This window comes from Mycobacterium appelbergii (genome assembly GCF_032883035.1).
Classification (GTDB): Bacteria; Actinomycetota; Actinomycetes; order Mycobacteriales; family Mycobacteriaceae; genus Mycobacterium; species Mycobacterium appelbergii.
This window is the reverse complement of the sequence record NZ_JAMQTH010000007.1, coordinates 1-114,483: the sequence shown is the minus strand read 5'-3', so window position 1 is coordinate 114,483 and position 114,483 is coordinate 1. Positions and strand designations below refer to the sequence as shown.

The window sequence follows — 114,483 nt, the reverse complement described above, 5'->3', positions numbered from 1 at the left end:
GACTCGGCGCGACGAGTATCCGTGGTTACGTCACCACCTTGCGACTGCTCCGAGAGTGCCAGGCAGTCCTGCCTGATGCCCTTTCCTTCTTCCCCTGGGCCGGCCGCAGCGCCGCCAGCATCAGCGGTGAAGTCACGCACACCGAGAACACCACGCCGCCGCTCCCGTGGAAAACCTGGGCACCGCTCATCACCGCATCATGGGCCATCGTCGACCGATTCAGCGACGACATCATCGCCGCCGCCGAGATTCGTGCCGCACTCCCCAAGGAGCCACGAGGACCAGCCGGAGCCAACGCCTACAACGCACTGCTCGACTGGACCGAGCAGCGTGGTCTGTTACCCCTTCATACCGGGTTCGGCCGCACTAAACACCAACGAGGAGAGCCGAATACGACACTGCTAGAAAAACTCCTCGGCATCAATGCCAACGTCCTTAACCGGGCGAGTCACCAATACATGCCGGATGCCATGGCACTCATCACGACCGCGGCGGCAGACCCGCAGCGGTCGACTTACGGAGGACTGCACATTCCGACGGCCCCCGTCTCGCACCCTGACGGCACCAGCTGCACGTGGGTGGAGGAATTGGGCCTCGGTGAAACCGAACACCTCGAGAGCGTGCTCCGCGCTGCCTGCTACGTCCTGATCGCCAGCCTTACCGGCATGCGCGACAGCGAGATCCAGGAACTGACACGCGACAGCCACACCACCAAGGACGGTCTCGCCGCACTCAAGAGCATCCAGCACAAGGGCAATGACAATCCTGACGGCGAGCGCCGAACATGGTGGGCGCCCCGACCTGTCATCAGGACGATCGAAGTTCTCGGCAACCTGGCCAGACACGACACGCACCTGTTCGCCCGTAGCAGTCGCAACGTTGGCTCTTACGCTCCGAACCGAGACATCGCCAGACTGATCGCCTTCGTCAACGATGACCCCGCCGGCCGACCCGGGCGCGGACGAGGGCTCGGCCTGGAACACATTGCAACCCCGAAAGGCCAGGCGATCAACGCAACATCTCTACGCCGCGCTTTCAGTGTCTTCGCCACCATCCGCCCCGGAGCTGAGCTCGGACTGGGAATCCAACTGGGACACAGCGCCTGGCGGATGACCACCGGGTACATGAGCGACGGACAACAACAGGCCGTGCGCCTCATGGACGACGAACGCAAACGCGTTCTGCACAGCGACGCCGCTGTCCTGCTGCAGGACGACAGCCCAGTGGCCGGGCCAGCAGCCCACCACGTCACCGGATTCCGCGCACAGATCATTACCAACCCCAACCGCACCGATCGACTCACCGCGACGCTCGCGGAGCGACTTCATCTGGGGCTCACCAACGACTGCATGTGGAACCCGGCAACCAGTAGCTGCGGCGGCGACCGCCCAAAGCTCGGCGACCACGTGTGCGTTGGTGTCGACTGCACCAACGCCTTGCTTCGACCAGCGCACATCGGCGTGATCGCCAGCGCCATCGACCGCATCGACACCTATCTCGATCAACAGCGCGGCCATCCGGCCCTCATCGAGCAGATGCGTCGAGACCGTGCAAACCTCGCGCGCATCCGCCGCGAACTCACCACCGCCGAAGACCCTGACGACCTCTACGACGACCAGCTGGACCAGGAGGACGAACATGCCTAGCGCCACCCGCAAGCGCGTCACTGAGGCTGTCATGCAGGCCATCGCTGACGCCATCACCGCCATCGAGAACGACGCCAATATGCCGCGCACGAAACGGCAAATCGAAGCGATCACTGGCAAGAGTCACGACGCAGTCGCCCGTGCATTCGTTCAAGACCGAACCGAGAACAGCTCCTACCGTCTCAACAACCGCTTCGAGCAGCTGACCGCGAACCTGACGCGGGGTGACAGCCTGAACGCAGCGGCGGTCCGCAACGACCGGCAGATGATCGCTGAGCTACGCCAGAAGAACCGCGACCTACATAACCAACTTGACCGCTTCGCCACTGCGCTCTTCGCGCGGCACCTCGACGCCGAGAGTGAGCGACCCGAGATCGAACTTGTCACACGAATCCGGCGGGGGAGAGGTGAGTAGCCCGATCGATCATTTGGGCGTCCGCAAACGACTGTCGGTGCCGTCAATTAGAGTAACGTTATGCTTCGCCGACTCGATCTAAAGGGCCCCTGGCGTTCCTTGGATAAGGGCTTCTGGCCCGATGACCGGCCAATGGGTGGCCATACCGTGGTCTACGGCCACAACGGGAGCGGAAAATCCACACTGTCCGAGCTTTTACTGAGCCTGGCCGAGGGGCAAGGCGCTACGGACGTTGTTTGGGAAGATGAATGTAAACAGCGGACGTCCATCAACTCTGGTGGTACGAGTCCCTCACCCTTTATGGCCGTCTTCACGCGCAAGTGGGTGGAGTTCAACCTTTCTGCATTCCTGGATGGCAAGAGCGCCGCAGCGATCGTTACTTTGGGGCGAGACGCTATTGACGCCAAAGATGAGGAAGCTCGCCTAGAACAAGAGATCGAGCGGCTACGCAACCAAGTAGAGGAGGCCGAGAAGAATTGCAAAACAGCAAATCAGAAGGTTGATAAGCTTGCGCGTGAAGTGCAAGACAGAATCGTTGCTGAACTTAAAAAGTTCGATTACAACTATTTCACCAGGAATCGGTTCACCATTTCGAAAGTTTCGGAAGATCTACGTCGGTATACAGGTGAGTTTCCGAACGCTGAAGCCCACGCTGAAGCCTTGGTGCGACTAGGAGAACCAGCACCTGTGCCAGTCCGTGACGTTTCTGCAGCGCCCTCAGGTTTGGCTCATGAACTGCCAAGCTTGTCGGAGTTACTGGATGAGACGCCGACGCGGGTTGCTATCGAAAACTTGGACGGAAACCCGGGCGCGCAGTCCTGGGTTGAGCGCGGTCTCGCACTTCACGAGGAGTTGGAACACTGCCTATATTGCGGTGGTCGCATTGAGGAGGAACGTCGTCGTCAGCTGTCCCGTCATTTCGATGAGAGCTGGCTACAGATTCGTGGTCGCGCAAAGGCACTGCTCGGTGCAGTAACTCGCGAGAAGACCATGCTCGCCGGCTGGATCGACTCTTTGCCAAAAACGGAATCCCTTGCAGGCGAACTCCAGGCTGTCTACGGGAGCGCGGTCGAAGGCGCGTCGAACCACGTGGCGCAGCGCCTCGCGGCGCTCGATGCAGTCGAGGCTTCCCTGACCGTCAAGTGTGAGGACCCTAGTGCAACGCCCGACGAGCCGGACTGGTCCCCACTGTCTGAGCCATTCTCGATCGTTGTGCTTGTGGAGGCCGTAGCCGAGCACAACGATCAGGTGCGACGACACAACGAAGTGACCGCCGAACGAAAGCAAGCTGTTCACGATCATCTCATTGGCTCGCAATGCCAAGCATTTCGCGACTTGGAAGAACAAGCAAGGAAGTGCAAACGTGATAGCGAAACGAGCAGCCAGGCCGCGACACTTGCAGGACGTCGACTCGAAAAGGTTCGCCAGGAGAAGTTCACCACCAAGGACATGGCAGACACGCTTACGCGCGACCTCGCCCGTGTCTATGGGAAGAATCACCTCAGTGTTGCTGTCACAGAAGACGGTAAGTCGTATGCGTGCAGACGGGGCGACGACGTTGGTACAGATCTCAGCGAAGGTGAGCGAACCACACTTTCGCTGCTCTACTTCCTAAGGAAGTTGGAAGACGAACAGGTGCGCGGCGGCGATCCCTCTACGCGCATCGTAGTCATCGATGACCCTTCTAGCTCGCTCGACAGGGAGGCGCTTTTCGCGACCCATCAGTGGCTCATCGACATCTTGAAAGGCTTCGGCCAGTATGTCATCCTGACGCACGACTTCAGTCTGCTTCGGCTATTCATCAAGTCGCACAAAAATGCATGGGGCAAGTCCATGAAGCGCATCGCCGACGGCGAGGCTGACGAGATCTGTTTTCCGAAGGTCGCGTTCCTGGAGATGTATGCGGCAACGGTGGATGGTGAACGCGGGACGCGTATCGGCAAGCTCCCCAAACTGCTTCTCAACAACACGTCGGAATACGCCTACCTGTTTTCGATGGTGATGGCGGGAGTCGCTGACTCTGAAGATCACGAGCGCCTGTTTCTTCTTCCGAACGCCGCACGACGGGTGTTGGAGGTGTTTGCAAGTTACAAGGCGCCTCATCGAACGGACTTCCTCCAGCAGCTAGAAGTGCTCGTGCAGACCGACGAAAACGAGCCTTTCCGCGACGTCTTCGACTTCTGCAACAGGCACTCGCACGGAGAAGGCTGTGAAAGCGTCGATGTTCTCGACGCACGCGCCGTTCAGGGCCAAATCCGGCGATGCATGGAGTTCTTGAGGTCAGTCGACAAAGAACATTTCGAGCGCATGTGCAAAGCGGCCAACATTAATCCTGCTGTGCTGCCATGAGTCTCGGGTGATCACTGCTGAACCGACAAACGTTTCCGATCCGGTTTCTGCGAGCGTCGTGGTGAGCTGCTCAAGGTGATGCAGGGCGATAGTAAGCATGGCTCCATACAGGTGCGTGCCCTGCTGGCGAACGCTGGCGTGGCCCAGAGATGGATGTTTCGCCGACGAACTTTGGGCTTCCTCTAAGGGATATACTTCAGCAACCCCGACTTCTTCCACTTCGGGAGCGAGAAATCGCGAGCCGCTGGTACCGTGTAACTCAGGCTGGCCAGGATGGCGATGGGATATATACCGCCGAAAAAGAATGTTAAACTAATGCGCGCTGTCGCCCACAATGGAATCTGGGTTAGCAGAGCGGCGAATAGTGTTCCTGCAAGTGCCAGGAGGACTACGTTGAACGAAGTGTGGAGTATTCGATCGAGAGAGACTTTGCCTTCGAAGAAGTTGTCAGTCTCCATTTCGGGTGAGGCTTCTGGAGTGGCCGAATTCTGATCGGATTCGGCAGGTTTGCACGTGCGATATGCCCGCCATGCCGGGTATGCCAAGAGTGCTCCTATGCTCCACAGTAGATTTAATCCCGCCAGGTGCAGAGTGAGAAGCGATCCAATTAGGACCTCTATCATGATCACCAGATAGCGAACGTCAGAGTTCCACAGTCGGTCGGGTCTTATGAGGTCAGGGATCTCATTTAGAGCGCTCGACGTCCTGCGAATTGCAACGTCAGCCGAGCGGAATATGCAATATATCCCAAATGTGACAATGGTTAACACATACCACTGATTAGTCTGTTGCGTCGATTTTAAGTAAACTAGATTGGCTGCTGTCAACAATGCGATGGTAGCGGTAAGTACTGCAACTGAAAGCCAGCCGCCCATCTTTAAGGATAGTTCGAGTCGTTTGGACGCGGCGACCGGAGCCGTGCTTCGCGTTTTAATCCTATATGCGTCACCGTAACTCACGAGTATCCAACCCAACCCGCAGACAAGCACTGCACCTCCTACGGCGAGCATTCCGATAGCAACCATCCCCTGGCTCCATGTTTGTGCACAAAAGGCGTCAGTGGATTTGGTCTCGGGCGGAGCCTCTGCTCCAGCAACGGCGCCGAAAAGGAAGCTGGAAAGCGCGAGGCCAGGCACTCCTGCCGAAAATAGGGCGATAATATGGAAGCTAAGCCGACTGAATGTTACTAAGAGGCCAACGATTGCAACGATTAGAAAGCCCGTTAGGACCCCGGCTAGTGTTGAATATGGCGCTGTAGCGGTAAAGATGCTCCACGCCGTTCGCGTTGCGCAGGGGTCCATCGGATCAGTATGGGCGCCCCTCGACGCAAGCAGTGCCCATATTGCGGGAACCACCATTGCGCAGTGTCGTACTCTTTTTCGGGGGCAGGTGCTCTTGTTTCGGTTAGCCTGCGCATGCGGTCGTTCGGTCCGACGTAGAAGGGGCAAACCTCTAGGTCGCAGCGATCCACTGACCGCGGACGGCTTGCACGTCTCGGCTAGAGGGTAGGTTCGATCTACGGAAGACACCTCGCGGTCCCGGCGCGGATGAAGCGGCATACACACGACACGGAAGACACCGTGAATATGACAGTTAGCTCCACTTTTGAAGATGCAGGCCAGGGATTAAATCCCTGGCCTGTTTTCTTTTGGCCCCGACGCGCACCGCGATGATCAAAGCGCGGACACCGTCCTACCAGCAGTGAAACGATGCTGCGGTGAACGCAGGCGCGAACAGCGGTGGACTGACCGCGATGGGGAAGCTGTGATCCAAGGGTCAGGACGCCTCCTCGGGAAGTCTGCTGTGATCACCGGGGCAGCCTTCGGCATCGGCCGCGCGACCGCCGAGCTCTTCGCGCGCGAGGGCGCGCGGCTGACCTTGACCGACATCCAGGGTGATCCGCTGCTGGCGCTGGCCGATGAACTGCGGCGCGCCGATGCGGAGGTCGAGACGGTCATCGGCGACGTCTCGGTCGAGAAAGACGCGCGGCGGATGATCGGGGCGGCGGCCGACCGCTTCGGCCGGCTCGATGTGCTGGTGGCCAACGCCGGCATCATCCCGCTCGGTGATGTGACGGAGGTGACCGCCGCCGGCTGGGACGAGGTGATGGCCATCGACGGGCGCGGCATGTTCTTCACGTGCAAGTTCGCGATCGAGGCGATGCTGCCGACCGGCGGTGGCGCGATCGTCTGTCTGTCCTCGATCTCGGGACTGGCCGGCCAGAAACGGCAGGCGGCCTACGGCCCCGCCAAGTTCATCGCTACCGGCTTGACCAAGCATCTGGCTGTCGAGTGGGCCGATCAAGGAATCAGAGTCAACGCGGTTGCCCCCGGAACGATTCGAACCGAGCGGGTCAAGCGGCTCCCGGAGGAGCCGGGTGGCACGGAATACCTGGCGACGATCGAGCGGATGCATCCGATGGGCCGTCTCGGCGAACCGGCCGAAGTCGCCAACGCCATCGTCTTCCTTGCCTCTGACGACGCCTCCTTCATCACCGGCGTGGTGCTGCCTGTCGACGGGGGATACCTCGCGCAGTAGCGTTCGCCACGGTGATACCGACCGGGGTTGGGCTTCACATTGCCGTCTCTGCCTGGCGGGCAACCAGGCAGGTCAGGGACACAATCTCTGCTCTGGTTTCTTCTGCCGTCAATATTTCGTCCTGGAGGTGTGACCGAGACGGAACGCATCCATGCAGGCCGAGGGGGTTCGCCTGTCGTGGATACGGGTTAGATTGAGGAGTGTTTTCTCACCGCAAACCCAGCCCTGAGATGGGCAGTGTGCGGTCAGGTGGTCGCTGGGTCGGGCTTGGCGCTACTGCACTTCTCGTCGCCGGCGTCTCGCTGGTCACCCCTATCGCCCCGGTAGCGTCTGCCGACGACTGCGCCGACGCCGAGGTCGTCTTCGCGCGCGGCACCGATGAGCCTGCCGGTATGGGCCGTGTCGGCGACGCGTTCGTCGAATCCCTACGCAAGCAGGCCGTCGGCATGAACATCGACACCTACGCGGTGGACTACAAGGCCAGCAAGCTGCAGCTGCACGGTGGTGACGGCGCCAAAGACGCGATCTCGCACATCAAGTCCACGCTGTCCTCATGCCCCGACACCCAGATCGTGCTCGGCGGCTATTCGCAGGGTGCGAGCGTGATCAACATCGTGGCAGGCAACCCGCTGGGTGGCATCAAATGGGGCGATTCGCTGCCGCCTGAGTATGCGGACAACGTCGCGGCGATCACTACCTTCGGCGACGTGGGCACCCGCACCAAGCAATCGATTTCAACCCAGAGCGCACTGTTCGGGTCCAGGGCGATCGACCTGTGTAACCCCATGGATCCGATCTGTCACGAGGGTCAGGGCAACGAATGGAGCGGACACACCGAGGGCTACGTCCCCGTGTACACCACCCAGGCGGCGGCTTTCGCCGCGTCGAAGCTGCTGGCCGGTTCCGGTCAGTCGGTGCCCGGGTATGGGCCCGAAATGCCGGGCTACGGCCCGGATTCGTCGCTGTACGGCCCGGTGACGCCCGGCTACGGCCCGGACACGGCGTTGCACGGTCCGCAACCGGGGTATGGCCCGCAACCGGGATACGCCCCGACGACGCCGGATTACGGCCTACAGCCACCCGGGTCTGTCCCGTCGACAACCGCGCCGGTCTCACCGTCTCCTGCTCCTGACTACGGATTGGTCTCCGCAGTCCATTGAGGTCGGTAACGGGACCGCCGAAGCGGGTCCGGGTCGGCACGTGATGTTAATGCTCACAAAGCCGGGAGCCACGAGGTGACGGTCCAGATCTAGGCGGGCGCCGACTTCGTCATGTTCGCCGCTCGGTCCCTCCTGAACGCCGCAGCTCATAGCCCGGGGCGCCGAGAGCTTGGCCGGATTCATTGACAAGTCAGTGAAGTGGATCACATACTTATCCACGCGATGTTAACGCTCACATTCAGGATCTCGACGTAACCGATCGCCAGTCGATGTTCGTCTGAACCGTAGTCGCCGTCGTTTATCTCAAGGGCTCACCTAGGAGGATTTGATGCGGAAGTTGACTTGGCTTGCGGCCATGCTGGCCACGGTGGCCATGCTTGCCCTTTCCGGCTGTGGCCGGTCGACCGAGTCGGCCGGTGGGAACGACGGCACCAAGGGCACCGTCGGCATCGCCATGCCGACCAAGTCGTCCGAGCGCTGGGTCGCCGACGGTCAGAACATGGTCGACCAGTTCAAGGCGCTGGGATATGAGACCGACCTGCAGTACGGGGACGACGTCGTGCAGAACCAGGTCTCCCAGGTCGAGAACATGATCACCAAGGGGGTCAAGCTCTTGGTGATCGCCCCCATCGACGGCTCGTCGATGACCAACACGCTGCAACATGCCGCGGATCTTCACATCCCGGTGATCAGCTACGACCGGCTGATCAAGGGCACGCCCAACGTCGACTACTACGCGACCTTCGACAACTTCAAAGTCGGTGTCCTACAGGGCAACTACATCGTCGACACCCTCGGCCTGGCCGGCGGAAAGGGTCCGTTCAACCTCGAACTGTTCGCCGGCTCACCCGACGACAACAACGCCACATACTTTTTCCAGGGGGCGATGAGCGTGCTGCAGCCCTACATCGACAGTGGCCGGTTGGTCGTCAAGAGTGGTCAGACCTCCTTTGACCAGATCGCCACGCTGCGTTGGGACGGCGGGTTGGCCCAATCGAGGATGGACAATCTGCTCAGCCAGGCCTACACCAGTGGACGGGTGGACGCGGTGCTGTCTCCATATGACGGAATTTCGCGCGGCGTCATCTCGGCGCTGAAGAGCGCGGGATACGGCAATGCGGCGAAGCCGTTGCCGATCGTGACCGGACAAGACGCCGAGTTGGCGTCGGTGAAGTCGATCGTGGCGGGCGAACAGACCCAGACCGTCTTCAAGGACACCCGTGAACTCGCGAAAGCCGCTGTGCAGGAGGCAGATGCGGTCCTGACCGGCGGAACGCCGCAGGTCAACGACACCAAGACCTACGACAACGGGGTCAAGGTCGTGCCGTCCTACCTGCTGGACCCGGTCAGTGTGGACAAGTCCAACTACGAAAAGGTGCTGATCGATTCGAACTACTACACCCAGACGCAGGTCCAGTGACCCGGACACTTCTCGAAATGCGGGGAATCACGAAGGAATTCCCCGGCGTCAAGGCGCTGTCAGACGTTGACTTGTCGGTCCGTGCCGGGGCGATCCACGCGATATGCGGCGAGAACGGCGCGGGCAAGTCGACCTTGATGAAGGTGCTCAGCGGGGTGTACCCCCACGGAAGCTACGACGGTGACATCCTCTTCGACGGAAAGTCCTGCGAGTTCAGGGATATTCGGAGCAGCGAGCGATCTGGGATCGCGATCATCCACCAGGAGCTCGCGTTGGTGCCGTACCTGTCGATCGCCGAGAACGTGTTCCTGGGCAACGAGATCAGTCAGCGCGGCGTGATCGGCTGGGACCGGACGCTTACCGCCGCCCAGGCATTGCTGGACCGGGTCGGACTCCACGAGAGTCCGCAGACGCGCGTCGCCGATATCGGTGTCGGCAAGCAGCAGCTTGTCGAGATCGCCAAAGCCCTTGCCAAGGATGCGCGTCTGTTGATCCTGGATGAACCGACCGCGGCGCTCAACGATTCGGACAGCCGCCACCTGCTGGACCTCATCGCCGATCTGCGTACCCACGGCATCACGTCGATCATCATCTCGCACAAGCTCAACGAGGTCCTGCAGATCGCCGACTCCATCACCATCCTGCGCGACGGACAGACGATCGAGACGATCGAGGTGAACGACGATCTCACGGAGGACCGCATCGTCCGCGGAATGGTGGGTCGCGATCTCACCCACCGCTTTCCTCCACGCGAAGACCACGAGATCGGTGATGTCGCCTTCGCGGTGACCAACTGGACCGTGCTGCACCCCATCGACAAGCAGCGCAAGGTCGTCGACGATGTGTCATTGGACGTTCGTGCCGGCGAAATCGTCGGCGTCGCCGGGTTGGTCGGCGCCGGTCGGACAGAGCTGGCGATGAGCGTGTTCGGCCGGTCCTACGGCAGGTATGTCAGCGGCAAGGTCTTCAAGGACAACCGCGAAGTCAGCACCAGGACGGTATCGGATGCGATTCGTCACGGCATCGCGTACGCCACCGAGGACCGCAAACATCTCGGCCTGAACCTGATGGACAGCATCGCCCAGAGCATCACCCTGGCCTCGCTGGCGAAGGTCAGTAAGCGGTCGGTGATCGATCCGCACCAGGAGGCTGCCGTCGGTGAACGTTTCCGGGCATCGATGCGGATCAAGGCCTCATCGGTGTCGGCTGTCACCGGGAAGCTCTCGGGCGGCAACCAGCAGAAGGTGGTGTTGGGCAAATGGCTGTTCACCGATCCGGATGTGCTGATTCTCGACGAGCCGACCCGGGGCATCGACGTCGGAGCCAAATACGAGATCTACACGATCATCAACGAACTGGCATCGCGGGGGAAGGCGATTATCGTCATCTCGTCGGAATTGCCTGAGCTGCTCGGTCTTTGCGACCGAATCTTCACCCTGAGCCAGGGTCGACTCACCGGCGAGGTGGCCCGCGTCGACGCAACGCAGGAGACCCTCATGCGATACATGATGAAAGGACGTGCCTGAGTGACCGCGACCGTGAACCCAGAGTCTCTCCAGTCGGCGTCACCACCGTCCTCCGGACCCTCGCCGACCCCACCGGGTTTCCGTGCCCGACTGTCCGGGTACCTGATGTCGCACGTCCGCCAGTCGGGGATGATGGTGGCACTGGTCGCCATCGTGCTGCTGTTCCAGGTCTGGACCGGCGGAATTCTGCTGAAGCCGCTGAACGTCACCAACATCATCCAGCAGAACGGCTACATCCTGGTATTGGCCATCGGGATGGTCATTGTGATCATCAACGGCCACATCGATCTGTCCGTGGGATCGGTGGCCGGGTTCATCGGAGCGATGTCCGCGGTACTGATGGTGCGCAATGACATGCCCTGGCCCGTGGCGGTCGTGGCCTGCGTCGCGATGGGAGCCCTGATCGGCGCCTGGCAAGGGTTCTGGATCGCGTTCGTCGGGATCCCGTCATTCATCGTCACGCTCGGCGGCATGCTGGTGTTTCGCGGCGCCACCCAGTATCTGCTCGAGGGCCAGTCGATCGCTCCCATGCCACAGGGGCTCGAACAGGTCAGCAGCGGCTTCCTGCCGGAGTGGGGGACCAACGCGCTCTACCACTGGCCGACGGTCATTCTCGGCGGCGTCATGATGGTTGCGGCGGTGGTCGTGCAGATCCGCCGACGGCGTTCACAAACCCGCTATGCGCAACATGTTTCGAGCATCCCCGTGTTCATCGCAAAGTGTGTGGCAATCGTGGTGGCACTGGGGGCTGTGACGTTGCTGCTGGCCAGCTACCGCGGTGTCCCGATCGTCGGAATCATCCTGGTGGTGTTGACACTCGTCTACGCGTTCATGATGCGGAACACGGTCTTCGGGCGTCAGGTATACGCCGTCGGCGGAAATGCCGCGGCGGCAGCGCTTTCCGGTATCCGCAACCGGTGGGTCACCCTGCTGGTGTTCGTCAACATGGGCATGCTCGCGGCGGTCGCCGGGTTGATGTTCGCGGCCCGACTCAATTCCGCGACGCCGCAGGCCGGCATCAACTTCGAACTCGAGGCCATCGCCGCGGCATTCATCGGCGGCGCGTCTTCCAGCGGCGGCGTCGGCACCGTGTTCGGCGCCATCGTGGGCGGCCTGGTACTGGGTGTGCTCAACAACGGGATGTCGATTCTCGGCATCGGAAGCGATGTCCAGCAGGTGATCAAGGGCCTGGTGCTACTGGCCGCGGTGGGATTCGACGTCTACAACAAGCGCAAGGGCGGTCGGTGATGTCGCGGTTCAGAGCGTGAGGATGGCATCGCCACGGATGGTCAGTTCACTGCCGTCGAACGTGATGCCGCTGAGATCGGCCACGCTGGCGTCCACATCCTCACCCAGCGTCTGCGGACCCACGCCCACCACAACTCCCACACCGGCCGCACGGGCGGAGACGATTCCCAGATGGGCATCCTCGAACACCGCGCACGATCGCGGGTCGACCCCGAGCAGAGCTGCACCCGCCAGATAGGGCTCGGGCGCCGGCTTGCCTGCGCTCACATCGTCAGCCGTAACGAGCGCGCGGGGCGCGGGCAGGCCCGCGGAAACCAGCCGGGCTGAGGCCATCTCACGACCGCCGGAGGTGACCACTGCCCACGCGCCGGGTGGGCTTGATCGCAACAGTCCGACGGCGCCGGGTATGGCGGGTACCTCGGTGGCCAGCTCCACCTCCAGGTCCGACAACACCTGTGTTGCGTGAGCGACGTCGCCGGGGCTGACCAGTCTGGCCACCACGTCGGCCAGTCGGCGGCCGTGTTGGGCATCTCGGTGGAAATCGAAACCGGGAGCCCAGGTCTGCGCCCAACGGTTCCAGGCGGTCGCTGCGGCAGCGTGCGAATCCACGAGCACGCCATCGCTGTCGAACAGGATCCCAGCCACGCGGAATATTCGCGGAAGCATCACCGGGCCGTCCCACCGCTGCGGCCGCCGGGCGGAGCCGTGCTGTCCCGGACCACGAGATCTGCGGGGAGCAGCGCGGTTTCGGCTTCGGTTCCCGACAGTTGGGCGGCAACCAGGGTGATGGCGCGGTGGCCGACCGCCGCGAAATCCTGTCGGACGGTGGTGAGTGAGGGAATGAGATAGGCGGCCTCGGGTATGTCGTCGAAGCCGACGACGCTGACATCGCCGGGCACGCTGCGGCCGGCTTCGGCCAGTGCGTGCAGGATGCCGATCGCCATCTGATCGTTGGCCACGAACACGGCGGTGATGTCGTGTTGGTCGGCAATCTGTTGTCCTATGGCGTAGCCGCGCGCGGCACTCCAGTCGCCATGCCAGTCGGGGCGCGGAACCAGCCGGGCCGCCATCATGGCGTCCAGATAACCCTTGGTGCGGCCCGCCGCCTCAGGCCAGTTCGGGGGACCGCTGACATAAGCAATGGCGGTGTGGCCCAGGTCGATCAGGTGCTGCGTGGCCTTGCGGGCGCCGCCGACCTGGTCGACCCCGACTGACGGTCCGACGCCGGAGAGGTCGCCCTCGACCACGATCACGGGCACCCCGAAATCCTCGGAGCGCACCAGATTGAGTGCGTCCTGCTGCGCGGCTACCATCACGATCGATTCCACCGACAGTCGTGAAAGATGGTCTACTGCGCCCCGGATCTCTTGATGGGACACCGAAGCCAACGTCACCGTGCTGGAGAAGTATCCGGCATCGCGAGCGGCTTCCTCGACGGCGCGTTGAATACTCGTCGGCCCGTACTGTCCGGTGTTGCTTCCGATGATGCCGATGATGCCCGAACGATTGGTGACCAGGGCGCGTGCCGCGGTGTTGGGGCGGTATCCGAGCTGGGCGATGGCGTGCTCGACGCGCTGCCGGGTGTCCGGGCGAATGCTCGGTGACCCGTTGATCACTCGCGACACCGTCTGGTGCGACACACCGGCCAGGCGCGCGACGTCCGCCATCACCGGTTTGCGTGTCATGGATCCATTATCGCTGCGGTTCACCGTGGCTTCCTCACCAACACTCGTTGTACCAGCACGAAGGCCAAAAGCAGACCACCGGTCATGATGCGTGTCCAGTAGGAATCGAGGTTTTCGGCGGTGACGAACGTCTCGATGGTTCCCAGCACCAAGACCCCCACAAGCGCACCCGCGACGAAGCCGACTCCGCCGGCGAGGATCACCCCGCCGATGACGGCGGCGGCGATGGCGTCGAGCTCGAGCCCGACCCCGTTGAGGCTGTAGCCGGAAAGCTTCTGCACGGCAAGCAGGATTCCGGCGAGGGATGCGCAGAATCCGCTGATGACGTAGACCGATACGCGAGTTCCGGAGGCGTTGAGTCCCATCAACTGGGCCGACTGACGGTTACCACCGATCGCATACACCGTCTTGCCGAAGCGGGTGAGGTGCAGCACGTACATCGCACCGACGACAACCATCAGCGCGATGATCACCGGCCAGCGGATGAACTTGTCGTCGTAGAGGTAGAGATACGTCAAACTCAGCTTGCGCAGTGACGGGTCGTTGATCGGCAGCGAGTCGACGCTGACCACGTAACACAGCCCGCGGGCCAAGAACATTCCGGCCAGCGTGGCGACGAACGGCTGGACATCGAAGTGCTCGATGATCAGGCCCATCAACAGACCGAGCAGCGGGCCGACGATCATCACCGCGGTGAGCGCGATGGGTGCGGGCCAGCCGAGCTGAAGAGTCTTGGCGAGGATGACGGTCGACAGTGCCACCACGGACCCGACGCTCAGATCGATTCCACCGGTGAGGATCACGAACGTCATGCCCACGGCGAGCACGATGAGGTAGGCGTTGTCGACCAGTAGGTTGAGAAAGACCTGTGCGGGACTGGCGAATTGGTAACGGTCGAGAACTGCAGCGAACAGGACGATGAACAACACCAGTGTCGCGACCGGACCGACGAACCGGCCCTGGGAGTGGCGTCGAACGGCGCCCAACGCCCGCGCGGGCGCGGATGCCACGGTCGGCCTCTTGCCCGGCGGAGGTTCTGTGACAGTGGAGGTCATCGCTGATGCACCTTTGTGTCCGCGTCCTCAAGGGTTGTCTGGGCGGTTGTCGGCGGCGATGACGCCAACGTCCCGGTCAGAGGTTCGGGTGTCCTCACTGGACGCCCCGACGGACTCCGGCGAGCGCGCCCACCGCGCACCAGCGCGCGGAACTTGGCGGACTGCAGTAATACCACGGAGATCACCACCAGCGATTTGAAGACGAGTGTGATCTCAGGTCGGATACCGACGGTATAGACGGTGGTGGTGAGGGTTTGGATGATCAACGCGCCGATCACGGTGCCGGTCAGGCTGTAGCGACCGCCCAGCAGCGACGTGCCCCCGATGACGACGGCGAGGATCGCATCCATCTCAATCCAGAGTCCGGCGTTGTTCGCGTCGGCAGCCGAGATGTTCGACGCGATCATCAGGCCGGCGATCCCGGCGCACAACCCGCAGAACACGTATACCGCGAACACGATCGTGCGGCTGCGGACACCGGCCAGCCGGCTTGCTTCAGGGTTGATTCCGACCGCTTCGAGCAGCGTTCCCAACGCGGTCCACCGGGTCAACAGGGCGATGAGGACAAAGACCGCGAGACTCACGAGAATCGCGACCGGAAGCCCGAGGACGTAGCCCGCACCGAGCACCTTGAACGGGGGACTGGTCACCGTGATGATCTGTCCCTCGGTGACGAACAAGGCGATACCGCGCCCGGCAGTCATCAGCACGAGCGTGGCGATGATCGGCTGAATTCCGAGAACTGCCACCAATGTTCCATTCCACAGGCCCAGTGCAGCGGCTGCGACGAGCGCGAGCCCGACCGCGGAGCACACCGTTCCCACATTCGCCGGGTCATCGGCCGCTGCGATGTGTGAGCAGGCCAATGCACCCGAGATGGCGACGACGGCGCCGACCGACAGGTCGATCCCGCGGGACGCGATGACCAGCGTCATGCCCAGTGCGACCAACAGTGTCGGTGCACCGTTGCGCAGGATGTCGATCACACTGCCGTACAGATGCCCGTCCTGGATCCGGATACTCAGGAACTGTGGTGTCATGAACGCGTTGAGGGCGAGCAGCGCGACGAGAGCCACTGCCGGCCACAACAACGTTGTCCGACTGAGCTTTGTAATCACGGGGAGCTCCCGGCGATGAGAGCGGTGAGTGTCGACGACGCCGCGCCCGAATCGATCTGGGCGACACAGTGGCGGTCGCGCATCACCACGATCCGGTTGCAGATGCGGGTGACCTCGTCGAGTTCGGCCGAGATGAACACGATCGCTATTCCTTCACCCGCGAGTTCGGTGACGAGCTTCTGTATCTGCGCCTTCGCCCCGACATCGATGCCGCGCGTCGGTTCGTCGAGAATGAAAAGTTGCGGCTCAGTGATCAGCCAGCGGGCCAACAGCACCTTCTGCTGATTGCCGCCGCTGAGGTTCTTCAACAACGCCTCAGGGTTTCTCGGCCTGATATCCAGTGCTTCAAGGTATTTCGTGACCAGTGCATCCTTCACGCGGGTCGACAGCGGCCGGGCGAACCCCCGCCGCGCCTGCAGTGCGAGCATCAGATTGTCGCGCACGCTCAGATCGCCGACGACGCCCTCGTCCTTGCGGTTCTCGGAGGTAAACGCGAAGCCGTGTGAGATGGCCGATCGCGGTGTCCGTAGCGTCGTCCGCTTGCCGTGAATTTCGAGGTGACCAGAGCTGGCGCGGTCGGCGCCGAACAGTAGCCGGGCCAGTTCGGTGCGTCCTGATCCCAGTAGGCCTGCCAGGCCCAGGATCTCGCCCCGGCGGATATCCAGTGTCACGGGGTGAACGGCGGGGGTCCGGCCGAGATGGTCGGCGCGGAGCACGGGTTGGCCGGCGATCTCGGCGGTGGTCTGTGCCGCGACTTCAGCGACCTCGTCCAGAAGGTCGAGCTGGTGGCCCAGCATCGCCGCCACCAGGTCCAGTTTCGGTAGCTCCGTGGTCACATACTCACCGACGAGAGTTCCGTTGCGCAATACGGTCATCCGGTCGGAGATCGCATAGATCTGATCGAGGAAGTGCGATACGAACAGAATCGCGGTTCCGTCGGCGCGTAATTGCCGGATGACGCGGAACAGCTCGTCGACTTCCCGCGCGTCGAGGCTGGACGTGGGTTCGTCGAGTATGAGCACCTGTGCGTGCACGGCGGTGGCGCGGGCGATCGCGACCAACTGCTGGATCGCGATGGGATGCGATCCCAGCTGAGATCTGGGATCGAGGTGCAATTCGAGCTGAGAGAGCAGTTCGCGGGCCCGGCGATTGAGGCTGCGGTAGTCGATCCGCCCCCACCGCCGCGGTTCACGCCCGAGCAGAATGTTCTCGGCCACCGTGAGATTCGGGCACAAGTTCACTTCTTGGTAGACAGTGCTGATGCCCGCTTCCTGCGATTGTCGCGGCCCGGTGAAGGTCCGTGGCGTGCCATTGACGACGATGGATCCCGTGTCGATGTGGTACACGCCGGTCAGGGCTTTGATGAGCGTCGACTTGCCGGCGCCGTTCTCTCCGATCAACGCGTGTACCTCACCGGGCAACAGTCGGAAGTCGACCCGGTCAAGTGCTTTCACCCCGGGGAATTCGATACTGATGTCGTGCATCTCGACGACCGGTAGCGGCTCTGCGCCGGATGATGTCGTAGCGCCCACCCCTGCTCCTTTCGATGAGGGCGAGAGATGATCTACCCGGCCTGCCCTTTCAGTACTGGCGTTCGGGCAGTGCAGCCTTTGCCTGTTCCTGGTCGAACGCCTGATCAGGTGTCACGACGCGGCTGGGTACCGGTTCACCTGCAGCGACCTTCTTGGCGAGATCCATGAGTTGCGGGCCGAGCAGTGGGTTGCACTCGACGATGTAGTTGAGCTTCCCGTCCGCCAATGCCTGCATTCCGTCATGGGTGGCGTCGACGGCGACGATCTTGATATCAGAGCCCGGTTTCTTGCCTGCCGCTTCGATGGCTTCCATTGCGCCAAGGCCCATATCGTCGTTCTGGGCGAATACCACGTCGATCTGCGGGGTGGACTTCAGGAAGGCCTCCATGACCTGCTTGCCACCGGATCGGGTGAAGTCGCCGGTTTGAGATGCCACGACCTTGAGGTTGGGGTTACCCGAGATTCCCTCTGCGAAGCCGGTGTTGCGGTCGATGGCCGGATCGGCGCCTGTGGTGCCCTCCAGTTGGACGATGTGGATCGGGCCGCCGGCGGTCGCGTACTGCTGTGCCACCCACTGGCCGGCTCGACGGCCTTCATCGACGAAGTCAGCGCCGATGAACGTTTTGTAGACGTCTTTGTCCTGCGTATCAACGGCGCGGTCGGTCAGGATCACCGGAATTCCGGCATTCTTGGTTTCCTGAAGAACCGCGTCCCACCCGGTGCGAACCACGGGACTGAAGGCGATGACGTCCACACCTTGCTGGATGAAGGAACGGATCGCCGAGATCTGCTTCTCCTGTTCGCCGTTGGCGTCGGCGAACTTGAGGTTGACACCGGCGGCTTCCGCGGCGCTCTTGATCGACTCGGTGTTGGCGGTGCGCCATCCGCTCTCCGCGCCCACCTGGGCGAACCCGAGGGTGAGGGCACCGTCAGGTGCGCCAGCGTCCTGCCCTGCCGGCGCCTTTCCGCTTCCACACGCCGTGACTGCGGTCGCGACAGCGACGATGCCGATCGCCACGGCAAACATCTTTTTCACCAGAAGACTCCTTTTGGCAGCGGTGCGAGCTGGATCAGGACATGTGCGGGTTGACCGCTGTTCGCCGTGACTATGACGCCGATCACACTGCGCGATGTTAACGCTCACAGATGGCCGGGTCAAGGTGTTCTGGCCGTCGTCTGCTGGGTAGTGACACCATTGACCACGTTGTGATGTGAACGCTAACATCCATTCTTGTGACTCAGACCACAACGTTTCAGTGGGTAACACCGCCCACGTGGCACCGCCTGCCGGTCGGTGCAGTCGCGACGTCCCGACGACCCGTGATCGGCCGCCGCTCATGACCCCGGCGAAGTACGTCATCGGCGTCGACTTCGGTACGTTGTCGGGCCGGGCGCTCGTCGTGCGCGTCACTGACGGTCACGAGATGGCGTCCGCTGAGCACGAATACCGCCACGGCGTCATCTCGGAGGTGCTACCGGACCACCCGGAGATTCGCCTACCCGCCGACTACGCACTCCAGGTACCTGCGGACTACATCGATGTGCTGAGGTTCGCGGTGCCGGATGCGGTGGCGAAGGCGGGAATCGATCCGGGCGACATCGTCGGGCTCGGCACTGATTTCACCGCCTGCACAATGGTCGCCGCGACCGGCGACGGGACACCGGTCTGCCAACTCGAACAATTCGCGGATCGGCCGCACGCGTACGCCAAGTTGTGGCGCCATCATGCCGCGCAACCGCAGGCCGATCGCATCAACGCGCTCGCCGCGGCGCGTGGCGAGGCGTGGTTGCCCCGGTACGGCGGCTTGATCTCAAGCGAATGGGAGTTCGCAAAAGGGCTGCAGATACTCGAGGAAGACCCCGAGGTCTATGCGGCGATCGACCGCTGGGTGGAGGGTGCGGACTGGATCGTCTGGCAACTCACCGGGCGTTACGTGCGAAATATCAGCACGGCGGGATACAAGGCCATCCGCCAGGACGGCAGATATCCGTCAAGGAAGTTCCTGGCCGAACTCAACCCGGATTTCGCCGGTTTCGTCGAGGACAAGATCGAGCAACCCATCGGCCGTCTCGGCGAGGCGGCAGGCACGTTGACCGCGCAGGCCGCCGCGTGGACAGGTCTGCCGGAGGGTATCGCGGTCGCAGTGGGAAACATCGACGCCCACGTGACCGTCGCGGCCGCCGACGCCGCCGAACCGGGACGGCTGATCGCCATCATGGGTACCTCGACCTGCCATGTGATGAACGGCAAGTTCCTGCGCGAAGTCCCCGGAATGTGCGGAGTCGTCGAGGGCGGCATCACCGATGGCTTGTGGGGCTACGAAGCGGGGCAGTCCGGCGTCGGCGACATATTCGCCTGGTTCACCAAGAACTGTGTACCGCAAGAACATGAGCGGGAGGCAGCGCAGCGCGGAATGACGCTGCACGAACACCTGTCCGACCTGGCGGCAGCGCAGGCGGTCGGCGAGCACGGGCTGATCGCCTTGGACTGGCACAGCGGTAACCGTTCGGTCCTCGTCGACCACCACCTCTCCGGCATCATGGTGGGGCAGACATTGCACACGACCTGCGTCGACCAGTATCGCGCGCTGCTGGAAGCCACCGCGTTCGGCACCCGGATGATCGTGGAAACCTTTCAGCGAAGCGGTGTCCCGGTCGAGGAGCTCGTGGTGGCCGGCGGGCTGATCAAGAACCCGCTGCTGATGCAGATCTACGCCGATGTCACCGGATTGCCGCTGTCGTGCGTAACGTCCACGCAGGCACCGGCTCTCGGCGCAGCGATCCATGCCGCTGCGGCCGCTGGGGCGTACCGCAATGTGCCGACGGCGTCCGGGCGGATGGGTGGTCGCAGGAAGAGCGCGTTCACGCCGATCTCCGACAATGTCGTGCGCTACAACGCGCTCTATGCCGATTACGTCGAGCTGCATGACTGGTTCGGTCGCAAAAACCCGCTCATGCGTCGACTTCGCATACTACGAGGCCAAGCCGGTCTACGGGAAACGGTGGGTTCTGCACAATGACCATCTCGACCGAGATCGACTCGGTGATCCGCGATTTGCAGCGCCAGGTTTGTGACCTGCACGCTGAGCTGGTCCGCTACCAGTTGGTGATCTGGACTGCGGGCAATGTGTCCGCCCGGGTGCCCGGCCGGGACCTGATGGTCATCAAACCTTCAGGTGTGTCGTATGACTCGATGACATCCGATCAGATGGTGGTGTGTGACCTCGACGGTGAACTCGTCGACGGCGATCTGGCACCCTCATCGGACACCGCGGCACACGCCTATGTGTACCGGCACATGCCGGAGGTGGGTGGGGTGGTGCACACCCATTCGACCTATGCCACCGCATGGGCGGCCCGTGGGGAACCGATACCGTGTGTGTTGACGATGAGCGCTGACGAGTTCGGCGGCGACATCCCGGTGGGACCGTTCGCGATGATCGGTGATGACTCGATCGGCCGCGGAATCGTCGAAACCCTGCGGCACAGCAGATCGTGCGCTGTGCTGATGCGCAACCACGGTCCGTTCACGATCGGTCGGGACGCGCGCGCGGCAGTCAAAGCGGCGGTGATGGTCGAGGATGTTGCCCGCACCGTGCACATCAGTCTTCAGCTCGGCGCCCCGGCCGCGATATCCGCGGCCGATGTGGGGCGGCTCTACGACCGCTATCAGAACGTCTACGGACAGCAGCCGAGCTCGCACAGCGTCATTCAGGAAGGCTGAAAGTGCCGAAAAGTATGACCGGCCAGGAGGTATGGTTCGTCACAGGAAGCCAGGCATTGTACGGTGAGCACATTCTGGATCAGGTCGCCGACCAGTCGCGCGAACTCGCTGACCAGCTGGACGCCAGCCCGGATCTTCCTGTCCCGGTGCGTTGGCGGCCTGTGGTGACCACCAGCGCAGCCATCTACGACGTACTGCGCGACGCGAGTGCCCGCCCGGAGTGCGCCGGCGTGATCGCCTGGATGCACACCTTCTCGCCGGCCAAGATGTGGATCCGCGGCCTCAACGGCCTGCAGAAGCCACTACTACACCTGCATACCCAATTCGGTGTCGAGATCCCCTGGGACAGCATCGATATGGATTTCATGAATCTCAACCAGGCGGCGCACGGCGACCGCGAGTTCGGCTACATCCAATCGCGGTTGTCGATACCACGCACCACCGTCGCGGGCCACGTCAGTGACTCGCGGACGACCTCCCGCATCGGCTCCTGGATGCGCGCGGCACTCGGGGCGTCCGAGTTGCAGGGTCTGCGTATCGCCCGGTTCGGTGACAACATGCGTGACGTCGCGGTCACGGAAGGGGACAAGGTCGAGGCGGAGTCCCATTTCGGGATGTCGGTGAACACCTACTCGGTGAATGATCTGGCGGATGCGGTGTTCCAGGTCAGCGACCGCGAAATCGACAAGCTGGTAGACGAGTACGAGGACACCTACGACGTCGCCGAAGAACTGCGACGGGGACGGGAACGACATGCCTCGCTGCGGGAAGGTGCCCGCATCGAACTCGGGCTGCGGGGCTTTCTCGTCAGCGGCGGGTTCGGCGCCTTCACGACGAACTTCGAGGACCTCGGCGCGCTGCGTCAATTGCCGGGAATCGCCGTTCAGCGGTTGATGGCCGACGGTTTCGGATTCGGCGCCGAAGGCGACTGGAAGACGGCGGCGATGGTGCGCGCCGTCAAGACCATGGGTGTCGGGTTGCCTGGTGGCACTTCGTTTATGGAGGATTACACCTATGACCTGACGCCAGGGGCCGAACGGATCCTCGGTGCCCACATGCTGGAAGTATGTCCGACTATCGCGGCGCAGACGCCGACCGTTGAGGTGCACCCGCTCGGCATCGGAGGGCGTGAGGATCCGGTGCGGCTCAGGTTTACCGGAGCCCCGGGTGATGGTGTGGTGCTGGGTATTTGCGACATGGGTACCCGATTCCGATTGGTGGCCAATCACGTGACGGTGGTGGAACCGTCGGCAGCCTTGCCGAAGCTGCCCGTTGCGTGTGCGGTCTGGGAGCCCAAGCCGTCGTGGTCGACATCGACAGAGGCCTGGCTGATGGCGGGGGGTCCGCATCACACTGTGCTCACCACGTCGGTATCGGCGGACACCATCGGCGATTTCGCGACGATCACCGCGACCGAACTGCTCGATATCGATGAGAACACCACCCCGCGCAGCTTCCAACGTGAGTTGCGATGGAACGCCGTCTATCACCACATCGCGGCGGGCCTCTGAGCCGGGCCTCTCATTCGGAGTTGCAGCCCGGCTGCGGAGCGCGGTCAAATGCGGGTGCGAAGCGATTCCTGCACTGACAGTCGCGGGGCGCGGGGAAGGGGTTCGTTCGCCTCGGACTCCCGAAACGAATCGATGGCGAGGGCGGCAAAGCGCCGTGCCGCTGTCTCACGGGCTGCGGGCGCGATCGATGTGAGTCCCCGTCCGGCAAGTAGAACGAGCACGAGGTCGTCGATGACGAAGTCGTGACGCAATCCGCCGGCCGACTTTGCCCGCCGGGTCAGGTCCGTGAGCATCCCCAGCAGCAATCGCCGGTGAGCGGCGAATGTGTCGGGCTCGGGGTGTGTGGACACGAACGCGTCCACGAACCCCTGGTTGCGGCTGTTGAGCACGCTGATCTGTTCGATGACGGAGCAGAACCCCCGCCATGGCTCGGGATCGGCGCAGCCGTCTTCCACGATTCCTCGACATGAGTGCAGTTCGTCTTCGAAGGCCGCGTCCACCAGTAGTTGCTTGGTGGGGAACCGGCGGTACAGGGTTGCCGGTCCTACTCCGGCACGACGCGCGACCTCCCGCATGGTGATGTCGATTCCGCGTTCCGCGAACAGTTCCCGTGCGGCTTTGACGGCTCTGTCGCGGTTGTCCCGGGCGTCGGAGCGGAGCATGTGAGGCAATTCGTCGGTCATGGTTCTCACTTCGCAGAAGTGGACGCAGGCGTCCATTACCGTCGCCACGGTACCGCAGAACCCGAACACGATGGAGACGAAGAATGCGCGCAGTGGCGATTCAGCGATTCGGCGACCCGAGCGGCATGGCGGTGATCGAACTGCCGGCGCCGGGCCCGGCCCCCGGGCAGGTGGTCATCGCCACCGAGGCCATCGGAGTGGGCGGCGTCGACGCCGTGATTCGCCGCGGGACCCTTGGCGGCTATGGCTTCAGTGAGGGATTGGTGCCCGGCAGCGAGGTGGCAGGCATCGTGACTGCGGTCGGTGCCGACGGCGACACGTCGTGGATCGGTCGGCGCGTATGGGCGTTCACCGGCACCGGAGGCGGCTACGTCGAGCAGGCGGTCGCGCGGGTCGATGACGTCGTCGCGCTCCCGGAGGCGCTGTCGTCGATCGATGCGGTCACCCTCGGTAGCGCGGCTCCGGTTGCCCACTTTGCGCTCGCCCACGCGCATTTCGCTTCCGGCGAGTCTGTTCTGGTGCGCGGTGCGGCAGGCAGCATCGGGATCGCGACGGTGGAACTCGCGGTGCGCGGCGGCGCAGGCGCAATCGCCGTGACCACGTCATCGCCCGAGCGTGGCAGAAGGCTTCGCGACCTCGGTGCGACACACGTATTGGACCGCGCCGGGCACGGCGATCCGACCGGACCGACGTCGTTCGATGTGATCATCGACATCGTCGGCGGAGCAGAGGTGCCCGCGTTCGTCGACCGACTCGCGGCGAACGGACGCATGGTCGTCGCCGGCGTGGTGGCAGGCTGGCCTCCGGCGGACTTCGGCATGCGGCTCATCGGCGCATTCCAACAGTCCCGCTCGTTCGCCACCTTCAGTCTCGACACCGTTCCGGTCGGTCGCAGAGACGCGGTGCGAGCCGAACAATTTGCCGCCGCCGGACGTGGGGAACTGCACGCCGTGGTTCACGAGGTCCTGCCCTTGGAACGGGCCGCTGAAGCACACCGTCAGATGGATCATGGCGAAGTGTTCGGGCGGGTGGTCCTCATTCCGTGAGTCCGACGTCGGTCTCTCGCCGAGCGCGGGCGCGGCGTTTGCCTTCATGCATGGCGGCGACGCGGGCGACGGGAATCGTGTGGCCCTGCGCAATGAGATCGTCGGGCAGGCGCTGCGGGGCCGGCATCGAGTCTGCCCATGGGTCACGGCCGGCGAGTGCGCCCACCGCGGTGAGCACAGTGAAATCGGCGGGGGAGACCTGCTCGAGATCCGACCAGGCCAGCGGGAACGACACGGGTATGCCCGGACGCAGCCGAGGACTGTAAACCGCGGCGACAGTCGCGCCGCCCGAGCGGGTCGAGTCCACGAACACCTTGCCTGCCCGGTCCTCGACGATGAAGGCGGTGGTGGCGATGGCGGGGTCGAGCGCCTCGGCGCGGTCGGCGAGGGCGCGGGTGGCGGCGGCCACGTCCTCGCCGGGGATGCTGTCGTCGACCGGGACGAATATGTGCACGCCCCGTGAGCCACTGGTCTTGACGGCGCCGGTGAGGCCGCAATCCGTCAGGGCTTGCCGCACCAGGTGCGCGACGGCCACCACCGCGGCGAAGTCGTCGACACCGGGCGGGTCAAGGTCCAGTACCAGATGCGTGGGTTGATAGATGTTGTCGGCGAGGCCCAGGGCCGGGTGGTATTCGATCGCGCGCTGATTGGCCAGCCAGAGCAATGTGCGTCGGTCGTTGCACAACGCGTATCGAACTTCACGCTGGGACGCCTCCGCCCACATCGAGACGGTCGGAATCCAGTCGGGCGTGTACTTGGGAACGTTCTTCTGCATGAACGGTTTTCGTCCACGCAGTGCCCGCAATACGGTGAGCGGACGGTCGGTGAGACCAGGCAGGATCCGATCGGCGACGGCGTCGAGGTAGTCCACGAGATCGCGCTTGGTGGGCCCCGGCCCGCTCCCCGCACTCAACGTCTGGTCGAGATTGGTCAGGTCGACCCCAGCGCGTTGCTCTCCAGCGCTCATCCAGCCACCCTACGGCGGGTCGTTTCCGCCGACAGACAGGAAGAAATGCTGAGCGCTGTTACTTCTTGTTGCCTCCGGGCCGCGGGGGAGGCGGCGGCTTGGCTTTGGTGGTCGGCTCGAACTTGCCGCCCTTTTTCGGGTCGTACGTACCCTTCTCGGCCATGGTGATACCCCTCACTTCTTCGACCTTCGGCCACGTTATCGAGATACCGCGAACCACGTGCGAGAACGCCGAGATCTCACCCCGCGCATCGCCGCTGGACCCGCGACGCCCGGTTGCGACACGGTCACGGATGCATATCCATCGATGCATCACTGATCGCAATAGCCTCACTGATCACTATTGTCACATCTGCCAACTGTTGACGTCGCTGCGACGTCCCCTCCGGGAAGGTGTGACATGTCGCGACGTCCTCGAATCGCCTCGATTCCGATGGCGTCGGCGGCCGCTATCGGTCTCATTGTTGCGATCGGTGTAGCGCCGCCGGCGTTCGCCGAACCGTGCGAAGGCGCTGCGGCAGCGGCACGGCCCCTGCCGAATCAGGCGTTCCAGATCCCGAATCCGTCCAAGATCGCACCGCTGAACCGCCCGATTGGGCACAAGCCCGTCGGTGCGAATGACCAGGCGCCGCTACCTCGTCTGGGTCAGCTGCCGCTGGCCATCCTCAAAGCGCTCATTCCGAAGTCCGGGCAGAAGTCCGGGCAGGTGAAGCAGGAAGCGGCAGTCGTACCTTCACCCAATCCGGTGGCCGCCCAACCGGTTCCCGCCGTACCGCAGCCGGTTCCGGCCCCAGCGGCGGCCCAACCGGCTCCGGCGCCTGCGCAACCTCCCGGGACATCGATCGTCGGATGGGTGACCGGGCCCGACAGTCCGAACGAGACGATCAAACGGTTCGCCATCACCGGGACCGACCTCGGGATCATGTGGGACAACGGCGATCCCGCCAACCGACAGGTGCTGATGGCCTTCGGGGACACCAACGGCTATTGCGACATCCCGGGCAAGCAGTGGCGGTACAACGCGTTGTTCCGCAGCCAGGACGGCGCGCTGTCGAAGACGGTCGCTGTCCCCAATGGCGTTGTCGGCAACAAGTATTCCGGCTCGCCCGTGTGGCGGCAGGGCATCTCGAAGCAGATCATCAACAGCATCGGGCGGGCGCCGGAGGAAACGGGCATCATTCCGACGGCGGGCATCGCCGTGGGAGGGAAGCAACTACTGAACTTCATGTCGATCAGGGACTGGAACAGCCCGGGATCGTGGTCGACGAACTTCTCGGCAATCGCGGTGTCGCAGGACAATGGCGAGAATTGGGGCGTCTACCCGGGCACCATCCGTACGCCCGCCGCCGGTAATGAGAACTTCCAGATGGGGGCGTTCCTCAAGCCCGGGCCCGGCGATCCGTACGTCTACACATTCGGGACACCCAACGGGCGTGGTGGATCGGCCTATCTGGCGCGAGTGTCCCCGGGTTTCATACCGGATCTCACGAGATACGAATACTGGAACGCCGATCGCAATGCCTGGGTGCCGGGCAATCCGGCGGCCGCGACCCCGGTGATCCCTGGGCCGGTGAGCGAAATGTCGGCCCAATACAACACGTATCTCAAGCAGTACCTCGCGCTCTACGGCAATGGTGCCAACGACATCGTGATGCGGACCGCGCCGGCTCCGCAAGGACCATGGGGCCCTGAGCAGCTGCTCGTGCCGTCGTCGCAGATCCCTGGCGGGATCTACGCGCCGTACCTTCACCCGTGGTCGACGGGCAAGGAGCTGTACTACAACCTGTCGCTGTGGTCGGCGTACAACGTGATGCTGATGAAGACGGTGCTGCCTTAGACCGTCGCTACGACGCGGTCGCCGCCGCTGCCAGTGCCGCCAGTTTCACGTCCAGTTCGTTGGCGGCCTCGAGAAGCGGACGGTTGGGTTCGACGACCATCAACGACGATGGCACCACATAGGTGAGTGCGCTTCGGCCGCCTGCTTCTTCGGTGAGCAGCAGTTCAACCGGCGCAAAGAGGCCAGCGGTCACATCGTGACGGAGCATGGTTATCGCAATCAGGGGATTGCCGATCACCACGCGCAGCACCTGCCTGTCGATGCCGGCCTTGTTGATCCAGGCGCCATGGTCCCACTGCGCGAACAGCATGAAACCACTTGGGCCGACGTGTGATTGCACCTCGCGTTCATACGATTCCCAGGTCGGGAACTTCGCCCCGATATCGTCTATCGGCACCGGGGTCTCGCCGACCCGGGCGAGTAATGCGGCAACGAGTTCACTGAAACCCTTTGCGCTGTCGAATCGTAAACGTACACCGGAGAACGGGATCTCCTGCGGGTCAGACGTGGGCATGATCAGTCTCCAGATTCTGGTCGAGGGTCGCGGATTCCGTGCGCTCGTGCAGGTGAGCGGTCGGAGTGTGATCGATTCTGAGGCTCAGCAGTTCGGGGCGGCTGTAGTGCCCGCTGGCATCCATTTTGGATTTGCGTTGGTCGATCAGAGTGAAATCGAGATCGGCAATTACTTCACCTTCTCCGGAACGCAGTGGTTCACCGAGTAATTGGCCCAGTGGAGAGATGATGGCGGTGAACGAGCCCCCGGAGATGGGATCGATCGGCGATCTGGTATCCGCCGCGATCTTTTCCTGTTGTCCGGCATCCAGCCAGGCGGTCGCGTTGACGACGAAACTGCCCGACTCGAGGGCGTGATTGCGAACGCTGATCTCGGTCTGTTCGGCGAACAGGGGCCCGCCGAATGAGCCGGGGAACATCGCCGAGTGGATCTGCTCGCGGTCGGCGATCAGCGCGTAACGGGCCAGCGGGTTGTAATGCTCCCAACAGGCCAGCTGGCCGACGCGACCGACCGCACTGTCAACGACCCGCAGCCCGGAGCCGTCACCCTGACCCCAGATCATCCGTTCGTGGTAGGTCGGAGTGATCTTGCGGCGCCGCTGAATCAGGCTGCCGTCGGCATCGAACAGCAATTGTGTGTTGAACAGGCTGCCGCCGTCGCGCTCGTTCACGCCGATGGATACCACCATGCCGGCTGCTCGCGCGGCATCCGCGATGGCGTGGGTGGCCGCCGACGGTACGGTGACTGCCTGGTCGAGCAATGTGAGTTGCTGCGCGCCCATCTCGAAAGGTCGCTGCAGGAAAGAGAAATACGGGTAGTACGGCACCACTGTCTCGGGGAACGTCGCGAACTGCACCCCGCGATGTGCGAGTTCGGCGATCTTGCCGACGACCTTCTCGACGGTCCCGTCTCGGCTGTAGAGCACTGGACTGATTTGCACTGCTGCGGCTCTGACGACAGTCATATGTGCCAGCCTCCCGAATCGGTTATCGCGGCGATGGTTGGGAACCACCACCAGAAGCAAGCGCTGACCCCGCCCACTTATTCCTGAGTATTGGAAACTGTACTCAGCACGGTGCACAGTGCATCCAGCGTGCCCGCCCATGCACTGTCGGGAGGTGCGGCATAGCCGATGACGAGCGCGTCGTGCTCGGGCGCAGGCGAGTCGGCCCCGTGGTAACGGTAAACCGAGATTCCGTGGACGGTCAGGCTCCGGTGTGCCGCCGCCGCCACCACGGACCGCTCGGTGCCGCGAGGCAGTTCGAGGACGGCCTGTAGGCCGGCGGACATGCCGGTGACACGGACGTTCGGCGCACGCTGCGCCAAGGCTGCGATCAACTGGTCACGGCGGCGGCGGTAGCGCAGCCGCATGGCGCGCACATGACGGTCGTAGGCGCCCGCCGTGATGAATTCCGCGAGCGTCAACTGCTCCAGCGCGCTCGACCAGTCGGCGTGGCCTTTGGCTGCCACGACCTCAGGGACGAGATCGTTGGGCAGCACCATCCAGGCGAGTCGCAGTCCGGGTGCCAGCGACTTGCTGGCCGAACCGAAGTACACCACCCGCTCGGGATCGAGGCCCTGTAACGCGCCGACCGGCTGGCGGTCATATCGGAACTCCCCGTCGTAGTCGTCCTCGAGGATCAGCCCGCCGGTGGTTCGTGCCCAGTCGACGGTCGCCGCGCGCCGGTCCGCCCGCAACTCGATCCCGGTCGGGTACTGATGTGCCGGTGTCAACAACACTGCACCGACTCCCCGCATTCGTGCCAGATCATCGGTGCAGGCGCCGTGTTCGTCGACGTTGAGCGCAGGGGTACGTAGGCCGGCGTGGGTGAGTGTGTCGCGGTAGACCTCGAATCCGTAGGACTCCACGGCGACCGCCCGGACCCGTCGTGCCTTGAGCACCTGTGACACCAGTGTCAGGCCATGGTGAAAGCCTGCACAGATGACGACCCGTTGTGGCTCGACCTCCACGCCGCGGACGCGCGCCAGATAGCTCGCAAGCGCGGTACGCAATTCCAGGCGACCGGCAGCGTCGCCGTAGCCGAAGGCGTCGTACGGCGCCGTGTTCAGGGCACGCCGAGCCGCGGCGAGCCACTGGGTGCGAGGAAACTCCGCAAGGTTCGGCGACCCGGGCACCAGTCCGTATCTCGGACGCCGCGGAGGCGGTGCGGTGAGGGCACCGGCAGCGGGCTTGCGGGGCTCGGCTCGGCTCGCCACCCGGGTTCCCGAACCTTGTTGTGCGATGAGCCAGCCTTCGGCAATCAGTTCCGCATAGGAGTCGGCCACGGTGTTGCGGGCGATGCCGAGGTCTGTTGCCAGCGATCGGGACGACGGCAGCCGGGTTCCCGGTGCCAGCCGCCCGGTCCGCACAGCGTCGCGGAGGGCGTTCATGAGTCCCGCGCGCAGTCCTGGTCCTTCGACGTCCAGATGCAGGTCGATGCCGAGTTTGGCCGGGGCGTCAGCCGCCGAAGTGGCCCAGGGATTCGCCATAAAACTGGACCATACCTGTAGGCCATTGCGTCCGTAGCGTCAAAGTCACAAATCAACAGTTCGAATAGTGAAGGGACACTGTGATGCGAATTGGACGAATAACCCCTCTGGCGGTGCTGGCGCCGGTGCTGGCGGCCTCGGCGATCGCCGCCGCAGCGCCTGCCGTGGCTGCTCCCACGGGACCTCCGAGAGCCTGCGTCACGTCCGGCGCGGCGACCACCTGCCAGACACCGGGCAACGTGGAGATCATCAACTCCACGCCGGCCAGGAATTTCTATCCGTACGGACGCGCGCCCTATCTGCTCGGAGGCAATTGATCACAACGGCCGATACCGCCGGCGCCTGCGATCCGCCGATTGTCTAGGTTGGGGTGATGACCGCGAGGACAGCCAAGACCATGGGATTCGCCGCGATCGTTCTCACGGCGCTGGGTGCCGGTAGCGGGGTCCAGGCCCACGCAGACGATGGCAACCCGCTGCTGCCGCTCGTCGATGCCGCGGCGCAGCGCCTGCAAACAGCAGATCCCGTGGCAGCCTATAAGTTTCGAACGGGCGGGGCGATTGACGATCCCCCACGTGAACAGCAGGTGATCGACGCGGTCACCGCGGATGCCACGGCGAAGGGTGTCGATCCGGCATATGTCCGTGACGTGTTCCGCAACCAGATCGATGCGACGGTTTCCGTGGAACACAGCCGGTTCGCGCAGTGGAAGCTGGATCCGGCCGCTGTCCCGTCGACCACGCCTGACCTCGCAGCATCGCGGACCACGATCGACGGACTGAATCACACGATGGTGAACGAGATCGCCGACCAGTGGTCGACCCTGCATTCGCCGGCGTGTCCGGCCGAACTCACCGACGCCGTGGACACGGTGGTCCGCGAACGGAATGCCGACCCGGCTGCCCTCGGGTACGCGACCCACGCGTACTGCCGTTGAGCGCGATGGATATTCGGGCGATGCGCATTGGAGATCCGCCATGAGAATCTGCGTTTTTCTGTCCGCTGCCGACCTCGACGAGCGGTACACGCGGCCGGCCCGGGAGTTCGCCGAACTCATCGGTAAGGGTGGGCACACCCTGGTGTGGGGAGGGTCCGATACCGGATTGATGAAGATCGTCGCTGATGGCGTGCGGGAGGCCGGCGGGCAGCTTGTCGGGATATCGGTCACGTTCCTACGTTCGGTGGCCAGGAAAGACGCCGATGAGATGGTAATCGCCGAAGATCTCGCTGAACGAAAGGCATTGATGCTGGCGCGGTCGGATGCGGTGGTCGTGATGGTCGGCGGCTTGGGCACGTTGGACGAGGCAACCGACATCCTCGAGCTGCGCAAGCACGGCCTGCATGACAAACCGATCGTGCTGCTGAACACCGCCGGCTTCTACGACGGATTGGTGCTTCAGCTCCGACGGATGGCCGACGACGGATTCCTGCCGGTGGGACTGGATGAGCTCGTCTACGTCGCCGACGAAGGGGCCGACGCGCTGGCCTACCTGGCTCAGTTTCGCTGAAACCCGATGCGAGCCAGGAGCTTACCCATCATGCCGACAGGTCGACCGCCGGGCGATCGACGGCTGGCATAGGGCCACGGTTGATGACGCTCGGGGACCGAAAACGCGCGGACCTGCTTGAGCTGCGTACGCAGATACTGGCGCAGGTCGTGCAAACCGGGATCAGTCCAGCGGTTTTCGGCCTCGATGGGATCGGCCGTGAGATCGTAGAGTTCCCACTGGTCATCGAGCGGATCGGTGCGGTAGCCCTCGCCGCCGAAGCCGCTGGTCGCCAGCTGGCGCACACCCGGCTCGGTCCAGGTGCCGGGATCGTCGAAGGTCCGCACCAGCTTCCACAGATGCCCGCCGCCACCGGAAGCTTCCTCGACCCGTACCACCAAACCTTCGAAGTTCGCAGCGACGTGTGCGGGGACGCGGATACGCAGCGGTGCAGGGGGATTCACCGTCCGGCCCAGCATTCGTGCCGTCGCCGACGCGCCGGTGTCGCCTTCGAGCACGTTGTCGCGGGTCATCAGGTAGATCGGCCGGTCCTCATCGGGTTCAGCTCCGTCGACCACGGGCATCAGGTCGCGCCCGGGTAGCGGATGCACCTCGGTGAACTCGGCGGTCAGCTGCGCGGCCACTGCGTCGACGTCGATTCCGGCCGCCCCGAGCAGCGTCGGCACCAGGTCGATGTGCGAGGTGGGCGCCGAGACCGTGCACGCTGCGGTGGCGTCGTCGCCGATCCGGGTGATGACGAAGGGCACCCGGGTGGCCTCGTCGTAGAGGTTGAACCATTTCTGGTGTAACCCGCCATGCGCACCGAGTAGCTCGCCGTGGTCGGAAGTGCGTACCAGCACGGCATTTTCGGATCCGCCCTCAGTGACGGCCCGGCGGACGCGGTCCAGCGGGCCGTCGACCTCGGCGTGCAGCCGGTAGTACAGGTCACGGTATTCCTGTGCCTTGCGCTTGTAGGTGCGTTCGATCGCCGGAGCGGGGCCGTACCCGGAGAAGTAGGCCTTGCGGTAGGCGCTCTGCGCGGCCGGCTTGGCGCTGAGGTCTTCCTCGGCCGTCGGTGCGGCCGGCACGTGCGGCGGCTCCAACGCGGCTGACGGGGATAGTGGGTTGCGCCGTGCCCAGGCCGGAAACAGCACGATGTCATGCGGATTGACGAAGCTCGCCACCAAGAGGAATGGCCGCATGGCTCCGGCGTCACCTGCCCGGCGGCGTGCGTACCGGTCTTCCAGCCAGGCCACGATCCGGTCGGCAAATAGCGGGTCACGCCGAAAGCCGCTGTTGGACGTGGCCGCACCGTGCGGCTCGGGGCCGACCCAGCCGGAAAAGCCGTAGGGGCCCAGCGGGTCGGCGTCCAAATACGCCTGCACCGCTGCCGGATCGATGACTCCGTCATCGTCATTGGTGGCCATCGGCTGTCCGGTCGCCGGATCGGTGAGATCGGCGTGCGAGATGTGCCATTTACCGTCGTAATGTGTGTCATATCCTGCTGCGCGGAACCAGTTGCCCAGTGTCGGCACCTCGCCACTGCGCAGCCATCGCAGCCGGGAATCGTCGTAGCGCTTGCCGATCCCGTCGGTCTGGGTCACGCCGTGCAGATCCGGATACTGGCCGGTGAACATGGTCGGGCGGCTGGGCACACAGGCCAGCGAACCCGTGTAATGCCTGGCGAAACTGACGCCATGCTCATCGAACCAGCGTCGGCCGCCCAGTGCGCCCCGGCGCCAGGTGCGCACATCATCGGATTCGTAGGGCGGAATCGCGCGTTCTTCGTCGGTCATCAGGATGACGATGTCCGGGCTTTGTTCAGTCACGCTCGCGCTCCACTGCGCGGATGGGATGTGCCACGTTCTCATCCAACACGAATACCGGGGGTGCTGCCGCTGGTTCCGATACCAGCCGGTGCCGTTAAGGCAGAATTGCCAGATGTCGATTCCGCCGCAGCGTCCCGGCCAACCGGGCCGGCGCCGTCCCGTGCCGCCGCCTGACCCGGAAACCCGACGGTTGCCACGTCCCACCCGTCACGAACCGCCGACCGAGCAGTTCCGCGCGCGACACCAGCCCGCTGACGCGGCCACCGAGAAGATTGCGCGACCCCGCCCGCCCGCAGGCAATCCACCCGGAGGCGGTGGCCGGACACCGCCCGCCGCGCCGCCGCCCGCCGCGCCGTCACCGTCGGTCCGATCTCGCCGCCGCCCGTTGTCGATCCTGCTCATCGGGATCATCGTGCTCGCGCTGGTGGCCGCCGGGCTCGCCGGGGCGGAGCTCTATGCGCGACACCGGGCGGGGACCATCCTCGCCGACGTCACCCAGTGCGTCGTCCAGGACGGGGCCACGATTTCCTTCGGGGTGAGCCCACCGTTCCTGTGGCAGCACATCACCGGCCACTACACCAACATCTCCGTGCAGACGGCGGGGAACCAGGTCCAGGAAGCCGAGGGGATGACCGCCGATGTCACCCTGACCGACATCCGGTTGCAGAGTTCGGGGGACTCCAAGGGCACGATCGGATCTCTGGACGCGACGTTGGCCTGGACGTCGGCAGGTATCAAGGACACCGTGGCGGCCAACCTTCCCGGCGTCGGCAGCCTGGTCAGCGGTGTGCGGACCGACGCCGCCGCGGGCACCATCGTGCTGGAGGCCGTCGGAGACACCAGCGTGACGGCTGCACCCGAAGTCACCGACGGCAATCTAGGCCTGCGCGTGCTCGATGTCACCGGCCCGTTCGCGAAGGACACCGTGTAGACCGCACTGAACGAACTCACCACCAAACTCAACGACAACTACCCGCTGGGCATTCATGCCGACAGTGTCGCGGTGACCGACACCGGCGTCGTCGGGAAGTTCTCCAGCCAGAACGCGTCGATTCCCAACGACGAAGCCGATCCCTGTTTCGCGCAGCTGTAGCGCGGCCCTGGTCAGGGGTGGCGAAGCGAGGTCAGCAGCGCGTTGAGTCCGTATTCGAAGACGGCGTCGTAGTCGGTCGGTGACTGCAGCGCTTCGACGAGCGCCTGGTCGGGCCAGTCGGAGGTCCACAATGATGGATCCTCCTCGCGATGCGCCGAATCGCGTACGGCCGAGAACTGCATCACCGCAGAGGAAATCACGTGCACCTGTACCGCCCGCAACATGAGCGCGGCGTCGGTTCCGGTGACACCCAGTTCGGCCAGTTGTGCCGCCAGTGTCTGCTGGATGGGCAGGAACAGTGCCGGTGTCCGGTCGCGCTCGTGGGCGATGGCGAGCAGATGCTGGCGTTCGATCAACAGTCGTCGCTGGGAGCGGACCAGGCAGGCGATCCGGTCCACGGGACAGTCGCCGAGTACGGGCAGGTCGGCCATTTCACCGAGCAGGCGCTCGATCAGACCGTCGAAGAGTGTGTCCCGCCCACCGACGTGCCAGTAGATCGAGGTGACGGCCACCCCGAGCTGTTCGGCGAGCCCGCGCATGGTGAACGCTTCGACCCCGTTGCGTTCGATGAGTCGAGCCGCGGTATCGAGGATGCTCTCGGCGTCAACGGTTTTCGATACCGAGGTGGGGGCAGCCGGGGCGCGGCGAGTCACGGTCACGCCCCCTTTCGCGCGTGCGTCAAAACGCGGCACGTCGCTTCTGTAACGGTGTTACATTGCACACCGTAGCGGCCGGTAGGTGGACGAGGGAGTGAATCGTGTTCGATCTGTTGATCACGGGCGGCACCGTAGTCGATGGAACGGGGGCCGACAGGTTCCCTGCCGACGTGGCGGTCAGGAACGGCAAGATCGTCGAGGTCAAGCGGCGGGGGCCCGGTGACGCGCCGCTGGACGGGGCGGCCGCCGAGACGATCGATGCGACGGGAAAGATCGTCGCACCGGGCTTCGTCGACATCCACACCCACTACGACGGGCAGGTCAGCTGGGATGACCTGCTGGAACCGTCAAGCAATCACGGTGTCACCACGGTGGTGGCCGGCAACTGCGGCGTGGGTTTCGCGCCGGTGCGCCCGGGCCAGGAGCAGTGGCTGATCGAGCTGATGGAGGGTGTCGAGGATATTCCGGGAACCGCGCTCTCCGAAGGCATTACCTGGGGCTGGGAAAGCTACGCGGATTACCTCGATGTGATCGGCAAGCGCAACCTCGCCGTCGACATGGGGAGTCAGATCGCGCACGGAACGGTGCGGGCATATGCGATGGGGGAGCGTGGCGCCCGCAACGAACCCGCCACACCGGAGGACATCGCTGAGATGAGTCGACTCGTGCAGGAGGCGATCGAGGCAGGCGCGCTTGGCTTCTCGTCGTCGCGCACCCTCGCCCACCGTGCCATGGACGGCGAACCGGTGCCCGGCACGTTCGCGGCAGAGGATGAGCTGTTTGCGCTGGGGCGGGCCACTGCCGCCGGCGGGGGTGCGGTGTTCGAGCTCGCGCCGCAGGGCGCGGCGGGGGAGGACATCGTCGCGCCGCGCAAGGAGCTGGAGTGGATGCGCCGGTTGGGAGCCGAGATCGACTGCGCGCTGAGCTTCGCGCTCATCCAGGTCGACGCCGACCCGAACTTGTGGCGCGAGCAACTGGACCTCTCGGCTGCGGCACACCAGGCGGGCAGTCGGCTGCACCCGCAGGTGGCGGCCCGTCCGTTCGGGATGTTGTTGGGATTCCCTGGCCACCATGCGTTTACCCACCGCCCCACCTATCGCCGGCTCAAGGCCGCGGGCAGCCGGGGCGAACTCGCGGCCCGGCTCGCCGAACCCGCTGTGCGGGCGGCCATCCTGTCCGAGGAAGATCTGCCCATCGATCCGAATGTGCTCTTCGACGGCATGTTCGCGCTTGCCCAGTATTCCGCCGACCGGCTGTACTCGCTGGGCGAACCGCCGGACTACGAGCCCACTGCCGAGAAGACCGTTGCCGCGATCGCCCGCGACCGTGGCGAGGACGTCTTGGCCACCATGTACGACCTCATGCTGGAGGCAGACGCCGGTGCGATGCTCATGCTGCCCATGTTCAACTACGCCGACGGCAACCACGATGCGATCCGCGAGATGATGACGCACCCTGCCGGTGTGCTGGGACTGTCCGACGGCGGCGCACATTGCAGCATGATCTGTGACGCCTCCTATCCCACGTTCCTGCTGACACACTGGGCACGCGACCGCCACCGGGGCGAGAAGCTGCCCCTGGAGTATGTGATTCGCAAGCAGTCCCACGACACCGCGGAACTGTTCGGGCTCGCCGATCGGGGAGTGATCGCCGTCGGGAAGAAGGCCGACCTCAATGTGATCGATCTGGACGCACTCACCTTGCACGCGCCTCGGATGGCCTACGACCTGCCTGCCGGCGGTCATCGGCTTGTCCAGGGCGCCTCGGGCTACGTCGCCACAATCGTCAGCGGTGTCGTCACCCGCCGTGACGGTGTGGACACCGGCGCCCGGCCCGGCCAATTGGTGCGCGGTGGGCGCTGACCCGCCGGTTACCGCGCGTCGCCGCGCGACTGCGCCAGGATCGCACCCCCCAACCAGCGTCTGATGAAGCGGCGCAAGTCATCTCGGCTGCGGCTCGGCGCGTTGGGGGCGACGAAGAACGACAGCATCGTCCGCAGCGTGAACTCCACGAGTTCATGCTGAGCCGACTCGTCGTATCCGTACTTGTCCCAGTCGACGTCGAAGCGTTTGAGCATTCGCATGCCGATCGCCTGCGCCTCGTCCGATGCGAGGTTGCCTGAGTTCGCCGCCACATACGGCTCGGACAGCAGGATGCCGAGATGCGGCGTGCGGGCGACCTCCTCCAGGGAGTAGAGCACACCCTCGGCCATCGCCTCCGCTGGATCGGAGATGCCGCGGACGGCGACGGTGAGCCGGTCGAGAAAGCCGTCCACTGACGCGATCGCGGCCGCGTGCATGAGTGCCTCCGCCGTCGGAAAGTAGCGGTACACCGTCTGGCGGATCACGCCAAGCGATGCCGCGACGTCGGCGACGCTGACGTCGCGGCCGGTCTCTGCGATCAACTGCACCGCCGCGGCCACGATGCGCTCGGAGGCCTCCTCATCGGTCGCGGGCGGGCTCCCGTCCCACCCGCGCCTACGCGCCACGCTCTGAATCCTCGGCCACCGGCATGTCTGCAGGATATCGCCCCCGTCGTTGACGTTCGGCGTCACATGCGGTAATCATACATTCGTTGCAAGCTGTGTATGATTACTTGAGTTCGAACGAGGTGGCCTCGATGACAGACCTGATAGTGCGCAAGATGCGGTTCGCGTTCGCAGACCATCACGTGCCGTTTCTGTGGAACCAGGACAATCCCGCGTTCTCCAGCATGGCCAATGCGGTGTCTTTCCTGGCGATCGCCTTCGAGAAGATGATCGGCCAGATGATCCCCGAAGCCATGCCGTTCATCGCCGATCCCGAGATCGCCGAGGAGGCACAGGCATTCGTGCGGCAGGAGGGCCAGCATTCCATGGCCCATCGTCAGCACGCGAAGGGGCTCATCAAGAGTTATCCGGCGCTCAAGGAAACCCTCGACGAGGTGCTCGCGGCGTTCGACGATCTCACCGCGAACACGCCGCTGAAGTACCGGCTGGCCTATACCGCCGACCTCGAGGCCACGTTCACCCCGGTGTTCAAGCTGATGCTCGACCACGACGACACCTTGTTCGCACCCGGCGATGACCGGGTTGCCTCACTGTTCCTGTGGCACTTCGTCGAAGAGGTCGAGCACCGCAGTTCGGCATTGATCATCTACGACGCGGTGGTCGACGACCCGTGGTACCGCATGCGAGTGGCACCGTCGATCTTCAAACATGTGTGGGGCGTGCTCCGGATAGCCTGCGAGGGCTTCAACAAACACGTGCCGGTGGAGGAGCGCAAGATCGACGCGTTGTCGATGTTCGGCATGCAGGCCCGCAAAAAGGCGCTGATGCAAAGACTTCCATTCTTCAACACTCCGAACGACGGTCCTTTCGCGAACGCGTTCGCCCACCTGCCGGTGCGTGAGCAGCTCACGGCCATGGCAGGTGTTGTGCGCAGCCAGATTCCGGGTCACGATCCCACCCACGAGAAGCTGCCGGTGCTGGCCGATGAGTGGTTCAATCGTTACGACGCCGGCTACGACGTGACGCAGTGGTACACGGCAGGGAACGCGGCCGAAACGAAGACGGGCACGGCCCATGTCTGACCTGTGCTCACCGACATTCGCTGATCTTGCCGGGCGGCTGGGCTTTTCGTGTGACACCGCCGGTGGCCTTGCAGAGTTCCGTAACCCCTTCGGCCTGGAGAACTGGACGCTGCCGGTCCTGGAGATCACCGTGATCGTGGGCGCGGTGCTGGCCCTGGTGTACGCCATCGTGCGACTGCGCCGTCACCATGACCCCACCAACCTCGTGCTGTGGTTCGGCGCCATCGCGTATCTGCTGATCATCGAGCCGCCGCTGTATTTCCCGGGACCGTTCGGGATCAGCGAGTACGTCGACACGATGTTCGCCCACAACGTGTTCACCGTCGACTTCCTGTGGGGCCGCCTACCGCTCTACATCGTCGCGATCTACCCGATGATGGCCACGGTGGCATTTGAGATCGTCCGGATGCTCGGCGTCTTCCGCCGCTACGGTGCGCTCGTCGGGGCGGTGTGCGTCGGATTCGTCCATCACGCCTTCTACGAGATCTTCGATCACCTGGGACCACAGCTGCGGTGGTGGGAGTGGACACTGGATCACCCGATGAATCAGCCGTTCTTCGACTCGGTGCCGTTGCCGAGCGTCGTGGTGTTCGCCGCGCTGTGGCCGATGTCGCTGGCATTCTGTGTCCAGTTTTTCGTCGGTCGGCACGTGGACGGGGGCGCCACGTTCACCGGTCTGCAGGTGGTGTGGCGGACCATTGTCGTCGGCGTGCTGGCGTCGATCGGAACCGCGGTGCTCCCCATGCCTGCCACGATCGGCGCGTCGATCTCCGGCAGCACCACGGTGGGCGGAGTGATCTACGCCGCGGAACTCGTTGTGCTCACGGTGGTGGCGATACCGGTGCTGCTGCGGCAGTGGTCGGCCATGCGCGGCGACAGCGCCGGGACAGCCGAGGCCTATGTGAACCCGATGATCCTGCGCTACGCAGCGTGCTACCTCGCGGTCATGACGGTCCTGTGGGTGAGCGCCCTGCCGGCCTACTTCAGCGCCGTCGGCGGCGTGACACCGGGCGGCGACCCGACCGGAAGCCTTTGGTACACCATGGTGTGTCTGGTGATCGCGTGCCTGTCCGTCGCCGCGGCGGCCACCGCCACCACCCGTCGCTCACCGGACCGCGGCGCCCTTGCGGTGGAGTCGACCTAGAGACTGTCGATGATCGCGTTCTTCAGCGCCTCGGAGTCGGTGCCGAAGACCGCTTGGACATTGTTGCCGACTTCGATGACGCCCGCGGCGCCCAGGCTCTTCAGCCGGGCCTGATCGACCTTGCTCTTGTCGGCGACCTCCATACGCAGGCGCGTGATGCACGCATCGACGCGCACGAGGTTGTCCCGGCCGCCGAACGCGGAGATGACCTGTTCGGCCTTGCTGTCGCTGCGGGCGGGTGCGGTGATCGTGGTGGTCGCGCCGCTACTGGCCGAGACGGCGGTGGCGGAGTCGGCGCCTTCCCCGAGGTTCGCCCGCTCTTCGGCCTCGAACACGGCTTCCGGCTCGCGCCCCGGGGTACGCATGTTCCACTTCGTGATCGCGAACCGGAACAGCAGATAGTAGACGGCGAAGAACACCACACCCATACCGATGAGCAACGGAATGTTCTTGGCCGCCGGCGCGGTGCCGTACAGCAACAGGTCGATCAGACCGGCCGAGAACGAGAAGCCAAGGTGGATATCGAGCAGGTACGCGATCGCCAGGGAGAGCCCGGTCAACACCGCGTGAATCACGTACAGCGGGAACGCGACGAACATGAAGGCGAACTCCAGCGGTTCGGTCACGCCGGTGAGGAACGCCGTGAGAGCCGCCGCCGACAGGATGCCGACCGCCACCTTGCGCTGCTTCTTGTTCGCCACGTGGATCATCGCCAGTGCGGCCGCGGGCAACCCGAACATCAGGACCGGATAGAAGCCTGAGGTGAGGATGCCCGCGGTGGGGTCGCCGGCAGCGAACCGGGTCAGTTCACCGGTGGCCACGGTGCCGTCGGGGCTCTGATAGTCGCCGTAGAGGAACCACACATACGAGTTCGGGATGTGGTGCAGGCCCAGCGGAATCAGCATTCGGTTGGCGAACCCGTACACGAACGCACCGAGTGCCCCCGCCCCGCCGATGAACTTGCCGAGGCTGGTCAGGCCCGCATCGAAGAGCGGATAGAAATAGCTCATGGCGAAGCCGATGAACAGGCAGGCCAACGACACCACGATGGGGACAAACCGTCTGCCGCCGAAGAATCCGAGATAGGACGGCAGTTGGATGGTGTGGTAACGGTCGAACAGCCAGGCGGTCACGAGCCCGACCACGATTCCGGCGAACACGCTGTAGTTGATCTGCGCCTGCTCGCCTGCCTTGTCCAGCTCGCCGGCCAGGACGATCGGCGACATGGTCTTGAACACCGCGTCCACCACCAGATAGCCCACCACCGCGGCCAGTGCGGTGGAACCGTCGGCTTTACGCGCGAATCCGATGGCGACACCGACCGCGAACAGCAAAGGAAGGTTGGCGAAGACAGCGTCGCCGGCAGCGCTCATCGCCTTGAAGAACGGACCGATGACCGGTGCTTCGATCCTGCCCAACAGGTCCGGTTGCCCCAGCCGAAGCAGGATCCCCGCCGCCGGGAGCACCGCGATCGGCAACATGAGGCTCTTGCCCAACCGCTGCAACTGCCCGAAGCCCGGTATGCGCACCCCTGACTTGGTCTGTACCCCTTGTGGTTTGGCGGTATCACTCATGCCAGGTTGTCCTCCTTCGCCGCGCACGACGACCGTAGAAGCTGTGGGCGAAGCTTAAACGAGAACCGGTGAACCGGAGACCGACTTGCGGCACGCTCGTATTGTTTGGTGCATGAGCAAGACATCTGTCCTCGCCCCGGTCGAGGGCCGTGCCATCGGGCTTCAGAACGTCCCCGACCCCGTGTTCTCCCAGGGCATGGTGGGTTACGGCGCCGCCGTCGACCCCCCGCGTGCGGTGATCGACGCCCTCGCCCCGGTCAGCGGGAAGTTGTTGAAGCTGATGCCGCACGCCTACATCATCATGACCCCGGACAATGTGGGCGTGTTGGTTCACCTGGGCCTGGACACCGTGGCGCTGAACGGGGAGGGGTTCACCACCCACGTCAGCCAGGGCGCCGACGTCACCGCCGGCCAGATCATCATCACCTACGATGTTCCGGTGATCGAAGCCAAGGGACTCAATCCCATTGTCCCGGTTGTCGTTATGGACGAACGGGAATCCAGCAATGTCATCGCGTCCGAAGCCGTCCTCGAGGGCGCGATGATCGCCTCGGGGGCAGCCCTGTTCATCGCCAACAAATAGTCCGATGGAAGTTGTCATCCAGCAGGGTCCCGCGGAGATCGCCAGAATTGCCGCCGACGCCATCGGTGCCCTGCTCGAAGCCAAACCGACCGCAGTGCTCGGGCTTGCCACCGGGTCCTCGCCGGTGGCCGTCTATGACGAACTCGCGGCGCGCTGCAATGCCGGGTCGATCTCCTTCCGGCAGGCCCGTGGGTTCACCCTCGACGAGTACGTCGGCCTGCCCGCGGACCATCCCGAGCGGTACCGCAACGTCATCGACACCGCGTTCGTGTCCAGGGTCGATTTCGCCGACGGCGCGGTCCAGGGACCTGACGGTCTGGCAGCCGACATCCCGGCCGCCTGCGCGGCATATGAGGACGCGATCCGCGATGCCGGCGGAATCGACCTGCAGATCCTCGGAATCGGCGCCGATGGTCACATCGCATTCAATGAGCCGGGATCCTCCCTGGCCTCCCGGACCCGCATCAAGACGCTGACCATGCAGACGCGCACCGATAATGCGCGCTTTTTCGGCGGCGACGTCGAACAGGTGCCCACGCACTGCCTCACCCAGGGACTGGCGACGATCATGGGCGCCCGGCACGTGATCCTCGCGGCGCTCGGCAGCGGCAAGGCCGAAGCCGTCCACCACCTCGTCGAGGGTGCGGTGAGTGCGATGTGGCCTGCGACCATCCTGCAGCACCATCCGCACGTCACGGTGTTGCTAGACGATGCGGCCGCGGGCCGCCTGCAGCTCGTCGACTACTACCGCGAGACCTACCGCGGCAAACCGCACTGGCAGGGCATCTAAGTGCTGTTGACCGCAGGAACGGTGCTGACGGGACGAGAGTTGTTGCGACCCGGATGGATTGAGATCGCGGGGGAGACGGTGACCGCCGTCGGGGCGGGTCTTCCCGCGACGGTGGCCGACTGCGACCTGGGCGCCGCGACGGTGGTACCGGGATTCGTCGACACCCACCTGCACGGTGGCGCAGGGGCGAACTTCTCCACCGCGACCCAGGCCGAGACCGCCACCGCCGTCGCGCTGCACCGCAGGCACGGCACCACCACGCTCGTGGCTTCCCTGGTCACCGCGGGTCCGGACGAATTACTGTGCCAGGTCACGAGTTTGGCGGCCGACGTCAGGGCGGGGCTGATCGACGGGATCCATCTGGAAGGCCCCTGGCTGTCGGCGAAACGGTGCGGGGCACATGAGCCGTCGTTGATGCGTGACCCGGACGCAGCCGAGATCGACCGCGTACTCGAGACGGGCGCAGGAGCCCTCCGCATGGTCACCATCGCGCCCGAACGTGACGGCGCCCTCGCGGCGATCGCACAGTTCGTCGATGCCGGCGTGGTGGTCGCGGTGGGACACACCGAGGCCACCTATGAGCAGACGCGCGCCGCGATCGCGGCGGGCGCCACGGTGGCAACACACCTGTTCAACGCGATGCGCCCGATCGACCGCCGCGAACCCGGGCCTGCCATTGCACTGCTCGAAGACGACCGGGTGACCGTCGAACTCATCACCGACGGCGTGCACCTCGACCCCGCCATCTACCGGCACGTCACGCGCAGCGCCGGAGAAGACCGGGTGTCACTGATCACCGACGCAATGGCCGCGACCGGGATGGACGACGGGATCTACCACCTCGGGCCGCTGCCGATCGAGGTCGTTTCCGGGGTGGCGCGGGTCGGAGGGACCGACACCATCGCCGGAAGCACGGCGACCATGGATGAGGTGTTCCGTTTCGCCGTCACCCACAGTGGCCTGCCCCGTGACGACGCGCTGATGGCGGCCGTGCGGCAATCCTCGGTCAACCCGGCACGAGCCCTGGGCCTCCCGTGCCAGGGACTTGCGCCGGGCGCCGCCGCGGACCTCGTGGTGCTGGACTCCGAGTTGGCTGTGACCGGCGTGCTGCGACGCGGGGCGTGGGTCAGGTGACCGGGTCTTCGCTGCTGCGTCGGGAACCGATGAACTCCAGTAAGCGGGGATCGGCCGAGGTGAAGCGGTCCACTTCCTCGCCGCCGTCGCAGCGCAACAGTGCGACGGTGAGGCCCTGGTGGGTGCGTGCAAGCACCTGCCAGTGAGCCCCGGAATCTTCCCAGCGCTGCAGATCGGCCACTCGATCGACCTCCATCCGTCTACCTTTGCACGCCACGGCCACGATGCCGCACGTGCGGGGTGGCCCGGGCGCACGAGAAGCCGGACCCGCTCGTGGAGGAAGGTAAACCTACCCTCACTGACTGCGGTAGGCTCGGCGGTCGATGACCGATATCGACGAGGCGCCGGCACCTGTGCTTCCGCGCCAGCTGACTGACATCTCCGAGGCTGTGCGGGCGGTGGCGGCGCCGCCGACCCCGGTCCTGGCCGAGCCGTACCACGTCCGTGTGGTCGATGCGGATGCCGATGCCGAGATGGTGTCGGAATGGATGAACCGCCAGCATCTGGTGGAGGCCTGGGAGTACGACTGGCCGCCGGACCGCTGGCGCCGCTATCTGCGAGCCCAGCTCGACGGGCAGTACTCGCGACCGTTCGTCGTCAGCTTCCGCGGGAAAGATGTCGGGTACATCGAGCTCTACCGGGCCGCCAAAGACTCGATCGCGCCCCGCTATGCCGCCGATCCGGGCGATATCGGCATGCACGCCGCGATCGCCGATGTGCGTTTCGTCAACCGCGGGATCGCCCCAATCTTGTTGCCCCGCATCGTGGCGAGCGTGTTCGAGCTCGAGCCGGGCTGCCGGCGCATCATGTTCGACCCGGATCACCGCAACGGTGGGGCGCGGCGGCTGTGCGAATGGGCCGGGTGCACCTTCCTGGGCGAGCACGACATGGCCAACCGACGGATGGCGTTGTACGCGCTTCCCCGTACGCCGGAGGACGCGCCGCGCTGACGGGCTGTCACCGAGTGTGAAGCCTCTGCGAGATCTCAGCCGATTTCTCGCAGAGGCTTCACAATGGCGGAGGTCAACTGCTCAGGCTTGGCCGAATTCCGCGTAGCCGTCGTAGTCGGGTTTCATCGCCGCGGCGACCAGCTCCCAGAGCACTTCGTCGGTTCCGCCGCCGACGCGGGCCAACTTCATATCCTGCCACCACTTGCCCAGCGGTGTTTCGTCGACCAGGTAGCCCGAGCCGCCGAAGATGTGCATGCATTCCGAGAGCACCTCTTCGCCCAGGCGGGCGGCGGTGACCTTGATGGCGGCTGCGGCACGCAGGTCCAGTTTGCCGCCCGCGGCGATCCCGGCCAGGCCGTAGCGCAGGAGATCCACCCGTGCCTGCAGGTCGGCGATGCGCAGGCGCAGGGCCTGGTGTTCGTAGAGGGTATGGCCGAACTGCCGGCGTTTCATCATGCGGGCCAACGTGATTCCGAGAGCTCGCTGTGTCCAGGCGGCCACCTGGCCGGCAATCGACATCCGCTCATGGGCCAGTCCCCAGGAGATCGCCGCCAACCCGGTGCCCGCACGCGCGACCAGCGCATCGGCCGGAACCCAGGTGTCGATGTGAACCGCAGCGGTGTCCAGCGGGCCCGCGCCCACCTTGCGGTAGGGCGTCTGGACTTCGACCTGTGTGGTCGGGACAGCGATCACGACGACGTTGCCGTGCCTGCTGGTCGGGTCGTGATCGACATTGCGTGCCACCACCATGATGTGGTCGGCGATCGGCGAGAGCGATACGAACTTCTTGATGCCCTTGACTTCGAAACCGTCGCGGGCGGTGCGTACCTCGGTCTCCACGATCTGGAGGTCCGAACCGCCGGACTCCTCAGAGGCGGCGATACAGAGCACGGCCTCACCACGCACGGCCTGTTCGCAGATCGTCCGCAGGTGGTCCGACTTTCCGAAGCGACGCAGGATCGCGATGGCCGAGTCGTGCAGGCTCACCCCGACACCGATCCCCGCGGACCCGGTGCGGCCCAGTGCGAACGCCAGCTCGTTCAGTTTGGCGACATCGGGCTGCTGACCATCGCCCCATTTCTCGGTGAAGACACCGGAGCGTCCGAGGTGCTCGATGAGCTGACGCGGGAAGCGTTCGGTCTCTTCGGCTTCGGCTGTCCACGCCTTCACCTCATCGTTGAATACCGTGTCGATCAGATCGCGGTACTCCTCAATGGTGGTACCCGCGGTAACTGAGGTTGTCATCCTTTCACTGCCTCCAGATGCCGTTTGACTTCCAGTCGGCGCAGCTTGCCCGAGGACGTGCGTGGCAGGGAGCCCGGCGGTAGGAACACCACATCGGAGGGCACCACACCGCATTCGGAGGCCACGCGCTGCACCACCTCGCTGCGGGCGTCGGATTCATCGACCCCGCGGAACTCTGCCGCGATCACGAGCCCTGGCCGAACGGCCTGCTCGTTGGTGCCGACGGCCACCACCGCGCCTTCGCGGACCCCGTCGACCTTCGCGGCCACCGTCTCGATCTCGGTGGGGAAGATGTTGCGGCCGGCCACGGTGATCAGTTCCTTGGCCCGCCCGCAAACCACCAGGGCGTCGTCGACGAAGTAGCCGAGATCACCGGTGGGAAACCACGTCTCGGGCAGGTGCGGGTCTTCGCCGAGGTAGCCCGACATCATCGAGGTGCCGCGGATCTCGATCTCGCCCACCTCGCGGTCGGTCACCCCCGCGTTGTCGTCGCTGGGGCGCAACCGCATCTCCATGCCGGGGATGGCCGTACCGAGCACAGCCTGTTGGCGGATGATGGCACCGGTCTCCGTCTGGACCTTGATCTCGTCGATCTGCAGCCCGGTCCCGGGCACGGGAATCGTGACCGCGCACGATGATTCGGCGAGTCCGTACGAGGGGGAGAGGCCGCCGGGGTCGAATCCGAATCGGGTCATCTCGCTGCCGAACCGTGCTGTCCCTTCGCAGTCGACCGGTTCACCCCCGTTGAGCGCGAATCGCAGCGCCGACAGGTCGAGATCGGCGAGCCTGCGGGAGTGCTTGCCGATCATGCCGTAGGCCATATTGGGTGCCGCCGTCAGCGTGGCGCGGCTGGTGGTGAGCCAGCTGAGCCAACTGAACGGCGAAGCGGCGAATGCCGGTGTCGGGGCCTGCCACACCTCGATGCCGTTGACCGCGGCGGTGAGCAGGAAGGTCAACCCCATGTCGTGGTACAGCGGCAGCCACGAGCACCCGATATCACTGTGGTTCAGGCTGATTCGTCTGCCGAGTCCACGCAGGTTGGCCAGCGCGGCGTCCGGCGATATCTGCGCGGTGCGCGGTGTTCCGGTCGATCCGGCGGTGCCCTGCAGGATCGCCACGGCGCCGTGGCCCGAACCCAGGTTCAGGGTGGACGAACGTTGGTCGTGGGCGACGACGCTGTCGTCATGAATGGTCAGCGGGCCGTCGACCGCTCGGAGCTGCTCCAGGTGGCTGCCGTGGCTGAACACGGTGCGCACCCCGATGCTGCTGAAACGGTTCAAGGTCGAGTCGGCCCACTGGGTGGCGTCGGCTCCACGCACGGGCCCGGGAAGAATCGACACCGCGGCACCGGCCAACTGAGTGCCGACGAGTGCTGCGACGAACTCCACGGTGGGCTCACCGACCAATCCGACGGCGCGCGCGTCATCCTGGCCGATCTGTTCAGCGGCGTTCTCGGCGCGCGCATACACCTGGGCCCATGGATGGCGGGACCAGGTGCGGCTGTCGGTGTCGAACAGGACGAGGTCGGCGCTGCTCGTGGTCAGGGACTCAGCCAGTGCCGTGCTCAGTGCGTTCATTGGTTGCTCTGCGCCGCGGGCACTTTCGCCAGGATCGCCGCTTCGAGGTCGCCGACGGTGTCACAGCTCAGCAGGTCCTCTTCCGACAGGGCGACCCCGAGCTTGTCTTCGATGGCCACCATGCCGACCGCGAACGCCACCGAGTCCAGGCCGACGTCGTCGACAAGTCGGGATTCCCTGGTCACGCGGCGGATGTCGACATTCATGTCGTCGCGCAGGATCTCGGTGAGGGCGGTGCTGACCGCTTCGGGGGTAGTCGACTGCATGGGGTGGGACGGTACACCGGGTAGTTAAGGTAGGCTAGGCTTACCCACTGGGTGTGAGGTCAGTAACTGTGCCGCGCGAGAATCATGCTGCCGCGCCGGACACCGGCATCGATCGTGGTCGCCGCCGGGACCAGTTCCGCGCTGATCAGGCCGTGTCGGGCAGTCAGCTCGTCCACGATGTCGAAGGTGGCCGCGATCCTGGCCGGGGTGTCCACCACCACTGTCATCACCGGAACCTGTCGGCCGAGCTGAAACAGCGTGTCCCCGTGGGGTTGTCCCCGGTCGCTGTAGCCCCATACACCGCGCAGCACGGTTGCCCCGGCAGCGGTACCGGACTGCAGCAACCGCCGGACGATCGCCCGGTGGATCGGCACGCCATCATGCAGCGCGGCCTCGGGCGTATGGATCATCAGCTTCTGCCACAGCGGCCGCCCCTGATCATCGGTGGCAGGCAGTGCCGCCGGCCGGGCAAGCAGTTCACCGCCGCGCTTGCACAACTGCGCCCGTTCGACGGTGAGCAGTGGCTGATCCAGGATCTCGTGCAGTTCGTGCAGCGCCGCGCCGAGCTGATCACCCGTCCCGATGGCCACGATCATGACGGGCACATCGGCGTTGCGGCTGAAGAAGCCCGCCCGCCGGCGTTGACCATGTGCCGTCCCGTCGACGCCGAGGAACACGGTGGCCCCGGCAAAGCCGTGCCGGTGCAGTACCGCGCAGACCGCGCGGTACGCCGGGGCCCCGGCCACCCGGTGCTGACGGCCCACATAGACGGTCAGCTTGGCGGCCTCGGGTATTGCCGGCATGCGCGAGTCCCTGATCAGCTGCGCGCGCTCGAGGGTGATCAGCCCACGAGCGGTCAACGCGACAGTCTGCTCGGCCAACGCCGCGATCTTCTCGGCGGCGTCGACCGCCGCGACCGCCACCGGGGGATCTTCCGACATGGTCAGGGTCTCGTCGCTGCGGAGCTCGTGATGCGGACCGAAACTGGCGATCCCGCGCAGCATCACACTGGTGGCGACGCCGTTACTGCCGTAGAGGTCCAGCAGGGTGTCGGCCACGAAGCGGTGTTCGTGGCGCATCCGCTCACCGAAGTAGGCGGTGAGTTTGAGGTAATCGGTGTCGGTCACAGCTGCGCTCCCAACCGCATCCCGATCCAGGCCGCGACCAGCCCCAGCGCGACGCTGACGACGATGTTGGCCACCGCAGGCCAGACGCGGCGTTCTTCGCCGAGTCGCTGGGTTTCCAGCATCCAGGTGGAGAAGGTGGTGTAAGACCCGACGAACGCCGTGCCCACCAACAGCGCGATGTGCGGGGACAGGGCCAGCCCGCCGAGGAAGCCGAGCAACAGGGCCCCGCTGAGATTGACCACCAGCGTGCCGAACGGGAATCCGCGCGTGTGTCGCGCGGACACGGCCCGGTCCACCAGGAACCGGGATACCGCCCCGGCACCGCCGAGGAGCACCACCCCGGCCCACACCAGCGTGGTCATGTCCGCACCCGCACCCGGCGCACCAGCGCGGTGGCCACCGCGACCGCGATCAACCCGCAGCCGATGCTGGCCACGGTGTAGCCGGCGGCCAGCCCCCAGTGTCCGTGTTCGAGCATCCTGATGGTCTCCACCTGCATCGTGGAAAACGTTGTCAGCCCGCCGCAGAGCCCGGTGCCCAGCAGAGGACGCCGGTAACTCGACACCGGCAGCCGTTCGAGCAGCCGGGTGGTGAAGTAGCCCAACAGGAACGCGCCCACGACGTTGACCGCGAACGTGGGCCAGGGCCACCGGCCCGGATCGGGCACGGCCAGTGTGGCGAGCCCGGCGCGCGCCACGGTGCCCAACGCGCCTCCGACGAACACTGCGGCGAGTTCGCGGCCGTCGTGACGCATCATGATCCAAAGTATGTCGGTCTGCCGTCGGACGGTTAAGGTCGGCTCACCATGACGGTCGGCGACAACTCCACGGTGCGGATATCCGTGTTGGGTCCGATCCGGGTGTGGGTCGCGGGCGACCCGGTGGAACTGGGCGGTCGCAGGCAACGATCAGTACTGGCGCGGCTTGCAATCGCCCACGGCCAGGTGGTCTCGGTCGACCGGCTCATCGACGATCTCTGGGAGGGCGAACCGCCGCCGAAGGCGCTGGCGTCGCTGCAGGCCTACATCTCCCATCTGCGCCGAATGCTCGAACCAGATCGCGCGCCACGCACGGTCGCACGCATCATCGTCAGCGCCGCACCGGGATATTGCCTTGGGCTGCCTGCCGACGCCGTCGACGCGTGGCACTTCGAGTCCAAGGTTGCTGTGGCAGAAGACAAAAGCGACCCCGCCGAGCGTGCGCAGACGTTGGAGGAGGCGCTTGCGAGCTGGTCAGGTGCGCCCTATGCGGAGGTGGTCGACACCTTGTGGGCGGCACCGGAAGTGGCGCGGTTGACCGAATTGCGGCTGGCCACCGTCGAGTCTCACGCGCAGGCGATGTCCATGCTCGGCCGCGACGCCACGGTGGTGCGGGCCCTGGAGCGCCATGTCCGGGACCACCCGGGCCGGGAGTCCGCCGCCGGGTTGCTGGCGGCCGCGCTGTATCGGACGGGTCGTCAGACCGCGGCCCTGGACGTGCTGCGTCGCACCCGCGAGCACCTGGTCGATGAACTCGGACTCGAACCGGCCCGTCCGCTGCGCGACCTGGAACGCGACATTCTGCGGCAGGCCGAGCATCTCGACCCGATTCCGTTGGTGGAAAAGCCGATTCCGCAACCGGACACCGGGCAGGCACCGGCACGGCCGCGGGGCAGGGCCGCCGAACTGGCCGTGATCGGTCAGGCGGCGGCGGCCGTTGAACGCGACGGCAGCCGCGTGCTGTGGGTATGCGGTGAGGCGGGCGTGGGCAAAACCACCCTCGTCGACGTGGCCGCGGAACGGTTGTCCACGACCGGCTGGGCGGTGGCTTCCGGTCGCTGCCCCGAGGTGGCCGGGGCACCGCCGGGATGGGCGTGGACCGAGGTGATCCGCGAATTCACGGCATCATCGGAGGTCGAGCCGTCCGCGGCGCTCGGCGCGCTACTGCACGACGGCAGCCCCACCCGCACCAGGGGCGGTGGAACATTCTGGTTGGCCCATGCCCTCGCCGAACTGCTCAGCGAGGTGGCGACCCGCAGGCCACTGGCCATCGTGCTCGACGACCTGCACCGCACCGACGGCCTCACCCTGGAGCTCCTGCGGCTCGCGGCGGACCGGCTGACGGGTGACCCGGTACTGCTGATCGGCACCTACCGGCCATCGGAGTCGGGCCCCGAGCTCGAGACCGCCCGGGCCGCGCTGGCCAACCGGGCCGCCGCCCACCTCAACCTGACGGGTCTCGATGAGGCGGCGACGGCAGAGCTGGCCGCGGATTACGGCCTGTCGATGGTGGCCGGTGAAACGCTGCGACTACTGCGCGAGCGCACCGGCGGCAATCCGCTGTTCGTCCGGGAACTGGCCCGGCTGATGGTAGCCGAGGGAGCAGAGGCCGCCAAAGTCGGTGTGCCGGCGGGGGTTCGCGATGTGCTGCGCAGGCGGCTTGCCCGGCTGCCCGGCCCGACCGCCAGCGCGCTGCGGCAGGCGGCGGTGCTCGGTCGCGACGTAGACCTCGACCTGCTCGGCGAGCTGGCGAGCGGCAACTCCGAGGAGCTGCTCGACGCGCTCGAACCCGCGGTGCTGGCCGGGCTTCTCGACGAGCCGTCTCCAGGCCGGGCCCGGTTTGCCCACGCCCTGGTCCGCGACACGATCTACGACGACATGTCGATCCTGCGTCGCTCCCGCCTACACGCCGCGGCTTTGGAACTGCTGCGCCGGCCCGACAGCGTGGCCGACGCGACGTCGCTGGCCTACCATGCGGTTTCAGCCGCCACCCCCGATACTGCGGTCGCTGCAGCCGAATTCGCGATCACCGCCGCACGCGAGGCCGACACGGTCGGGGCACCGGCCGAATCGGCGCGGCAATGGCGGGCGGCTGTTCGGATGTTCGACCTTGCCGGGACGCGTTCGGCGAGCCCCCCGCAACCGGACACCGGTGAACACAGTGTGCCTGCGCGATGCGGACTGATCTCTGCCCTGGCCCGCGCCGGCGACGTCGCCTCGGCCCGCGACGAACTGCGCCGGACGTTGACCGTGGTGGCCGGCGACGACGCATTGACGGTCAGGGTGCTCACCGCGTGGGACGCCCCCCTCGTATGGCGGCTGCGCACCACCGACGCTGCCGATCCACATGTCGTGGCGCCGCTTCGTCGCGTGTTGGGCCGCGATCACCCCGACTCGGTGCGGGCCCGGCTGCTGTTGGCCTTGTTCGCCGAGCTCGAGGGTGCCGACACTCCAGCGGCCCTGACAGCGAGTTCGGCGGGGCTCGACTGTGCACGCGCGATTTACGCCGAGGATCCCGACGGCAGCGGACGGCTGCTGTGCGCAGCGCTCAACGCCCGCGCCTATGCCGCACTGGGACCGGACATTGCCGCCGAACGGGACACCATGGCCGAGGAGCTGCTCGCCGTGGCCGAAAGGTGCGGCGCCGTCGACTATCAGGCAGTCGCGCACTGGTTGCTGTTCCTGTCACACGCGAGCCGCTCGGATCTGGCGACCGCACTCGGACACGTCGATCTCGCGGTGGCGCGGGCGGGTACCGGCCAGCTCGGCTACCTGCTGGGTGTACTCGATGTGTTCGAGGCGCAGCTGACGGTGCTGGCCGGCCGACCGGACGACGGGGAACGCCGCTATGCAGCGGCGGCGGCCGCGCTGTCCGAACACGGCGCGCCCAATGGCGCGTTGATGGCGCTGGTCGGGCGGATCACCGCGGCCCTGTTCCGCAACGACCTCGGGCCGCTGGCCGACGAGCTGCTCGTTGTTCACCACACGGTGTCGGTGTCGGTTGCCGATGTGGTGGTGCTGGCATTGCTGGCAGCAGGCAGGACCGGCGAGGCGCAGCGGATCTGGGCAGAGCAAGCCGGACGGGCGCCCGTCGAACGGGTCTACTACTGGCTCGCCATGACGACGCTGCGCGCGCACGCGGCAGTGGGGATCGGTGACGAGGCGGTCGCGCGGGCAGCGTTCGACGAGTTACGGCCCTACTCGGGCCGGATGGCGGGCCTCGACAATGGGACCCTGCTCGCCGGACCGGTGGACGAGGCCTTGGCGGCCGTCGCCGACATGAGCGGCGACGTCGAACAGGCGCAGCGCTACCGCGCCGAGGCGGCCGCGCTGCGCCGGCGCCTCGCGGCCGATGCCGCCCGGCTGCTCAGCCGAACACCCGACGGTCGAATCGCCGGTGGCGCATCGACAACAGCTTGATCAGTCCGATCAACACCGGACTGACGTTCTCCGACAGTCTGATCCGCTCGTTGTCGGTCATCACGGCCAGAGTCCGCGGGCCGTCGAACGACATCCGCCCGGCGCGTTGGGCGGCCTTCTCGACCGCGGCCCAATCGTCGGCCGCCACGTACCGGCGGATCACCGGGAAGATCTCACGTTCCTCGTCGGCGATGTGTTCGTGCAGCAGCGTGTGCAGGTGAGCCAGTCCCGCAGCCAACGGCGCCGCCGATTCAGCGTTGCCGAAGTTCAGCCGAAACCCTGCGGAGAGTTCCCGCAATCGGTCAAGTTCCGGGTCGAGTGCTGCATGGTCTTCGGTCAACTCCGTCAAGTCGACAGAGTTGCTCGTGACGGATTCGATGACCGGCCACAGCACCTGGTCCTCGGTCGTGTGGTGGTGGTGAATCGAATCGCACAGCAACGCCACGTACCGCGCGACGGCGCGCGCCTGGTTGGGCGCGCATGTTCTGCGTCCGTCGGCAAATGCCGTGGTCAGGGCCGCGACACGGCCCACGTCGGTCACCATGGCGCGGTGCGCAAGGGTGATTCCGGTCAGGTCGGGTTCGGCATCGCCGGGGTTGCGGGCAGTGGTGCGGGCGAGTCGGGTCGGTTGCATCGGAGTATCCACGGCACTCACGGTGCCGGTCGGCACTTGTCATCGACTTGCAGCGGGCTTGTCCTGAGGTCCGGCGCCGTTTGAGCTGCGGTGGAAGAATCGCAAAGCATGGCTGCCAACCCCCGCGCCGGACAACCGGCACAACCCGAGGATCTCATCGACGTCGCGCAGGTGGTGACCGCCTACTACACCACCCAACCTGACCCCGAGGATGTGGCGCAGCAGGTGGTGTTCGGGACTTCCGGGCACCGAGGCTCCAGCCTGGACGCGGCGTTCAACGAAGCCCACATCCTGGCGACCACCCAGGCGATCGTCGAGTACCGGGACGCGCAGGGCACCACCGGACCGCTGTTCATCGGACGGGACACCCATGCGCTGTCGGAGCCGGCGTGGGTGTCGGCGTTGGAGGTGCTCGCCGCCAACGACGTTGTGGCCATGATCGATTCGGCTGACCGCTACACCCCGACACCGGCGGTCAGCCACGCCATCCTGACCTTCAACCGCGGGCGTTCGGGTGACTTGGCCGACGGGATCGTCGTCACCCCGTCACACAACCCACCCCGCGACGGCGGCTTCAAATACAACCCGCCCAACGGGGGTCCGGCCGACACCGACGCCACCACAGCCATCGCCAACCGTGCCAACGAGATCCTGCGGGACGGCCTCAAACCGGTGAAACGCGTGCCGCTGGCACGGGCTTTACGCACCGCCCAGCGTCACGACTATCTCGATGCCTACGTGTCCGACCTGCCGAATGTGGTTGATGTGCACGCGATCCGGGCCGAGGGTGTGCGCATCGGCGCCGACCCGCTCGGTGGGGCCAGCGTGGATTACTGGGGCGCGATCGCCGAACGGCACAACCTTGACCTGACGGTGGTGAATCCGCTTGTCGATGCGACGTGGCGATTCATGACGCTCGACACCGACGGCAAGATCCGGATGGACTGCAGCTCACCGAATGCGATGGCGTCACTGATCGCCAACCGCGACCACTACCAGATCGCCACCGGCAACGACGCCGATTCCGACCGGCACGGCATCGTCACCCCCGACGCCGGGCTGCTCAACCCCAACCACTACCTGGCAGTGGCCATCGACTATCTGTACACACACCGGCCGAACTGGCCGTCGAGCACCGCGGTGGGTAAGACCGCGGTGAGCTCCTCGATCATCGACCGGGTGGTCGGCGGGCTGGGCCGCACGCTGGTGGAGGTTCCCGTCGGGTTCAAATGGTTCGTCGACGGATTGATCAGTGGCGACATCGGCTTCGGTGGCGAGGAAAGTGCAGGCGCGTCATTCCTGCGCACCGACGGCTTGACTTGGACGACCGACAAGGACGGCATCATCCTGGCCCTGCTGGCCTCAGAGATCCTGGCAGTGACGGGCCAGACGCCATCGCAGCGATACACCGCCCTGGCCGAGCGTTACGGCGCACCGACGTATGCCCGCATCGATGCACCCGCCGACCGCGACCAGAAAGCGCGGCTGGCCAAGCTCTCCGCCGAGCAGGTGAGCGCCACCGAACTTGCAGGCGAGCCGATCACCGCGAAGCTGACCGCCGCGCCGGGCAACGGCGCGCCGCTGGGCGGGCTGAAGGTGACGACGGAAAACGCGTGGTTCGCCGCACGGCCGTCAGGAACTGAGGATGTCTACAAGATCTACGCCGAATCGTTCCGCGGTGCCGAGCACCTGGCGGAGGTGCAGCAAGCCGCGCGCGAGGTGGTCAATACAGTGATTGCGTGAGTTCTGTTACGGAGGGTGACTGTCGGGGCCAGACGAAACCCAAGCTGCCGGGTGAAGTCTGGGTTCTGATCATCGCCAATGCGGTGATTGCCCTCGGCTACGGCGTCGTGGCGCCGGTGCTACCGGCTTACGCCCGCCACTTCGGGGTCAGCATCAGCGCGGCGACATTTGTGATCACCGCGTTTGCATTGATGCGGCTGTGCTTCGCACCGGTCAGCGGCATGTTGATTCAGCGGTTGGGGGAGCGGCGGATCTACGTCAACGGCCTGCTCATCGTCGCGCTGTCCACCGGAGCCTGCGCGTTCGCCCAAACCTACTGGCAGTTGCTGTTGTTCCGGTCGCTGGGCGGAATCGGCTCGACGATGTTCTTCGTGTCGGCGTTGGGCCTGATGATCCGGATCAGTCCGGAGGATGCCCGCGGTCGCGTGGCCGGCATGTTCTCTTCGGCGTTTCTGGTCGGCTCGGTCGGTGGGCCGGTGCTCGGCAGCCTTACCGCCGGGTTCGGCTTGAGCGCCCCATTCCTCATCTACGGTGCGGCGCTGCTGGTCGCCGCGGCTGTGGTGTTCATCAGCCTGCGCCATTCGTCACTGGCCGCACCGGCGCCCGACGATGGGCCGACCGTGACAGTGCGCATCGCGCTGCGCAACCGGGCCTACCGGGCCGCGCTGCTGTCGAACTTCGCGACCGGCTGGTCGGCCTTCGGGCTCCGCGTCGCGCTGGTCCCGCTGTTCGTCGTCGAGGTGCTCCATCAAGGGGCCGGGATCGCCGGCCTTGCCCTGGCCACCTTCGCGATCGGCAACGTCGCGGCGGTGATCCCCAGCGGCTACCTGTCCGACCGGGTGGGCCGGCGCCTGCTGCTGATCGTCGGGCTGACCGCGGCCGGCGTCTCGACGCTGCTGGTCGGCTTCACCGACGGGCTGACGCTGTTTCTCGTCGCGGCCGTCATTGCCGGTTTCGCGACCGGCATCTTCACCGCGCCGCAGCAGGCCGCGGTCGCCGACATCATCGGCAGCAAGGCCCGCGGCGGCACCGCAGTGGCGACCTTCCAGATGATGGCCGACGTCGGGTCGATCGGTGGCTCGCTGCTGGTGGGCCTGATCGCCCAGTACCTGTCGTTCTCCTGGGCATTCGTGATCAGCGGCGCGATCCTGCTGCTCGCGGGGTTGGGCTGGACATTCGCCCCCGAGACCCGGCCGCGTCCGTCCACCGAGCACACCCCCACGCGGGCGCTGGGTCCCGAGGCCGGTGGCGAGGTGCCGTGACCAGCGATTTTGAACCGCGCGCGACCGTGGTGTAACTTCGATGAGCACGACTTGAGGGGCTATGGCGCAGTTGGTAGCGCACCACACTGGCAGTGTGGGGGTCAGGGGTTCGAATCCCCTTAGCTCCACTTAAAAATAGGGTTTCGACCAGCACTTTTAGGTCGAAACATACTTCGCCGTCATGTGATGCGGGCAGCGCTCAAGGCTAGGTCTATTTCTTGCGACAGCGATGCCGCGGCCAGCGTGACCGACTCGGTCGACGGGAGTGGCTGTCGGCTTGCGGTTGGGGATGGGCTCTCAGGAGAACCTTGGCTCGGCCAAGCCGGGACGGCGGGGTACGAGCATTACGGCGCGAGGCAGAACTGATCGATCAGGAGCTCGACTCGAGCAGAACGTTGCCCGGCACGTAACCGGGCCCCGCGGCTGAGGACAGCTAGCCCGTGCAGCGCCGCCCACAGCACCTCGGTGAGGGTGTCGACGTCTTGCCGACCGGCAATTTGTGCGACCGCTTGACGTAGCTCGGCGAAGCCCGCTGACAATTCGGGGGGTGTATCTGCGTCGGCGAACCGTAATGTGGTTGCGCGGGTGAACATCGCGTCGTAGAGCGCGGGGTTCTTGTCGGCGAAGTCGAGATAGGCAAGCGCCAGCCGTTTCAGCGTCGCCTTGGCGGTCCGTCGCCCACGACGAGCATCGGACAACGCCTCGGCCAGTTCACCGAAGCCGTCGAGCGCCACTGCCTCGGCGATGTTGTCCATCCCGGAGAAGTGCTTGTACAACACCGGCTGGCTGTATTCAATCTCCTCGGACAGCCGACGCGTGGTGACAGCTTCCCAGCCCTCGGCTTCAGCCAATTTCCGTGCCGTACCGATGATCAGTCGACGACGTGCGGCTTGCTCGCGAGTGCGACGCTCACTGATGGCCATACCAAACTATAGCAACGCTACAAATGCTAGCACTGCTATTGACGTCTCTTCGGCGAATCGCTAGCGTTGCTAGCACTTCGACTTGAAGGGAGGTGCGACGTGATCGAACTCGCCAAGACGCTGGCGCTGATCTCAGTTCTAGGTACCGCGGTTGTTTACGGCACCGACGTGTTCTGCGCAGTTGTTCAGCGCCCCGCACTGGCTGCCGTTGACGATCGCACCCTGGTGGCAGTGATGGGCAATATGCATCGCTACGCGGATCGGCGCATGCCGGCACCTGGCGTTCTCGGCGGCATTGCCGCCATCGCAAGTGCCGCACTGTTCGCGGTGACCGGTCAATGGATCCAGACCATCGCGGCGGTCTGCGCGGTGGTGCTGCTGCTGGTCTGGATCGTGCTTTACGTGCGAATCAGCGCGCCGATCAACCGCCAGCTCACCCAAGCCGCCGCCAGCCAGCAGGTCCCGCCGAATGCACGTGCGCTGCAGTCGAACTGGGACGGCGTCATCACCGCTCGGGCCGCCCTGCAGGGTCTCGCCGTCGCCGCGCTGTGCCTCACGCTGATCGTCTGACCACAAAAGGGCCGGCGATGGACAACCGCAACATCCAACACCTGAAGGGAAAGTGATCGTGACAGAACAACCAACAACACTCGGACGGCTTCTGATGCGCACCGCGCCTCTGTTCAATGCGCCGGTAGCCGCGGTGGCCACCTCGCCTCGCTTGAGCAGGCTGGTGAACCGCAACATCGCCATACTGAGCTACACCGGTCGTCGTTCCGGACGCAACTTCAGCATGCCGGTGGCATACCGCCGCACCGGTGACGAGGTCACGATCGCTGTCGCCATGCCCGACGCGAAGACGTGGTGGCGCAACTTTCTCGGAGACGGGAGCCCCCTCACGTTGCGGCTAGATGGGACCGATCGCACCGGGCACGCGGTCGCCAAGCGCGACGACAAAGGACGCCCAACGGTCACCGTACGACTGACCGACTGACCTCTCCGTCGTCGATGCCGACGAACCCGGCTTCCTTGAAGTGCCGCAGGGCAGTTCAATGAGACCAAGGAGTCCTGTCGCAGATCGTTACAGTGGGAACCCCCGACTAGGAGAAGCCCATGACATCTGCCGCCGTGCGCGTCGATGACCTTCCCGTGGTCGACACCGACGTCTTGATCGTGGGTGCGGGACCCACCGGCCTGATGGCAGGCGTGGTGCTCAGCCGTCGGGGAGTGCCGGCGGTGGTGGTGGATCGCAAGGCGGGTCCGACACGCGAATCCAGGGCGCTGGCGGTCCAGGCACGCACGATGGAGATCTATGACCAACTAGGGTTGTCCGGCGCGGTGTTGGAGGACGCGTTTCCCGCGATGCGAATCCAGATCGGCAATATCGCCGGCAGCGGCGCCCCGGACATCGCGCTCCTGCAGAAAGGCGGGACGCGGTTTCCGGGCATCCAGATCTTCGAGCAGAGCCGCAATGAGCAACTGCTCGCCGCCACGCTCGCTGCGGCTGGGGACGACATCCGATGGCGGCACCGGTTGGTTGACCTGACCGACAAGACGGCGCAACCGGGTGGTCGGGTGGAGGCGTTGCTCGAAGACTCCGACGGTGCTCTGCTGCGGGTCCGGTCACGGTGGTGCATCGGTGCCGACGGTGCCGCCTCAGCGGTCCGCCGGGAGTTGAACCTGCCCTTCGAGGGCACCACCGATGACGCGACATTCTGGGTCGCCGATGTGCGTGACGTGCGTGGGGTGCCCGAAGGGGCGTTGAACTTGAGATTCGGCAAGTCGACATTCGCGGCGGCGTTCCCGCTCGGGCCGAGTGGTCACACCCGACTGGTGGCGCTGGCCGCCAAAGACGCGATCACCCAGGATGAGGCGCTCGCGACTGCCGATGCCGAACTCGGGCTGACACATGGAGCGGTCGACTGGTTCTCGACCTACCGGGTGCATCACCGCGTGGCCACGAAGTTTCGCGTCGGATCGGTCTTTCTGGCCGGCGACGCTGCTCACGTGCATTCTCCGGTCGGGGGACAGGGTATGAACACCGGCCTGCAGGACGCCCACAATCTGACCATGCTGCTCGCCGATGTTGCTCAGGGCCGGGTGGACCCGACCGCGCTGGACCGCTATGAGCGCGAGCGTCGACCCGTCGCGCTCACCCTGGTCAACGTCACCGACCGGGCCTTCGGGGTCATCGGCCGTCGCAGCCCCCTCGCGACGCTGTTCCGTAACCGTGTCAGCCGGCTGTGGTCGAAAGTGCTTCCCCTGGTGGTCAAGTCGCGCCTGGGCCCGCGCATCGGCGGGTATCTCGGGCAGTACCGCATCCGCTACCACTACGTCGACACACCCGATCACTCGCTCGAGTGGGCGCAGGATCCGGCAGTGGGTCTTCGGCTTCCGCCGGTCGGCGACAACCAGCAAGCCCTCGACACGATGAACTGGCAACTGCACACCTACGGTGCCGGGGTGACCGCTCGGCCCGACGTACCGGAATGGATCGAGGGTCCCCACGCATTCGGTCCCGATGAACCGGGCAGGCTGCGTTCCGACCGCCTCTACCTCGTCCGCCCAGACCAGTTCGTCGCCGCCTCAATTCCGCTGCAGAGCAACCGCGTTGACGATGCACAGCTGCGTCAGGCCCTTGCCGCACACCGGCTGGTGGTCTGATCCGTCAGGGGGCGATTGTCACGTACAGCAGTTGGGATCGAGCACCACGCACAGTGCTTGCAGCGCTTCCGGCTTGACGCGGTGGAAGACGTTCATGCCGCGGCGATCTGAGGTCACCAGACCGGCGTTGCGCAGCTGGCCGAGGTGATGACTGACCGTCGACTCGCTCAGACTCAGCACCACGGCAAGGTCGCCGCTCGTCGTCTCGCCGGTCGGCGAACTGAACAGGTACGACATGATCTTGACCCGCACCGGATCGGCGATCGCCTTGAGCCGCATCGCGACCGCCAAGGCATCGTCGTCGCTGATCGGTCCGGCGGCCACCGGCGCGCAGCACACCGGGGCGGACATGTCGATCACGGGCAAGGTTTTGGGCACCCATCCATCTTGCCATCGATATTGACATATATCAAAAAGGTGGCATTCTGAGCTGGACGCGTCAATTCGATATATGTCTCATCCGTATCAGGAGGCCCATCATGTCCCGTGTCCAACTGGCGCTCAACGTCGACGATCTCGACGAGGCGGTCACGTTCTACTCCAAACTGTTCAATACCGCGCCGGCGAAGGTGAAGCCGGGCTACGCCAACTTCGCCGTCGCCGAGCCGCCGCTGAAGCTGGTCCTGCTGGAAAATCCCGGCAAGGGCGGCACCATCAACCACCTCGGCGTCGAAGTGCCGTCCAGTGAGCAGGTGCACGCGGAGATCGCCCGGCTGACCGGCGAGGGATTGTTCACCGACGAGGAGATCGGCACCACGTGTTGTTTCGCCACCCAGGACAAGGTTTGGGTGACCGGACCGGCGGGGGAGAAGTGGGAGGTCTACACGGTGCTGGCCGATTCGGAAACCTTCGGTACCAGCCCCGAACACCTCGAAGACCCGGCTCAGGGAGAGGGTGGGTCGTGCTGCGGTGGCACGGCCACCGCCAAGGGCGACGAGCAGGCCGGCGCCGCATCCTGCTGCTGAATTCGGGTTGCGTTGCCCGGGTGGTGGCGGGCAGGCTGGGGCGCGATGACCGACGCCGCGGCCACGCAGCCTATTTCGCCGACTGCGGCTGGGCTGCGCGGCATCCTGGCGACACTGTGCCTGACGCAGATCACCAGTTGGGGCGTGCTGTACTACGCCTTCACTGTGCTCTCGGTACAAATCACCGAGCAGAGCGGCTGGTCACAGCAGGCGGTCACCGCTGCGTTCTCGGCCGCTCTGGTCACCTCCGCCCTGGTCGGTATCGTGGTGGGCCGCTGGCTGGACCGCCACGGTCCGCACGCGGTGATGACCATCGGGTCAGTCCTCGGTCCGCTTGCGTTGGTTGGCGTGGCGTACTCCCCGAATCTGCTTTGGTTCGTTGTGGCCTGGATCGCTGCCGGGGTGGCGATGGGCGCGGTGTTGTATCAACCGGCTTTTGCAGCGTTGACCCGATGGTACGGACCCCGGCATGTCGGTGCGCTGACCATTCTCACTCTCGTTGCCGGGCTGGCAAGCACCGTGTTCGCGCCACTGACCGCGGCGTTGTCCGATCACCTGGACTGGCGCGCAACATATCTCGTGCTGGCCGGGCTACTCGCGGCTGTCACCATTCCGGCCCACTATTTCGGCCTGCGTCAACCGTGGCCGCCCGCACTACACCCTCATCTTGCCGAACCGCCGACCCGCACCACCCGAAGCCTGCCGTTCGTGGCACTGACGGTGGCGATCGCGCTGGCCGCGTGCGCCTCCTACGCGATCATCGTCAACCTGGTGCCGTTGATGACCGAACGCGGCTTCAGCACCCAGGACGCCGCGATCGCACTGGGTCTCGGTGGTGCCGGCCAGGTGCTGGGCCGATTGGGATACCGCGCCCTGGTCCGTCGCCTCAGCGTTTCGACACGCACCGTGGTCATCCTGGCGGCGATCGCGATAACCACCGCGCTGCTCGGTGTGTTCACCTCACTGACCGCGCTGATCATTGTCGCCGTCGTGGCCGGGTTCGCCCGCGGCATCCTGACCCTGGTGCAGGCCACCGCGGTCACCGATCGCTGGGGCCCAACGCATTACGGCCATCTGAGCGGAGTCCTCGCCGCACCTGTCACCCTGGCCACCGCGCTGGGGCCCTGGATCGGCGCCGCCCTGGCCGGCATGCTCGGCGGATACGCGCCGATGTTTCTCCTGCTCGGGGCCGTGGGCGCGGTGGCGACGATCATCAGCCTGGCGGGCACACCGCGCTCCTGACGGGTATCACTGCGTAGGGTCGCATCGACTTGACCGTTGATTCGATGACTGTCAATATCGACGTATGTCGAAATCGTCGCGCATGTCATCGACCGACGAGCAGTGCTGCCCGCCGGGAGCGCTGTTGCACGAACCGTTGTCGGCGGTGTCGGCCGCGGATATGGCGGTCAAACTCAAGGCGTTGGCCGATCCGGTGCGGCTCCAACTGTTCTCCGCGATCGCCAGCCACGTCGGAGGCGAGGCATGTGTCTGTGACATCTCGGCCGGGCTGGAAGTCTCCCAGCCCACGGTGTCCCATCACCTCAAGGTGCTGCGCGATGCCGGGCTGTTGACGTCACAGCGAAGGGCCTCGTGGGTGTACTACGCGGTCGTGCCCGATGCGCTGGCCAGCCTGGCTGTGCTGCTCGGCGCCTCCACCGACAGCACCACGGAGATACCGGTATGACCGAAACAGCCACCACGCCTGCGGTGGTGGGCAAGCTCTCCACCCTCGACCGGTTCCTGCCGGTCTGGATCGGCGCCGCCATGATGGCCGGCCTGCTGCTCGGGCGGTGGATCCCTGGTCTGAACACCGTGGTGGAAAGTGTTCAGCTCGACGGGATTTCGCTGCCCATTGCGCTGGGTTTGTTGATCATGATGTACCCGGTGCTGGCCAAGGTGCGCTACGACCGGCTCGATACCGTCACCGGCGACCGACGCCTGTTGCTGTCATCGCTCCTGTTGAACTGGGTTCTGGGCCCGGCCTTGATGTTCGCCCTGGCGTGGCTGCTGCTGCCGGACCTGCCGGAGTACCGCACCGGGCTGATCATCGTCGGGCTGGCCCGCTGCATCGCCATGGTGATCATCTGGAACGACCTGGCCTGCGGTGACCGGGAAGCCGCCGCCGTTCTCGTGGCGCTCAACTCGATCTTCCAAGTGATCATGTTCGCGGTGCTGGGCTGGTTCTACCTGTCCGTGCTGCCCGGCTGGCTCGGACTCGAACAGACCACGATCGACACCTCACCCTGGCAGATCGCCAAATCCGTGCTCATCTTCCTCGGCATCCCACTGCTCGCCGGCTACCTCTCGCGGCGCCTTGGGGAAAGGGCCAAAGGGCGAGACTGGTACGAGTCGACGTACCTGCCCCGGATCGGGCCGTGGGCACTCTACGGCCTGCTGTTCACGATCGTGATTCTCTTTGCACTGCAGGGCGAGCAGATCACCAGCCGGCCCTTGGATGTGGTTCGGATCGCCGTGCCGTTGTTGGCGTACTTCGCCGTCATGTGGGGCGGCGGCTATCTGCTGGGCACGGTGTTGGGTCTGGGCTACGAGCGCACCACCACGCTCGCGTTCACCGCTGCTGGCAACAACTTCGAACTCGCGATCGCAGTGGCCATCGCCACCTACGGTGCCACCTCGGGGCAAGCGCTCGCCGGCGTCGTCGGACCACTGATCGAAGTCCCGGTCCTGGTCGCGTTGGTCTATGTCTCGCTCGCCTTGCGACGCCGCTTTCCGCAGACAGCACCCGACGCCCGATGAGCGCAACGGAAGGCGGGATCGCCGGCGCCAAGCCCACGGTGCTGTTTCTGTGCACCCACAACGCAGGCCGGTCCCAAATGGCCCTCGGCTTCTTCACCCACCTGGCAGGCGACGCCGCGGTCGCCTTCTCCGGTGGCTCCGAGCCGGCCGACGAGATCAATCCCGCCGCCATCGCCGCCATGGCCGAAGTCGGTATCGACATCACCAAGGAATACCCCAAACCGTGGACCGAGGAAATGGTGCGTGCCGTTGACGTCGTGGTCACCATGGGCTGCGGAGACACGTGCCCGTACTTCCCCGGAAAGCGCTACGAGAACTGGGAATTGCCGGATCCCGCCGGTCAAGGGCTCGACGCCGTGCGTCCGATTCGCGACGACATCCGACACCGCGTCACCGCGCTGCTCGCCGAGCTCCGGGTCGCCATCGCGCGCTAGAAATGCTCAAATATCGCCGAACGGCGCGGCATAGCGAATGACGCCGGTGGGGATCGGGCTCCCGTCGAGAGCGAGCACCATGAGTGCATCGTCGGGTACCTCGTCGCGCATGGTGACCCCGTGGACCGAGGCGCGGCTGAATCCGAACCTCGGATAGTAGGTCGGGTGCCCCAGGACGGTCACGAAGCGTTCATCCTGCTGCCTGGCCGCATCGAGCGCAGCGCGAATGGCCGCCGACCCGGCGCCGGTTCGCTGGTATTCGGGCAGTACTGCGCACGGCCCGAGGCACAGCGCGGCGGTGTCGCCGATGTGGCACCGGGAAAGCAGCGCGTAGCCAACCGCATCGCCGCCCGCGGTTGTGGAAAGCGTCGACAGTCCGTTGATCCAGCCGGGATCGGTGCGGAGCGCGTCGACGAGATCGGCCTCCTCTGAGGTCTCGAAGGCAGCGAGATTGATCCGGCGGACGGACGGAATGTCGGAGTCTGTTTCGGGGTGTGTGAGCCAGTGCAGGGGTGTCGTCATATCGCCATTCATTCTGCGACATTGCCGGCAGATCGCCGGCACCACATCACCCGATCAGCCACCGGCAGACCACGGGGTTCTGCATGCACGCGGCGTTGATGTCGGGCAGGGCGCCCGAGCATGGCAGACCGTTCTCCTGAACGCAGCCCGGTGGCATGGGTGGGCATGGCGATCCGTCCGGCCGCACACACGCCTGTTCGGGCCCGGCGTACGCAGGTATTGCACACGTGAATGCGGCGCCCAAAGCAATGGCGGCCGCGCCGCACAGTAACTGTATGTACCTCATGGATTGCGACCTTTCTCGGCGGAACCGTCCATGGGCTGCTTGTTCAGCAAATTGTCGGTTCCGTCGAGGCTATCTCGCAGCCCGTCTTTCCATGCTTGAATTCGCGACATGATGTTTGGCCGCATTGCCCATCCCGGGCCGGCGGTCAACCGGCCTCAACACTTGATGTCGACATATACCGTCATGCCGGTCACCGTGGTGATGAGCGACGAACCGGCTCCCGGCACGCCGGAATCAGTCCGGGCGTATGTCTGCCCGGGTCGCACGGCGCTGACCTGACATTGCTCCAGTGGCGCCGCGCCGAGCTTGTTGACGATGACTTGGTATCCCTGCGAATGCAGTTGGCTGATCACCTGATCGGGGGTCTGTGGACCGGTTGGTGCTGCGTTGGCGTGCTCGGCGAGACTCAGTGACGCGACCGCCAGTGTGCTCAGTGCGATGGCCGAGGTGACTAAGTTGTTCATCGGTGCCCCTTTGTCGTGTTCCTACCTGAGATACACGCTGGCAGCGATGAATTGGTTCACTTGGCCCGTCAGCGTTGCAGGGTGGCCAGCACAGTGTCGTTCGTATCGACCACGCTTAGCGTGCGCAGTTCGGGCATCGGAATCGACGTGGCGCCCTCCACCACCCCCCGGCCGGTCGGCATTCCGGCCCAGTTCGCCGCCGGCTGCATGCGGCCATGACCATCCATGGTGCGCAGCGTGAAAACGCCTTGGTGTGGCAGCTTTTCGAGATCAAGTGAGATTGCGGTGCCCCAGGGTTTGGGCGTCAGTGTCACCACTCCTGCGACATCTCCGGTGACTTCCTGCACGGCATAAGTGTGAGTGGACGGGCCTGCTGACTGCCCGAAGATCGTCACCGAGGCGATACCGACAGTGAGGGCAATGGCCGCGGCGCCGGCCAGGACCGCCCCGGATCGCCACCAGTGCCGTGTATTACGCTGTGGCTCAGAGTATCTGCCGTCGACAACGCCAGGTGTGTCGTCGTAATCCAGGTCGGCGGGATCTACTTTCGCCAGCAATGCCGGCACCTCGGCGCAGTCGGCAACGTCGCGACGGCATTGCGGACACTCGCGGAGGTGGGCTTCGAATTGTCGCCGCTCGCCGGCGTCGAGACCGCCCAGGATGTAGGCACCGAACAAAACGTGCGGGTCGTCGTTCATAGCAAACCCATCTCGTCGAACACCGCCCGCAACGCCCGAACGGCGTGATAACTACGCGACTTGACCGTGCCTACTGCGACATTCAGCCGGTCGGCTGCCTGCGCGAGCGTCAGATCATCGAAATACAAGGCTTTGATCACCTCGCGGTGATCGACGCTGAGCCGACGCATCGACTCGGAGAGCAGGATTCGTTCCAGCGACTTGTCGACACCGTCGTCGGTCACCACCACGGCGTCGTTGTCGGTCAGTACCTCCGGGCGCCGCGACCTTGCCCGCCACTGATCGACCACGGCATTGTGGGCGATCGCGAACAGAAATGAACGCGGATTGCCGCTGGCCGTGTCGATCCGGTCGACGTTGCGCCACGCTCGGACGAAAGTCTCCTGCACGATGTCCTCACGGTGTTGTGGATCAACGACGTAGCCGGCCACGAACCGTCGCACTGCATCGGCATGGGCAAGATACAGCGTGGTCAGCACGCGGCCATCAGCCTCGCGGCCAGAGGCTACGACGGGCCGGCGACGTGGACGACGGATCGACACGGTTCAGGGCCGCGCAACGTCGGGTACTGCTCCTGTCACGGTCACAACCTATGTCTACGCCGCGGAACCCGGATCGGTTCACTGCCGGGACACCACCGTGTCGGACATCCGCCGCCGCGGCAACATCCGCTTGAGCATCCCGTCTCGTAGTGACACGGCATGCAGCAGGACCGCTGAAACATGCGCGGCGACCAGCGCCACCAGGAGATAAGCCCCGATGGAATGACCGTTGCGCAGCACCGCGTACAGGCCGGCGTCGACGGGAGCGATGGGCGGCAGCGGGATCGGACCGATGACGACGGGTACACCGGAGGCCGACAGCATCGCCCATCCCAGGAACGGCTGTGCCAGCAGCAACGCGTAGAACAGCACCTCGGAACCGAGGATGGCGCCGCGTTCCCAACGGCCCACGGTCGAGGGCATGGCCGGCGCGCGGTGACGTAACCGATTGGCGATGCGGACCACGGTGATCACCAGGATCAGTGCCCCGATGACCTTGTGCACCGCCAGTAGCACGGTGCGGTCCGCCAGTGCGTTGGCCAACGCGAAGCCGACAATCAGCGCGGTGAAGACGAGCACGGCAGTCAGCCAGTGCAGGGCACGCACGGACAGGCTGTACCGACCCACGGTGGCTGCGTCGGTCATTGCGACACCTCGCTGGTCTCGACCGCAGGCATGCTTCCCGATTCGCCGGCACGGCGCCGGAATGAGGCCGCATACACCGCCGACCGGGTCGTCAGCAGCGGGTCATCAGACGGTTGAATTCCGTCGGGAAGTACCAACGGATCGAAGTTGATGTCCCGGGCATTGCCGCGCCGCTCGCTGTCGACCGCGTCGAGCACGACGGTGCCTGCGTCGATCACCCGCCGCTCGGGCGGCCATGCCTGCGTCGCATCCGTGAGGTTGTCCTGCGGTTCGCCCACCGTCAGCATCAACCGCCAGCGCAGCGGGTTCTTGCGGATGGCGGTGATCAGGTTGTCGAACATCCAGTTCGGGCCACGCCCGGGTGCGCCCGGCGCGCTGACCGGCTGCATCGGAACCAGCGCCCACCGGACCGGGGTCACTTTGCCTGTGGCACTGACGAAAAGGAAGGCACTGAGCCCGCGATAGGTGCTGTCGGCGAATCCGGATGTGGGCGGCGCTGCCTTGATCACCTTGGTCGCCCTGGCAGTTTCGGGGTGAGCGGCCATAAACTGCGCCATCGCCTCGGGATCCGGTTTGCCGGTGTCACCAACAGGTTTCGACGCCAGGAGCTGATCGTAGAAGCCCTGCGGCGAGTTGACCGTGAAGACAGGGATATTCAACATCGCCGTGCGCCACTGCCCGGACTCCGGATAACCGAATGCCAATGCAAGTCCGCGATTCGCCTTCGCAGTGTCGGCCACGGTGGGGTTGCCGCCGGGCAGGGAGAAACGGCCCACCACGGTCGTGCGGCCGCGGCGGAATACCGCCGCCTTGCTCAACTCCGCGCCGTTGCCGTTTGATTCGAAGTATCCGGTCACCGATACGCCCTTGGCGTGGTTGCGGCGAAAACCGCGATGAATGCCGTTGACGCGTTGGAAGGCGTCGATGAACGCCTGCGGAGTCAACCGGCCGCCGGAACCGACCGGCCCGCGGGCGTAGGCAACCGCACCCAGATGGAGGGTGAGAAAACCGCCGACGGCCGCCGCGCCGAGCAGGACGCTCCGGCGATCGACCGGGGATTCCGACCAGGCCGACGGAATCAGTTTTGGACGTGCCTTCACAAGCGGTGCTCCCTCAACCCTCGACGTGTGGACAACACGATGTACGTCGGCGAGGTGTCAGGGGTTCACTTGAGTTTCGTCGGCGCCCCCTGAAACGGCGCCAGCACGTCGGCGACCGCCTCCAGCCGTCGCCACAGGCGCGGTGAATGCAGCGGATAATGCTTCCCGGCGATCAGGAACAGTTCATTGCCGACGATCTCGATGGCCATCGGCGTCGGGCTGCCCGCCAGTTCGACCACACCGCTGGTCAGCAGCGTACGCAGCATCGGATGGCCGGGCTTGCGGCACAGCATCTGGAGTCCGCCGGGCCCCGGCACGGGGTCGGTGCCCTGGAACCCGCGCGGCGTTCCGAGTGGCCAGCGCTGTGTGCTCAGCAGCGTGTGCGGATACGAGTCGCGCAACGTGAACACGGCATATCCCCAGTGGTCCCGGCCGGTCTCCGGATCGTCGGACGCTGGGTCGCACCCGTAGTTGGCGATCACGAACCCGTGGGGGCCGGGCACCCGGAAATGGTCCTGATGGTGGCGATTTCTGCCGTAACCGAAGATGTCGGCGGCGAGCCGGCCGATCCCCGGGGTGGGCTGATACTCCAGCTGGTTCGCCGCGGCGAACGCCTGCAGTCGATACCGGCGGCGAGCGCGCACCGGCCAGTATTCGTCTCTGTCGACGGCGACCATCAGGATCGCGGCCACCACACAACCCGTGGCCAGTGCCGTCGATCCGAGGATCGCGGTCAGCCCGAGGCCCGCAGTCGACAGGATGATGGTCGGGAACCCGATCGCCGCCACACCGAACACCAGCATGAGCACCGGCAGCTCGGACCGGGTCCACCACGACGCACCCGCGAGATCCTCGCCGTGGACGCCCGCGATCGCCTCGGCATGGAATCGGCGCCTTTCCGGTCGCCCTGTCCGCCGGGTCAGGGCTGCGGTATCGAGCCGATTGGACGTCATGGTCAGGTCGAACTTACCTGGTGGGTAACGATCTAAGCTCAAGTGATGCATTCCGAGAGCACTGAGAACGGTGCGGAGAAGCGGCTCGTCATCAGGGTCAATTCCAATACCAAGATGTCCCGGGGTAAGGCCGCCGCCCACGCCGTTCACGCAGCGCTCAAACTCTACGGAATCGACTATCACCACCCGGTCATCGTCATCGGCGGCAAGCCCGAGGAGATCCTGCAGCAGACGGTGCACGTCCGCGACGCCGGTCGGACCGAACTCGAGCCCGGCACGCTCACCGCGGGCGCAAGCTGGGAGTGGAAGGACCGCGAGGTTTCCGACCCGCCGGCGTAACGCCAGCCGTCAGGTTTGGGCCCACGGCGTCACCCGCGGAATCCAGCGCGGCACGTGTCGCCGGTAGGCCTCGTATTCAGCGCCGAACCGTTTGTGTAGATGAGGTTCCTCGACGGCGGGGATGGCGATCGTCACGAGCGTGACGAACAGCGCGAACCAACCGAACAACCAGGGCGACGCCGTTGCGATGGCGGTACCGAGTTGTATGCAGAACACCGCCGTCATCATCGGATTGCGCACGTGTCGGTAGGGGCCACGCAACACCAGATGCACTGGTGAACCGATGGCCAACGTGCCTTCGCCGACCCGGTCGAAAAGCAACACCGTCCAGGTCAGAAACCAGAGCCCGACGGCGACGAACGCGGCGCCGACCACGGCGAGCAGAAGTCCGCTCGTGGTGCTCAGATCGGGCGCCCGCAGTCCGGTCAGCCAGGCGATCAGAGCGGGAATGAAGACCGTCATCGTGGCGGGGGCGATCAGAACCGAGACCAGATGCCGCCACCACAACCGTCGCTTCGTCATGATGAACTCCTTTCTCCAACGAGTGTTGAACTTTTAAGGTACGCCGTGGCGGGGCGATAGGTCAACGCTTGTTGAAGTATGCTTTGGATCATGTCGGAGACGCGGCGCAGCGGCAGGTGGCGGACTGGCCAACAGAACAAGCAGCGCGTCGTCGAGGCGGCGCGCGAGCACTTCATGCGCGACGGATACGACCAGGCCACGGTCCGCGGGATCGCGGCCGACGCCGGCGTCGACGTCGCGATGGTCTATTACTTCTTCGGCAACAAGGAGGGCCTGTTCAACGCGTCTGTGATCGATGTCCCGGAGCATCCGTTGCACCGGTTGTCGATCCTGCTCGACGGGGGGAGTGACCAGATCGGTGCGAGGTTGGTCCGGGATTTCATCGAACGGTGGGACGAGGGCGTGACTTTCGACCCCCTGCTCACGGTGTGGCGGTCAGCCGCGATGCAGCCGTTGGCGCGAAAGCTGCTGCATGACACGCTCGCCGGTCCGGTGGCAGAGCGCGTCGCGGCCGAGTTCGGTGTCGACAATGCCGTGCTGCGCGTCGAATTGGTGACGGTGCACCTGGTGGGTCTGGCATTCGCGCGTTACCAGCTCCGCATCGAGCCCATGGCATCGGCCGGCGTCGACGAGTTGGTCGAATGGGTCGGACCGACCGTGCAGCGTTATCTCACCGACCCGCGGCCGTAGACCCTGTCAACCGGTGAGCTGAGTCAGCCATCGCCTTACTCCCGGGGCCGGGTGAGCGCCGCGTATCGACTGATGTGCTGGTCGGTGGAGCCGAATTCGTACTGAATGGCGGTGAGCCGCTTGAAGTAGTGCCCGATGGCCAACTCCTCGGTCATGCCCATGCCACCGTGCAGTTGCACGGCGTTCTGCCCGACGAAGCGCGCTGCGCGACCGATGGTGGCCTTGGCGGCCGACACGGCTTTGGCGCGGGTAGCAGGTTCGGCTTCCAGGTTCAGCACCGCCAGGTAGACCGCCGCGGCGGCCTGCTCCACTTCCATGTGCATGTCGACCATGCGGTGTTGCAGGGCCTGGAAGCTGCCGATCGGCTGGCCGAATTGTTGGCGTTGCTTGCAGTATTCGACGGTGTCGGCGAGCACTTTGCGCATTCCGCCGACGGCCTCCGCGCAGACCGCGGCAGCACCTTCGTCGCGGGCCAGCTCCAGTGAGGCCCACGCCTGACCTTCGTCGCCGACCAGCGCGGCGGCAGGTAGGCGGACAGCGTCGAAACTCAGGTCGGCTGCCCGCCGGTCATCGATGGTGCGGTAGGGGTGTGCGGTGAAACCGCCTCCCGCCGAGTCTGTTTCGACCAGGAACAGGGAGATGCCGTCGGTGTCGGTGCGGGCCCCGGAGCTGCGGGCGGTGACCAGCAGGTGCGTCGCCAGTGGCGCGCTGACCGCCATCACCTTCGACCCCTGCAGTACCCAGTCGTCACCGTCGCGGCGCGCGGTGGTGTCCACATCCCGCCAGTTCTCGCCCGAGGCCGCCTCGGTGGCGGCCACCGCGACCACTGCCGACCCGGCCACGATCTCGGCCAACAGGGCATGCGCCCGCTCCCCACCGGCCCGGTGCAGCAGTCCGCCGGCCACCACCACGGTGTCCACGAACGGCTCCACCACGAGTGCGTGCCCGAGTGCCTCGGCGATGACCATGGTCTCGACGGCCCCGCCGCCGATGCCGCCGGCCTCCTCCGGCAGGGGCGCGCCGAGGATGCCGAGTTCCTCGGCGAAGCCGCGCCAGATCTCGGGCTGCCAACCGGCGCCCGTCTTCGCGGCGGCCCGGCTCTGTTCCAGACCGTAGCGGCCCGCCAGGAACTTGGTCAGCCCGTCGCGCAGCAGTTCTTGTTCGCTGCTCAGATTGAAGTCCATGTCAGTCCCGTCAAAGTCCAAGGGCCGCTTTGGCCAGGATGTTGCGCTGAATCTCGTTGCTGCCGGCGTAAATTGACCCGGCCCGGTCGTTGAAGTAGCGCAGTGGTGCCACGGCCTCCCACGGCTCCCCGGAGATATAGCCGTCAGCCGGTGGCTCGAAATCGGCCACCGGCCCGCCCGGGCGGGTGGCGTGCGGTTGATATGCACGGCCGCGGGGCCCGGCGGCCTCCATCGCCAGTTCGGTCAGCGTCTGGCTCAGCTCGGTACTCAGAATCTTCAGCATCGAGGATGCGGTGCCGGGGTTACGGCCCTCGGCGACCGCGGCCAGCACCCGGTACTCGAGGATCTCCAGCACGTCGGTGCGGATGCGCGCGTCAGCAAGCTTGCGGCTGAACGCGGGGTCGTCCACCAGTCGCGCGCCGCCGAGACCGGGTTGTCGGGCGGCGGCCGTCGAGATCTCCTCGGCCAGTACCTGCAGGGCCGGGGCGGATGCGCCGCCGCCGCGCTCGAACTCCAACAGGTACTTTGCGACGGTCCAGCCGTCGTCGACGGCGCCGATCACGTTGGACTTCGGCACCCGCACCTCGTCGAAGAAAACCTGGTTCTGCACTTCTTCGCCCGAGGTCATCACCAGCGGCCTGATCTCGATCCCGGCGGAGGCCATGTCGATCAGCACGAAGGTGATGCCCTGCTGCTTCTTGGCGGCGCGCGTCGTGCGCACCAGCGCGAACATCCAATTCGCTTCGCGCGCGTGCGTCGTCCAGATCTTGCTGCCGGTGCACACCAGGTCGTCGCCGTCCGGCACCGCGGTCATCGACAGTGCCGCCAGATCCGAACCCGCCTCCGGTTCGGAATAGCCCTGGCAGAAGAACACCTCGCCGGTCAGAATGCGCGGCAGGAAGTACTCCTTCTGCGCGGACGTCCCGAAGGCGATGATCGCGTGGGCCACCATCCGGATACCCATCGGTGACAGTGACGGGGCGCCGGCCAGTGTCGATTCCCTGCTGAAGATGTAGTGCTGGGTCAGGCTCCAGTCACAGCCACCGTGCTCGACCGGCCACGCAGGTGCTGCCCAACCGCGCTCATGCAGGATCTGCTGCCAGGCCATGCTCGCGTCGTGATCGGCGTAAACGCTGGTCATCAACCGGCCTGCACGTTGCAGGTCGGGAGTCAGCTTCTCGGTGAGAAAGCTGCGTACCTCGTCGCGGAACGCCTGGTCGGTCGTCGACCACTTGAGGTCCATGCCTGCCCCTGTCTGCCGATGCTGTCCACCACACAGTAAACCTAGTTAGTCAAGTGGGCCGAAAAGTTGCTGCGCACCGGTGGCAACCGGCGAGCAGGAGGGGCAATAATCGGAGGCGTGGAGCGGCGACAAAACGGACAGGACCCCGAAACCCCGATGGCACTGTTGCAGCAAATGCCTGCGCTTGTGGTTTTGGAGCGATTTCCGGTGCCGGTGCTCGCAATCGCCGAGGACGGCAGCATTCTCTTCGCCAACAGTGCCTTTGGTGAAATGGTGGGCTACAGCACCGATGCGGTTAAAGAAAAGAAGTTTGCTGAGGTTTTCCATTCGTTGCCCGTCGACGATTCCGCTGTCTCAGTGGTGCGGGCGCACGCCGAGCTTGTCGTCGACCTCGTGCACCGGGACAACTCGATCGTGCGGGCCCGGATGAGCAAGTCGGCGCTGCTGCGCGGCGACGACCCGGTGGCGCTCGCGACTTTTCAGGATCTCACCGAACGGCTGTGGGCCGAAGAGCTCTAACGCCTACGGTTCGAGGGCCGGTGTCGGGGAGCGCCGCAGCGCTTCCCGGGCCAGGAACTCGCGGAAGTAAGCCAGCGACTCCGCGCTGACGATCGCGGGCAGCAGCAGCTCCCAGGTCCGCGACACCCGTTGGCGTAGATCAGCGCCATTCGCGGTCGCGCTGGACAGGGTCTCGGCCCCGAGCATGGCACCGAGAATGATCTCGGCGGCTCCCTTGGCATCGATGTCGGCTCGGAGATCGCCCTCGGCGGCGGCCTGCTCGACCTGCTCGGTGAGCTCCGCAAGCCAGCTCGCGTACACCCGTCCTGCGGCGTCATTGATGCCGGTGAACGTCCGGATGACTTGCATCCCGATTCGTGCGGTCTTGTCGCTGCCGGCGAAATCAGCTACGACGAAAAGGCCGTGGACGATGTTCTCCAGGGCCGGCGACGAGGATTCGGTGATGGTGCGGAACGTGGCCAGGATGCTCGCCCCGCACTCGTCGATGATCGCCTCGGCCAGCGACTCCTTGGAGTCGAAGTGGTAGTACAGCGCGCCCTTGGTCAGTTCCGCGCGTTGGATGATGTCGCCCAACCCGGTCGCCGGGTAGCCGATCTCGCTGAAAAGGTCGACGGCGGCGATGACGATCTTGCGTCTGGTCACCCCGGAGCGGGCTTGGCGGGCCATGTCGAATCCCGAATCCCCGTCAGGCCGTACCGTCGCGCCGGACTGCCGGTTCGTCGGGTAGCAGGGGTGCGGCATTCCTGATCGCCAGCGCAGTGCGGCGCCGGATGAACTGGGTGAGGTAGCTGAGCCGGTCCGGGCTCACGAAGCTGGGCAGTATCAGATTCCAGGCCTGCTCCAGGTCGGTGAGGAAGCGGGCAGGGACGTCCAGGTCGCTGGTTTGGCGGATGCCCATGTACATCGCGACCAACAGCCGGGCCATGGCGCCCGGATCGCTGTCTGCGGCCAGATCGCCTTCGGTGACCGCGCGTCGCCCGATCTCGGTGAACCCCTGCGCCCACGAATCGAGCATGCGCGGGCCCAGGTTGTCCATGCGGCCGATCGATTCGACCAGATTGAGGCCGGCCCGGGCCATCGTCTCGCTGATGTCGTCGACGGCCAGCAGATAGGAAATATCGATCAGGGTTTCCAGGCCCGACAGATTGCGGGCGAGGACCTCCGCGACGGTGACCCGGGCCTGCTCGGCGCGGTGGTCGACAATCGACGAGGCCAGGGCGTGCTTGGATCGAAAGTGGAAATACAGCGCGCCCTTGGTGACTGCGGCATCGGCGAGGATGTCGTCGAGGCTGACCAGGCTGTAGGGCTTGTGAGCGAATTGCCGCGACGCCGCCCGCAGAATCTGAAGCCGGGTGAGGTCCGCTCGCCGGTCGAGCTGCTCAGTCACCACGGAACCTCGGAATCTTCACGACTGCATCGTTGGAGCGAAATACGGATCCCGCTAGTCACGGGGCAGGGCGATTCTTTCATCTGGCAATTCCGGACGCCGAGCACCGGTGATCGTGTCGATTTCTGCACGGCATCATAAGCGGATACTCGAAGTCTTCACGACACGTGCATAACATTCTAAAGGTATGTATGGTGCGTAACGTGATAACTCTTGGTTCGCAGTCGGCGAGCCATGCAAATCTGGCGAAGATCGTCGCAACGCGTATTGCGGCCGGTCGCGGCATTGCCCCGCCGGCAGTTGCCACGAGTTGTCCCACACGCGTTGCCATAGCCTGCACCGGCAATCCCCCTCGAATCCCGGTGCGGGCTGTGGCAACCCCAACTGCGTCGAGCTGTCATCGCGGCTCAACTGCATCGACTGTCTCGCGAAGGTGGTTTGAGGTTCGCTCGCTGCCTACCCCGCGCGGCCGATATAGCAATGCCGAGGTATTCATTTGATGGTGTGGGATGACGAAGTCGACGTCGTTTGCTACGGTTCCGGCTTCGGCGGACTGGCCAGCGCCATTGTCGCGGTAGACGCCGGTCTTGAGGTATTCGTCGCCAGATCCGGCAGCGAACCCGGGGCCGCTCCCGGCTCCGGCGCTCCATGGCTCGGCTCAGGCGTGGAGGATCAGGAGACCCTCGACTATTTCGCGGCGCTCTCCGGTGACGTCGAACTGGTGGCCGGCGGGTCATCCGACGCCGACTTGGCCGTCCGCGTCGTGAGCGATCCCGTTCCGGCGGGGCCCCGCGCCCGGATCGAGCCGTTCTACGGCGCCCGGCTGCGGGATTGGGCAGCCCAGTGCCTGGTATCGCCCTACGGCGTGCTCTACACCCGCATCCTCGATCGCGACACCACTCCGATGAAAACCCGCAGCGGCGAAGAAATCCAGGTCAAGGTCGTCGGTGCGGTGGAGCCCGGCACCAACGCGGCGTCGGCGGTCAACGAATGGCTGCTGACCCAGACCCGTGAGCGTGACATCGAGATTTCCGACGGCTGCGCCCTGCAACGCATCGTGTTCGAAGAGGGTGAAGTGCTGGGTGCCGTCATCGACACCGCGGACGGCCCACTTGCGTTACGGGCCCGCCACGGCGTCGCGATCACGACCGACAGCCACCAGATCGGGACGACGGACATGACATTGCCCGTCTCTGACCCCGGCCAACCATTGCAGGTGTGTCTGGTCGGGCACAGCGCCAGCAGGTTCGCGCGAGTTGAGCTGTTGACGACCGAGACCGCCGCGGTGGCACCGCGGTCGGCCTACTGCCGGTCCAACCGTGTGCACGACGGCCTGCGTGAGGCCGGCCGGTCACATGCGCGGCGCTGCCGAAAAATGCACCGGTACCCGCCCCTTGGCTAGCAGCTGCTGCATTTCGTGGCCGAGGATCGGTTTGGACAACAGGAAACCCTGCGCCCGGTAGCAACCGTGGCGCAGCAGGGTCAGGGCGGCCGTTTCGGTCTCGACGCCCTCGGCGACCAGTTGCAGACCGAAGGCGCCCGCCAGCGCGATCACCGCTCGCACGATCGGCAGGTCTCCGGGATTGGAGCCGAGCTCGGCAACAAAGCTGCGGTCGATCTTGAGGGTGTCCACCGGTAGCGATTTGAGCATCGACAGCACGCTGTAGCCGGTCCCGAAATCGTCGATGGCGACCTGCACGCCGGCATTCTTCAGACCGGCGAGGGTAGTGCGGGTGGTCTCGATGTCCTGCACCACAACGCTTTCGGTGATCTCCAGACAGACCGATCCCCGTGGCAGGCCGAACTCGGCCATCGTGCTGGCCACCGACTCGACGAAGCCGTCGGTCACCAGTTGAACCGGAGAGACGTTGATCCGCAGCACGATGCGGCGACCCACGCCGTTCGACCGCCATCGCGCGAACTCCTCGCACGCGCTGCGCAGCACCCAGCGGCCCAATTCGCCTGCCAGGTTGATGGATTCGGCGACTCCGATGAACGAATCGGGTGCGAGCAGACCACGGGTCGGATGTTGCCAGCGGACCAGCGCCTCGGCCGCCAGCACCTCACCGGTGCGCATGTCGATCTCTGGCAGGTAATGCAGCAGCAGCGAGCCGCTCTCGATCACACTCTGCAGGTGCAATTCGATGTCGTTGCGGAAATCGATCTCCATGGCCATCGCGTCGGAGAACACCGCAACCTGATTCCCACCCGCGTTCTTGGCGGTCAGCACCGCCTGGTCCGCCCGGCTGAGCAGCTCCGAGGTCGAGTGGCGGCCCGGAATGCCTTCCGCGAGGCCGATGCTGACAGTTCTGGTGAGCATCTCACCGTCGATCGCCACCCGTTCCCGCAGGACCGATTGCAGACGGTAGGCCAGCGCCGCGGCGGCGTCGACCGACATCGACGACGCCGGGACCACCACGAACTCGTCACCACCGAGTCGGGCGATCAGCTTCGGCTCGTCGTCGCCCTCCTGCAGGCGCTGTGCGAGAACCCGGATGAACGCGTCACCGGCCGTGTGGCCCAGATAGTCGTTGATCGCCTTCAACCGGTCCAGGTCGAAGAACATCACCGACACCGGACCCGGCTGGCCGGGCGCCAATCGCGCCTCCAGGTGTGCCATCAGAGCCCGCCGGTTGTGCAGCCCGGTCAGATGGTCATGGTCGGCGAGGTAGCGCAACCGTTCCTCGGCGGCGATGCGCGCCTGCACCTGTGCGAACAACGATGCAATGGCCTTGAGCGCGTTGAGCTCCGCAGGCTTCCATTCGCGGTCGCCGAACTTGACGAAGCCCAGCACTCCGGTGGTCACCTCCCCGGACAACAACGGCACACATGCCATCGACGTCGACGGGATGTGCCGACCGGCTTCAATGGTCCGCTGGTAGTCGGTGGTGGCCGGCTCGGGCCGGAACACCGCCGGTTCTTTGAGGTGTTCGGCCATCGCGAACACCGGGTCGGCGTCGGCGAAGTGGATGACCGCGAGCGGATCGGTCGGGGAATCCACCGGCCGTGGTGGCCATTCGGCAACCAGACTGGTGACGTGCGTGAGGTGATCGTTGTGCCGCAGGAAGCTCACGTCGACGTCGAAGTAGGAGACCAGGTCGGCCAGAACCTCCTGGCTCACCCCGGCAGCCGTGGCGGCATTGACGGCCATCAGTTGCGTGGCAACTGATGTGACGACCAACTCCAGGCTGCGTGGCACGCGGAACCTCCGGTGAGTACCTCAGCCGTCCGTCGGCTCGTGGGTGGGCGCCGGCCTGCGCCGCCGGCTGCGAACCGAAGGTCGCGGTGCGATGGACAGTCTCAGTACCAACGCCTGTGACTCGTTGCGTTCGGTTGCGGTCAACTCACGAAAAGCGTACTGCAGGTCGCGCAGCGCATCGGCATGGGCTGCCGACAGCTCCTCACGATCCCGGTCGTCATGGGCGTAGAGGAAGACCGGCGACACCGGTTGGACGGCGAGTCCGTGCTTCTGGGCATGGACCCAGAATGCCTCCACTGCCGAGCCGGCGTGCGCGTAGTCGGTCAGCCGACGGCCTGGCACCGACACCACCGCGATGGCCGAACTTCCCGTGACCCGCTCGTAGGTGTCCTCGCCAAGCGCGGCGCCCGCGCTCCAGTCGGACAGCTTGGCCATCACATCGGGGCGGCGCAGGATATCCAGCAGCACCAGGTCGGCCGGATCCAGGCCGAGGCTGGACACCTCCAGCCCGGAATCCGGTTCAGGGTCGCCGGGCCAGCGCAGTTCGGAGAACATCTCCCGGTGCAGGGTCGGCGTGAGGTAACGGATGCGATCGGCCTCGGCGAGAATTCCCGCGGCGGCCTCGACATCGGTTGCCGCGTCGAGGATCTGCAGACGCGCACCTTCCTCCCGGACCGCGGTGGCCAGTGCCGCGAGGGTGTCGGCGGGAATGGGGGTGGCCGTTCCGCGCGCCCGGTTGGTCTCGCGTTGCAGCATCGGGTCGTACAGTGCCGCCAAATCTGGTGCGCTGCCGGGGGAGAGCTGCATGACGCCGTGCAGGGGAGTGCCCTCGTCGCCGCGGCGCCAGTCGATCTGTCCGACCAGTCCATGGGCGGCGGCCGCGACCCTGGCATTGAATGCCGCCGCGCCCAGGGCGACAGCGCTCCCGCGGTAACCGACATCCATCGCGGTGGTGTACTTCGTCGCCAGTCGCAGGCTCAGCATGTTGCGACTGGACTCGATCTGCCACGGTTGGGCATTACCGCCCGACGGTGCCCGGTTGGCGGCTGTCGCGATCACCTCGGCCACCTCGGCCACCTCGGTCGGCTTGACCGGCTGGGCCGGGTCGGCCGGGTCGGCCGATGTGCGCACCGGCGATGGGCCAGGCGCCGCAATGAGCGGGTCCGCCAGCTGATCGAGTTCGGTCGCGACGTCCAGTCGCAGCCGGCCCGATCGCAGCGGCTGACCCAATCCGATGCGGCGTACGGCATCGGCGACGAGCGTGGCGCCCAGCGCCACCTCACCGGCGAGCTGCGGCCAGGTGGTCAGGGTTTTGCCGACCTCCACCAGTGATGCGGCCATGCGCGGTGACAGTTCGGCCGCATCGAGTATCCGCAGGACGTGCGGCACCTTGTCCTTGCTGCTGAGCCCGGACAGCCGTGCGGTGTCGATGTCACCGAGCAGGCCGTGCAGGATCGGCCGGTCGGGCTCCAGGTCGAAGCGCTCCACATCCAGTAGGCCTCGATCGGCCGTGGCCATCAGCACCGGCAGCCGCAATGCCCGCGCAGTCTCGCGGACAAGGACTTTCGCATCGAGTGAGTCGCATTCCTCGACCACCACGTCGAGCCCGCCGAAGAACTCCGTGACGGATTCGGGCTGTACCCCGCCGGAGTCGACCCGCACGGGCAGGTACGGGTCGATCTCGGCGATCCGGCGTGCGGCGACCACTGCCTTGTTCAGCCCGAGATCGAACACCGTCGCGGGAACCCGGTTGAGGTTGGGTAGCTCCAGCTCATCGAAGTCGGTGAGCCGCAACTCTCCACAGAGTCCCTCGGCGGCAAGCTGGTGGGCGACGGCGTGGCCGACGCTCAACCCGATGACCCCGATCCGCAACTTCGACAGACGCTGTTGTTCGTCGGCGCTGATCAGGTTTCGGTTGCGGTCCAGGCGCAAGCGCTGAAACGAGCGCGGGCCCACGATGCCGACCACGGTGCGCCGCCACGGGTAGTAGGCCCACCGGGTCGGCTCGTCCAGTAGCTCAGGCTCGGCCGCCGGGGTGAGTTCGGCCAGCGCCTCCTGCTGCCGGCCGCGATCGTCGATGAAGGCGATCGCGGGATCGGCGCGCAGTTCCGCCAAAAGGCTGCTGTCGGAGGGATCGTCGGGGTTGATGATTACCGCGTGGCATTTCGCTGACTCGTCGATGCCGTCGATCATCGCCCAGTCGCGGCGGAGGCGTCAACGTCACCAGCGGTGACCAGCCGCGGCGAAATCCGCTGCGTTTCGGCGAAGAACGCTGAAAGCTGCTTCGGATCGGCATGATTGGCGAACGTCCGACGATCCCACCACATCATCTTGGTTTGATACCGCGCATCCGGGTACGGCGTTGCCGGAATTTTCGAAGCTAACACCCCGCCCGAGGACAGCCAACGCTTCAGCACGTAAGCCGCTGCTGTCGCCATCGCAAACTGAATATCCAGCAATGCCATGGAATGTAGCGGCATGCGGGCCAACGTGTCGGTCAGCGCACGGCTCTGGTCAGGGTCGTCGCCGACCCATGCGGTCTTCATCTCGACCACGCCGAACGGCAGCCGGTCGGCGATCATCTTGCGCACCGTGTCCAGGCCGGGCTGGCCACTCCACTCGACCACGGCGTGAGATTCCTCAGGACTGCGGTACGGACCCTTGGCCCGAAGCCCCCCGACGACCCGCCCGGCATCGTTGAGCCCGACACAGAACAGCGCCGTGTCGTCGCCGGTGCGCAATGCCTGCATATCGAGCGCCTGCTCGACGCCGTGCTTCAGATAATTCTGTTCGGCACCACGCACGTACTCGTGCCACAGTTCGCGTTCGGTGCCGGGATCGGCGACAACGATCGTGCACTCACTGGCCGGGTCCCACCAACTGGGACTCCTCTCCAGGGTGAGAGGGGAGCGGACTGCAGTTTCGAGATGGGGAGCGGTCATGCGGATCCATTTCGTCGGTCAGCCGTGTCCCCCGACTGGCGCGGCTGATTACTAGTGCGCGGCACGGTTGTGCCAATACGCGAACATGAGTATCCCGCCGCAGGGCATGGTAATTCCAGCTAGCTGAGAAACCTTGTCCAGCCTGGTGTTCAATTCGGTACTGTCGCAACCGTTGTACTCACCAGTACATGCAATTTTGGCAAATTAACTATTGCTTATCAGTAGTGAATATGCCGGATAACCTGATGTTCAGCAAAGATTTGATTTGACGTAGTCGAAGATTAATGTTTCTCTACGTCAGTTTTGGTCTGTTTTGCTGTCCGGGCCGCGAGCCAGTACATCCAGCCGGTTGACAGCGATTGAGAATGTGAATCGCCGCCCGAGGCACCTCCCGTGGTGCGCCCTGTGGGTGGGTTCCGGTGGGTCCCGGCGGGTGATCCGGACGCAGCCGGTGTATGGCACTGTGAGGAGCCGTATCAGGTTCGAGAGGAGTCCACGGTGGCGCAGGTCAGAGTGTTCAACGGTCTTGAGGAGTTCGTGGCTGCAGCGGGAAGTGAGCTGGGGCCCACGGAGTGGATGGAGATCACCCAGGAACGGGTCAACCTGTTCGCCGACGCCACCGATGACCACCAATGGATTCATGTTGATCCGGAGAAGGCGGCGGGGGGGCCGTTCGGCGGGACGATCGCGCACGGCCTGCTCACCCTGTCGCTGCTGCCGTATTTCACCCATCAGCTCTACCGCGTCGACAACATCGCGATGGCTATCAACTACGGCTACAACAAGGTCCGATTCATCACTCCGGTCCGTGTGGGTGCGCGGGTGCGAGCCCGGGCCCAGATCGCCGATGTCACCACGCTGGAGGGGGCGGTTCAAGCCGCCATGACGGTTACCGTGGAAATTGACGGTTCTGACAAACCTGCCGCAGTGGCCGAGTCAATCGTCCGTTTCATCGGCTGACCCTTTTCCGGCGAGCAGGCACTTAGGTACCCGAAATGCCACGTTTTCGGGGACCTAAGTGTCTGCTCGCGGGTAATGGTGACAGCCCGTACCGGCGTTACTGACAACTGTCAGAATCCATTGACGTCCGTCAAAAAGCTTTGTTAGTGTGCTGCATCACAATGTGAGGGAGCCCAGTGATACGGCAATCACCACCTCGGACGGCAATCATCGGTGCGGGTATCAGCGGGCTCACCGCCGGCAAGATGCTGAAGGACTACGGCGTCCCGTACACCACGTTCGAGGCCTCGGACCGCATCGGGGGCAACTGGGCGTTCGGCAACCCCAACGGCCACAGCAGCGCGTACCGGTCGTTGCATATCGACACGAGTAAACATCGGTTGTCGTTCAAGGACTTTCCGATGCCCGATCATTTCCCGTCGTTCCCGCATCACACCGACATCAAGGCCTACCTCGATGCCTACGCCGACACGTTCGGACTGCTCGACGGCATCGAGTTCAACAACGGGGTGGTACATGCCGCACGTGTTGCCGACGGTGGCTGGGACATCGAGGATCAGGCCGGCAACCGACGTCGTTACGAATTACTCGTGGTCGCCAACGGTCATCACTGGGATCCCCGGCTGCCGGAGTTCCCGGGGACCTTCACCGGTGAGTCGATCCACTCGCACCACTACATCGACCCCCAGACCCCGCTGGCCCTCACGGGGAAACGGATCCTGGTCGTGGGTATCGGCAACAGTGCCGCCGACATCACTGTCGAGCTCTCGTCGAAGTCACTGCAGAACCAGGTGACGCTGTCGACACGGTCGAGTGCCTGGATCGTGCCGAAATTCATTGCCGGGCAACCGGGGGACAAGTTCTTCCGGACCACGCCGTACCTGCCGCTGTCCTGGCAGCGCAAGGCAGCGCAACTGCTCGCACCGATGCTCGGCACCGACCCGACCGCCTACGGACTGCCGGCTCCCGATCACAAGCTGTTCGAAGCGCACCCCACGCAGTCGGTGGAACTGCCACTGCGTCTGGGATCCGGCGACGTCAGGCCCAAGCCGAATGTCGACCGGCTCGACGGGGACACTGTGCATTTCGAGGACGGCAGCAGCGACGTCTTCGACGTCATCGTCTACGCGACCGGATACAACATCACGTTCCCGTTCTTCGACCCGGACGTCATCAGCGCACCCGGTAATCAGATCCGGCTGTACAAGCGCATGTTCAAGCCGGGGTTCGACGACCTGGTGTTCATCGGTTTCGCTCAGGCGATCCCGACCCTGTTCCCCTTCGTGGAATGTCAATCCCGGCTGCTCGCTGCGTATGCGGTCGGACGGTACGCACTGCCCCCGGCCCGGGAGATGGAGCGGGTGATCGACGCTGATCAACAGGTACATGCCGGGCACTGCACAGATCGCCCGCGCCATACCCAGCAGGTGGACTACTTCTACTACGAGCACGACCTCCGCGCCCGTGAACTACCGGCTGGCGTGAAAAGAGCTGACGCGCAGCGTCATCAGAGCGTGTCGACGGCCCTTCGATGACGTACTCGGAAGTCAGCTTCCGCTCCGGCGGCGAGGTCTGCAGCGGCTGGCACTTCCGCGGCGTGGGGCAGAGATTCGCGGGGCCGGACGGCAGACCGGTAGTGGTGATGGCGCACGGCTTCGGGGGGACCAAAGACTCGGGCCTGCGGCCGTTCGCCGAGCGCTTCGCCGCGGCAGGCCTTGACGTGCTGGCATTCGACTACCGGGGTTTCGGCACCTCGGAAGGCCTACCCCGGCAGAGTGTTTCGGTTGACCGTCAACTCGAGGACTACGTCGCAGCCATCGGTGCGGCGCGGCGCTTGACAGGCGTGGACCGCGCCCGGGTGGTGCTGTGGGGATCGTCCTTCTCCGGCAGTCACGTGCTGCGTGCGGCCGCCGACTGTGCCGACGTGGCGGCGGTGATCGCGATGACCCCGCTCACGAGCGGTCTGGCGGCGAGTCGGGCGGCAGTCGCGCACCGTGACGTCGGCTCGGCGCTGCGCTGGACGCTGATGGGGTTGAAGAGCCGGTTGGCTGTGGCCACCGGTGGCAGTCCCGCGTTGATGCCGCTGGCCGCGCGACCGGGTGAGCCGGGCGCTCTCGCCCTGGACGGCGCATACGAAAGCTACCGGTCGCTCGCCGGCCCGACCTGGCGAAACGAAATCGACGCGGGCATCGGGATGGAGCTGATGCGGATCCGCACTGCCACGGCGGCCAAGCGCCTGAGCTGTCCCGTACTGGTGCAGATCGCCGATTTCGACCGGTTTGTCCCGGCGAACTCGGTGGTCAAGACCGCTGTGCAGGCCAGGGCCCAGGTGCATCACTACCCGTGCGACCATTTCGACGTGTGGCCCGGGCACGGCTGGTTCGACACTGCCGCCGAACACCAGGCTGCATTCCTGACGCGGTCAATGCCGTCCACAGACCGTGACACGGACAGTCGTTAGGGGCAGGCAGTTCACCGGTCGCCGATTACATCCAGGCGTGCCATCGCATCTGCGCTGAGGGCGATCGAGCCGACATCGACATTGTCCTGCAGGTGCGCGCTGGAGCGCGTGCCCGGGATCAGCAGGGTGTTCGGCGCATGGGCCAGGAGCCACGCCAGCCCGACCTGGGCCGCCGAGACGGCCAACTCTGCTGCGAGGGACTGCACTTCGGTATGCTCGGTGACTTTGGCAGCGCCGGGAAAGGCTGAGCCGAGCGGGAAGTACGGCACCCAGGCGATGCCCTCGGCGACACAGAAGTCAAGCGTTGCCTCCTGAGTGCGGTCGAGCACGCTGTAGGCGTTCTGCACGCAGACGATCCCGGCCGGTAAGGCTCGCTGCACCACCTCGAGGGGCACACTGCTGATGCCGATCGCGCCGATCTTGCCCTCGTCGCGCAGCGTGATCATCTCTGCCAACTGATCGTCGAGGTCGACGATCTGGTCGCCGGCAGCGCCCAGATTGCGTCCGAGATCCAGGCGCCGCAGATTCACCACCGGGATGCGGTCGAGGCCCAGTTGGGCGAGGTCGTCCTCGACCGCGGCGCGCAGTTCGGCCGGCCGCTGGGCGGGAGCAAGAGGGAGGGGACCGGTCGTGGTGTGGGCTGCGCCGACCTTGCTCACGATCACAAGATCGTCCCGGTACGGCGCCAGGGCTTGCCGGATCCGCCGGTTGACCTCGCCACCTGCGTAGAACGAGGCGGTATCGATGTGGTTCACGCCGAGTTCGACAGTCTGCCGCAGCACTGCGACGGCATCCTCGGTCGACAGCGATGCGTCGAGTTGCATGGCCCCATAGCCGATTCGGGCAACGGTGTGTGTTCCGAGCCGGGCCGTGCCTCCGGCGTGTGTGGAGATGGTCATACGTGCTCCTGTCATGGCATAATGCAAGATGCGGAGGAACCTCCGCTTAGCACCATACAGAAGCGGAGAACCCTCCGCTACGGTTGGCCAGATCCGGTCGGATGCACGACACAACCGTGAGCGTCTGCTGCAGAAGGCTCCTCGTGAGTCAATCGCACGAGCAGGCGCAACGGTTGCTCGACCTGCTGGTCGACGGCTTGGTCGCATCACGCTGATGTCCTCAGTCGCGCAGCGTGTCGTACAGTGCGGCCACGTCTCCCGGCCGCACCTTCATCGCCGCATTGCGGGGTAACTCGTCGACCACCGCCACGGCCACCGGCACGTGATGACTGGGCAGCGTTTCGCGGACCAGATCCTTCAACTCGTTCTCGGTCGGAGCGACTGCACCGACTCTGCGCTCGACCGCTGCGAACGGCACCTGGCCCAGCCGGTGATCCGGCACCCCCACGACACAGGCATCACGCACCGAGGGATGCGAGATCAGCACGTGCCGTACAGATTCCGGCAGGATCTTGAAGCCGCCGCGGTTGATGGCGCCATCGCGGCGGCCGTGCACGGTGAGGAACCCGTCGTCGTCCACCGACGCCACGTCGGTGGTACGCACCCAATGCGGGCCGATGGCCTCCACGACGGCCTGCAACAGCCCGATCGTGCCGGCCGGTACCTCGGTGCCGGTCTCGGCGTCGACGATGCGCACCCGTACCCCGGGCAGCGGCCGGCCGACGCTTCCGGGTTTCTGGGTACCGTATCGGCGGTGCAGATCCGGAGTCCAGGCGCATACCGAACCGGCGAACTCCGTTGCCCCGTAGGCCCATAACAGCGGTATGCCGTAGCGCTGCTCGAACTCCTCGCGTAGCTCAGGCTCCAGTGGACCGGAGCCGCCGGGCAGATATTCCAGCGACGCCAGATCGGCCGGTGGCACGTCGGCCTCCAGCAGCATGCGGATGATCGCCGGTTGTACGCCGGTGCGCTTGATCCGATAGGTCTTCACTGCGCGCACCCATTCGGGGACCGTGAACTTCTCCAGCAACACCATGCGTTTCCCGCTGGACGGCGCGGCCAGCAACTGGCACACCCCGATGCTGCCGAATGGCCAGTACACCAGATCGGGTGGGTCGTCATCTGCGACGGTCCGGCCTGATGTCGTTCTGCTCGTCGCGTCCGCGACCGACATACTCAAGACAGTGTGCGCGAGAGCCTCGGTGGTGACCGGGATCCGCTTGGGTGGGCCCGTGGTGCCGGAGGTCAGAATGTGCAGACCGGCGAGGGTCAAGCCCGGATCGGGCTGTGCGGCACCGGGAGCCGTCGTCATACTGAGATCGAGCGGATGGTCGGACAACGCCATACCCGCGGTACCGGTGCGTCGCGCGGCGTCGACAACTTCGGGCGTCCAGTCCTGACTGTCGGCGAGAACCGCAGGGAGGGAGAGGGTCTCGATATCGCGGGCGATCGCCGTCGCTGACTGGTAAGAGTAGATCATTGCCACTGGCCGTTCGGTGGCGATGAATCCAAGGATCGCCGCGGCGTGGGGCACCCGGTTGCGCACCACGACGCCGACCGGCTCATGATCACCGATGCCGGCAGCGGCCAAGGCGGCCGAGATTTGGTCGATGTAGCGCGTTAACTCGTTGCCGGTGTACCACTTCCGCTCGAACTCGAGGAAGGGACGGTCACCGTACCCGGCCAGGGCACAGGCCAGGGTGTCGGCGAATCGTGTTCTCACGCGGGGTCAGAACTGGGTGGATCCCAGGTCGACCGGGATCCGGCTGGCGGTGACGAACCGCGACTCGTCGCTGGCCAACCAGCATGCGGCGTCGGCGATATCCTCGGGCTGGGCGATGAAGTCGGGCAGGAACGGGGTGACCATGTTCATCAGTCCGGGATTGGTCTCGTTGGCCCGGTGCAGTGCCGCCATCATGTCGCCCGTACCCATCGGGGTGTTGACGGCGCCGGGGTGCAGGCTGTTCACCCGGATCTTGTGCTTGCCGAGTTCGGCGGCAAATGCCCTGGCCATGCCGGCAACCGCGTGCTTACTCGCGGTGTAGTGCACCATGAACGGCTGCATTTTGATACCTGCGGCCGAGCTGATGAGGATGATCGACCCGCCGTTGCCGCCGTCGATGATGTGCTGGGCACCGGCCATGACCGTGTTCCACGTGCCGGTGAGGTTGATGTCGATGACATCGCGGAACGACTCCGGCGTCGTTTCGTTCCAGGCTTCCGGAACGGTGATGCCGGCGTTGGCGACGATGACGTCCAATCGGCCGAACTCGGCGACGCCTTTGTCCACCGCGGCGCCCAACCCGTCGAAGTCACGGGTGTCCACGGCGGAGGCGAGGATTCGGCGGCCGGTGTCCTCGACGAGTTTGACCGTCTCGGCGAGATCTTCCGGTGTTGCCGAGTCGTACGGCACACTGGGCGGCAGCGGTCCGGCCAGATCGACGGCGATGATGTCGGCGCCCTCGTTGGCCATCCGCACGGCGTGTGCGCGACCCTGTCCGCGTGCTGCCCCGGTGATGAACGCGACCTTGCCGGTCAACCGCTCTGCCATGGAATCTCCCTTGCTGTTGTTTGTGGTGGTCTAGGCCCGGCGCTGGGCGGCTTTGACCAGCCCGCCGCCGATGATCAGGCGCTGAATCTCGCTGGTGCCCTCGTACAGCCGCAGCAACCGGACTTCGCGGTAGATGCGCTCCACGGGCACCTCCCGCATGTAACCGCTGCCGCCGTGTATCTGTACGGCGAGATCGGCTACGTTGCCTGCCATTTCGGTGCAGAACAGCTTCGCCGCCGACGGCGCGATGCGGCGGTCCTCGCCGGACACCCACTTCTGCGCCGCATCGCGGACCAACGCGCGTCCGGCGAGGACTCCGGTCTGCTGGTCGGCGAGCATCGCCTGCACGAGTTGAAAGCTGCCGATCGGTTGTCCGCCTTGGGTCGCGGCCGCGGCATAGGCCACCGATTCGTCGAGGGCGCGTTGGGCGGAGCCGACGGCCAACGCGGCGATGTGCACGCGCCCGCGGGCCAGTGAGGTCATCGCCGCCCGGTAACCGACGTCTTCGCTACCGCCGATCAACGCATCTGCCGCAACCCGCACGTCGGTGAAGGTGACGTCGGCGGTCCATGCGCCCTCCTGGCCCATCTTGGCGTCCTTCGCGCCGACTTCCACGCCCGCGGCGTCGGCGGGGACGAGAAACACCGCGATACCCGGCCCGGCATCATCGGCGGGCCGGGTGCGGGCGAACACCACGAACAGGTTCGCGGTGGGCGCGTTGGTGATGAACCGCTTCTGGCCGTTGATCACCCAGTCGTTTCCGGAGCCATCGCGAACGGCCCGGGTGCGGAGCCCGGCGGGGTTTGATCCGGCACCGGGCTCGGTGAGTGCGAATGACGCGACAACCTCGCCGGAGGCGATTCCTTCGAGCCATTGGGCCTTCTGCTCATCGGTGCCGAAACCGACCAGTACCTGACCGGCGATGCCGTTGTTGGTGCCGAACATCGACCGCAGCGCCAGGCAGGTGTAGCCGAATTCCATTGCCAGTTCCACGTCCTGGGCGAGGTGCAGGCCGAGACCGCCCCACTGCTGTGGGATGGCGTAACCGAAGAGGCCCATCTGCTTGGCCTGGTCGCGCAGGTCGTCGGGCACCTTGTCGGTGGCGAGGATCTCGTTCTCGCGGGGGACCACGGTGGTACGGATGAAGCTGCGGGTCTGCGCCAGGATGTGCTGGAAATCCTCGTCGCTGACGTCGGCGGTCGCCTCGGTGGTGGTCACAGACGAAACTCCTTCTGCTGCGAAGAGGCCAGGGGCCCGCGGATTGCCAATATCGTATATGAAATATGATGCTTTTCTGACGGACCCCCGGGAACGAGAGTTAGGACAGGTGATCACGTGTCATTGCTGACTGGTCAGACTGCCGTGGTGACAGGCGGCGCCCAAGGTCTGGGCTTCGCCATCGCACAGCGCTTCATCGCCGAAGGTGCCCGGGTGGTGCTCGGCGACGTCAACCTGGAGGCCACCGAGGCGGCCGCCGCAGAATTGGGCGGTGCGGACGTCGCCGCGGCGGTCCGGTGCGATGTGACCTCGGCCGCCGAGGTCGAGGCCCTGGTCCAGGCGGCGGTGCAGCGCTTCGGTGGGCTGGACATCATGGTGAACAACGCAGGCATCACCCGCGACGCCACCATCCGCAAGATGACCGAGGAGCAGTTCGATCAGGTCATCTCGGTGCACCTCAAGGGCACCTGGAACGGCATCAAGTCCGCCGCCGCGATCATGCGTGAGAACAAGCGCGGGGCGATCGTGAACATGTCCTCGATCTCCGGCAAGGTCGGCATGCTCGGTCAGACCAACTACTCGGCGGCCAAGGCCGGCATCGTCGGCATGACCAAGGCCGCCAGCAAGGAGCTGGCTCATCTGGGTGTGCGGATCAATGCGATCCAGCCGGGCCTGATCCGCTCCGCGATGACCGAGGCCATGCCGCAACGTATCTGGGATTCGAAGGTGGCCGAGGTACCGATGGGCCGGGCCGGTGAACCCGACGAGGTGGCCAAAGTGGCCTTGTTCCTTGCCAGTGATCTGTCGTCGTACATGACCGGCACCGTCCTCGAGGTGACCGGCGGGAGGCACCTGTGACTGTCCGCGAGGCCGTCATCTGTGAGCCGGTCCGCACCGCTATCGGACGTTATGGCGGCATATTCGCATCCTTGACCGCCGTCGATCTCGGAGTCGCCGCACTCAAGGGACTGCTGGAGCGTACCGGCGTGGCAGTCGAGCAGGTGCAGGACGTGATTCTCGGGCACTGCTATCCCAACAGCGACGCACCGGCGATCGGCCGGGTGGTGGCATTGGACGCAGGGCTCCCGGTGACGGTGCCGGGTATGCAGGTGGACCGCCGCTGCGGGTCGGGGTTGCAGGCGGTGATCCAGGCCTGCCTGCAGGTACGCAGTGGAGACAACGATCTCGTGGTGGCGGGCGGCGCGGAGAGCATGAGCAACGTCGCGTTCTACTCGACTGACATGCGCTGGGGTGGAGCGCGCGGGGGAGTCCAGATCCACGATGGGTTGGCCCGTGGCAGGACCACCGCAGGCGGGCGGAACCATCCGGTACCCGGCGGCATGCTGGAGACCGCGGAGAACCTGCGCCGCCGGTACGGCATCACGCGCGTGGAGCAGGACGAGCTCGCGGTGAGCTCCCATCAGCGCGCCGTGGCCGCCCGGTCCGAGGGTGTGTTGGCCGAAGAGATCATTGCGGTCACCGTCCGCGACCGGATCGTCGACACCGATGAGCACCCGCGCGCCGACACCACGGTCGAATCGCTGGCCAAGCTGAAACCTGTTCTGCTCAAGCAGGATCCTGAGGCCACGGTCACCGCGGGCAATTCCAGCGGCCAGAACGATGCGGCCTCGATGTGCATTGTGACCACTCCGGAGAAGGCGGCCGAACTCGGTCTGACCCCGCTGGTTCGGTTGGTGTCCTGGGGCGTCGCCGGCGTCGCGCCCGACCTCATGGGCATCGGCCCGGTACCGGCCACCGAGCGGGCGCTGGCCAAGGCGGGTCTGCGGCTCGCCGACATCGACCTCATCGAGCTCAACGAAGCGTTCGCCGCGCAGGCGCTGGCAGTGATGAAAGAGTGGAAATTCGGTGCGGCAGACCATGAACGGACCAATGTCCGGGGCTCCGGAATCTCACTCGGCCACCCGGTCGGCGCCACAGGCGGACGTATGCTCGCCACGCTGGCGCGCGAGTTGCACCGGCGTGAGGCCCGCTACGGACTGGAGACCATGTGTATCGGGGGCGGTCAGGGGCTGGCCGCTGTGTTCGAAAGGGCCTCATGACGAAACTTGCGCAGACCCTGGGGCTCACCGAATTTCAGACTGAGATCGTCTCGACGGTACGGCAATTCGTCGACAAGGAGATCATCCCCGTCGCTCAGGAACTGGAGCACGCCGACACCTACCCGCAGGCCATCGTCGATCAGATGAAAGAGATGGGCCTGTTCGGGCTGATGATCCCCGAGGAGTACGGCGGTCTGGGCGAATCCCTGCTCACCTACGCGCTGTGCGTCGAGGAACTCGCCCGCGGGTGGATGAGTGTGTCGGGCGTGATCAACACCCACTTCATCGTCGCGTACATGATCCGCCAGCACGGCACCGATGCCCAGAAGGCACGGTTCCTGCCGCGGATGGCCACCGGTGAAACGCGTGGCGCGTTCTCGATGTCGGAACCCGAACTCGGCTCCGACGTCGCCGCGATCCGCACCCGTGCCACCAAAGCACCCGACGGCGATTTCGTGATCGACGGCCAGAAAATGTGGCTCACCAACGGCGGCAGTTCCACCTTGGTGGCCGCGCTGGTGCGCACCGACGAGGGAGCCGACAAGCCGCATCGCAACCTGACCGCATTCCTCGTCGAGAAGCCCACCGGTTTCGGTGAAGTGGCTCCGGGGCTGCTGATTCCGGGCAAGCTCGACAAGCTCGGCTACAAGGGCATCGACACCACCGAATTGATCTTCGATGGCTACCGCGCCGGCGCCGACGACGTCCTCGGCGGTGTCACCGGACAGGGCTTCTTCCAGATGATGGACGGCGTCGAGGTCGGCCGGGTGAACGTGGCGGCGCGCGCGTGCGGCGTCGGCCTGCGGGCGTTCGAACTCGCGGTGCGCTACGCCCAGCAGCGCCAGACCTTCGGCAAGCCCATCGCCGAGCATCAGGCGGTGGCATTCCAATTGGCCGAAATGGCCACCAAAGTCGAGGCCGCACATCTGATGATGGTCAACGCGGCGCGCTTGAAGGATTCCGGCGAACGCAACGACGTCGCGGCGGGGATGGCGAAGTATCTGGCCAGCGAACTCTGCTCGGAAGTCACCCAGCAGAGCTTCCGGATCCACGGGGGCTACGGCTACTCCAAGGAGTACGAGATTGAGCGGTTGATGCGCGATGCGCCGTTCCTGCTCATCGGGGAGGGCACCAGTGAGATCCAGAAGAACATCATCAGCAAGCGGCTGCTGTCCGACTATCGGGTCTGAGCCGTGAGCATTCCGGATTTCGCCGCCCGCCCACAGCTGGCCGAAGACGTGGCCCGACTGATCCGTCGGCGGATCTTCGACGGCACCTATACCGCGGGTAACTACATCCGCCTCGAGCAGCTCGCCGCCGAACTCGGCATCAGTGTCACACCGGTGCGCGAGGCGCTGTTCGGTCTGCGGGCCGAGGGTCTGCTGACCCAGCAGCCGCGCCGCGGGTTCGTGGTACTACCCGTCACCCGGCGCGATATCGACGACGTCGCCGACGTCCAGGCCCACATCGGCGGTGAACTCGCCTCGCGTGCCGCAGGACATATCAGCGACGCCGAGCTGGACGCGCTCCAGGCGATTCAGCAGCAGCTCGAAGAGGCCTACTCGCAGGACGACCACGAACGGGCAGTCCGGCTCAACCACGCCTTCCATCGTGGGGTCAACGTCGCCGCCGACTCCCCGAAGCTCGCCCAGCTGATGTCCCAGATCACCCGCTACGCACTGGAATCGGTGTTTCCCATGGTCGAGGGCTGGCCCGAGCAATCCACTCACGACCACCGCCGGGTGCTGGCGGCATTGCGGGAACGCGACGGCGAACAGGCGCGGGCGGCGATGGCGGAACACCTGTGTGCGGCGTCCAAACCGCTTGTCGACCATCTGGTCCGGTTGGGTGTGCTCGAGTAGTGGTGACGGTTAACCGCGCGAGCAGACGCGAATGTACCCTTTTCAACGCGAAAAAGGGCACCTTGGTGTCTGCTCGGCGGGGGGAGGGGAGGTAATGCCAGGGGTTCTCGACGGTATCCGGGTGCTCGACTACGGCAGGTTCATCGCGGCGCCGTGGTGCAGCGCAATCCTGGCCGACATGGGCGCCGACGTGCTACGGGTCGAGAAGCGCGAAGGCGGTGAGGACCGCTGGGTGCAGGCCGTCACCGAGGGCGGCGAGGGTGGCACGTTCCTGCAGTGCAACCGAAACAAGCGGTCACTGACGCTGGACTCGACCACCCCGCAGGGCGCCGAGATCACCCGCAAGCTGGTGTCGCGGTCGGACATCGTGATTGCCAACATGCCTGCCGCGGGGATGCGGGCCAACGGACTGGATTATGAAACGCTCAAGGCGATCAAGCCGGACATCATCCTGGCCAGCGCCACCGCCTACGGCGAGGGCGGCCCGTACAGCGACAAGATCGGCTTCGACGGCGCAGGCCAGGTGATGTCGGGCGCGGTCTACCGGCAAGGGCTGCCAGATCTACCGATCCGAACCGTGGTGCCCTACGCAGATTTCGGGACCGCGCTGACCCTGACCATCGGGGTGATGATGGCCCTCTACCACCGCGACCGCACGGGTGCGGGCCAACACGTGGAGGGCGCGCTGCTGCCCACTGCGCTGATGCTGTCGAATGCGTTCCTGATCGAGCGTGAGCTGCTGCAGGTGGACAAGCCCCGGATGGGCAATCGCGGTGCCTCGGTGGCGCCGTGCGATCTGTACCGGACCGCCGATGACCAGTGGGTGCTGCTGCAGGTGGCGGGGCAGCCGATGTTCAAACGCTGGTGCCGGCTGGTGGGCCGTGAAGAACTCTTCGACGACCCGCGTTTCGCCAACGATGACAGCCGGTGGAGCAACGGGGACATCCTCAACGACATCATGGCGAAGTGGTGCGCCGACAAGTCAAAAGTTCAGGTGCTCGAACTCTTGGACAAGGCCAAAATGCCTGCCGCTCCATTGCATTCGACGCAGGATGTGCTCGACGATCCGCATGTGCAGGCGATGGGTTACCTGCAGCGGGTCGCGTTCCCCGGCGCTTCCCGGGACGTTCCGATCGTGGATACGCCCTTCCGGATGTCAGCGACCCCGGGCAGTATCCGGCGGCGCCCGCCGCTGCTGGGTGAACACACCGACGAGGTGCTCGGCGAGATCGGATACGACGCCGGCCAGATCGCGGGTCTGCGGACAGACGCCATCGTCTGAGTCACTTCCTCGCGGCCGGTGGCCGGCGGTCCCCGTGTTCCGCCAGCATGGCCCGCGTCGACGGGACGGTCTCAGACACCGAAGTAGTCGCGGATCGCGCCGAGATCGGCCTTCCCCGAGGGTGTTCGGGGAATCGTCTCGACGATGGCGATATCAGTCGGCATCTCGTAGCCGGCCAGCCGCGGTTGCAGATACCGCATAAGGTCATCCGACGCAGCGGTCACCCCGCCGTGCAATTCGACCATCGCCACCGGTGTCTCACCGAGTCGCTCGTCGCGACGCCCGATGACGGCCGCACCGCGCACCGCGGAATGACTTTCCAGCGCCATGCGCACATCGTCGGGCATCACCTTGAAACCACCACGGATGATGGCCTGGTCGGCGCGGCCGAGAATCCAGAGGAAACCCTCGGAGTCGATCCGGGCCAGATCGGTGGTGCGCATCCATCCCGATCTCGCATCCAGTTGCGGCGGGATGACCTCGAGTAACCCGGTCTCGTCGGGGCCGAGCACCCGTCCGTCGTCGTCGACGACCCGCAGTTGCGCTCCCGGGTTGGCCCGTCCCACACTGCCGCGCTTGGTCTTCCAGTACCGCTGGTGATCGGCCAGTGTCCAGCCGGCCACCCCGCCGCCGAATTCGGTGGCCGCATAGGAGGTCAGCACGGGAACGCCGAACTTCTCGGCGAACGCGTCCGCATCATCCGCGGACAGGGGAGCGGTGCCCGAGGTGACCGCCCGGACACTCTCGAGGTCCTCGCGGGTGAGACCGGAGTGCAAAACCATGCGCAGCGCGGCCGGCACCAGCGACACCGCCCGCGGTTTGTGCTCCCGCACGGCGGCGGCCCACGTGTCCAGGTCGAACTTCGGCAGGAGCACGAACGGTCGCGCCTCGGCGATACACAGCAGCACCCGGAACACCCCGCCCACGTGGACCAGTGGCGAGTTGACGATCGCAACCCCGTGTCGAAACGCGGTGGGCGCCGGTGACCGTTCGGGATCCCGGCCCATGACGCTGCGGGCCAACATGTCATAGGTCAGGTCGACTCGCTTGGGCGGCCCGGTGGTGCCGCTGGTCAACATCCACACCGCGACGCCGGGCCTGCCGGGATCGGCTGAGGGTTGTCCGCTGACCGTCGGCGGTGTGTCCAGGTCGGAGATGGTCACCACCGTGCTCTGCGTCCCGGGCGGCACCAGCGCGGTGACGTCGTCGGCCAGTCCGATGATCACGGACAGCCCGAGAGCGTTGATGTCGGCCCGGGTGCGGTCATCACCGCGCGCCGGGTTGATGACGACGACGGTCCCGCCGGCTGCCAGCACGCCCAGCAGCGCGGCGACATGTGGGGGCTGGTTGCGCAGCATGATCCCGACCCGGGCGGTCCCGGTCAGCGCACCGATCTGCCGTGCCAGCGTCGCGACCTGACCCCAGCTCGACCACCGGCCGTCGTACTGAAGTGCCCGTGCCGCCGGGTCCAGATCAAGGACATCGGCGATGCGTTGCGAAAGAGGGTGGGGCATCAGCGGATCCGAGGCGGGTGCTTCGGGATGTCACGTTCGGTGAGCTCAGCTTTGCCGATCGGGTTTCCCAACCGGGTGTAGATCAGCCCCTGGTCCATCGCCGCCCGGTACGGCTTGTCCAGCGACTCCCAGATTGCCTTGACGGTGCCCTGGGTGGCGGTCGGCGGTTTGGCCGCAATCAGGACGGCGATCTCGTGCGCCCGGGCCCACAACTCGCCGCGTGGCACCACTTCGGTGACCAGCCCGATCCGCAGCGCAGTATCGGCGCCGACCCGTTCGTCGTTGCCCATCAACGCCATCCGTAGCGTGTCGCCGAGCCCGATACGTCGCATCAGCCCGATCGGCTCCAGTGCGGACACCAACCCGGCGCTGACGTGTGAGTCGAAGAAGGTGGCCTCCGACGAGCAGATCACCACGTCGGACTCGTTGAGGAAGTACAACGCCCCGGCCGTGCACATGCCCTGCACCGCGCAGACCACCGGCTTCCACATCTTCTGCCATTTGGGGCTGAGCAGCTCACCCGGATCCTCGTGGTTCCACACGATGTCAGGCTGCCCGTAACTGGATTTCACATCGAGTCCAGCACTGAACGCCCGGTCGCCTGCGGCACGCAACACGACCGCATTGATGTTTTCATCGGCCTTGATCAGCTGCCAGCTGTCGCGCATCTCGTGACACATGGTGCGGTTGAACGCATTCAGCGTTTCCGGACGGTTGAGGGTTACCGTCGCGACGCGGGACTCGTGGTCGAGATCCAGCAGAATCGTATCGAATTCCATTACCGGCACTGCCAGTTCGGCTTGCGCTTCTCGGTGAACGCCCGTGGCCCCTCCAGCGCATCCTCGGTGCGGACCACGCGCTCACGGAAGGTCTCGGCGAGGATTTCGGCTTCGTGCAGTGGCAGGTCCAGGGTCTTGTGGATTGCCAGCCGGGTGCCCCGCACCGCCAGGGGCGCATTGGAGTTGACGATGTCGGCGATCTCATGGGCACGTTCCAGCAGCCTGTCGTGCGCGACGATCTCGGTGATCAGGCCCAGTTCGTGAGCCCGCTCGACCGTCATCCGCTCATGCTTGCCCATCAAAGCCATCCGCAGTGCCACCGACCGCGGCAGCGCGCGGGCCAGCCGCACCATCTCCCGCGCCGCCACCAGCCCGATGCTGACATGGGGGTCGAAGAAGGTCGCCCGCTCGGAGGCGATCACGATGTCACCGGTGGTGACCCAGTCCAGCCCGGCGCCGCAACAGATTCCGTTGATCGCGACAACGACGGGTTTGGCCATCGTGCGAAACGGCGGCGTGCCTTCCTGCGGTGCTTCCCATTGGTCATAGGTGGACAGGTACGGCCGTTCGTTGATCACCTTGCCGTCGCCGGGGATCTCCTTGACGTCTGCGCCGGTGCAGAACGCGCGGCCGGTGGCGGTCACGATCATCAGCCACACGTTGTCGTCGTTCTCGGCCTCGTGGTAGGCCGCCCGCAGTTCGGAGATCATGTGCGGAGACAACGCATTGAGCGCTTCGGGCCGGTTCAGGGTGATGGTGGCCTTGTGGCCGTCCACCTCGTACCGGATGGTGTCGTAGGACATGGGTTCCTTCATCGTCAGAGGCCACGGAAGTCGGGATCGCGATGATCACGGAACGCTGCCAGGCCTTCTTTGAAATCAACTGTGCGGCACGAGAGTTCCAGGTTGGACAGTTCCTGGTTCATCGATTGCGTCAAGGTTGAGTGTTGACCGTAGGCGATGGCCGCCTTCGCCAGCCCGATCGCGACGGTCGGGCCGGCGGCCAACCGGGCGAGCAGGTCGGCTGCGGCCGCCTCGAGCTCGTCGGCAGGTACTGCGCTGTGGACGAGGCCCCAGTCGGCCGCGTCGGTCCCGCTGACCCGCTCGCCGAGGAGCAGCATCCGCTTGGCCCTGGCCACTCCGGCCAGCCGCGGCAACAGCCAGGTGGAACCCGAATCGGGACTGAATCCGCGGGACAGAAACGGCTCCCAGAAAGTTGCGTCGGCGTCGGCAACGGTGAAGTCGGCCGCCAGCGCCAGATTGCAGCCCAGCCCGACGGCCCATCCCCGCACCGTGCACACAACCGGCAACTGGATGGTCGCCACCAATTCGATCACCCGGTGCGCGCCGTGCGGAATGCGTCGGACCAGATCGCCGGGGCGCGGCCGTCTGCCCGACTCGTTGGTGGTCACCCAGTCGGCCCCGGTACAGAAGTCGTCGCCGGCTCCGGTGATGGCGACGGCTCGCAGTTTCTCGTCACTGGCGGCCGAGGTGAGGGTGGCCACGAGGTCGTCGATCATGCTGTGGCTCAACGAATTACGCCGGGAGGGACGATCGAGGGTTACGCGTAGGACATCGTCCTGACGGGATACGGTCACCGAACCGTCGCTCACCTGCCACCCGGCCTTCCCTGATCCATACAGTTGCCCATACAGTAGGCGATGCGGTTGCTATCTTGTACAAGTTAGCAAGGAAAGGCCGCCGGCGGAACAGGACAGGATGGGTGACACCCCATGACAGATGACCGCGTGCTGTTCGAGGTCGACGCGGAGCACCGCATCGCCACGATCACCCTGAACAATCCGGAACGCCGCAATTCCTATGACGCGGCGATGCGCGACGAGATCGCCCGCTGCCTCGACGTGGTCGCCGAGGATGATGACATCACCGTGGTGCTGCTGCGCGGCGCCGAAGGTGTGTTCAGTACCGGCGCGGACATGAACAACGCCTACGGCTGGTACGGCGACGAACGCTCGCCCGAAGACCCCGGAGCCAAGAAATCCCGTCCCAGCCAGCGTCGGCGGCTCACAGTGGACCGCAAGTCATTCGGCTTCTATCACAACTTCTTGGGCTTTCCGAAGGTCACCGTGGGGGAGATCGGCGGCTATGCCCTGGGCGGCGGCTTCGAGATGGCGTTGATGACCGACATCTCCGTCGTCGCGCGCGACACCAAGATCGGCATGCCCGCCACCCGATTCCTCGGTCCGGCGCTGGGCAGCCTGCACATGTTCTTCCACCGACTGGGCCCGGTGCTGGCGCGGCGGATGCTGCTCACCGGCGACATCATCGAGGCCGGCGCTGTCGAGCACCTCGGCATCTTCACCGATACCTGCGACGCCACACAGCTACCGGCGCGGGCGCGGTACTGGGCGCAGAAGGCAGCCAAGATGCCCGCTGACGGCGTCGTGATCGCCAAGGAGGCCTTCCGGCTCGTCGAGCAGAGTCAGGCATACCAGGGGGAGGAGGTGGCGAGCTACATGTTCCACGCCTACGGCACGAACCTGCAGTTCTCGCCCGGTGAGTTCAACTTCGTCAAGGCCCGCGCGCAGCACGGCACCAAGGAGGCCTTCCGGCTGCGTGACGAGCATTTCCACGTCCCCGAGCCACAGTGACAAGCGGTCCTGCTACCGTTACATAAAACTTCTTTATCGTAAAGGCGGAAACTATGCCCACACCTGTCGTCGTCGGTGCTGCGCGGACAGCGGTCGGGCGGTCCTTCAAGGGGACCCTCGTCAACACGCCTCCCGAAGAGCTGCTCACCCCGGTGCTGGCCGAGGTGGTCCGTCGGGCCGGCATCTCCCCGGAGGCGATCGACGATCTGATCATCGCCGAGTCCAACTACGGCGGCGGCGATCTCGCGCGTTACGTCGCCGACATCCTCGGCTGGCAGTCGGTTCCCGGCCAGGCGGTCAACCGGCACTGCGCTGGGAGTCTCACCGCGATCGGTAACGCGGCCGCGCAGATCGGATCCGGCATGGAGCGCGTGCTGATCGGAGGTGGCGTTCAGTCGCTGTCGATGTCACCGCTGATGAACTGGCGCATCCCGGGGCCGGAGTTGAAGTTCGAAGAGCGCTGGATGACGCCCACCCATGTGGAGACGCCGGACGCGCCGATGAAGGACATGTCGATCACCGTCGGCTGGAACACCGCCCAGTCAGCGGGCATCACCCGCGAGGAGATGGACGCCTGGGCCGCGCGCTCGCACCAGCGTGCCGTCGCTGCGCAGGATGCAGGCAAGTTCCTCGACGAGATCGTCCCGATCAAGGTCACCCGGCCCGACGGCTCGGTCACCGAGTTCGCCGTCGACGAGCATCCACGCCGCGACACCACGGCCGAGAAGCTGGCCGGGCTCAAGGTCCTGCACCCGGAGATCGAGGGATTCTCCATCACCGCGGGCAACAGCAGCGGCACCAACGACGCTGCCGCTGCTGTCGCGCTCGTGGCCGACGACTATGCCACCGCGGAGAACCTCAACGTGCTGGCGACGGTCAAGGCGTGGGGCGCCATCGGCGTCGCGCCCCGGGACACCGGGCTGGGCGGCGTGAGCGTCATCGGCAAGGTTCTCGACCGCGCCGGGCTGAAGCCGTCGGACATCGCGCTGTGGGAGATCAACGAAGCGTTCGCGTCGGTGCCGATCGCGGCATGCAAGGAGTACGGCCTCGACGAGGATCTGGTGAACTTCTCCGGCAGCGGCTGCAGCCTGGGTCATCCGATCTCGGCGTCCGGTGCCCGGATGGTCACCACGTTGATCTACGAACTGCGGCGCCGCGGCGGCGGTATCGGTATGGCCGCGATGTGCGCAGGCGGCGGCCAGGGTGGCGCCGTCATCGTCGAGGTCTAAGGGTGATTTCGGCGTGATCGGTTCCGCTGAGCGCAACCGATCACGCCGAAATCGCTAGCCCGCGGCGGCCTTGCGTGACTTCTTGGCGGGTTTGATGCGCCCCGCAGCGTGGTCGAGGATGCACTCCAGCCCATACTCGAAGTTCTTCTCATCCGCGGCCCCGATGCGATGGCCCTCGTTGGTCACCTTCGCGAGCAGGGGCGTGACCTCGGGGTCGATCACCAGCGTCTCTTCGAAATCCCCTGGCGCATTGTCGTTTGCCCGGTTCTTCTCGTACAGCCGGTGCAACACCACCGACCCGCGGACGTGCACCGAGACCGCCGAGTACGTATCGAAGGCATCCTCGACGGACAGCCCGGCCTCGACCAGTCCGGCGATCGCGGTCTCCATCTCCTGCACGCCGAGACGCGCGGCCCGCGGGCTCAGCGCCGAGCGGATCAGGATGAGATCGCACAGAATCGGGCTGCCCATGAAGGCTTTTCGCATGGTTCGGGCATGGTTGGCAAGCGATTCGCGCCAATCTTTGGCCTCCACATACGGCGTGGCAACGACAAACTCCCGCAGCGCCCGGTCGGTCATCGCATTGAGCAGGTCGTCCTTCTTGCGGAAGTACCAGTAGATGCTCGTGACGCCGACGCCGAGGTGCTTGCCCAGCAGCGGCATGCTGAGGTTGTCGATGGACACCTGTTCGGCGAGTTCGAAGGCACCGTTGATGATGTCGTCGGGATTGATGGACCCGCGTTCACGCCGTTGACGTTTCTCAGCGGTGGGTTGCTTTGCCACTGCGGGCACCTCCATCGAAATCGATTCTGCGCAGGCAGTCTCCACGCAGCGGGCCGAACTCAGGCGAATTTACCGCCGGCCGGCTTCTGAACTGCGCTTACGCGCGCGTGTCCGTGGTTATTGTCACCGTCAACCTTACCGGTAGCCATCCCGTCGCCCGTTTCTACGGCGGTGAGCAAGGGCGTCGCGGGCCTGTTCGGGCAGGTTGTCACGTTTTTACTGTAATCCCTATAGTAGGCTTTTCCGGGTTATTGGTTCCGCAAGCGAAGGGGCAGTGGTGTCGGAAGTAGTTCTGCGGGAGCGCCGAGGTCGGACGCTCATTATCACGATCAATCGGCCCGAAGCGCGCAACGCGTTCAACTTGGCCGTGTGTCAGGGCCTCGCCGATGCCGTCGATGAACTCGACGACAGTCCCGAGCTTTCGGTGGCGATCCTCACCGGTGCGGGCGGCACCTTTTGTGCGGGCATGGACCTCAAGGCGTTCGCCGCGGGCGAAGTGCCGCACGTGCCGGGCCGGGGGATCGGCTTCACCGAGAAGCCGCCGCGCAAGCCGCTGATCGCGGCGGTCGAGGGGTATGCGCTCGCGGGAGGCTCGGAACTGGTCCTTGCCACCGATCTCATCGTGGCATCCAAGGTTGCCAAGTTCGGCATCCCCGAGGTGAAGCGCGGTCTGGTCGCCGCCGGTGGCGGACTGCTGCGACTGCCCAAACGCATTCCGTATCAGAAGGCACTCGAATTGGCGCTCACCGGTGACAACTTCACCGCCGAGGAAGCCGCTGCGTGGGGGTTCGTCAACAAGCTGACCGAGCCCGGCGAGGCGCTCGACGGTGCCATCGAACTCGCTGAGCGCATCACTGCCAACGGTCCGCTAGCGGTGGCGGTGACCAAGGAGATCATCGTCAAGTCGGCCGAATGGTCCGAGGACGAGATGTGGAAGAAGCAGGGTGAGCTCATCACCCCGGTCTTCATGTCGAATGACGCCAAGGAGGGCGCGATCGCCTTCGCAGAGAAACGTGCGCCGAACTGGACCGGGAGCTGATCGGATCCGATGGATCTCGGGTTTGAGGGTGCCACCGCCGTTGTGGTCGGCGGCGGCCGCGGAATGGGGTTCGCGACGGCCCGGTGCCTGGCCGACGACGGTGCCCGAGTCGCGGTCGTCGGGCGCTCCAAAGCGGTACTCGACGCGGCCGCAACGAATCTGGCCGACAGGGGAAGTCCGGATGCGGTAGCGATTGTCGCTGACGTCGGGGATCCGGCCCAGGTCGAGCAGCTGTTCGCCGAGGTCGGCGACCGGTGGGACGGTGAGCTCAATGTGCTCGTCAACACGGTCGGGCCGGGTGCCGCGGGCAACTTCGAGGAGCTCTCCGAGGAGCAGTGGCAGGCGGCGTTCGACGGCGGACTGATGGGGATGGTGCGCTGTGTGCGCGCCGCACTGCCGTTGCTGCGTAAGGCGCAATGGGGGCGGATCGTGAACTTCTCGGCGCACTCGACTCAGCGGCAGAGCACCCGGCTGCCGGCCTACACCGCGGCAAAGGCCGCCGTGAACAGCGTGTCGAAGAATCTCTCGCTGCTGTTGGCTCCCGATGAGATCATGGTCAATGTGGTGTCCCCGGGCAGCATTTCGTCGGAGGCATTGTTGGGCTGGGCCGATTCGGTCGGCGTCGACGGCAGTGATCCGTATGAGTTGATGACAGCCATCGACAAACACTTCGGGCATCCGGCGCACCTGCCCCGCGCCGGCCTCCCTGACGAAATCGGACCGGTTGCAGCGTTTCTGGCGTCGAGACGCAACTCCTACATGACCGGCGCCAACGTCAACGTCGACGGTGGTAGCGATTTCAACTAACCGCACTCGCGGTCCCGACGGCGCTGCCTGAGCCCCGGGGGAAGTGCACTGCCGCACCTCCTTTGCCAAGCCCGGCTTATCGACGTCTGATACGGGCTTTGCGCTGGTCGCAGGCCGGTATCGATGCTTGCGGAATGCTCTACCGATAGGTATACAGTATCTATGCCTGACCGGGAGGTGAACCTCGTATGACCCTCGCCGACGACAGCGTCGTCTCTGCCGGAGTCACCGATGCGGTGCGCTACGAAGTGTCCGACACCGGCGTCGCCGTCATCACGCTCAACCGGCCGGAACGGCTCAACTCCTGGGGTGCAGATATCTCCGCCGGGGTGTACGCGTCCTTCGACCGCGCCGAGGCCGACGAGAATGTCCGGGCGATCGTGCTGACGGGCAGCGGCAGGGGTTTTTGCGCCGGGGCGCACATGGGTTCGATGGCGTCGCTGGGTAACTCGATCTCCGGGGACACGGACGTCAGCAAGATCGTCGGCGAACGGCACCCGCGTTTCCTGACCGAACTGCGCAAGCCCGTCGTCGCCGCGATCAACGGAGCCTGCGTCGGAATCGGACTGACCCACGCGTTGATGTGCGATGTCCGGTTCGCCGCTGCCGGTGCGAAGTTCGCCACCGCCTTTCCGCGCCGTGGTCTCATCGCCGAGTACGGCATCTCCTGGATTCTGCCGCGGTTGGCCGGCTGGGGCGCCGCTGCGGATCTGCTGCTGTCCGGGCGCACGTTCTTCGCCGAAGAGGCCGCCGCGCTCGGTCTGGTGAAGGAGGTCGTGGCGCCCGAGGACCTGCTGGACCGGGCGTTGGAGTACGCAGATGACCTGGCCCGCAACTGTTCCCCGGCGTCCATGGCGGTGATAAAACGCCAACTGTACGGCGACGCCAACGACGCCGTTGTCGATGTCAGCGCGCGCGCCGAGACCCTGATGCACGATTCCATGGTTCGGCCCGACCTCGTCGAGGGCATCACCGCGTTCTTCGAGAAACGCCCGCCGAACTTCCCGCCTTTGAACGAAAGGTTGATGAAATGACCGACACGCCAGAGCGTCTGCCCTACCTCGCCGTCGACGTCGACAACCACTACTACGAGCCGATTGACGCTTTCACCCGGCACCTGCCCAAGGAATTCAAACGGCGTGGCGTTCAGATGGTCAAAGACGGTAAACGCACGCTGGCCATGATGGGGGAGAAGGTCAACCATTTCATCCCCAACCCGACCTTCGATCCGATCATCGAACCCGGCTGTCTGGATCTGTTGTTCCGCGGTGAGATCCCCGAGGGCGTGAATCCCGCGTCGCTGATGAAGGTGGACCGCCTGCCCGACCATCCCGAGTACCAGAATCGGGATGCCCGGGTAAAGGTTCTGGACCGGCAGCGGTTGGAGACGGTGTTCATGCTCCCGACGTTCGCGTGCGGCGTCGAGGAGGGACTCAAGAACGACATCGAGGCCACCATGGTCTCGGTGCACGCGTTCAACCTGTGGCTCGACGAGGACTGGGGTTTCGACCGGCCCGACAACCGGATCGTCTCCGCGCCCATCATCTCGTTGGCCGATCCCGAGAAGGCCATCGAGGAAGTCGAATTCGTCCTGGGCCAGGGTGCCAAGATGGTGTTGGTCCGCCCCGCCCCGGTGCCCGGTGTGGTCAAACCGCGCTCGCTGGGGGACCCGCTGCACGATCCGGTGTGGGCGCGCCTGGCCGAAGCCGGTGTCCCGGTGGGCTTTCACCTGTCCGACAGTGGCTATCTGGCGATTTCGGCGCTGTGGGGCGGCAAGGCGACGTTCGAAGGCTTCGGTTCCCGGGATCCGCTGGACAACGTGTTACTCGATGACCGGGCGATCCACGACACGATGGCCTCGATGATCGTTCATCAGGTGTTCAGCCGCCATCCCAAGCTCAAGGTCGTCAGCATCGAGAACGGTTCCTACTTCGTATACCGGCTGATCAAGCGCTTGAAGAAGGCCGCCAACAACGCGCCGTATCACTTCAAGGAAGATCCGGTGGAACAGCTGCGGAACAACGTCTGGATCGCGCCGTACTACGAGGACGACGTCAAGCTGCTCGCCGACACCATCGGTGTCGACAAGATCCTGTTCGGGTCCGACTGGCCGCACGGCGAGGGTCTCGCGGATCCGACGACATTCACCGCCGACATCCCACAGTTTCCCGAGTTCAGCGCGGAGGACACCCGAAAGGTCATGCGGGACAACGCCCTGGAATTGCTCGGCGAACCGGATCGGCACGCTTCCGGCGCGCACGCCGCGACCGCGTCGGCCTGACCACCGCGATGACCGAATGGACGATAGGCGCAGTCGTCGACGCCATCGCCGAGGCCGTTCCCAACCGGGAGATGACGGTCTGTGGCGACCGTCGCAGCACCTTCGCCGAGAGTGCCGACCGCACCCGTCGGCTGGCCAACTACCTCGCGCGCCACGGTATCGGTGCACACATCGAACGCAGTGCGCTCAACCGGTGGGAGTGCGGCCAGGACCGCGTCGCGATCATCATGCACAACGACCTCTACCCTGACATGGTGATCGGCTGCCTGAAGGCACGGGCCGTGCCGGTGAACGTCAACTACTACTATTCTCCCGTCGAGGTCGCTGATCTGCTGGCCTACATCCGGCCGCGAGCGGTGATCTACCACCGGTCGCTTGGTGCGAAGTTCGCCGAGGTGCTCGATGTTGAGCTGATGATTTCGGTCGGCGACGGCGACGGCGACGAGTTGGCGGGCGCGGTGACGCTCGACGAGGCACTGGCACAGGGTGACCCGGGCTGCGCGCCGGCGCCCTCGCCGGATGACTTGTTGATGATCTGCACCGGTGGGACCACCGGTCGGCCCAAAGGTGTGCTGTGGCGCCAAGGTGATATCTACGTGTCCTCGATGAACGGGGCGGACCATGACGAGGTGGGCGAAATCCATGCCAAGGTGGCCAACGCGGGGCCGCCCTGGTTCGCGGTCTCCCCGCTGATGCATGCCGCCGGTCTGTGGACCGCCTTCTCGGGGCTGTTGTCCGGACAGACGGTGGTGCTGCACGACACCAAGGCCAGGTTCGATCCGCGTGCGGTACTGCAGACCGCCGAGCGCGAGAAGGTCGGGCTGATGACGATGGTCGGCGATGCTTACGCAGCACCATTGGTCGAAGAACTGGGCCGACGGTCCTACGATCTGTCCTCGATGTTCGCCATCGGCACCGGCGGCGCCGCAACGAATCCGAAACACCAGCGGGCACTGCTCGAACACATCCCGCAGATCACCGTGATCAACGGGTTCGGATCCTCGGAGACCGGCAACATGGGCTTCGGCCACAGTCAGCGTGCGACCCCCACCGCCGACACCTTCCAGTTGCGGGCGGGCGGCCTGGTGCTCGCCGAGGACTGTTCGCGATTTCTGCAACCAGGTGAGGCCGAGGTGGGTTGGGTGGCCCGCGACGGCCGGATTCCCCTCGGGTATTTCGACGACCCCGACGCCACCGCCGCGACGTTCCCGGAGGTGGGCGGTCAGCGCGTGGTCATCTCCGGTGATCGCGCCGCACTGGACCCTGACGGGACGCTACGGCTGTTCGGCCGGGATTCGCTGGTGGTCAACACCGGTGGCGAGAAGGTGTTCGTCGAAGAGGTCGAAGGAGTACTGCGCGCCCACGCCGATGTGGTGGACGCATTGGTGGTGGGCCGGCCCAGTGATCGCTGGGGTGAGGAACTCGTCGCGCTCGTCGCATCGGATGACGGGGTGAGCAGCGATGAGCTGCGCGAGCACTGCGCGACGCGGTTGGCGAGATTCAAGATCCCCAAGGTTGTGTTGTTCGTCGATCAGATCCGTCGCCTCGGCAATGGCAAAGCGGATTACCGGTGGGCGAAACGCCAAGCCATGCAGAAAGTGGAAATGTCATGACACGTCAGGTGATCGACTGTCTGGTCAACGTCCACTTCGGGGAGACCGAGAATCAGCCCACCTTCATGAAGAAAGTGCGGGACGACTACTTCAAGGGCCCGGCGTCGATGTACGACCCGATCGACCTGCCGGAGCTCCTCGATGAAATGGACGCCCACGGTGTGCGCAAGGCGATCCTGATGGATTCGCTGGCCAAACCGTCGGTGACGGCCCGCAAGTTCGTCGAAGCGCAACCCGACCGGTTCGCCCTGGCGATGGGCGGGCTCAACCTGCTGCGCCCCATCCCGTCGCTGCGTGAACTCAGTGCCGTGGTCAACGATCTGCCGGTGGCCTATACCGTTGTGGGGCCGAGCTTCTGGGGGGATGGGCAGTACCCTCCGAGTGACGCGGTGTATTACCCGCTCTACACCAAATGCGCGGAGCTTGAACTCCCGCTGTGCGTCAATACCGGTATGCCCGGGCCGCCGCTTCCGGGCGAGGTGCAGAATCCCATTCATCTGGACCGCGTGTGTGTGCGCTTCCCCGAATTGAAGCTGTGCATGATCCACGGCGCGGACCCGTGGTGGGACATCGCGATCCGGATGCTGATCAAGTACCGGAATCTGCGGCTGATGACCTCGGCGTGGTCACCCAAGCGGCTGCCTGAGTCCCTGTTGCACTACATGCGGACCCGCGGTCCGAACAAGATCATCTTCGCCTCGGATTTCCCCGTCCTTCGGATGCAACGCGTGGTGCCAGAGGTACTCGCCCTGGATCTGCCGGCCGAAACTCTGGACAACTACCTCTACGGCAACGCCGCCGAATTCTTCTTCGGCGAATCCCGCAACCAGGAGAACTGAGTCATGGATCGTTACGAGCTGCGCAGGCTGGACTACAGCCTCTCCGAGGACCACGTCGATCTGCAGACCGCGTACAGGCAGTTCTTCAAGACGCACTGTGATATCGACACTGTGCGGGCGGCCGAACCGTCGGGCTTCGACAAGAGTCTGTGGGAACGGTTGTGTGCCATGGGCGCAACGACGATGGCGTTGCCGGAGTCGGTCGGTGGTGACGGTGCCACGTTGGTGGACCTGACTCTGGTGGCCGAGGAGATCGGACGCACCCTGGCCCCGGTGCCGTGGATCGACCATGTGGTGGCAGCGCGGCTGCTTGCCCGCCTCGGCGTGCTGGATTCAGAAGACATCGTGCAGGGCACGCGGCTGGTCGGGCTCGATCCCCAACAGGTCGCGCCCAGTGGTGCACGGCTCATCCCGACGGGCTCGATCGCCGATCACATCATGGTCCGCGACGGGTCTGAAGTCGTGAAGTTGGGTTTCTCGACGCGCCCGGCCCGGGTGGACAACATCGGCAAGCTGCCGATGGCCTGGGTGGATCCGGGAGTCGCTGACGATCGTGTGGTGGTGGCCGACGGAGCGCAGGCGGTGGCGGAATACCAACGGGCATTGGATGAATGGCGGTTGTTGACCGCCTCGGCACTGGTCGGTCTGGTCGAGGAGACGATGACGATCGCCGCGGATTTCGCCAAGACCCGTTACACGTTGGGGGTGCCGATCTCGACACTGCAGGGCATCTCCCATCCGCTGGCCAACATCGCGATCACCGTTGCCGGTGGGCGGGGTCTGGCCCGCCGCGCCGCGTGGTTCCTCGACAACGAACCTGATGAACGACCCGAACTCGCACCGTCGGCATTCGTGTTCATGGCCGAGGAAGCCGCCAAGGCGGCCACCATGGCGGTCCACGTGCAGGGCGGGCTCGGGGTGTCCGCGGAGGCGGCCGCCACCGCGTATCTGGTGCGCGCCAGGGGTTGGGCGCTGGCCGGCGGCGATCCTGGTGCCTCCGCCGTCCGAGTCGCCGAGATCGTCGCTGCGCGCGAAAGCAAGGTATAGATATGGATTTCTCCCGCGTTGAACTGTCCGACGAGGACACGGCTTTCCGTGACGAGGTACGCACGTTCTTGCGCACGCATGTCACCGAGGACGTCATCCGGCGTGACCGCGAAACCGGCGATAACTTCGATGAAGGCGTTCATCTGGCTCTCGGCGCCGCCGGCTATCTGGAGAAGGAATGGAAGGCCGAAGGCGAAGGCGGTTTCAGCCGGGTCCGTCGCCGCATCTGGGAGCTGGAGAAGCGCCGGGCCGAGGTGCCCTGGGTGACCTGGGGTACTACGTCGATGGTGGCGCGCTCGGTGGCGAAGTTCGCCTGCGACGAGATCCGGGATGATGTGCTGCGCGGGGTGTTCGACGGCACTGTCCGGTTATGCCTGGGTTACACCGAACCCGATGGCGGCTCGGACGTCGCGACCTGCAAGACCCGCGCGGTGCGGGAAGCGGATGGGTCGAGCTGGATCATTAACGGCTCCAAGATGTTCACCACCGGCGCGCACAACTGCCAGTACGTCTTCCTGATCACCAACACCGACCCGGACGCCCCGAAACACAAGAGCCTCACCATGTTCCTGGTACCGCTGGACCTGTCCGGAATAGAGATCCAGGGCATCCGCACCGTCGACGGTGACCGCACCAACATCGTCTACTACTCCGACGTGTGTGTCGACGACAGATACCGCCTCGGTGACGTCAACGGTGGCTGGACCGTGGTGCGTGAACCGCTCGACGCCGAGCACGGGGCCGTCGCGGCCGCCGACGACGGGCTGGACGATGTGGCGATCATGATGCACCAGGCCGGGTTCATGGCCGAGGCCGCAGACAACGTCGCCGCGCTGGTGGCACAACCTGATTCTCGCGGACACCGCCCGGTAGACGACGGATCGGTGGCATATCGACTGGGCTGCAACGTCGCCCGAATGGAGGCGTCCCTGTCCACGCCCAGCATATTCGGTCGGGTGGCCCTCGCACAGACCATGCGCGATATCGCGCCGGAGCTGATGGATATCGCGGGATCGGTGGCTGCACTGCCCGTCGGAGCCGACGGGGGAGCCGACGATCGCAGCGAGTACGTGTACCGCTTCGCCCCGCTGGTCGGCATCTACGGCGGCACGCTGGAGGTATTCCGCAACATGATCGCCCAACATGTGTTGGGCCTGGGTAAGCCGAGCTATTCACCGCCCCGGGCGAAAGTTTCCTAGCGCGCACTTTTCCTTGCGCGAGCAGACGCGTAGGTACCCAGTTCCCGGGCGTGCCGGGTACATACGCGTCTGCTCGCCGAACTAGGCGGGCGCCTCGGCCAGCTGCTTGTTCAGCTGATCGCCCTCGATGTCGAGGTCAGGCAGCACCCGATCGAGCCGCCTGGGCAGCCACCAGGCGCGGTCACCCAGCATCGACATGACGGCGGGTACCACGGTCATTCGCACCACGAAGGCATCGATGAGGACGCCGAAGGCCAACGCGAAACCGATCTGCTTGATCATCGGGTCGGCGTTGAACACGAACCCGGCGAACACCGACATCATGATGACGGCTGCCGCGACGACCACCCGGCTGGCTTGGGTGAAGCCACGGGTGACTGCCGCGTCGCCGCGGTATCCGTGCACATGGGCTTCCTTCATCGACGAGACCAGGAACACCTCGTAATCCATTGCCAGTCCGTAGAGCACACCGATCACGATGATCGGCAACAGGCTCAGGATCGGACCGGTGGCACTCAACCCGAACAGCTGCTGGAACCAGCCCCACTGGAACAACGCGGTGGTGGCGCCGAAGGTGGCCAGGACGCTGAGCAGGAACCCGGCGGTGGCTTTCACCGGTACGGCGATCGACCGGAATACCACCAGCAGCACCAGCAACGAGAGACCGACCACGACACCGATATAGAGCGGCACGGCTTCGGCGAGACGGTCGGAGGTGTCGATCCCCATTGCGGTGATGCCGGTGACGCCGAGGTCGACACTGTGCAGTTCGGCCAGCGGACCGGCGTGTGCCCGGATGTCACGGACGAGTTGTGCAGTCGTGTCGGCGGTGGGTCCGTCGGTCGGGACCACCGAGAACAACGCGAATTCCTCGTTGTCACTGACCTTCTGCAGGCTCACCGATTCGACTCCGGGCAGGCGCTGCAGGTCATTGTTGGTGCCGACGAGGTCGGCCGAGGACAGCTTCGTGTTGCCCGCGGTCGGCTCGGCGACCACGATCAGCGGGCCGTTGTAGCCGTCACCGTAGTGCGCGGCGACCACGTCGTAGCTTTCGCGTTGCGGTGTGCCCTCGTTGTAACTACCGCCGGCCGGTAGCCCCAACGACATGTTCAAGGCCGGCAATGCCAGCAGTGCGGCCACGATCACGCCGCCGATCGCCACCGGTACCCGGTGGCGCAGCACCGCACCGACCCATGCGGCCGCGAAACGGTGATTGGCATTGTTGGCTTCGGACTGGGTTTTCCGAGCCTGTTCGGAACAGATCCGTTCGCCGACGAGGCCCAGCATCGCCGGGAGCAGGGTGAGCGAGGCGAGGACCGCGACCGCTACCGTGCCCGCCGCGGCGAGGGCCATTGGGGTGAGCAGCGAGATGCCCACCACCGTGAGCGCGACCAACGCGATGATCACCGTCGTCCCCGCGAAAACCACAGCGCTACCAGCGGTACCGACCGCCCGTCCGGCCGCTTCGGCGGCACCAAGTCCCTGGTCGAGGATCAGGCGACGTTGGCGGTTGACGATGAACATTGCGTAGTCGATACCGACGGCGAGCCCCAACATCAAGGCCAGGACTGCCGTCATTGACTGCATGTTGACCAGGTGCGAGAACAGGAAGGTTCCGCCTACACCGACCGCGACCGAACTCAATGCGGTCGCCAACGGCAGGCCTGCGGCGACAAGAGAACCGAGCGTGACGATCAGGACCAGCGCCGCCACCGCCAGGCCGATAGCCTCACCGGCGCCGACGAGTTCGGGCATCTCGATCATGCTTGCCGATGGCAGCACGCTGACCGCGGTGTGCGAGACCGCGTTGCGGGCCGCCTCGACCGTGTGCTCGATGGTGCCCGTCGGTAGTTCGGCGGTCTGCTTGTCGAACTGGAACTGGTACAGAGCGGCCGCGCCGTCCCCGGATATCGACACCCCGGGCACGGGTTGTCCGTCGATCACCAGCGGTTGGGGCGCACCCGCCGGCACCGGCGCCGGTACCTGGGCCTTCGCGATGGCGGCCGAGGCGGCGAGCGTCGGACTGGCCGGGCCCTTGGCCAATTCCTCCTGCGACAGTGCACGCGGGTCCAGTACATGGTCTGTCCTGGATACGGCGTCCACCGCATCGAGCAGTGCCGTACGGTTTTCGCCCTGGTCGACGCGCTGACCGTCCGGAGCCGCGAAGGCGATCAGACCCTGACCGCCGGACGATTCAGGCATGCGCTGGGCAAGGTCATCGATGACCTGCTGGGCGGGTGTCCCGTTGATGCGCATCTCGTTGGAGATCTTCGGTGGGCTCAGCACCAGCAGCCCGGCCACCAGCCCGATCAGCGCCAGCCAGCTGCCGATCACGAGCCACGGGCGGCCGAACGCGAAGCGTCCCAACCGGTACAGGAAGGTCGACATATAAGTGAGAGTAAGCTCCCAATATGGGAGTAAGCTATCGTTTGTTGCGAACCCCACCCGCGCGCGCCGGAATGACCTGCGCCACGTCCACCCGGATCGGATATGCCTGCACGTACTGATCGGCGCCGTGCCGATGCCTACGCCAACGAGAGCCGCATCGTTGCTGCAGCTCGCGAGATCTTCGCCGCCGAAGGCGCGGCCGCGACCCTGACTCAGGTGGCGGCGCGCGCGGGCGTCGGCAATGCGACGTTGTACCGCCATTTTCCCAATCGGCAGACACTGGCGGCGGCGGTTTTCGAGGACGTGTTCGCCACCGACGTCGAACCGGTGATTCTGGCGCTGGTCGACAGTGACGCACCCCGCGAGGCGTTCATCGATGTCATCGAGCGAATGGCCGAACTCATGTACGCGCAACGGTCGCTGCTGCCGTCGTTGGATCACCTCACCGAGCTGACATCCAGATTGTTCGGTAAGAAGCGTGAACTGCTCGACGCGTTGGTCACCCGTGGTCAGGCGGTCGGCGACCTGCGGGCCGACCTCACCGTCGACGACGTGCCCACCTTCGTCGCGATGGTGACCGCCGCCTCCGTCGCGTTGGAACAACCACCGGAACTGCGACGGCGCTACCTGAGCCTCATGCTCGACGCACTCAATCCCGCAGATGCGCAGCCGCTTCCGCCGTTACCGGACAGCAGCGTCTAGTGTCCTGAGTCATTAATTCTGATGCAGTAGTTGCCGATGCTGGTGAAGATTTGGTCGGCAGTCTTGGTCCAGA

107 protein-coding genes, 1 tRNA gene and 1 pseudogene (1 of these 109 only partly in view) are annotated in these 114,483 nt (G+C 65.3%); 59 read left to right on the top strand and 50 right to left on the bottom strand.

Going from position 1 to position 114,483, the window contains the following annotated elements; genetic code table 11:
* The 8 genes from M1247_RS17230 to mmsB form a co-directional block, all read left to right on the top strand.
* Positions 1-1,646 carry the 3' portion of a hypothetical protein gene (locus tag M1247_RS17230; protein WP_317157581.1) on the top strand. Its footprint begins 442 nt before the window's first position, so 1,646 of the gene's 2,088 nt are visible here — the last part of the coding sequence; its start codon lies beyond the left edge, outside the window; it ends in the stop codon at positions 1,644-1,646.
* A 31-nt stretch (positions 1,647-1,677) separates the two neighbouring features.
* The gene (locus M1247_RS17225; RefSeq protein WP_317157580.1) at positions 1,678-2,061 is read left to right on the top strand and encodes a hypothetical protein; all 384 of its coding nucleotides are present in this window, start codon (positions 1,678-1,680) and stop codon (positions 2,059-2,061) included.
* Between the two features lie 60 nt (positions 2,062-2,121).
* A complete protein-coding gene (locus M1247_RS17220) occupies positions 2,122-4,410 on the top strand; it encodes an AAA family ATPase (protein ID WP_317157579.1) in 2,289 nt (762 codons plus the stop codon).
* Between the two features lie 1,764 nt (positions 4,411-6,174).
* On the top strand, positions 6,175-6,948 hold the full coding sequence (locus M1247_RS17215; RefSeq protein ID WP_317157578.1) for an SDR family NAD(P)-dependent oxidoreductase: 774 nt from the start codon (positions 6,175-6,177) through the stop codon (positions 6,946-6,948).
* Positions 6,949-7,178: 230 nt separating this feature from the next.
* On the top strand, positions 7,179-8,108 hold the full coding sequence (locus M1247_RS17210; RefSeq protein WP_317157577.1) for a cutinase family protein: 930 nt from the start codon (positions 7,179-7,181) through the stop codon (positions 8,106-8,108).
* Between the two features lie 328 nt (positions 8,109-8,436).
* Entirely contained in the window at positions 8,437-9,528 is a 1,092-nt protein-coding gene (gene chvE, locus M1247_RS17205) for a multiple monosaccharide ABC transporter substrate-binding protein (RefSeq protein ID WP_317157576.1), read from the top strand.
* A 17-nt stretch (positions 9,529-9,545) separates the two neighbouring features.
* A complete protein-coding gene (gene mmsA, locus M1247_RS17200) occupies positions 9,546-11,054 on the top strand; it encodes a multiple monosaccharide ABC transporter ATP-binding protein (protein ID WP_317157575.1) in 1,509 nt (502 codons plus the stop codon).
* Positions 11,055-12,302: a multiple monosaccharide ABC transporter permease gene (mmsB, locus tag M1247_RS17195; RefSeq protein WP_317157574.1), complete on the top strand. Its 1,248-nt coding sequence runs from the start codon at positions 11,055-11,057 to the stop codon at positions 12,300-12,302.
* Between the two features lie 9 nt (positions 12,303-12,311).
* On the opposite strand, the gene M1247_RS17190 is transcribed toward mmsB, so the two are convergent.
* The 6 genes from M1247_RS17190 to M1247_RS17165 are packed head-to-tail and all read right to left on the bottom strand — an operon-like array spanning position 12,312 to position 18,719.
* A complete protein-coding gene (locus tag M1247_RS17190) occupies positions 12,312-12,947 on the bottom strand; it encodes an HAD-IA family hydrolase (RefSeq protein WP_317157573.1) in 636 nt (211 codons plus the stop codon).
* A gap of 20 nt (positions 12,948-12,967) precedes the next feature.
* Entirely contained in the window at positions 12,968-13,987 is a 1,020-nt protein-coding gene (locus M1247_RS17185; RefSeq protein ID WP_317157572.1) for a LacI family DNA-binding transcriptional regulator, read from the bottom strand.
* 20 nt (positions 13,988-14,007) lie between these two features.
* Positions 14,008-15,042: an ABC transporter permease subunit gene (locus tag M1247_RS17180; protein WP_317157571.1), complete on the bottom strand. Its 1,035-nt coding sequence runs from the start codon at positions 15,040-15,042 to the stop codon at positions 14,008-14,010.
* On the bottom strand, positions 15,039-16,160 hold the full coding sequence (locus tag M1247_RS17175; protein WP_317157570.1) for an ABC transporter permease: 1,122 nt from the start codon (positions 16,158-16,160) through the stop codon (positions 15,039-15,041). The genes M1247_RS17180 and M1247_RS17175 overlap by 4 nt, the downstream gene beginning before the upstream one ends.
* Positions 16,157-17,692 (bottom strand): sugar ABC transporter ATP-binding protein, encoded by a 1,536-nt coding sequence (locus tag M1247_RS17170; RefSeq protein WP_317157569.1) that lies wholly within the window; start codon positions 17,690-17,692, stop codon positions 16,157-16,159. The genes M1247_RS17175 and M1247_RS17170 overlap by 4 nt, the downstream gene beginning before the upstream one ends.
* A gap of 49 nt (positions 17,693-17,741) precedes the next feature.
* Positions 17,742-18,719, bottom strand: coding sequence for an ABC transporter substrate-binding protein (locus M1247_RS17165; RefSeq protein WP_317157887.1), 978 nt, complete (start codon positions 18,717-18,719; stop codon positions 17,742-17,744).
* Between the two features lie 310 nt (positions 18,720-19,029).
* Between M1247_RS17165 and araB the strand changes: the two genes are divergently transcribed.
* From araB to araA, 3 genes are read left to right on the top strand one after another with little or no spacing between them, the layout of a single operon-like run.
* Complete coding sequence (araB, locus tag M1247_RS17160) at positions 19,030-20,712, top strand: ribulokinase (RefSeq protein WP_317157886.1); 1,683 nt, start codon at positions 19,030-19,032, stop codon at positions 20,710-20,712.
* On the top strand, positions 20,709-21,416 hold the full coding sequence (locus M1247_RS17155) for an L-ribulose-5-phosphate 4-epimerase (protein ID WP_317157568.1): 708 nt from the start codon (positions 20,709-20,711) through the stop codon (positions 21,414-21,416). The genes araB and M1247_RS17155 overlap by 4 nt, the downstream gene beginning before the upstream one ends.
* Before the next feature lie 14 nt (positions 21,417-21,430).
* Entirely contained in the window at positions 21,431-22,927 is a 1,497-nt protein-coding gene (gene araA / locus M1247_RS17150; protein ID WP_317157567.1) for an L-arabinose isomerase, read from the top strand.
* A 44-nt stretch (positions 22,928-22,971) separates the two neighbouring features.
* Here the strand turns inward: araA and M1247_RS17145 are convergent, their stop codons facing one another.
* Complete coding sequence (locus tag M1247_RS17145) at positions 22,972-23,610, bottom strand: TetR/AcrR family transcriptional regulator (protein ID WP_317157566.1); 639 nt, start codon at positions 23,608-23,610, stop codon at positions 22,972-22,974.
* 83 nt (positions 23,611-23,693) lie between these two features.
* On the opposite strand from M1247_RS17145, the gene M1247_RS17140 reads away from it, so the two are divergent.
* Complete coding sequence (locus tag M1247_RS17140; protein ID WP_317157565.1) at positions 23,694-24,656, top strand: zinc-binding dehydrogenase; 963 nt, start codon at positions 23,694-23,696, stop codon at positions 24,654-24,656.
* On the opposite strand, the gene M1247_RS17135 is transcribed toward M1247_RS17140, so the two are convergent.
* Positions 24,646-25,623: a DNA polymerase domain-containing protein gene (locus tag M1247_RS17135; protein WP_317157564.1), complete on the bottom strand. Its 978-nt coding sequence runs from the start codon at positions 25,621-25,623 to the stop codon at positions 24,646-24,648. The genes M1247_RS17140 and M1247_RS17135 overlap by 11 nt on opposite strands.
* Positions 25,624-26,023: 400 nt before the next feature.
* Here M1247_RS17135 and M1247_RS17130 point away from each other — a divergent pair, with 400 nt between their 5' ends.
* Complete coding sequence (locus tag M1247_RS17130; RefSeq protein ID WP_317157563.1) at positions 26,024-27,460, top strand: glycoside hydrolase family 183 protein; 1,437 nt, start codon at positions 26,024-26,026, stop codon at positions 27,458-27,460.
* 7 nt (positions 27,461-27,467) lie between these two features.
* Here the strand turns inward: M1247_RS17130 and M1247_RS17125 are convergent, their stop codons facing one another.
* The 3 genes from M1247_RS17125 to pdxR form a co-directional block, all read right to left on the bottom strand.
* Positions 27,468-27,974 carry a DUF302 domain-containing protein gene (locus tag M1247_RS17125; protein ID WP_317157562.1) on the bottom strand — a complete coding sequence of 169 codons (507 nt, stop codon included), beginning with the start codon at positions 27,972-27,974 and terminating at the stop codon, positions 27,468-27,470.
* On the bottom strand, positions 27,961-28,938 hold the full coding sequence (locus tag M1247_RS17120; RefSeq protein WP_317157561.1) for a nitrilase-related carbon-nitrogen hydrolase: 978 nt from the start codon (positions 28,936-28,938) through the stop codon (positions 27,961-27,963). The genes M1247_RS17125 and M1247_RS17120 overlap by 14 nt, the downstream gene beginning before the upstream one ends.
* A 77-nt stretch (positions 28,939-29,015) precedes the next feature.
* Entirely contained in the window at positions 29,016-30,464 is a 1,449-nt protein-coding gene (gene pdxR / locus M1247_RS17115; RefSeq protein WP_317157560.1) for a MocR-like pyridoxine biosynthesis transcription factor PdxR, read from the bottom strand.
* Between the two features lie 83 nt (positions 30,465-30,547).
* On the opposite strand from pdxR, the gene M1247_RS17110 reads away from it, so the two are divergent.
* The 3 genes from M1247_RS17110 to M1247_RS17100 are packed head-to-tail and all read left to right on the top strand — an operon-like array spanning position 30,548 to position 31,972.
* Entirely contained in the window at positions 30,548-30,781 is a 234-nt protein-coding gene (locus tag M1247_RS17110) for a hypothetical protein (protein ID WP_317157559.1), read from the top strand.
* A 56-nt stretch (positions 30,782-30,837) separates the two neighbouring features.
* Entirely contained in the window at positions 30,838-31,401 is a 564-nt protein-coding gene (locus M1247_RS17105) for a chorismate mutase (protein ID WP_410506889.1), read from the top strand.
* 40 nt (positions 31,402-31,441) lie between these two features.
* Positions 31,442-31,972 carry an LOG family protein gene (locus M1247_RS17100; RefSeq protein WP_317157558.1) on the top strand — a complete coding sequence of 177 codons (531 nt, stop codon included), beginning with the start codon at positions 31,442-31,444 and terminating at the stop codon, positions 31,970-31,972.
* Here M1247_RS17100 and M1247_RS17095 read toward each other — a convergent pair.
* On the bottom strand, positions 31,960-33,747 hold the full coding sequence (locus tag M1247_RS17095) for a sulfatase-like hydrolase/transferase (RefSeq protein WP_317157884.1): 1,788 nt from the start codon (positions 33,745-33,747) through the stop codon (positions 31,960-31,962). The genes M1247_RS17100 and M1247_RS17095 overlap by 13 nt on opposite strands.
* Before the next feature lie 145 nt (positions 33,748-33,892).
* Between M1247_RS17095 and M1247_RS17090 the strand changes: the two genes are divergently transcribed.
* Positions 33,893-34,711, top strand: coding sequence for an LmeA family phospholipid-binding protein (locus M1247_RS17090; RefSeq protein WP_317157557.1), 819 nt, complete (start codon positions 33,893-33,895; stop codon positions 34,709-34,711).
* Positions 34,712-34,884: 173 nt separating this feature from the next.
* On the opposite strand, the gene M1247_RS17085 is transcribed toward M1247_RS17090, so the two are convergent.
* Entirely contained in the window at positions 34,885-35,532 is a 648-nt protein-coding gene (locus tag M1247_RS17085) for a TetR/AcrR family transcriptional regulator (RefSeq protein ID WP_317157556.1), read from the bottom strand.
* A gap of 98 nt (positions 35,533-35,630) precedes the next feature.
* Between M1247_RS17085 and M1247_RS17080 the strand changes: the two genes are divergently transcribed.
* Complete coding sequence (locus M1247_RS17080; protein ID WP_317157555.1) at positions 35,631-37,391, top strand: N-acyl-D-amino-acid deacylase family protein; 1,761 nt, start codon at positions 35,631-35,633, stop codon at positions 37,389-37,391.
* Between the two features lie 8 nt (positions 37,392-37,399).
* Here the strand turns inward: M1247_RS17080 and M1247_RS17075 are convergent, their stop codons facing one another.
* Positions 37,400-38,017 carry a TetR/AcrR family transcriptional regulator gene (locus M1247_RS17075; RefSeq protein WP_317157554.1) on the bottom strand — a complete coding sequence of 206 codons (618 nt, stop codon included), beginning with the start codon at positions 38,015-38,017 and terminating at the stop codon, positions 37,400-37,402.
* A gap of 131 nt (positions 38,018-38,148) precedes the next feature.
* Between M1247_RS17075 and M1247_RS17070 the strand changes: the two genes are divergently transcribed.
* On the top strand, positions 38,149-39,099 hold the full coding sequence (locus tag M1247_RS17070) for a metal-dependent hydrolase (protein WP_317157553.1): 951 nt from the start codon (positions 38,149-38,151) through the stop codon (positions 39,097-39,099).
* A complete protein-coding gene (locus M1247_RS17065) occupies positions 39,092-40,243 on the top strand; it encodes a hypothetical protein (RefSeq protein ID WP_317157552.1) in 1,152 nt (383 codons plus the stop codon). The genes M1247_RS17070 and M1247_RS17065 overlap by 8 nt, the downstream gene beginning before the upstream one ends.
* Here M1247_RS17065 and M1247_RS17060 read toward each other — a convergent pair.
* Positions 40,240-41,817, bottom strand: a complete 1,578-nt coding sequence (locus tag M1247_RS17060) for a PTS transporter subunit EIIC (RefSeq protein ID WP_317157551.1) — start codon at positions 41,815-41,817, stop codon at positions 40,240-40,242. The two genes, M1247_RS17065 and M1247_RS17060, sit on opposite strands and share 4 nt — an antisense overlap.
* Before the next feature lie 112 nt (positions 41,818-41,929).
* Between M1247_RS17060 and M1247_RS17055 the strand changes: the two genes are divergently transcribed.
* The 3 genes from M1247_RS17055 to nagA are packed head-to-tail and all read left to right on the top strand — an operon-like array spanning position 41,930 to position 44,324.
* A complete protein-coding gene (locus tag M1247_RS17055; RefSeq protein ID WP_317157550.1) occupies positions 41,930-42,400 on the top strand; it encodes a PTS sugar transporter subunit IIA in 471 nt (156 codons plus the stop codon).
* A gap of 4 nt (positions 42,401-42,404) precedes the next feature.
* A complete protein-coding gene (nagB, locus tag M1247_RS17050) occupies positions 42,405-43,190 on the top strand; it encodes a glucosamine-6-phosphate deaminase (protein ID WP_317157549.1) in 786 nt (261 codons plus the stop codon).
* The gene (gene nagA, locus M1247_RS17045; protein ID WP_317157548.1) at positions 43,191-44,324 is read left to right on the top strand and encodes an N-acetylglucosamine-6-phosphate deacetylase; all 1,134 of its coding nucleotides are present in this window, start codon (positions 43,191-43,193) and stop codon (positions 44,322-44,324) included.
* On the opposite strand, the gene M1247_RS17040 is transcribed toward nagA, so the two are convergent.
* Positions 44,317-44,520 carry a hypothetical protein gene (locus M1247_RS17040; RefSeq protein WP_317157547.1) on the bottom strand — a complete coding sequence of 68 codons (204 nt, stop codon included), beginning with the start codon at positions 44,518-44,520 and terminating at the stop codon, positions 44,317-44,319. The two genes, nagA and M1247_RS17040, sit on opposite strands and share 8 nt — an antisense overlap.
* 127 nt (positions 44,521-44,647) lie before the next feature.
* On the opposite strand from M1247_RS17040, the gene M1247_RS17035 reads away from it, so the two are divergent.
* Positions 44,648-45,274, top strand: coding sequence for a GNAT family N-acetyltransferase (locus M1247_RS17035; RefSeq protein WP_317157546.1), 627 nt, complete (start codon positions 44,648-44,650; stop codon positions 45,272-45,274).
* Positions 45,275-45,355: 81 nt separating this feature from the next.
* Here the strand turns inward: M1247_RS17035 and mbtN are convergent, their stop codons facing one another.
* From mbtN to crcB (M1247_RS17005), 6 genes are read right to left on the bottom strand one after another with little or no spacing between them, the layout of a single operon-like run.
* Positions 45,356-46,519, bottom strand: a complete 1,164-nt coding sequence (gene mbtN / locus M1247_RS17030; protein ID WP_317157545.1) for a mycobactin biosynthesis acyl-ACP dehydrogenase MbtN — start codon at positions 46,517-46,519, stop codon at positions 45,356-45,358.
* On the bottom strand, positions 46,516-48,087 hold the full coding sequence (gene mbtM, locus M1247_RS17025) for a long-chain-fatty acid--ACP ligase MbtM (RefSeq protein ID WP_317157883.1): 1,572 nt from the start codon (positions 48,085-48,087) through the stop codon (positions 46,516-46,518). The genes mbtN and mbtM overlap by 4 nt, the downstream gene beginning before the upstream one ends.
* A gap of 5 nt (positions 48,088-48,092) precedes the next feature.
* Positions 48,093-48,362, bottom strand: a complete 270-nt coding sequence (locus tag M1247_RS17020) for a mycobactin biosynthesis acyl carrier protein MbtL (protein WP_317157544.1) — start codon at positions 48,360-48,362, stop codon at positions 48,093-48,095.
* A gap of 59 nt (positions 48,363-48,421) precedes the next feature.
* Positions 48,422-49,489, bottom strand: a complete 1,068-nt coding sequence (locus M1247_RS17015; protein ID WP_317157543.1) for a DUF190 domain-containing protein — start codon at positions 49,487-49,489, stop codon at positions 48,422-48,424.
* Positions 49,486-49,851 carry a fluoride efflux transporter CrcB gene (crcB, locus tag M1247_RS17010; protein WP_317157542.1) on the bottom strand — a complete coding sequence of 122 codons (366 nt, stop codon included), beginning with the start codon at positions 49,849-49,851 and terminating at the stop codon, positions 49,486-49,488. Before crcB (M1247_RS17010) ends, M1247_RS17015 begins: the two co-directional genes overlap by 4 nt.
* A complete protein-coding gene (crcB, locus tag M1247_RS17005) occupies positions 49,848-50,246 on the bottom strand; it encodes a fluoride efflux transporter CrcB (protein ID WP_317157541.1) in 399 nt (132 codons plus the stop codon). Before crcB (M1247_RS17005) ends, crcB (M1247_RS17010) begins: the two co-directional genes overlap by 4 nt.
* Positions 50,247-50,294: 48 nt before the next feature.
* Here crcB (M1247_RS17005) and M1247_RS17000 point away from each other — a divergent pair, with 48 nt between their 5' ends.
* Positions 50,295-53,666 (top strand): ATP-binding protein, encoded by a 3,372-nt coding sequence (locus M1247_RS17000; RefSeq protein WP_317157540.1) that lies wholly within the window; start codon positions 50,295-50,297, stop codon positions 53,664-53,666.
* Here the strand turns inward: M1247_RS17000 and M1247_RS16995 are convergent.
* Positions 53,614-54,312, bottom strand: coding sequence for a hemerythrin domain-containing protein (locus M1247_RS16995; protein WP_317157539.1), 699 nt, complete (start codon positions 54,310-54,312; stop codon positions 53,614-53,616). The two genes, M1247_RS17000 and M1247_RS16995, sit on opposite strands and share 53 nt — an antisense overlap.
* A 96-nt stretch (positions 54,313-54,408) precedes the next feature.
* Here M1247_RS16995 and pgm point away from each other — a divergent pair, with 96 nt between their 5' ends.
* The 3 genes from pgm to M1247_RS16980 all read left to right on the top strand — a co-directional run bounded on the left by pgm (position 54,409) and on the right by M1247_RS16980 (position 57,433).
* Complete coding sequence (gene pgm / locus M1247_RS16990) at positions 54,409-56,043, top strand: phosphoglucomutase (alpha-D-glucose-1,6-bisphosphate-dependent) (protein WP_317157538.1); 1,635 nt, start codon at positions 54,409-54,411, stop codon at positions 56,041-56,043.
* A complete protein-coding gene (locus M1247_RS16985) occupies positions 56,040-57,305 on the top strand; it encodes an MFS transporter (protein ID WP_317157537.1) in 1,266 nt (421 codons plus the stop codon). The genes pgm and M1247_RS16985 overlap by 4 nt, the downstream gene beginning before the upstream one ends.
* Positions 57,306-57,360: 55 nt before the next feature.
* Positions 57,361-57,433 (top strand) — tRNA-Ala (locus M1247_RS16980).
* A 216-nt stretch (positions 57,434-57,649) separates the two neighbouring features.
* Here the strand turns inward: M1247_RS16980 and M1247_RS16975 are convergent.
* Positions 57,650-58,228 (bottom strand): TetR/AcrR family transcriptional regulator, encoded by a 579-nt coding sequence (locus M1247_RS16975; RefSeq protein ID WP_317157536.1) that lies wholly within the window; start codon positions 58,226-58,228, stop codon positions 57,650-57,652.
* Between the two features lie 99 nt (positions 58,229-58,327).
* Here M1247_RS16975 and M1247_RS16970 point away from each other — a divergent pair, with 99 nt between their 5' ends.
* The 3 genes from M1247_RS16970 (at position 58,328) to M1247_RS16960 (ending at position 60,892) form a co-directional block, all read left to right on the top strand.
* Positions 58,328-58,798 (top strand): DUF1772 domain-containing protein, encoded by a 471-nt coding sequence (locus M1247_RS16970; protein ID WP_317157535.1) that lies wholly within the window; start codon positions 58,328-58,330, stop codon positions 58,796-58,798.
* Between the two features lie 94 nt (positions 58,799-58,892).
* Positions 58,893-59,222, top strand: a complete 330-nt coding sequence (locus tag M1247_RS16965) for a hypothetical protein (protein WP_317157882.1) — start codon at positions 58,893-58,895, stop codon at positions 59,220-59,222.
* A gap of 119 nt (positions 59,223-59,341) precedes the next feature.
* Complete coding sequence (locus M1247_RS16960; protein WP_317157534.1) at positions 59,342-60,892, top strand: FAD-dependent monooxygenase; 1,551 nt, start codon at positions 59,342-59,344, stop codon at positions 60,890-60,892.
* A gap of 18 nt (positions 60,893-60,910) precedes the next feature.
* Here M1247_RS16960 and M1247_RS16955 read toward each other — a convergent pair whose 3' ends face one another.
* Positions 60,911-61,270, bottom strand: coding sequence for an Rv2640c family ArsR-like transcriptional regulator (locus tag M1247_RS16955; protein WP_317157533.1), 360 nt, complete (start codon positions 61,268-61,270; stop codon positions 60,911-60,913).
* 101 nt (positions 61,271-61,371) lie between these two features.
* Here M1247_RS16955 and M1247_RS16950 point away from each other — a divergent pair, with 101 nt between their 5' ends.
* The 5 genes and pseudogenes from M1247_RS16950 to M1247_RS36530 form a co-directional block, all read left to right on the top strand.
* The gene (locus M1247_RS16950) at positions 61,372-61,857 is read left to right on the top strand and encodes an ArsI/CadI family heavy metal resistance metalloenzyme (protein WP_317157532.1); all 486 of its coding nucleotides are present in this window, start codon (positions 61,372-61,374) and stop codon (positions 61,855-61,857) included.
* 45 nt (positions 61,858-61,902) lie between these two features.
* On the top strand, positions 61,903-63,099 hold the full coding sequence (locus M1247_RS16945) for an MFS transporter (protein ID WP_317157531.1): 1,197 nt from the start codon (positions 61,903-61,905) through the stop codon (positions 63,097-63,099).
* 64 nt (positions 63,100-63,163) lie between these two features.
* Positions 63,164-63,544, top strand: a complete 381-nt coding sequence (locus tag M1247_RS16940) for an ArsR/SmtB family transcription factor (protein ID WP_317157530.1) — start codon at positions 63,164-63,166, stop codon at positions 63,542-63,544.
* Positions 63,541-64,617, top strand: coding sequence for an ACR3 family arsenite efflux transporter (gene arsB / locus M1247_RS16935; protein WP_458695229.1), 1,077 nt, complete (start codon positions 63,541-63,543; stop codon positions 64,615-64,617). The genes M1247_RS16940 and arsB overlap by 4 nt, the downstream gene beginning before the upstream one ends.
* Before the next feature lie 17 nt (positions 64,618-64,634).
* Positions 64,635-65,051, top strand: a pseudogene (locus M1247_RS36530) (arsenate reductase ArsC); the annotation flags it as partial.
* Positions 65,052-65,057: 6 nt separating this feature from the next.
* Here M1247_RS36530 and M1247_RS16925 read toward each other — a convergent pair.
* From M1247_RS16925 to M1247_RS16895, 7 genes are all read right to left on the bottom strand, one after another.
* Positions 65,058-65,573, bottom strand: coding sequence for a GNAT family N-acetyltransferase (locus M1247_RS16925; RefSeq protein ID WP_317157529.1), 516 nt, complete (start codon positions 65,571-65,573; stop codon positions 65,058-65,060).
* Positions 65,574-66,014: 441 nt separating this feature from the next.
* The gene (locus M1247_RS16920) at positions 66,015-66,323 is read right to left on the bottom strand and encodes a hypothetical protein (protein WP_317157528.1); all 309 of its coding nucleotides are present in this window, start codon (positions 66,321-66,323) and stop codon (positions 66,015-66,017) included.
* 68 nt (positions 66,324-66,391) lie between these two features.
* Complete coding sequence (locus tag M1247_RS16915) at positions 66,392-67,021, bottom strand: zf-HC2 domain-containing protein (protein ID WP_317157527.1); 630 nt, start codon at positions 67,019-67,021, stop codon at positions 66,392-66,394.
* On the bottom strand, positions 67,018-67,500 hold the full coding sequence (locus tag M1247_RS16910; RefSeq protein ID WP_317157526.1) for a sigma-70 family RNA polymerase sigma factor: 483 nt from the start codon (positions 67,498-67,500) through the stop codon (positions 67,018-67,020). The genes M1247_RS16915 and M1247_RS16910 overlap by 4 nt, the downstream gene beginning before the upstream one ends.
* Before the next feature lie 141 nt (positions 67,501-67,641).
* Positions 67,642-68,208, bottom strand: a complete 567-nt coding sequence (locus tag M1247_RS16905; protein WP_317157525.1) for a cytochrome b — start codon at positions 68,206-68,208, stop codon at positions 67,642-67,644.
* Complete coding sequence (locus M1247_RS16900) at positions 68,205-69,308, bottom strand: catalase family peroxidase (RefSeq protein ID WP_317157524.1); 1,104 nt, start codon at positions 69,306-69,308, stop codon at positions 68,205-68,207. The genes M1247_RS16905 and M1247_RS16900 overlap by 4 nt, the downstream gene beginning before the upstream one ends.
* 65 nt (positions 69,309-69,373) lie before the next feature.
* Entirely contained in the window at positions 69,374-70,261 is an 888-nt protein-coding gene (locus M1247_RS16895) for a hypothetical protein (RefSeq protein ID WP_317157523.1), read from the bottom strand.
* Positions 70,262-70,306: 45 nt separating this feature from the next.
* Here M1247_RS16895 and M1247_RS16890 point away from each other — a divergent pair, with 45 nt between their 5' ends.
* Complete coding sequence (locus M1247_RS16890; RefSeq protein WP_317157522.1) at positions 70,307-70,600, top strand: hypothetical protein; 294 nt, start codon at positions 70,307-70,309, stop codon at positions 70,598-70,600.
* A 9-nt stretch (positions 70,601-70,609) separates the two neighbouring features.
* Here the strand turns inward: M1247_RS16890 and M1247_RS16885 are convergent, their stop codons facing one another.
* Complete coding sequence (locus tag M1247_RS16885; RefSeq protein WP_317157521.1) at positions 70,610-71,122, bottom strand: methyltransferase family protein; 513 nt, start codon at positions 71,120-71,122, stop codon at positions 70,610-70,612.
* 90 nt (positions 71,123-71,212) lie between these two features.
* On the opposite strand from M1247_RS16885, the gene M1247_RS16880 reads away from it, so the two are divergent.
* Complete coding sequence (locus M1247_RS16880) at positions 71,213-71,812, top strand: TetR/AcrR family transcriptional regulator (protein ID WP_317157520.1); 600 nt, start codon at positions 71,213-71,215, stop codon at positions 71,810-71,812.
* A gap of 35 nt (positions 71,813-71,847) precedes the next feature.
* Here the strand turns inward: M1247_RS16880 and M1247_RS16875 are convergent, their stop codons facing one another.
* Both M1247_RS16875 and M1247_RS16870 read right to left on the bottom strand, forming a co-directional pair.
* Entirely contained in the window at positions 71,848-72,996 is a 1,149-nt protein-coding gene (locus M1247_RS16875; protein WP_317157519.1) for an acyl-CoA dehydrogenase family protein, read from the bottom strand.
* 10 nt (positions 72,997-73,006) lie between these two features.
* Positions 73,007-74,239: an acyl-CoA dehydrogenase family protein gene (locus M1247_RS16870; protein ID WP_317157518.1), complete on the bottom strand. Its 1,233-nt coding sequence runs from the start codon at positions 74,237-74,239 to the stop codon at positions 73,007-73,009.
* Positions 74,240-74,395: 156 nt separating this feature from the next.
* On the opposite strand from M1247_RS16870, the gene M1247_RS16865 reads away from it, so the two are divergent.
* Positions 74,396-74,758, top strand: a complete 363-nt coding sequence (locus M1247_RS16865; protein WP_317157517.1) for a PAS domain S-box protein — start codon at positions 74,396-74,398, stop codon at positions 74,756-74,758.
* A 3-nt stretch (positions 74,759-74,761) separates the two neighbouring features.
* Here M1247_RS16865 and M1247_RS16860 read toward each other — a convergent pair whose 3' ends face one another.
* Positions 74,762-75,424, bottom strand: coding sequence for a ScbR family autoregulator-binding transcription factor (locus M1247_RS16860; RefSeq protein ID WP_317157516.1), 663 nt, complete (start codon positions 75,422-75,424; stop codon positions 74,762-74,764).
* Between the two features lie 19 nt (positions 75,425-75,443).
* Entirely contained in the window at positions 75,444-76,145 is a 702-nt protein-coding gene (locus M1247_RS16855; protein WP_317157515.1) for a TetR family transcriptional regulator, read from the bottom strand.
* 499 nt (positions 76,146-76,644) lie between these two features.
* Here M1247_RS16855 and M1247_RS16850 point away from each other — a divergent pair, with 499 nt between their 5' ends.
* Positions 76,645-77,547 carry an FAD-dependent oxidoreductase gene (locus M1247_RS16850; protein ID WP_317157514.1) on the top strand — a complete coding sequence of 301 codons (903 nt, stop codon included), beginning with the start codon at positions 76,645-76,647 and terminating at the stop codon, positions 77,545-77,547.
* Here the strand turns inward: M1247_RS16850 and M1247_RS16845 are convergent.
* From M1247_RS16845 to M1247_RS16835, 3 genes are all read right to left on the bottom strand, one after another.
* The gene (locus M1247_RS16845) at positions 77,497-79,296 is read right to left on the bottom strand and encodes a putative bifunctional diguanylate cyclase/phosphodiesterase (RefSeq protein ID WP_410506901.1); all 1,800 of its coding nucleotides are present in this window, start codon (positions 79,294-79,296) and stop codon (positions 77,497-77,499) included. The genes M1247_RS16850 and M1247_RS16845 overlap by 51 nt on opposite strands.
* A gap of 69 nt (positions 79,297-79,365) precedes the next feature.
* On the bottom strand, positions 79,366-81,537 hold the full coding sequence (locus M1247_RS16840; RefSeq protein ID WP_317157512.1) for an Rv1355c family protein: 2,172 nt from the start codon (positions 81,535-81,537) through the stop codon (positions 79,366-79,368).
* Entirely contained in the window at positions 81,534-82,286 is a 753-nt protein-coding gene (locus tag M1247_RS16835) for a hypothetical protein (protein ID WP_317157511.1), read from the bottom strand. Before M1247_RS16835 ends, M1247_RS16840 begins: the two co-directional genes overlap by 4 nt.
* 498 nt (positions 82,287-82,784) lie before the next feature.
* On the opposite strand from M1247_RS16835, the gene M1247_RS16830 reads away from it, so the two are divergent.
* From M1247_RS16830 to M1247_RS16820, 3 genes are all read left to right on the top strand, one after another.
* On the top strand, positions 82,785-83,246 hold the full coding sequence (locus tag M1247_RS16830; RefSeq protein ID WP_317157510.1) for a MaoC family dehydratase: 462 nt from the start codon (positions 82,785-82,787) through the stop codon (positions 83,244-83,246).
* Positions 83,247-83,425: 179 nt separating this feature from the next.
* The gene (locus tag M1247_RS16825) at positions 83,426-84,781 is read left to right on the top strand and encodes a flavin-containing monooxygenase (protein WP_317157880.1); all 1,356 of its coding nucleotides are present in this window, start codon (positions 83,426-83,428) and stop codon (positions 84,779-84,781) included.
* A complete protein-coding gene (locus M1247_RS16820) occupies positions 84,778-85,707 on the top strand; it encodes an alpha/beta hydrolase (protein WP_317157509.1) in 930 nt (309 codons plus the stop codon). The genes M1247_RS16825 and M1247_RS16820 overlap by 4 nt, the downstream gene beginning before the upstream one ends.
* An 11-nt stretch (positions 85,708-85,718) precedes the next feature.
* On the opposite strand, the gene M1247_RS16815 is transcribed toward M1247_RS16820, so the two are convergent.
* The 4 genes from M1247_RS16815 to M1247_RS16800 all read right to left on the bottom strand — a co-directional run bounded on the left by M1247_RS16815 (position 85,719) and on the right by M1247_RS16800 (position 90,375).
* Positions 85,719-86,606 carry an aldo/keto reductase gene (locus tag M1247_RS16815; protein ID WP_317157508.1) on the bottom strand — a complete coding sequence of 296 codons (888 nt, stop codon included), beginning with the start codon at positions 86,604-86,606 and terminating at the stop codon, positions 85,719-85,721.
* A gap of 220 nt (positions 86,607-86,826) precedes the next feature.
* Complete coding sequence (locus M1247_RS16810) at positions 86,827-88,329, bottom strand: class I adenylate-forming enzyme family protein (RefSeq protein WP_317157507.1); 1,503 nt, start codon at positions 88,327-88,329, stop codon at positions 86,827-86,829.
* A 6-nt stretch (positions 88,330-88,335) separates the two neighbouring features.
* Positions 88,336-89,157, bottom strand: coding sequence for a mycofactocin-coupled SDR family oxidoreductase (locus M1247_RS16805; RefSeq protein ID WP_317157506.1), 822 nt, complete (start codon positions 89,155-89,157; stop codon positions 88,336-88,338).
* Between the two features lie 30 nt (positions 89,158-89,187).
* Positions 89,188-90,375: an acyl-CoA dehydrogenase family protein gene (locus M1247_RS16800; RefSeq protein ID WP_317157505.1), complete on the bottom strand. Its 1,188-nt coding sequence runs from the start codon at positions 90,373-90,375 to the stop codon at positions 89,188-89,190.
* 117 nt (positions 90,376-90,492) lie between these two features.
* Between M1247_RS16800 and fabG the strand changes: the two genes are divergently transcribed.
* The 5 genes from fabG (at position 90,493) to M1247_RS16775 (ending at position 95,579) form a co-directional block, all read left to right on the top strand.
* Positions 90,493-91,233 (top strand): 3-oxoacyl-ACP reductase FabG, encoded by a 741-nt coding sequence (fabG, locus tag M1247_RS16795; RefSeq protein WP_317157504.1) that lies wholly within the window; start codon positions 90,493-90,495, stop codon positions 91,231-91,233.
* Positions 91,230-92,435: an acetyl-CoA C-acetyltransferase gene (locus tag M1247_RS16790; protein ID WP_317157503.1), complete on the top strand. Its 1,206-nt coding sequence runs from the start codon at positions 91,230-91,232 to the stop codon at positions 92,433-92,435. Before fabG ends, M1247_RS16790 begins: the two co-directional genes overlap by 4 nt.
* Complete coding sequence (locus M1247_RS16785) at positions 92,432-93,625, top strand: acyl-CoA dehydrogenase family protein (protein ID WP_317157502.1); 1,194 nt, start codon at positions 92,432-92,434, stop codon at positions 93,623-93,625. Before M1247_RS16790 ends, M1247_RS16785 begins: the two co-directional genes overlap by 4 nt.
* 3 nt (positions 93,626-93,628) lie before the next feature.
* Positions 93,629-94,297 (top strand): GntR family transcriptional regulator, encoded by a 669-nt coding sequence (locus tag M1247_RS16780; protein WP_317157501.1) that lies wholly within the window; start codon positions 93,629-93,631, stop codon positions 94,295-94,297.
* A 94-nt stretch (positions 94,298-94,391) separates the two neighbouring features.
* Positions 94,392-95,579 carry a CaiB/BaiF CoA transferase family protein gene (locus tag M1247_RS16775; protein WP_317157500.1) on the top strand — a complete coding sequence of 396 codons (1,188 nt, stop codon included), beginning with the start codon at positions 94,392-94,394 and terminating at the stop codon, positions 95,577-95,579.
* 71 nt (positions 95,580-95,650) lie between these two features.
* Here the strand turns inward: M1247_RS16775 and M1247_RS16770 are convergent, their stop codons facing one another.
* From M1247_RS16770 to M1247_RS16755, 4 genes are read right to left on the bottom strand one after another with little or no spacing between them, the layout of a single operon-like run.
* Entirely contained in the window at positions 95,651-97,093 is a 1,443-nt protein-coding gene (locus tag M1247_RS16770; RefSeq protein ID WP_317157499.1) for a class I adenylate-forming enzyme family protein, read from the bottom strand.
* Entirely contained in the window at positions 97,093-97,872 is a 780-nt protein-coding gene (locus tag M1247_RS16765) for an enoyl-CoA hydratase/isomerase family protein (protein WP_317157498.1), read from the bottom strand. The genes M1247_RS16770 and M1247_RS16765 overlap by 1 nt, the downstream gene beginning before the upstream one ends.
* Entirely contained in the window at positions 97,872-98,687 is an 816-nt protein-coding gene (locus M1247_RS16760; protein WP_317157497.1) for an enoyl-CoA hydratase/isomerase family protein, read from the bottom strand. The genes M1247_RS16765 and M1247_RS16760 overlap by 1 nt, the downstream gene beginning before the upstream one ends.
* A gap of 2 nt (positions 98,688-98,689) precedes the next feature.
* Entirely contained in the window at positions 98,690-99,484 is a 795-nt protein-coding gene (locus M1247_RS16755) for an enoyl-CoA hydratase/isomerase family protein (protein WP_317157496.1), read from the bottom strand.
* A 120-nt stretch (positions 99,485-99,604) separates the two neighbouring features.
* Here M1247_RS16755 and M1247_RS16750 point away from each other — a divergent pair, with 120 nt between their 5' ends.
* Both M1247_RS16750 and M1247_RS16745 read left to right on the top strand, forming a co-directional pair.
* Positions 99,605-100,483, top strand: coding sequence for an enoyl-CoA hydratase/isomerase family protein (locus M1247_RS16750; protein ID WP_317157495.1), 879 nt, complete (start codon positions 99,605-99,607; stop codon positions 100,481-100,483).
* A gap of 53 nt (positions 100,484-100,536) precedes the next feature.
* Entirely contained in the window at positions 100,537-101,712 is a 1,176-nt protein-coding gene (locus tag M1247_RS16745) for a thiolase family protein (RefSeq protein WP_317157494.1), read from the top strand.
* A gap of 54 nt (positions 101,713-101,766) precedes the next feature.
* Here the strand turns inward: M1247_RS16745 and M1247_RS16740 are convergent, their stop codons facing one another.
* Positions 101,767-102,510, bottom strand: coding sequence for a TetR/AcrR family transcriptional regulator (locus M1247_RS16740; protein WP_317157493.1), 744 nt, complete (start codon positions 102,508-102,510; stop codon positions 101,767-101,769).
* A gap of 262 nt (positions 102,511-102,772) precedes the next feature.
* Between M1247_RS16740 and M1247_RS16735 the strand changes: the two genes are divergently transcribed.
* The 8 genes from M1247_RS16735 (at position 102,773) to M1247_RS16700 (ending at position 111,320) form a co-directional block, all read left to right on the top strand.
* The gene (locus M1247_RS16735; protein ID WP_317157492.1) at positions 102,773-103,534 is read left to right on the top strand and encodes a crotonase/enoyl-CoA hydratase family protein; all 762 of its coding nucleotides are present in this window, start codon (positions 102,773-102,775) and stop codon (positions 103,532-103,534) included.
* A 9-nt stretch (positions 103,535-103,543) separates the two neighbouring features.
* The gene (locus tag M1247_RS16730; protein ID WP_317157491.1) at positions 103,544-104,341 is read left to right on the top strand and encodes an SDR family NAD(P)-dependent oxidoreductase; all 798 of its coding nucleotides are present in this window, start codon (positions 103,544-103,546) and stop codon (positions 104,339-104,341) included.
* A 188-nt stretch (positions 104,342-104,529) separates the two neighbouring features.
* The gene (locus tag M1247_RS16725; RefSeq protein WP_317157490.1) at positions 104,530-105,375 is read left to right on the top strand and encodes an enoyl-CoA hydratase; all 846 of its coding nucleotides are present in this window, start codon (positions 104,530-104,532) and stop codon (positions 105,373-105,375) included.
* The gene (locus M1247_RS16720; RefSeq protein WP_317157489.1) at positions 105,372-106,622 is read left to right on the top strand and encodes an amidohydrolase family protein; all 1,251 of its coding nucleotides are present in this window, start codon (positions 105,372-105,374) and stop codon (positions 106,620-106,622) included. Before M1247_RS16725 ends, M1247_RS16720 begins: the two co-directional genes overlap by 4 nt.
* 8 nt (positions 106,623-106,630) lie before the next feature.
* Positions 106,631-108,235, top strand: a complete 1,605-nt coding sequence (locus tag M1247_RS16715) for an acyl-CoA synthetase (RefSeq protein ID WP_317157488.1) — start codon at positions 106,631-106,633, stop codon at positions 108,233-108,235.
* Complete coding sequence (locus M1247_RS16710; protein ID WP_317157487.1) at positions 108,232-109,074, top strand: amidohydrolase family protein; 843 nt, start codon at positions 108,232-108,234, stop codon at positions 109,072-109,074. The genes M1247_RS16715 and M1247_RS16710 overlap by 4 nt, the downstream gene beginning before the upstream one ends.
* A 3-nt stretch (positions 109,075-109,077) precedes the next feature.
* Positions 109,078-110,121 (top strand): acyl-CoA dehydrogenase family protein, encoded by a 1,044-nt coding sequence (locus M1247_RS16705; protein WP_317157486.1) that lies wholly within the window; start codon positions 109,078-109,080, stop codon positions 110,119-110,121.
* A 2-nt stretch (positions 110,122-110,123) separates the two neighbouring features.
* Positions 110,124-111,320: an acyl-CoA dehydrogenase family protein gene (locus tag M1247_RS16700; protein ID WP_317157485.1), complete on the top strand. Its 1,197-nt coding sequence runs from the start codon at positions 110,124-110,126 to the stop codon at positions 111,318-111,320.
* 81 nt (positions 111,321-111,401) lie between these two features.
* Here M1247_RS16700 and M1247_RS16695 read toward each other — a convergent pair whose 3' ends face one another.
* Positions 111,402-113,708 (bottom strand): MMPL family transporter, encoded by a 2,307-nt coding sequence (locus M1247_RS16695; RefSeq protein ID WP_317157484.1) that lies wholly within the window; start codon positions 113,706-113,708, stop codon positions 111,402-111,404.
* Positions 113,709-113,810: 102 nt separating this feature from the next.
* On the opposite strand from M1247_RS16695, the gene M1247_RS16690 reads away from it, so the two are divergent.
* Positions 113,811-114,410 (top strand): TetR/AcrR family transcriptional regulator, encoded by a 600-nt coding sequence (locus tag M1247_RS16690; RefSeq protein WP_317157483.1) that lies wholly within the window; start codon positions 113,811-113,813, stop codon positions 114,408-114,410.
* Positions 114,411-114,483 lie beyond the last annotated feature (73 nt).

Excerpts from the sequence above, each read along its gene's own strand:
- M1247_RS17225 (WP_317157580.1), top strand. The coding sequence starts at position 1,678 with ATGCAGGCCATCGCTGACGCCATCACCGCCATCGAGAACGACGCCAAT.
- M1247_RS17220 (WP_317157579.1), top strand. The coding sequence starts at position 2,122 with ATGCTTCGCCGACTCGATCTAAAGGGCCCCTGGCGTTCCTTGGATAAG.
- M1247_RS17210 (WP_317157577.1), top strand. The coding sequence starts at position 7,179 with ATGGGCAGTGTGCGGTCAGGTGGTCGCTGGGTCGGGCTTGGCGCTACT.
- chvE (WP_317157576.1), top strand. The coding sequence starts at position 8,437 with ATGCGGAAGTTGACTTGGCTTGCGGCCATGCTGGCCACGGTGGCCATG.
- mmsA (WP_317157575.1), top strand. The coding sequence starts at position 9,546 with ATGCGGGGAATCACGAAGGAATTCCCCGGCGTCAAGGCGCTGTCAGAC.
- M1247_RS17185 (WP_317157572.1), bottom strand. The coding sequence starts at position 13,987 with ATGACACGCAAACCGGTGATGGCGGACGTCGCGCGCCTGGCCGGTGTG.
- M1247_RS17180 (WP_317157571.1), bottom strand. The coding sequence starts at position 15,042 with ATGACCTCCACTGTCACAGAACCTCCGCCGGGCAAGAGGCCGACCGTG.
- M1247_RS17165 (WP_317157887.1), bottom strand. The coding sequence starts at position 18,719 with ATGTTTGCCGTGGCGATCGGCATCGTCGCTGTCGCGACCGCAGTCACG.
- araB (WP_317157886.1), top strand. The coding sequence starts at position 19,030 with ATGACCCCGGCGAAGTACGTCATCGGCGTCGACTTCGGTACGTTGTCG.
- M1247_RS17155 (WP_317157568.1), top strand. The coding sequence starts at position 20,709 with ATGACCATCTCGACCGAGATCGACTCGGTGATCCGCGATTTGCAGCGC.
- araA (WP_317157567.1), top strand. The coding sequence starts at position 21,431 with ATGACCGGCCAGGAGGTATGGTTCGTCACAGGAAGCCAGGCATTGTAC.
- M1247_RS17145 (WP_317157566.1), bottom strand. The coding sequence starts at position 23,610 with ATGACCGACGAATTGCCTCACATGCTCCGCTCCGACGCCCGGGACAAC.
- M1247_RS17140 (WP_317157565.1), top strand. The coding sequence starts at position 23,694 with ATGCGCGCAGTGGCGATTCAGCGATTCGGCGACCCGAGCGGCATGGCG.
- M1247_RS17135 (WP_317157564.1), bottom strand. The coding sequence starts at position 25,623 with ATGAGCGCTGGAGAGCAACGCGCTGGGGTCGACCTGACCAATCTCGAC.
- M1247_RS17130 (WP_317157563.1), top strand. The coding sequence starts at position 26,024 with ATGTCGCGACGTCCTCGAATCGCCTCGATTCCGATGGCGTCGGCGGCC.
- M1247_RS17125 (WP_317157562.1), bottom strand. The coding sequence starts at position 27,974 with ATGCCCACGTCTGACCCGCAGGAGATCCCGTTCTCCGGTGTACGTTTA.
- M1247_RS17120 (WP_317157561.1), bottom strand. The coding sequence starts at position 28,938 with ATGACTGTCGTCAGAGCCGCAGCAGTGCAAATCAGTCCAGTGCTCTAC.
- pdxR (WP_317157560.1), bottom strand. The coding sequence starts at position 30,464 with ATGGCGAATCCCTGGGCCACTTCGGCGGCTGACGCCCCGGCCAAACTC.
- M1247_RS17110 (WP_317157559.1), top strand. The coding sequence starts at position 30,548 with ATGCGAATTGGACGAATAACCCCTCTGGCGGTGCTGGCGCCGGTGCTG.
- M1247_RS17105 (WP_410506889.1), top strand. The coding sequence starts at position 30,838 with ATGACCGCGAGGACAGCCAAGACCATGGGATTCGCCGCGATCGTTCTC.
- M1247_RS17100 (WP_317157558.1), top strand. The coding sequence starts at position 31,442 with ATGAGAATCTGCGTTTTTCTGTCCGCTGCCGACCTCGACGAGCGGTAC.
- M1247_RS17095 (WP_317157884.1), bottom strand. The coding sequence starts at position 33,747 with ATGACCGACGAAGAACGCGCGATTCCGCCCTACGAATCCGATGATGTG.
- M1247_RS17090 (WP_317157557.1), top strand. The coding sequence starts at position 33,893 with ATGTCGATTCCGCCGCAGCGTCCCGGCCAACCGGGCCGGCGCCGTCCC.
- M1247_RS17070 (WP_317157553.1), top strand. The coding sequence starts at position 38,149 with ATGACAGACCTGATAGTGCGCAAGATGCGGTTCGCGTTCGCAGACCAT.
- M1247_RS17065 (WP_317157552.1), top strand. The coding sequence starts at position 39,092 with ATGTCTGACCTGTGCTCACCGACATTCGCTGATCTTGCCGGGCGGCTG.
- M1247_RS17060 (WP_317157551.1), bottom strand. The coding sequence starts at position 41,817 with ATGAGTGATACCGCCAAACCACAAGGGGTACAGACCAAGTCAGGGGTG.
- M1247_RS17055 (WP_317157550.1), top strand. The coding sequence starts at position 41,930 with ATGAGCAAGACATCTGTCCTCGCCCCGGTCGAGGGCCGTGCCATCGGG.
- nagB (WP_317157549.1), top strand. The coding sequence starts at position 42,405 with ATGGAAGTTGTCATCCAGCAGGGTCCCGCGGAGATCGCCAGAATTGCC.
- M1247_RS17040 (WP_317157547.1), bottom strand. The coding sequence starts at position 44,520 with ATGGAGGTCGATCGAGTGGCCGATCTGCAGCGCTGGGAAGATTCCGGG.
- M1247_RS17035 (WP_317157546.1), top strand. The coding sequence starts at position 44,648 with ATGACCGATATCGACGAGGCGCCGGCACCTGTGCTTCCGCGCCAGCTG.
- mbtN (WP_317157545.1), bottom strand. The coding sequence starts at position 46,519 with ATGACAACCTCAGTTACCGCGGGTACCACCATTGAGGAGTACCGCGAT.
- M1247_RS17020 (WP_317157544.1), bottom strand. The coding sequence starts at position 48,362 with ATGCAGTCGACTACCCCCGAAGCGGTCAGCACCGCCCTCACCGAGATC.
- crcB (WP_317157542.1), bottom strand. The coding sequence starts at position 49,851 with ATGACCACGCTGGTGTGGGCCGGGGTGGTGCTCCTCGGCGGTGCCGGG.
- crcB (WP_317157541.1), bottom strand. The coding sequence starts at position 50,246 with ATGATGCGTCACGACGGCCGCGAACTCGCCGCAGTGTTCGTCGGAGGC.
- M1247_RS17000 (WP_317157540.1), top strand. The coding sequence starts at position 50,295 with ATGACGGTCGGCGACAACTCCACGGTGCGGATATCCGTGTTGGGTCCG.
- pgm (WP_317157538.1), top strand. The coding sequence starts at position 54,409 with ATGGCTGCCAACCCCCGCGCCGGACAACCGGCACAACCCGAGGATCTC.
- M1247_RS16975 (WP_317157536.1), bottom strand. The coding sequence starts at position 58,228 with ATGGCCATCAGTGAGCGTCGCACTCGCGAGCAAGCCGCACGTCGTCGA.
- M1247_RS16965 (WP_317157882.1), top strand. The coding sequence starts at position 58,893 with ATGCGCACCGCGCCTCTGTTCAATGCGCCGGTAGCCGCGGTGGCCACC.
- M1247_RS16960 (WP_317157534.1), top strand. The coding sequence starts at position 59,342 with ATGACATCTGCCGCCGTGCGCGTCGATGACCTTCCCGTGGTCGACACC.
- M1247_RS16950 (WP_317157532.1), top strand. The coding sequence starts at position 61,372 with ATGTCCCGTGTCCAACTGGCGCTCAACGTCGACGATCTCGACGAGGCG.
- M1247_RS16945 (WP_317157531.1), top strand. The coding sequence starts at position 61,903 with ATGACCGACGCCGCGGCCACGCAGCCTATTTCGCCGACTGCGGCTGGG.
- M1247_RS16940 (WP_317157530.1), top strand. The coding sequence starts at position 63,164 with ATGTCGAAATCGTCGCGCATGTCATCGACCGACGAGCAGTGCTGCCCG.
- arsB (WP_458695229.1), top strand. The coding sequence starts at position 63,541 with ATGACCGAAACAGCCACCACGCCTGCGGTGGTGGGCAAGCTCTCCACC.
- M1247_RS16925 (WP_317157529.1), bottom strand. The coding sequence starts at position 65,573 with ATGACGACACCCCTGCACTGGCTCACACACCCCGAAACAGACTCCGAC.
- M1247_RS16920 (WP_317157528.1), bottom strand. The coding sequence starts at position 66,323 with ATGAACAACTTAGTCACCTCGGCCATCGCACTGAGCACACTGGCGGTC.
- M1247_RS16915 (WP_317157527.1), bottom strand. The coding sequence starts at position 67,021 with ATGAACGACGACCCGCACGTTTTGTTCGGTGCCTACATCCTGGGCGGT.
- M1247_RS16905 (WP_317157525.1), bottom strand. The coding sequence starts at position 68,208 with ATGACCGACGCAGCCACCGTGGGTCGGTACAGCCTGTCCGTGCGTGCC.
- M1247_RS16895 (WP_317157523.1), bottom strand. The coding sequence starts at position 70,261 with ATGACGTCCAATCGGCTCGATACCGCAGCCCTGACCCGGCGGACAGGG.
- M1247_RS16890 (WP_317157522.1), top strand. The coding sequence starts at position 70,307 with ATGCATTCCGAGAGCACTGAGAACGGTGCGGAGAAGCGGCTCGTCATC.
- M1247_RS16885 (WP_317157521.1), bottom strand. The coding sequence starts at position 71,122 with ATGACGAAGCGACGGTTGTGGTGGCGGCATCTGGTCTCGGTTCTGATC.
- M1247_RS16880 (WP_317157520.1), top strand. The coding sequence starts at position 71,213 with ATGTCGGAGACGCGGCGCAGCGGCAGGTGGCGGACTGGCCAACAGAAC.
- M1247_RS16875 (WP_317157519.1), bottom strand. The coding sequence starts at position 72,996 with ATGGACTTCAATCTGAGCAGCGAACAAGAACTGCTGCGCGACGGGCTG.
- M1247_RS16870 (WP_317157518.1), bottom strand. The coding sequence starts at position 74,239 with ATGGACCTCAAGTGGTCGACGACCGACCAGGCGTTCCGCGACGAGGTA.
- M1247_RS16865 (WP_317157517.1), top strand. The coding sequence starts at position 74,396 with ATGGCACTGTTGCAGCAAATGCCTGCGCTTGTGGTTTTGGAGCGATTT.
- M1247_RS16860 (WP_317157516.1), bottom strand. The coding sequence starts at position 75,424 with ATGGCCCGCCAAGCCCGCTCCGGGGTGACCAGACGCAAGATCGTCATC.
- M1247_RS16850 (WP_317157514.1), top strand. The coding sequence starts at position 76,645 with ATGGTGTGGGATGACGAAGTCGACGTCGTTTGCTACGGTTCCGGCTTC.
- M1247_RS16845 (WP_410506901.1), bottom strand. The coding sequence starts at position 79,296 with ATGGCCGTCAATGCCGCCACGGCTGCCGGGGTGAGCCAGGAGGTTCTG.
- M1247_RS16840 (WP_317157512.1), bottom strand. The coding sequence starts at position 81,537 with ATGATCGACGGCATCGACGAGTCAGCGAAATGCCACGCGGTAATCATC.
- M1247_RS16835 (WP_317157511.1), bottom strand. The coding sequence starts at position 82,286 with ATGACCGCTCCCCATCTCGAAACTGCAGTCCGCTCCCCTCTCACCCTG.
- M1247_RS16820 (WP_317157509.1), top strand. The coding sequence starts at position 84,778 with ATGACGTACTCGGAAGTCAGCTTCCGCTCCGGCGGCGAGGTCTGCAGC.
- M1247_RS16815 (WP_317157508.1), bottom strand. The coding sequence starts at position 86,606 with ATGACCATCTCCACACACGCCGGAGGCACGGCCCGGCTCGGAACACAC.
- M1247_RS16805 (WP_317157506.1), bottom strand. The coding sequence starts at position 89,157 with ATGGCAGAGCGGTTGACCGGCAAGGTCGCGTTCATCACCGGGGCAGCA.
- M1247_RS16785 (WP_317157502.1), top strand. The coding sequence starts at position 92,432 with ATGACGAAACTTGCGCAGACCCTGGGGCTCACCGAATTTCAGACTGAG.
- M1247_RS16775 (WP_317157500.1), top strand. The coding sequence starts at position 94,392 with ATGCCAGGGGTTCTCGACGGTATCCGGGTGCTCGACTACGGCAGGTTC.
- M1247_RS16770 (WP_317157499.1), bottom strand. The coding sequence starts at position 97,093 with ATGCCCCACCCTCTTTCGCAACGCATCGCCGATGTCCTTGATCTGGAC.
- M1247_RS16765 (WP_317157498.1), bottom strand. The coding sequence starts at position 97,872 with ATGGAATTCGATACGATTCTGCTGGATCTCGACCACGAGTCCCGCGTC.
- M1247_RS16760 (WP_317157497.1), bottom strand. The coding sequence starts at position 98,687 with ATGAAGGAACCCATGTCCTACGACACCATCCGGTACGAGGTGGACGGC.
- M1247_RS16750 (WP_317157495.1), top strand. The coding sequence starts at position 99,605 with ATGACAGATGACCGCGTGCTGTTCGAGGTCGACGCGGAGCACCGCATC.
- M1247_RS16745 (WP_317157494.1), top strand. The coding sequence starts at position 100,537 with ATGCCCACACCTGTCGTCGTCGGTGCTGCGCGGACAGCGGTCGGGCGG.
- M1247_RS16740 (WP_317157493.1), bottom strand. The coding sequence starts at position 102,510 with ATGGAGGTGCCCGCAGTGGCAAAGCAACCCACCGCTGAGAAACGTCAA.
- M1247_RS16730 (WP_317157491.1), top strand. The coding sequence starts at position 103,544 with ATGGATCTCGGGTTTGAGGGTGCCACCGCCGTTGTGGTCGGCGGCGGC.
- M1247_RS16725 (WP_317157490.1), top strand. The coding sequence starts at position 104,530 with ATGACCCTCGCCGACGACAGCGTCGTCTCTGCCGGAGTCACCGATGCG.
- M1247_RS16720 (WP_317157489.1), top strand. The coding sequence starts at position 105,372 with ATGACCGACACGCCAGAGCGTCTGCCCTACCTCGCCGTCGACGTCGAC.
- M1247_RS16715 (WP_317157488.1), top strand. The coding sequence starts at position 106,631 with ATGACCGAATGGACGATAGGCGCAGTCGTCGACGCCATCGCCGAGGCC.
- M1247_RS16710 (WP_317157487.1), top strand. The coding sequence starts at position 108,232 with ATGACACGTCAGGTGATCGACTGTCTGGTCAACGTCCACTTCGGGGAG.
- M1247_RS16705 (WP_317157486.1), top strand. The coding sequence starts at position 109,078 with ATGGATCGTTACGAGCTGCGCAGGCTGGACTACAGCCTCTCCGAGGAC.
- M1247_RS16700 (WP_317157485.1), top strand. The coding sequence starts at position 110,124 with ATGGATTTCTCCCGCGTTGAACTGTCCGACGAGGACACGGCTTTCCGT.
- M1247_RS16695 (WP_317157484.1), bottom strand. The coding sequence starts at position 113,708 with ATGTCGACCTTCCTGTACCGGTTGGGACGCTTCGCGTTCGGCCGCCCG.
- M1247_RS16690 (WP_317157483.1), top strand. The coding sequence starts at position 113,811 with ATGCCTGCACGTACTGATCGGCGCCGTGCCGATGCCTACGCCAACGAG.